Raw genomic sequence first — 115343 nt, 5'->3', positions numbered from 1 at the left:
TCCCGGGCAAGGCGCTTCGAAGACGCCCCGAACCGGGGCGACCGGGGTCCCTGGGGACCACTTCCCGCGCCCTTCGGGCACGGCCGGACGAAGAGCGGCTGAGCGCTTCCTCCGGTCTGCCGGTGGGCAGGTCCGGCCGCACCCGTCACTGGCGAGTACGGCGGCGCGTGGCGGGCCCGGTCCAGCCCGAATTCGCCGCGGGTCGACCCGCCCGGGGACAGCACGACAACCACGACTCGTCCGGCACCAGCCGCTCGACGGGGACTGTCCTGCCAGGTCAACGACCGGTCACCGGGAAAGAAGCGACGTCCCGGCCCTGCTTGGAACGCACCACACGGGGCGGCCTCCCCCTGCGGGAAACCACACCGGAGGGGGCGGCCTCCCGCCCCTGCGGGAAACCGCCCCCTCGTACTGCCGTCATCTCCTCGCGGGCGTTACTCCCCGCACCGGACGCCGCGCACGAACCGCCGGTGTCCGGACCTGCGACCCCGGCCCCGGACCCCGGGACCGGTGGAGGCCGTCACGGCTGCCGTGTTCACGCCGCGGGGCCGCCCGCCAGGATGTCGTGCTGGAGCCGCCGCAGATCCGCGGAGGGCTCCAGGCCCAACTCCTCGGCGAGCACGGCCCGCACGTCGTAGAAGGCGCGCAACGCGTCCCCTCGTCTACCGCAGCGGTGCAGGGCGTCGATGAGACGCGCGTGCAGCCACTCGTTGAGCGGGTCGACGGCGACCAGACTGCGCAGCTCCGGCACCAGTTCGCGGTGCAGCCCGAGCCCCATGGCGGCCTCGATCCGCAGCTCCTGGGCGCGTACCCGCAGTTCCTCGATCCGCGCGGCGTGCCCGGCCAGCACTCGGCCCTGCGCCACGTCGGCGAGCGTACGCCCGCGCCACAGGCCGAGCGCCGCGTCGAGGCGCTCCAGGGCCCGCTCGCGGTGTCCCGCGCGCAGCTCCGCGCGCCCCTGACCGTAGAGCCGGGTGAAGTTCTCCAGGTCGAGCATGCCCGGGGCCGTGCGCAGCGAGTAGCCGGTGGCCTCGGTGGCGATGACCCCGCGGGCGATGTCGGGGCCGAGCGCCCGGTCCAGCTCCTGGCGCAGGTGGTAGACGTGCGTGCGCACGGTGGAGACGGCGGTGGGCGGTGGCGCGGTGTCCCACAGCTCCTCGACGAGCGTGTCCACCTCGACGATGTCGTGTGCGCGCACGGCGAGCAGAGCGAGGAGCTTGCCGACCTTGGGACCGCGCGGGCGGTGCGTCAGGCCGCCCGTGCCGACGGCCTCCAGCGGGCCGAGTATGCGCAGCGCCAGCGCGGGCCGTGCGCGTTCGCGGTCGGCCGTTCGGAGCGTTGCCCGGGTGAAGTGCATGGTGATGATCCCCCGTCTCCACGTCAGATGATCAACTGGGCGAGCAAGGCGAGATGTGCCGTGTACTGCGTGACCATGAAGATCCGGTACGGCAGCCTGCGCCGGCCGCGGGAGGCGTCCCGGCGAGCCGTGAGTGCCGCGGCGGACAGCGCGAACGCGCCGCACAGCACCGTCACCGCGGGGGCGAACAGGCCGGACGCGGACAGCAGCGCGGCGGTGACGGCGAGCGAGACGCCGATGGCCAGCGAGCAGACGGTCACGAGCAGGGCGGTACGGAAGCTGCCCCATTGCAGCGTCCAGTTGCGGCGGCCGTGCCGCGCGTCGCCCTCGGTGTCGGACGAGTCCTTGGTGACGGCGCCGACCAGGGCCATCCACAGGCACATCGCGAGGGCGAAGGCGACGAAAGCGGGCGGGAAGTGCCCCGCGCCGCTGGTGGCACCGGCGAGATAGGTGAGGATTCCGCTGCCGAGCACCGCGAACATGGCGCCGGGCGTCGTCCGCTTCAGTGCGAACGCGGGGGCGGAGTAGCCGTACCCGAGTGCCAGCATGCACAGGGTCAGCGTGCACATCACCGGGCCGAGCAGGGCACCGCCGGTCACCGCGAGGATCACCAGGAGCAGGCATGCCCGTCGTGCGGTCCGCACGGGCAGAGCGCCGCGGGCGATCGGCCGGGTCGAGCCGTTGGCCCGGTCCTCACCGATGTCGCTGACGCCGTTGTACAGATAGGCGAAGACGATGCAGCACAGCCAGACGGCCGCCCCGGGAACAAGGGTGCCGGTCAGCGCCTGGTGCGAGGTGGCACCGGCTGTTCCGGCCGCCGTGAAGCGGAGCAGGAAGATGACTTGTACCGCGTAGCGGGATTCCTGCGCACACAAGGCGATCCGACGGAGCAAGCTATTCCGAGAAGGAGGGCCGGTCCGGTGCGAGGACGTCTCGATTCTTGCAGGCGTCACTATGGACATGCAAATGAATCTAATCCGTGCCGGGCATCCAGGAAACGCCCCCATGGTGCAGGGCGCCTACCACCTAAGATGTATGCACCCGGTACCTCATCCTCTGGGACGCCGGATTAAGTGCGCGTCAACTGCTTTATTTACCGCGTCAATTCGGGAGACCGCCCCGAGCTTCTCGAAGATGTTGCGCAGGTGTCGCTTCACGGTGCCTTCGGTAATGCCCAGTCTGCCGGCGATCTGGCGGTTGCTCAGCGCCGCCGCTGCCTGAGCGAGGACTTCCCGTTCGCGCGGGGAGAGCGTCTGCTGCGGTTCCCTGAATCCGGATTCTCCCATTCCGCTGAGCGGCACGGCAATGGTCATGTGCGGGTCGTTCGTCACTGTATTCCGGATCGCGCTCAGCAACGATTCCCGCGGTACGCTCTTGTGCAGATATCCGCGGGCACCGCGCGCGATCAGCTCCTGCACCACCTGCGCGTCGTTGTACATCGTCAGGATCAGGACGTTCAGCCGTGGAAAGCGCCGGGTCAAGTCGGTGACGACGGTGGGCGCATGGTGCTCCGGCATCTCCACGTCGAGCAGGACGACATCGGCGCGGGTGTACTCCACCAGGTCACCCAAGCCCTTGGACGTGTCCGTGTCGGCCACGACACGCAGGTCCTCCTCCGCGTTCAACAGCTCGCACAGGGCGCCGCGCAGCAGCGAGTGGTCGTCGACGGCGACGATGCGGATCGGCTCAGGCGCGGGCGGCCGTGCCGCGTCCGTGCTCTCCATGGTTCTCCTTGTCCTGCTCGTCGTCGCGGCCGTCCAGCCGGCCGACCGGCACGGACAGCACGATGGCAGTGCCTTTGCCCGGTTCGCTGTCGATGGTGACCCGGCCGCCGAGCAGGCTCGTCCGCTCGGTCAGCGACATGAGGCCGTTGCCCGTCCGCAGCCGCGGGGAGAAGCCGACCCCGTCGTCTCGCACCGTGGCCCGCGCCTGCGCGCCGTCGACGTGCACCTCGATGGTGACGCGCGTCGCGGAGGCGTGCGTGATCGCGTTGCGCAGGCACTCGCGGAGCATCAGGAAGAGGTCGTCGCCGAGCGACCGCGGCAGCAGGTCGTGCGGGTCGGTGACCCGGATCTCCACCAGGGGTTCGTCGAGCGCCATCGCCGAGATGAACGCCCTAAGGGCCATCTGCAGCGACCGCGTGGTGTTGGTCCGTGTGCGCAGCTCGGTAACGATGTCACGCGTCGTGTAGAGCGTCTCCAGAATGGCCTGTTTCAGGCTGCCGAGGCGAGGGTCCGCGGTCGGCGTGGGGCCCTGGGTCAGCTCGTAGAGTTCCAGTTGCCGCAGAGCCAGCGAGGCGATGGAACCGATCCGGTCGTGGATCTCGCGAGCCATGCCGTGCCGGCCCTGCTGCTCCGCGTCGCACACCACGTCCAGCAGAAACAGGTCGAAGCCGCCCGCGCCCTCCTCCAGCCGCCGGGTGATCGCGGTCTGCAGACTGATCAGGGCGCTCATCAACTGGTGGGCGGCCCCGGGATGGCGTACGGCGGCATCGCCGAGCGCCTCCATGACGACCTGGAACAGCAGGGCCCCGGCCCGCACCGAGTACACGGGTGCGATGCCCTGGGAGATGCGTGCGCCGCCCAGACGCCGGGTCTTCTGCAGCAGCTGACGGCTGAGCTGGGGCTGTGCGCCACGGCGGAGCGCGTGGACGCATTCCTCGATGACGTGCCGGGCCTGCTGCCGACAGGTCGTCCACGCCTCCTGGTCGATTCCCAGCGGGTTGCGCTGGCTCACGAGCAGGCGTCGGTATGTGTCGAGGAGTTCCGATTCCAGATCGTTCAATTCGGCGGCGAGCGCCGCGCCTCCAGGATCAAGAATGCCGCCCAGCGAGTCCGTTGGCGGTGTGGTGTCCATTGCCTATCAGCCCCCGTCGATGCTCGTCACCACGCCGCCCGCCCGACGACGTTGTGGAGAGGGAGGGGGTCCGAAGATCGGATTGAGCATGCCTTGAGCGCCAGGGGGTGTCAAGGCGCGACATGTCATACCAACCGGTAGTTGATTAACGATCAACTACCGGTTGTTCGGGTGAGACGCGGGGGAACGTGTGCTGCGTCACTCTCGAAGTGATTCATTCGCCCGAAAATTCAAGGGAAGAGCTCCCGGGATTTTCGGCCAAACATGAGAAATGTTCATGGAGCAGTCGGCGCAGTGAGGCCAGCGCGATATCGCCGAGCACCGTGCCGGAGACCATGCTGGTCGCGGCCGTCTCGGGATCGCCCTTTCGCCGGAGCAGCTCCATCTCCACCGTCACGATCCTTTCCAGGGCGTCTGCGTACGTGCCGAGCAGCTCGACGAGGTCTCCCTGGCGCAGCCACTCGCAGGTCACGAGCACCTGGGTCAGCGTCTGCCAGGCGGGGTTGTCCGCCCCGACCCGCCACTGCCGCTTCGCGGCGAACTCCCCGGCGCGCTTGCGGGCCCGTTCCCACTCCTGGTCCCGCGCGGTGGACCCGCACGACGGCAGGGCGTACTGCACGGCTCCGAGGAGCTCGGCGAGGCTGGGACGCGAGGTGTCGATGCGACTCAGGATCTGCCGGATCGCCGTGTACGAGAGGCCGCCGACATCGAGCAGCGTCCGTACGAGAGCGACCCGACGCACATGCTGCTCGCCGTACTCCGGGAGGTTCGGAAGCAATTCCATCCGCACGTAGAAGTGCAGCGTCCGGGTGGGAATCCCGACCCGCCCGCTCAGCTCGGAGAGATCCTGCACGTCTCACGCACCTCCGGGGCGCTCCTGCGAAACAGCCGGGTTCGGGGCACCACAGGGGAGAGGGCCGACCACGGGATGGGGAATACGGGAACCTTAGGCAGCACGGCAGGTGCCCACAAGGCGAAAGGGGAACTGGGGGCCGCCAGTGTTTCCAAGGAGGTAGACCCGTGCCCGCACGGGAAATCCCGCCGCCGGGCCCACCGGACCGGGACATGCTCCCCTCCCGGGAGGCGTTCGATGAGTTTCCGCGCCGCCGGCCGTCTACAGATGCGAGAGCCTCACCCGCATCCGGCCGGGCGGGGCGTCGTCACCCGAGCCGACCGAGGAGACCCGACGCCATGAGCACCGAGCAGACGCCCACCGCGGCGGACAACGGCTTCTCCTACACCCTGACCCGCACCCTGGACGCCCCCGCCTCCCGGGTCTGGCAGGCGTGGACCACCCCCGACCAGTACACCCGGTGGGCCTACGCCGTCCCCGGCACCGTGGAGATGGACGCCCGCCCCGGCGGCACCTGGAAGGCCACGGTGCGCACCCCGGAGGGCGCGGAGTTCCCGCTGACCGGCTCCTACCTCGAGGTCGCCGAACCGCACCACCTGGCCATCGGCATGGACGTCCCCGGCCGCCCGGCCCCGGCCACGATGACCGTCGACCTCACGGAACAGGGCCCCCGCACCACCGTGATCACCGTCCACCAGACCTGCGACACCGCGGAGGAACGCGACGGGGCGGAACAGGGGAGCGGGATGCTGCTGGACGGGTTGGAGGGGTTCCTGGGGAGTGGGGCGGAGGTTTGAGATGATCTCGCCCTCCCCTACCGCAACGCTGAGGCCTGGCAGGCCGATCACCCCGCTTTGGTGTCAGTGACTCCTGCTAAAACTGCCCCTACATCAACTCGGTGGTGGAAGGGGTCGGGGTGGAGCAGCCGGGTAATGGGGATCTGCCGGTGGCGGGGGTCTACGAACAGCTGGTCACGGATCGCGTGCGCAGTGACCTGGACCGGCTGGAGGCGGCAGGCTGGAAGGCCATCGACGGCGAGGTCGGTGCGGAATCGTCACCTCATGTGCTGGCCCGCCACGTCGGTGACGTAGTGGCCCGCCACCTCACCCGTCTTCGGCCTGAGCATCGGGTCCCGTTCGCTAACCGCATCCTCGAGTCCCTCGCATCCGATGTCGGTGATCCCGACGATGCCGAGTCCGTCAGCGCCATCGTCGAGGGGCCCAGGCAATTGCTGGCTCTGGCGGAGCAGGAGGCGCCGGGCGCCTATGCCATCCGTCCGCTCACGCCTCTTTCCGAGACGTCCCTTCTCACCAACTCCCCCGAAGACCTCAACCTGGGCGCGGAGCTGCGGGCCGAGTTGGCCACGGCGGATCGAATCGATCTGCTGTGCGCCTTTGTGAAGTGGTACGGGATCCGGGTGCTGGAGGACTCGCTCCTCGCAGCGAAGGAACGCGGCATCCCCATCCGGATCATCACCACGACCTACATGGGCGCGACCGACCGCCGCGCACTCGATCGGCTTGCACGCGAATTCGGCGCCACCGTGAAGGTGAACTACGAGACCCGCTCGACGCGACTGCACGCCAAGGCATGGCTCTTCCGGCGCAGGACGGGTTTCGACACGGCGTACGTCGGCAGCTCGAATCTCTCCCGTGCGGCTCTGCTCGACGGCCTCGAGTGGAACGTGCGGCTGTCCTCGGTGGCCACACCGGCGGTGATAGACAAGTTCGAGGCTACATTCGACGCCTACTGGAACGACGCGGCGTTCGAGACGTACGACCCGGATCAGCACGGCGAGCGTCTTGACTTGGCACTGGCCCAGGCCGGTGGGACGGCGCCGACCACCGACTTCAGAATCAACCTTTCCGGCCTCCAGGTGCATCCCTTCCCGCACCAGCGGGACATGCTGGAGCGGCTGCGCGCGGAGCGAGAGATCCGCGGGCGGCACCGCAACCTGCTGGTCGCGGCGACCGGTACGGGGAAGACCGTGATGGCAGCCCTCGATTACCGCGACCTGAGCAGGCAGGCGGCCCCCGGTCGGCCTCGGCTGTTGTTCGTGGCGCACCGCAAGGAGATCCTCAAGCAGTCGTTGCGCACTTACCGCGAAGTGCTGGATGACGCCTCGTTCGGCGAGTTGCTTTACGGCGGCGCCGACCCACAGGAGTGGAACCACGTCTTCGCCAGCGTGCAATCACTGAACGTCCAGAGGCTGGAGCAACTGGCTCCGGATCACTTCGACGTCATCGTCATCGACGAGTTCCATCACGCGACGGCCAGTACGTATCGACGAGTGATCGAGCACTTCGCTCCGAAGGAGTTGCTGGGGCTCACCGCGACCCCGGAGCGGATGGACGGGCTCAATGTCCAGGACGAGTTCTTCGACGGCCGCATCGCCGCCGAAATGAGGCTGTGGGAGGCCTTGGAGAACGATCTGCTCTCCCCCTTCCACTATTTCGGCATCCCGGACGGGACCGACCTCACGAACCTCACCTGGCAGAAGGGGGCATACGCCGACCAGGAACTCGGCAACCTGCTGACGGGCAACGACGCGCGAGCCCGCATCATCGTCAAGCAGATCCGGGACAAGATCTCCGACCCTGGTGCCATGCGTGCGCTCGGTTTCTGCGTCACGAAGGCGCACGCGCACTTCATGGCCGACTACTTCCGCACGGCCGGATTCCGGGCTGCCGCCCTGGACAGCGACTCGTCGGCCGAGGTACGTGCCCGAGCGCTGCGCGACCTCCAAGACGGCAGGCTCCAGGTCATCTTCTCGGTGGACCTGTTCAACGAGGGACTGGACATCCCGGACGTGGACACGCTGCTTCTGCTGCGCCCCACCAACAGCGCCACCGTCTTCCTGCAGCAACTGGGGCGGGGACTGCGGCGCACCGAAACGAAGCCGGTTCTCACGGTCCTCGACTTCATCGGGCAGCACCGGGCGGAGTTCCGCTTCGAAGAGCAGTTCCGGGCCATGACCAACCTGTCGCGCAATCGGCTGGTCGAGCACATCGAGCGGGGCTTTCCGCAGCTGCCGTCCGGCTGCCAGATCATCCTGGAGGGCAAGGCGAGGAAGCTGGTCCTCGACAACATCAGGACCCAACTGGCCGCCACGGTGAAAACGCTGGTGAAGGAGGTCAAGGCATACAGCACCCCCTTCCTTGCCGAGTACCTCCATGAAAGCCGCCGAGAGATCAAGGAGCTGTACAAGAACAGCAACTCGTGGACCCTCGTTCTGCGCCGTGCCGGCATGGTCGCCGAACCAGCCCCGTCGGGCGAGGAGGCGCTGCTCAAGCGGGTCCATGCGTTCCTGCACGTGGACGATCCCGAGCGCGCACAGGCGTATCTGCGCCTTCTGGCAGACGACGCCCCGCCGTATGAGGAACTCGACCTGACCGGCCAGGCGTACGCCCGCATGCTCTTCTTCAACCTGTGGGACAACGCGGGCGGCTTCACCAGCTTCTCGGAGGGACTCGCAGCGCTACGTCCGCAACGAGCCCTGAGAGACGAACTCCGACAGGTGCTGTCGTATGTCATCGACCGAGCCGACCATGTCCCGATCCCATTGGCCGAAGGCCTCGGCGCAGTGCCGCTGAAGGTCCACAGCTCGTACAACCGGTCGGAGATCCTTGCCGCCCTCGGCGTCGCCCGGTTCGGGGGACAGATGCCGCGGTCCTTCGCCCAGGGCGTCCAGTGGGCGGAAGAGTTCCAGACCGATGCGCTGCTGATCACGCTGGAGAAGGACGAGAAGGACTTCTCCCCCACCGTCCGATACAAGGACTACGCGATCAGCCCGAACCTGTTCCACTGGGAGACCCAGAACGCGATCTCTCCCAATTCCGCTACGGGCAAGCGATACCAGCAGCACGCCGCTCGCGGCACCCACGTCCTCCTGTTCATGCGCCGCTACGCGAACACCGACACGGGCAAGTCCCAGCCGTGGATGCTGCTCGGCCCGGCGAGTTACGTGGAGCACACCGGCAGCAAGCCGATGGCGATCACCTGGCACCTCGCCCACGCACTTCCGGCCGACGTCTGGATCTACTCGGCGGCCGTTCAAGCGAGTTGATGCCAGTACGTCCGAGAAGCCCGAGGAACTCGAGCGATATAGGTTGGCCTTCGACTGAGGCAGGTGTGGTGTCTTCCTCTCAACCGATCTGCAGCGCGCTCCTGGTGATGGACGTCCAACGGGACGTCGTGGACATCGCCGACGACGGTTCCGGGTATTTGGTGCGCTTGCGCAGGGCCGTCGACGGGGCCCGGGCCGCCGGGATCCCCGTGATCTACGTCGTGATGGGGCTGCGGCCGGGCGATCCGGTGGTCAGCCCGCGCAACAAGGTGATGGCGAACGTCCTGCAAGCCGGCCTGTTCACCGAGGGGGCTCCCGGCACCGAGATCCATCCGGAGGTCGCGCCGCGGCAGGGCGACGTGGTGGTCACCAAGAGGCGGGGCAGCGCGTTCTCGGGCAGTGACCTCGACCTGGTGCTCCGGGCTCGCGGCATCGACAGTCTCGTCCTCGCCGGAATCGCGACCAGCGCTGTCGTGTTGTCCACGCTGTGGCGCGCCGTCGACCTGGACCTCGGCCTCACCGTCCTGGCCGACGGCTGCCTCGACACCGACCCCGAGGTGCACCGGATGCTCATCGAGAGGCTCTTCCCCCAGTGGGCGGACGTCGTCGATGTCGACGAGTGGCTCGGAGCCGTCGCGCCTCGGTGACGCGGGGCGGGAGGTCCCGGCCGGGTCGGATAATCGGTGTCCTGCCGAATCCGCGAGGGCTCAGGATGACGTCCATGACCCTGACCACCCCCACCCTCCACACCCCCCGCCTGCGCCTGCGGCCGTTCACCGGTGCCGACCGGGACCACCTCTTCGTGCTGCACGCCGACGCCCGCGTGATGCGCTACTGGGACTCCCCGCCGTGGACCGAGCGGGCCCGGGCCGAGCGCTTCGTCGCGGCGTGCCGGCGGATGGCGGACGAGGGCACCGGCGTGCGGGTGGCCGTCGACCGCGTGTCCGACGGGGCCTTCGTCGGCTGGTGCGGGCTGGTCGAGTGGAACCCGGTCCACCGCAGCGCGTCGTTGGGCTACTGCTTCGGCGAGGCGATGTGGGGCCGGGGCTACGCGACCGAGGCGGTACGCGCCCTGCTGCGCTGGGCGTTCGGCACGCTGGACCTCAATCGGGTCCAGGCCGAGGCCGATACGCGCAACCCCGCGTCCGCCCGGGTGCTGGAGAAGGCCGGGTTCGTGCGGGAGGGGACGTTGCGGGAGGACTGCGTCGTGGACGGCGAGGTGTCGGACTCGTGGGTCTACGGGCTGCTCAGGCGGGAGTGGCCGCCCTCGGACGACGCGCCGCTCCCGGATCACTGAGAGGCCGTTTGCGACAGGCCCGTGCGACGGGCCTCCGTGACAGCCCGGCGGGCCGTGAGGTCAGGCCCCCTGCCGTCGCCCCAGCAGGCGGGCCTGTTCCTTCTTCAGCGCGGTGAACTCCCGGCGCGCGTAGGCGGCGAGCGCCTCGCTCGGGAACGGCACCACGGAGAGGTGCTGGTCATGCTGTCCCTGGGCCCACCGGGCCGCGGTGATCTCGTAGCCGGACACGTGCGCGCACAGGTCGAGCAGCAGCGGCGGCATCTCCGGCTCGCTCAGCAGGTCCGCGTGCGCGATGACCAGGTCGCGCATGGCCCGGATGTTGGGGAGGAAGACGGTGGTGATCCACAACCGCCACTCCGCGAGCTCTTCGGGAGTCGGCGGGGAATCGTCCGCGAACGGCGAGGTTCCGCCGGGGCGGGCGTGACGGATCATGAACGCGCCGAACGTACGGCTGTTGGCCTCCGTGAGGGCGAGCAGGGGGCCGTAGAAGTCGCCGAGTTGGCGATGGACGCGGGCCAGTCGCTCCTGACGCTGCGACAGGCGCAGGCCGTTGAGGTAGGTGGCGACGTAGCCGACGAAGGTCAGCCCGACGGTGACGGCCAGGGTGATCACGAGGGGCGATGCTACCGGGGGCCGTGTCTCGTGCGTCCGTCGCACCGAAGGCGCGGAGCGTGACGCGTTCCGCGCGCGGTCCCGGAGTGTTTCCCCGCCGCACCTCTCCCGTTCGCCGTGCCTGGTTACCTTCGCCTCGCCCGGTCCGGCAGCAGGAGAGGTACGTCCATGAGCACCCCGGCCCAGCAGACCTCGCCCCGGCCGTCCGCAGCCGCGCTCGCGTCGGCCAGGCAGCGTCGGGATCGGGACGGGAGCCGGGCCGGGAGCCCGTCCGGGCGTTCGGCGGAGCACGCCTTCCTGCGGTTCCAGTCCAGCGTCGGCAACCGGACCGCGACCGCGGCGGTGCAGCGCGTCAGGAGCGGGACCATGGAACGGGCGCCGGAGTCGCCCGCGTCCTCCCGGCCGGGCACCCCGGACAGCTTCGTGACCGCCGTGTCGGGCAGCTCGGACAGCTTCGTGACCGCCGAATCGGCCGGCTCGGGCAGCTCGGACAGCTTCGTGACCGCCAGGGAGCCTGAGCCGGAGGCGGAGGCGGTCGCCGCGGCGAGGTCGGCGGACGATCTGGTCAAGCGGGCCGCCGAGTTGCTGGACCGGTTCAAGAAGAACCTGGACCCCGCGGACAACCCGGCCAAGGGCGCCCAGGCCCCCACGAGCGCCGGCCTCGGCCAGGCGGCCGCCGTTTCGGGCGACGGGGCCCTCAAGCACGACGCCGCCGCCGCCGGCACCTCCGCCGGTACGTGGAACCTCCTCACCGAGGTCACCGGCGTCGTGGTCAACGCGTACGACTCGCTGAAGAACATGAAGGACGCCCGGAAGAAGCGGTCCGGGGCCGGACACCACACGGCGAGCAGGAAGGCGAAGGTCAAGGGCGCGGACGCGGTGGTCGGCACCGCCAGTTCGGGCGGTTACGGCGCCGCCGTCGCCAAGGAGTCCACCAAGCTCAACGGGGTGTCGGACGCGGCGACCGCGGCGACCGCCGCCGAGGTGAGCGGCATCTTCAGCGCCGTCACGGGTCTGTGGAAGGGCGCGCGGGCCGCGGGCAAGGTCGGCGGAGCGACCCGCAAGTACCGGCGGATCAAGCAGCTCGGGGATCCGGGCGCCGTCCACGCGGATCTGCTGGACCGGTTGCGGGACGAGTCGGACCAGGCCGAGCAGCGGGTCGACGCGGCGTTCGCACGGCTGAACGCCATCAGGGAGGCCGGCCAGGGGCGCCCGCCCCGGGAGTGGTACCCGGCGGCCGAGGCGGCGTTCGACGCGATGCGCGAGGAGTACGAGCGGGCCGCCACGGCCACGGCGGCCTACCGGCGTGCCGCGCAGGACATGGAGGACCTGAGCGGGACGCAGAAGTACGCGAAGAAGAAGCAGCTCACCAAGATCGGCAAGGAGACGGTGGGCGGCGTGGTGGGCGAGCCCGCCAAGGCGGCGGGCGGCATCGTGGCGGCGGTCACCGCGGCGGGTGTACTGGGCAGCAACCCGGGCGGCTGGATCGCCGCCGCGGTGGGGGCCGGGCTCATCCTCGGCGTCGCCGGGTACAAGGCGGGCCGCGCGGCGACGAAGCGCTACGAGGAGGTCCGCCATCCCGAGCGCTGGGCGCCGGAGGGCGAGGAGCCGGCGGCGGGCGCGTCGCGCGGGGACTCGCTGAAGCACGCCCTGAAGATCTGGAAGAAGGTGTCGAAGGGCGAACGCCAGGCCATGGCGCGCAGGATCTACCGCCTGGCGGCGGGTCCCGACATCCAGGGGAGCACCGGCACGACGCCCGAGATCCGGCAGTCCGCCCGGGAGCTGCTCGTCGCCCTCAAGGCGGGCCCGGCCCAGCACAAGCTGGAACCGGACGCGTGGGCGGCGAGCCTCAACGACCCTGAGAAGAGCGCCGGTTGGATCAAGGAGATCGCGGAGCAGCTGGCCTCGGGATGACCGGCGGCGGGCGCCTCCACCGTCGGCACGACGGGGGCGCCCGCCGCGGTGCCTGGCGCAGCGCCTCCGCCGGCATCTCCCGCATACCGGCGGCCCGCTCCCGGCCCGGCGGAGCGGCCGGCGTCGGGTCGGCCCGGCGGACTCGCCGGCGCGGGCGGCGGCGAAGATGCCCAGGATCTGCCCGCCCCGCCCGACCCTGAGCACGGAAACGGAACGGGAGGACATCCACCGGGCCGGCCCTCTCCGACCGGTCTCCGTCGATCCGCCGGCTTCCCTTCCCGTCCGTCGACTCCTCCTTCGGCCCGCCGACTCCCCCTCCCGTCCGCCGACTCCCCCTTCTGTCCGCCGCCTCCCCCTTCCCGTCCGCCGACTCCTCCTCCGGCCCCCTCCGACCCCTCCGACCCCTCCGGCCCCTCCGACCCTTCCGGCAAAGGTGTTCGGCCACCGTCCGCGCAGCTTTCGCGTCAAACTCCGGACGGTTCCGGCTGATGATCACGAGGCCCGCACGACGTGGGAGCGCGAGCCGGTACCGTCCCCCTGTCGCACGTCGAACGCCGCGAGCTGACAAGGGAGCCCCGAACCGACCCCGTCACTCTCTCCCCCACCCGGCCGCGCGACCCGCCGCACAGCAAGGAGCCAGGCCATGGCGCCCCAGCAGCCCGCCCTCGCCCTCGACCCCACCGGTGCCGACCACCGCGCCGAGCACCGTGCCCTGCGGGAGCGCGGCCCGGCCACGCGGGTGGACGTCCTCGGGGTCGAGGCCTGGTCGGTCAGTGACCCGGTCCTTCTCAAACGGCTGCTCACCAGCCCCGACGTCTCCAAGGACGCCCGGGCGCACTGGCCGGCCTTCGGTGAGGCCGTCGGTACCTGGCCGCTGGCCCTGTGGGTGGCGGTGGAGAACATGTTCACCGCGTACGGGGCGAACCACCGCAAGCTGCGCCGGCTGGTGGCACCCGCCTTCAGCGCCCGGCGCGTCGACGCGATGCGGCCCGCCGTCGAGGGGGTGGTGACCGATCTCGTCGACCGGCTCGCGCGGCTGCCCGTCGGTGAACCGGTCGACCTGCGCCAGCAGTTGGCCTACCCGCTGCCGATCACGGTGATCGGTCACCTGATGGGCGTGCCCGAGGACCGCCGCGACGGGTTCCGCGCCCTCGTGGACGGCGTCTTCGACACCACCCTGGACCAGGCCGAGGCACAGGCCAACACCGTGCGCCTGTACGAGGTCCTGGACCAGCTCATCGCGGACAAGCGTGCCACCCCAGGCGACGACATGACGTCCCTGCTCATCGCCGCGCGGGACGACGAGGGGAACGGCGACCGCCTCTCGCCCGAGGAGTTGCGCGACACCCTGCTGCTGATGATCAGCGCGGGTTACGAGACCACCGTCAACGTCGTCGACCAGGCCGTGTACACCCTGCTGACCCGCCCCGACCAGCTCGAAACGGTCCGCAAGGGCGAGGCCACGTGGGGGGACGTGGTGGAGGAGACGCTGCGTCACGAACCGGCGGTCAAGCACCTGCCCCTGCGGTTCGCGGTCACCGACATCCCCCTGCCGGACGGGCGGGCCATCGCCCGCGGGGAGGCCATCATCGCCTCGTACGCCGCCGCCAACCGGCACCCGGACTGGCACGAGGACCCCGACACCTTCGACGCGACCCGGACGGTCAAGGAGCACCTGGCCTTCGGGCACGGTGTCCACTTCTGCCTGGGCGCGCCGCTGGCCCGCATGGAGGTGTCCCTCGCGCTGGAGAGCCTCTTCGGCCGCTTCCCGGACATCCGCCTCGCCGATCCGGCCGAGGAGCTGCCGGCCGTGCCCTCGCTGATCAGCAACGGCCACCAGCGGCTCCCGGTCCTGCTGCACGCCGGCTGACCGGCGCGCCGCGGGACCTGGAGCGAGGGAGCCCGGGGCCGGCGGTGGAGCGGGGCGCCTCAGCCGAACATGCCCGGCACATAGTCGCCGGCGGGCTGCTGGGTGATCACGTTCACGCGGTTGTACGCGTTGATGAGCGCGATCAGTCCCACCAGTGCGGTGAGCTGCTCCTCGTCGTAGTACTTCGCCGCGTTCGCCCAGGCCTCGTCGGTGACGCCGCCGGAGGCGTCGGCGATACGGGTGCCCTGCTCGGTCAGTTCGAGGGCGGCGCGCTCCGCGTCGGTGAACACCGTGGCCTCCCGCCAGGCGGCGACCAGGTTCAGGCGCAGCCAGGTCTCCCCCTCCTTCGCGGCGTCCTTGGTGTGCATGTCGAGGCAGAAGCCGCAGCCGTTGATCTGGCTGGCGCGGATCTTGACCAGTTCCTGGGTCGCGGCCGGCAGGGACGAGTCGGTCACGGCCTTGCCCGCGGAGTTGATGTGGCGCAGGAGCTTGCCCGCGAGCGGGCTGCCGAAGATGTTGAGACGCGCTTCCATGGTGGATTCCTCCGTCATCGCTGTCGTGCTCGTCGGCCCGGTCGGCCGTACACCCCTACGACGGATGCCGTCGGTGCGATGTGACAGGCAGGAGCACCTCGATCCTGTGACCTGCGTCTCATCCGGTCGGTGTGGCCCGTTCCCGTTCCAGCAGTCGGCGCAGTGCCGCCGTCACGGCGTCCGGGCGTTCGTCCATCACCCAGTGGCCCGCGTCGTCCAGCAGCGTCAGCTCGGCGCCGGGTACGGACGCGGCCAGCTCGGTCGCGATCGCGGGGCTCAGGTACCGGTCCGTCCGGCCCCACACGACGGCCGTCGGGCAGTCGATGTCCCGCAGCCGCGGGCGCAGTTCGAGGCGGGCCGGTGTGCGGTAGTCGGCGAAGTAGTGGAGCAGCCAGCGGCGGCCCTCGGGGGTGTCCATCCAGCCGACGTAGCCGTCCAGGACACGGGCGTCCGGGTGGCCGGCGCGCACCAGCGGGGCCAAGGAGCGGCGGTGGACGGCGGCGAAGGGCAGCCGCAGCGCCGGACGGCGGAGCACGGGGTTGCGTCCGAGGAGGCTCAGCAGGCTGAAGACGGCGTACCAGCGGCGGGTGAAGGTGCCGTGCGCGCGGCTGTTGAGGAGGGCGAGCCGGCGTACCCGGGTGGGGTGGGCCTCGGTGAAGCCGAGGGCGAGGAAGCCGCCGTAGTCGTGGCCGACCAGGTTCACCGAGTCCAGTTCCAGTGCGTCGAGGAGCCGGCCGAGCCGGGCGACCTCCGTGTCGTAGTCGAACGGCAGGTGCAGGGGGCGCTCGGACACGCCCCAGCCGAGGAGGTCCGGGGTGACGACCCGGTGCCGGGCCGACAGGGGCGCCACCTGGTGACGCCAGCAGCGGTGGTCGGCGGGGTAGCCGTGCAGGAGGACCACGGGCTCGGCGTCGGGCGGCCCCGACTCCCAGCAGGCGACGCGGGCGCCGTCCACCGTGACCGTTCGGGGGCGGGGCGGGTCGTAGGCGTGGGGGCGCTGCGTGGTCATCGGACTCCTCCGGTGCTCGTCTCCCCTCTCCAACGGGTCGGCTACCCGCGAGTGTCGCGATCAGGGCTCGGTGTTCGGCCGAAGGGTGCGGGGATTAGCCTCGAACCCGACAAGTCGGTACGGGGCCGGGGTCGGTCCGGTGGAGCAGGAGGCAGACATGGCGAAGGTTCCCAGTGCGGTGGTCGCCGCGGGTGGTCTCGTCGGCGGGTACGGCGTGGCGCGCTGGACGAAGAAGCGGCAGCTCGGCGGTGCCGTGCTCGCCGTGGCCGGGGCCGCCGCCGCGCAGCAGTGGCGGGCGCGGGCCGGCGGGAAGGCCGCGGGCGCGCTGACGGCGGCGTACGTCGCCGGGTTCGCGGGGTCGCACCCGCTGGCCAAGAAGGTGGGCGCCTGGCCGTCCGTCCTCGGTGTCGCCGGTGCCGTGGCGCTGGCCTCGTGGGCGGTCGCCGACCGCCGCGCCTGAGCAGCGCGGCGCCGGTCAGGAGTGGTGGGTGAGTACGTTGATCACCCGGCCGTCCGGGGCCCGGACGAAGAAGCGCCGCACGCCCCACTCCTCGTCCCGCGGTTCCCGTACGATCTCGGCGCCCGACGCGGCGACCCGGGCGTAGACCTCGTCGACGTCCTCGACCTCCACGCTCAGGTCGGGGACGACGGGCGCCGTGCGCTCCTCGGTGAACAGGCTGATCTGGGCGGTGGGGTTGGAGGGGGAGGCCAGCGTGGTCACCCAGCCCATGTCCATGACCTCCTCGAAGCCGAGCAGGCCGTAGAAGTCACGGCTCGTGTTCCACAGCTCCTCGGCCTCTACGTGGATGTTGGGGACGATCCTGCGGATGGTCATCGGGGGCTCCTCGGCGTCCGGGCCGGGTCGGCGGGCGGCCGGGCCGAAAGGTGGCCGGCTCGCCGGGTGGTCGGGTCGACGGGTGGCCGGACCCACGGGGGATCTGGCGCTACGCGGTCTTCGTGGCGGGGCCCGTCCCTCCCGGTGTGTCCGGGGCCGCCGCCGACAGCGGTTCCGCGATGTCCTCCAGCGATCGGCGTTCCGCCTTCACCGCGAGGAACGCCGCCACCAGGCCGGCCGCGCACATCAGGCCGGCGCCGATCTGGAAGGCCAGCACCGTGTCGCCGACCACGCCGGACTCGGTCAGGTCGGCGAAGAGCAGCGGGCCGCTGATACCGCCGGCGGCGGTGCCGAGGGCGTAGAAGAAGGCGATGGCCATGGCGCGGGTCTCCATCGGGAAGATCTCGGAGACGGTCAGGTACGCGCTGGAGGCGCCCGCCGAGGCGAAGAACAGCACCACGCACCAGCAGGCCGTCATGGTGGTCGCCGTGAGCGAGCCCCGGTCGAACAGCCAGGCCGTGCCGAAGAGCAGGATGCCGGAGAGCAGATAGGTGCTGGAGATCATGATGCGGCGGCCGACCGTGTCGAAGAGCTGGCCGAGGAGCAGCGGGCCCATGAAGTTGCCCGCGGCGATGACGGCGAAGTAGTAGCCGGTGCTGCCGGTCGGCACGTCGAAGAACGTGATGAGGATGGTGCCGAAGCCGAAGGTGATGGCGTTGTAGAGGAAGGCCTGGCCGATGAAGAGGGAGAGGCCGAGGACCGCGCGGCGCGGGTAGCGGCCGAAGACGGTCTTGGCGATCAGGCCGAAGCCGATGCTCTTGCGCTGGTGGATGGTGATCTCACCGGCCGGCGGCGGCAGCTTCTCGCCCTTCTCCCGCTCGACCTCCCGTTCGACGGAGGAGACCAGGGTGTCGGCCTTGTCGCCCTGGCCGTGGATGAACTGCCAGCGCGGACTCTCCGGCACGTGGCGGCGGACCAGGAGGATGACCAGGCCGAGGACCACGCCGAGGGCGAAGCTGAGCCGCCAGCCGAGGTCCTTGGGGAAGATGTCGGTGTCCAGCATCACGATGGACAGCAGGGAACCGCCGATCGCGCCGAGCCAGTAGCTTCCGTTGATGATGAGGTCGACCCGGCCGCGGTACTTGGACGGGATCAGCTCGTCGATCGCGGAGTTGATCGCCGCGTACTCGCCGCCGATGCCGAAGCCGGTCAGGAAGCGGAAGAGGAAGAACCACCAGGACTCGAAGGACACCGCGGTCAGCGCGGTGGCCACCAGATAGACGACCAGCGTCAGCATGAACAGCTTCTTGCGGCCGTGGCGGTCGGTCAGCCAGCCGAAGAACAGGGCACCGGAGCAGGCGCCCGCCACGTACAGGGCGGCGGCGAGGCCGGTGATCTGGGCGGAGCTGATGTCCAGGCCGCTGCCGTCCTCGGCGATGCGTCCGGCCACGTTGCCGACGATCGTGACTTCCAGGCCGTCCAGGATCCACACGGTGCCCAGGCCGATCACGATCATCCAGTGCCAGCGCGACCAGGGCAGCCGGTCCAGGCGGGCGGGGACGGCCGTGGTGACGGTCCCGGTGGAGGCGGGCCCCGAGCCCGACGACGACGCTTCTGCTGTCATGGCACCCTCTCCGTCGGGCTCTGCGTCGAGCTCCGTCGAAACGAACGCCTCCCGTGTGCCCTGCACCGGAGAGAACACGCCCGCCGCGGTCGCGGGGCCGCCCAAGGCGGCCCTACGCCCCCAGGATGCGGGAGACCGTGTAGATCAACAGCCCGGCCAGCGAGCCGACCACCGTGCCGTTGATGCGGATGAACTGGAGGTCGCGGCCGATGTTCGCCTCGATCTTCTTCGTGGTGTGCTCGGCGTCCCAGCCGGCCACCGTGTCGGTGATCAGCGAGGTGATCTCCTTGCGGTAGGTGGTGACGACGTACACCGCGGCGCCCTCCACCCAGCCGTCGACCTTGCCCTGCACCTTGGGGTCGGAGGCCATTCGGGTGCCCAGCGACAGCAGCGAGGCGCGGACCCTGAGGCGCAGTTCGCTGCGCTCGTCCTCCGCCGCCGAGACGATCATGGACCGTACGGCCGTCCAGGCGGACGCGATCAGGTCCTGGACCTCGCCGCGGCCCAGCACCTCGGTCTTCAGCCGCTCCACCCGCGCCCGGGTCTCCGTGTCGGACTGCAGGTCGGCGGCGAAGTCGGTGAGGAAGCGGTCGAGGGCGCCGCGCGCCGGGTGGGCGGGCATGTCGCGCATCTCGGTGACGAAGCGCAGCAGCTCCTTGTAGACCCGGTCGCCGATCTTCCGGTCGACGAACCGGGGCGTCCACCCGGGCGCCCCGCCCTGCACGGCGTCCATCACGGAGTCGCCGTGCAGGATCAGCCAGTCGTGGGCCCGGGAGACGATCAGGTCGACGGCGCGCTTGTGGCCGCCGTCGGAGACGACCCGGTCCAGCATCTTGCCGAGGCCGGGCGCGATCTCCTGCGCGTCGGCACGGCGCGTGATCGCCTCGCCGACCACCGCCTGGACGTCGGAGTCGCGCAGCACCGTCAGGGCACCGCGCAGGGCGGCGGCCAGCTCGGCCGTCACCCGGTCGGCGTGTTCCGGCACGGCGAGCCAGGCGCCGAGGCGGCCGCCGATGCCGACGGCACGCAGCCGCTGGCGCACGACGGCCTCGGAGAGGAAGTTCTCCCCGACGAACTCGCCCAGCGAGACGCCCAGCTGGTCCTTCTTCTTCGGGATGATCGCGGTGTGCGGAATGGGAATGCCGAGCGGGTGCCGGAAGAGCGCGGTGACCGCGAACCAGTCGGCGAGCGCGCCCACCATGCCGGCCTCGGCGGCGGCCGACACGTAACCCGCCCAGGCGCCCGCGCCCCGGTGGGAGGCCCACTCGGCCAGGGCGTAGACCACGGCGACGACAAGCAGCAGCCCGGTCGCGGTGAGCTTCATCTGCCGCACACCGCGGCGCTTGGCCTCGTCGGCCGGGCTGAAGGACGTCATCGCCCGGTCACGGACCGCGCCCGGGCCCGCATCCGCACCCGCGGTGCCCGGCGCCGTGCCCTTCCCGGCGCCCTCGGAGCCATCCGCGCCCCCGGCGCCCTCGGGAAGTTCCGCTTTCGTGCGTTCCATCCGCTCCACCGTTCGCTGATACGTCCCTCACACATTGTCCCTTCATGACCGACTCCTGGAACGGAACACAAGTTCCCGGCGTCTGTCTCCGAAGGGGGAACGCCCGGGGCTCCTGCGGCACTTCCTCCACCCATGCCGCATGATGGGTTCATCGGACCGGAGCCTCGGAGCTCCCCTCGCCCGAGGAGAACAACACAGCATGACCCGGGTTCGTGACGGGGGTGCGGGGGCACCCCCCACCAAGCACCGTGCCCTGCTCGCGGCGATCGTCACCCTGATAGTGACGATCTCCGCGGCCATATACGCCGGAGCGTCCGCGGACGACGGCGCCCAGGACCACACACCCCGAGCCCAGGCCGGTCTCTCCCGGGGAGAGGCGGCTCCCGCCTCCACGGGCGCCTGGGTGGGCGCCTGGGCCACCGCGCCTGCCGCCGCCGAGCCGGGCACCGAGACGACCGGCATGGCCGGCCGCTCCGTGCGCAACGTCGTCCACACCTCGGTCGGCGGCACCGGCGCCCGCATCACCCTGTCCAACCTGTACGGACAGGCGCCGCTGACGGTCACGCACGCCTCGATCGCCCTGGCCTCGGGCCCCGGCACGGCCGCCGCGATCGCCGACACCATGCGCCGGCTGACCTTCCGCGGCAGCGCCCGGGTGATCATCCCGGCGGGCGGCCAGGTGATGAGCGACACCGCCCGCATCACCATCCCCTACGGGGCGAACGTCCTGGTCACCACGTTCTCGCCGGTCCCGTCCGGGCCGGTGACCTACCACCCGCGGGCCCAGCAGACCAGCTACCTCGCCGACGGCGACCGCACGGCCGACGTCACCGGCGTCGCGTACACCACCCCGACGCCGTTCTGGCGCTATCTGACCGCCCTCGACGTGCTGAGCCACGAGGCCGAGGGCACGGTCGTCGCCTTCGGCGACTCGATCACCGACGGCCTCGGCTCCGAGACCGACGCCGACCACCGCTGGACCGACGTCCTCGCCGAGCGGCTGCACGAGGCGGCCGGCACCGGCCGGGACACACCGCGCTACAGCGTCGTGAACGAGGGCATCAGCGGCAACCGCATCCTGACCGGCAGGGCGGGCCGGCCCGCCGACAACCCGAGCGGGCTGAGCCGGTTCCGCCGGGACGTGCTGGAACGCACCAACCCCAAGGTCGTCGTCGTCCTCCTCGGCGTCAACGACATCCTGCACAGCCCGGAACTCGCCGACCGCGACGGCATCCTCACCGGCCTGCACACCCTCGTCGGCCAGGCGCACGCCCGGGGACTCAAGGTCGTCGGAGGGACGATCACGCCGTTCGGCGGCAGCAGCCGCGACACCAAGGCTCGCGAGACCATGCGGCAGCAGGTCAACGGGGAGATCCGGGCGGGCCGGGTCTTCGACGAGGTCGTCGACTTCGACAAGGCCCTGCGCGACGCCTACGACCCGCGCCGCCTGCGCTCCGACTACGACAGCGGCGACCACCTGCACCCCAGCGACAAGGGCTACGCCCGCATGGGCGACACCCTCGACCTGGACGCGCTCAAGGGCGCGGCACCGGTCAGGGCGTAGGACGACCGGGGCGAGCGCACGCCCACCGGACCTAGCGCACGCCCACCGGACCTAGCGCACGCCCGCCGGTCCGAGCGGCAGGTCCGCCGGCCCGCCCGCGGCACAGGACGACCGGTCGGCGCGCGCAGGGCCCACTGAGGCCGTGCGCAGGGCACGGCGCAAGAACGGCCGGGCCGAGCGCACAGGACCACCGGTCCGGGCGGGGCGCAGGACGGGCCCGGTCGCGGCACAGGACCACCACCGGTCCGCGCGCACAGGACCACCGAGCCCGAGCCCGGTCCCGGGCCCGGCGCGGTGGTGGTCAGGTGTCCCGGCGGCGCTCCCTCTCCCGCTCCAGGTCCCGCTCCCGGGACCAGTCGGTGCCGTGCAGGTCGTGGTGGCGGGAGGGGCCCAGCTCACGGCGGTCGGAGCCGTGGACCGGACGGTCGCGGCCCCTCTCCTGGCGGCGCTCCAGCTTCTCCTGGCGGCGCTCCTCCCTCAGCCGCTGCCGCTCCGCCCGCGTCACCTTGCGCTCGACGCCGACGCCACCCCAGAACGCGAAGCCCGTCACGATCACGCGCGGGGCGCCGGGGTCCCCCGGGACGCCCTCCTCGCGGTGGTCGAAGCCGCCCATGATGCCGATGCCGCGCACGATCACCTCGACACCCGGCGGCACGACCACGTTCACGCCGCCCATGATCGCGACGCAGTTGATCACGACCTCGTCGGCCGAGAAGTCCGCCTCCCGCAGGTCGATGTCCCCGCCGCCCCAGAACGCGAAGGAGTTGAACCGCCTCGGCACCGTCCAGCGCCCCTTGCGCTGGAAGCCGGACATCACGGCGACCGCCCAGGTCGACGACCCCTCACGGCCGGTGATCCGGCCCGCCCAGCCCTCGCCCCGCTCGGGCTCCTTCGTCATCGACACCCGCGGCGCCCGGGCCACCGTGCCGACCGGCAGGTCACGGGTGATCGGCGCCAGCTCCCCGTACGTCCGCGCCTTGTACGTGGCGTCCAGCCGCTCCTCGAACTCGGTCATGTCCAGGCGTCCCTCGGCGAGGGCCTCGCGCAGCACCTCGGCGACTCGTTCGCGGTCGGCGTCGGATGCGCGCAGTTCCCGGGCGTCGTCGGTCATGGACAGCAGCCTACGAGGTCACCGCGCCGGGCACTACGCGCCCGCGCGTTCCGCGTACATCTTCGCGATCACCGACTCGATGTCGGGCTCCCGCACCGACAGGTCCACCAGCGGATACTCCGCCGCGATCCGCGCCACCAGACCCGCCGCCGACGCCGACGCCGGGAAGGCCAGCCACTGCCGCGGCCCCTCCACCCGCACCACCCGGGCCGGCTCCGGCGCCTCGATCGGCGGCAACTCCCGCTCCAGGTCCACCACCAGGGTGCGCTCGCTCTCCCCCGCCTCGTGCAGGCCGGCCAGCGGACCGTCGTACATCAGCCGCCCGTGGTCGATCACCATCACGCGCGAGCACAGCTGCTCGATGTCCTGCAGGTCGTGCGTGGTCAGCAGCACCGTCGTACCCCGCTCCGCGTTCAAGTCCCGCAGGAAACCCCGCACCTTGGCCTTCGACACCACGTCGAGCCCGATGGTCGGCTCGTCCAGGTACAGCACCTCCGGGTCGTGCAGCAGCGCCGCCGCGACGTCGCCGCGCATCCGCTGGCCCAGCGAGAGCTGCCGCACCGGCACGTCCAGCAGCTCCTGGAGCTGGAGCAGTTCCACACAGCGGTCCAGGTTCTCCCGGTAACGGGCGTCCGGGATGCGGTACATGCGGTGCATCAGCCGGTAGGAGTCGATCAGCGGCAGGTCCCACCACAGCGTCGTCCGCTGCCCGAAGACCACCCCGATGCGGTGCGCCAGCCGGACCCGCTCCCGGGACGGGTCGATCCCGGCCACCCGCAGCCGGCCTCCGCTCGGCGTCAGGATGCCGGTGAGCATCTTGATCGTCGTCGACTTCCCGGCGCCGTTCGGGCCGATGTAACCGACCATCTCCCCCCGCGCCACCGTGAACGACAGCCCGTCCACGGCCCGCACCCGCCGCCGCTCCCGCTTCAGGAAGCCCGTCTTCTTGCGCACGTCGAAGACCTTCTCGACCCCGTCCAGCTCGATGAACGCCCCGGCGCCCCGCTCCGCCACCGTCGCGGTCCCCGCTTCCGGCACCGGCGCGGGCACCGACACCGGTGCCGGTCCCCGTGCCGGTTCCGTCGTCTCCGCCATCTCCGGCCTCCCCGCCGTCTCGGCCATCTCCGTCAGCTCCCCGTGCTCCGGTACGAACGCAGGCCCGCCCGCCAGACGAGCCCCGCCGCCGCACAGCAGGCCACCGCCACCAGCGGCGTCGTGAACGCCGCCCACCCGGGCAGGTCCAGCGGATACGGCCGCCCCAGCACATGACTCGCCGGCAGCCAGTTCACGAACGCCAGCGGCACCACGAACGTCACCCCGCGCACCAGGTCCAGCGCGAACACGGCCGGCGGATACTGCAGCAGCGTCGTACCGCCGTACGTGAAGGCGTTGGCCACCTCCGAGGCGTCCTGCGCCACGAACTGGAACGCCCCCGCCGCCACGAACACCGCGCAGAAGATCCCCGCCCCGCCGACCAGCATCAGCGGCATCAGCAGCAGCTTCGCCACCGTCCAGTCGACGTCGACGACCACCAGCGCGTACCCCAGCACCAGCAGCCCCTGCGTCACCCGGCCGAGCCTGCGCAGCGCGAACCGGTCCGCCGCCACCTGCGCCAGCACCGGCGCCGGACGCACCAGCAGCGTGTCCAGCGTGCCGTCGCGCACCCGCCGCCCCAGCCGGTCCATGGAACCGATCGCCAGGTCGGCCAGCCCGAACGACACCCCTGACAGCCCGTACAGGAACGCCACCTCGGGCAGGGACCAGCCGCCCAGCGCGTCCACCCGGGAGAACATCAGCAGGATCGCCACGAAGTCCAGCGCGTTCATCGCGAAGTTGCCGAACGCCGTCAGCACGAACGACGTGCGGTAGGCCATCGTCGACCTGATCCACATCCCGGCGATCAGCCCGTACGCGCGCAGTCCCTCGGCCACCCGGCCGCGCCGCACCTCCCGCCCGGCGACCTCGGCGGCCCCGGCGATCTCAGCCACCCTGGACCACCACCCGGCGCGTCGCCGCCGCCTGCACCAGCCGGCCCAGCGCCAGCAGCGCCACCGCCCAGCCCGCCTGGAACAGGTACGTCCCCAGTGGATCCGCCTCCCCCAGCAGCACGTCCGCCGGCGCCTGGAGCAGCGACGACCACGGCAGCGCCCGCACCACCTCGCCCAGCGCCCCCGGGAACACGTTCAGCGGCAGCAGCATCCCCGAACAGAACAGCCCCGCCAGCCACGCCATCTGCGTCACCCCCGTGCCGTCGAGCAGCCAGAACGCCGAGAGCGCCACCAGATAGCGCAGCGCGAAACCCACCAGCATCGCCAGCACCAGTGTCACCAGGAACGCCAGCCACACGGACACCTCCCGCGGCAGCGCCACCGGAAAGACCAGCGCCCCGAACACGAACGGCACCACTCCGCGGCCCAGGAACTGGAACAGCGCCCGCCCCACGTCCGCGGCCAGCCACCACAGCTGGAGATCGGCGGGCCGGTACAGGTCGACGGCGACATCACCCGTACGGATGCGCTCCATCAACTCGTCCTCGGCGCCGCCGCCCCCGATCGCCAGCGCCGCGAGCAACGCCTGCCCCAGCCACACGAACGTGACGGCCTGCGCCTGGTCGTACCCTCCGAGGTGCGGGTTCTCGTCCCACAGGGCCAGATAGGTGTACACCAGGATCAAGCCGAAGACCGTGTTGGTGAACACCCCGGCAGCGGTGGCCGCCCGATACGTCGCGTACCGTCGGAATTCCCCCGCAGCGACGGCCACGTACAACCGCCCCGAGCCCGCACCCACGACCCTCCCCCTCCGACCGGCACCGAAGCGCAGGAGCCTAGTGCGACCGCGACCACCCGTGCCACGGAATTTCACGGGTGTGCCGTCGAGTGGGAACGGAACGCTCGGTGCGAGAGTCTTCATCAGAAGAACTCAGACGTTCTGAAAACCGTACGAAGTGAAACAGGAGTCCGTGCACGAGATGAGCGACGAGCCGCAGCCGCAGCAGCCGCACCCGGGCTGGGCGCAGAAAGAGCCCCAGGCGGCCGGCGAGGGACCGACGGGGGGACCCGGAGCACCGGGCACGTCGGGCGCACCGGCCGACTCCGGGAAGGCGAAGAAGCCCAGGCGTCCGCGGCGCACCGGATGGCGCCGGCTGATCCCCACCTGGCGCATCGTGCTGAGCACCGTCGTCGTCGGGCTCCTGCTGATCGTCGGCGGCTTCTTCCTCGGCTACCAGCTCGTGCAGATCCCCCCGGCCAACGCGCTCGCCACCAAGCAGTCCAACGTCTACCTGTACGCCGACGGCAGCGTCCTCGCCCGCGACGGCGAGGTCAACCGCGAGAGCGTCGGCCTCGCCCGGATCTCCAAGGACGCCCAGCACGCCGTCCTCGCCGCCGAGGACCGCGACTTCTACACCGAGTCCGCCATCGACCCCGGGGCGATGGTCCGGGCCGGCTGGAACACCGCCACCGGCAAGGGCAAGCAGTCCGGCTCCACGATCACCCAGCAGTACGTCAAGAACTACTACCTGGGCCAGGAGCAGACCGTCACCCGCAAGGTGAAGGAGTTCTTCATCTCGATCAAGCTCGACCGCGAGAAGAGCAAGAGCGAGATCCTCGAGGGCTACCTCAACACCAGCTTCTTCGGCCGCGGCGCCTACGGCATCCAGGCCGCCGCCCAGGCCTACTTCGGCACCGACGCCAAGGACCTCACCGCCGCCCAGGGCGCCTACCTCGCCTCCCTGCTCAACGCCCCCAGCCAGTACGACGTCGTCGCCCACCCCGAGAACCGGCCCGCCGCCGAGGCCCGCTGGAAGTACGTCATGAACGGCATGGTTGACAAGGGCTGGCTCAGCCCCGCCGACCGTGCCGCCGCCACGTTCCCCAAGCCCAAGCAGTCCACGGTCTCCACCAACATGTCCGGACAGCGCGGCTACGTCGTCAACATCGTCAAGTCGTACCTGACCGAGAACGGCATCGTCGACGAGGAGGAACTCGGCCGCGGCGGCTACCGCATCACCACCACCCTGCAGAAGGACAAGCAGGACGCCTTCGTCAAGGCCGTCGACGACAAGCTGATCTCCCAGCTCGACAAGAAGGAACGCAAGGTCGACACCTACGTCCGCGCCGGCGGCGCCTCCGTCGACCCGAAGACCGGCAAGGTCGTCGCGATGTACAACGGCATCGACTACGTCAAGCAGTACACACCCAACGCCGTCCGCCGCGACTTCCAGGTCGGCTCCACCTTCAAGCCCTTCGTCTTCACGTCCGCCGTCGAGAACCACTCCGAGACGCAGGACGGCCGCACCATCAACCCCAACACCCGCTACGACGGCACCAGCGAACGCCCCGTCCAGGGCTGGAGCGGCGGCCGCTACGCCCCCGAGAACGAGGACCACCACGACTACGGCCACGTCACCGTCCGCGAGGCCACCGACAAGTCCGTCAACGCCGTGTACGCCCAGATGGCCGTCGACGTCGGCTCCGACAAGGTCAAGCAGACCGCGATCGACCTCGGACTCTCCAAGAACACCCCCGAACTGACCCCCTCCCCCTCCATCGCCCTCGGCGTCGCCACCGCCAGCCCCCTCGACATGGCCCAGGCCTACGCGACCATCGCCAACCACGGCAGGCACAGCACGTACACGCTGGTCGAGCAGGTCATGAAGGACGGCAAGCAGGAGGTCGAGCTGCCGCAGCGGCGCGAACACCAGGCCGTCAGCCGCGAATCCGCCGACACCACCACCTCGGTGCTGCGCAGCGTCGTCGAGAAGGGCACCGCCACCGCCGCCCAGGCCGCCGGCCGCCCCGCCGCGGGCAAGACCGGCACCGCCGAGGAGGACACGGCCGCCTGGTTCGCCGGCTACACCCCCGACCTCGCCACCGTCGTCGCCGTCATGGGCCAGGACCCGAAGACCGCCGCCCACAAGCCCCTGTACGGCGCCATGGGCCTCGCCCGGATCAACGGCGGCGGCGCGCCCGCCGAGATCTGGAGCCAGTACACCCGCAACGCCCTGAAGGGCGAGCCGGTCGCCGACTTCGACCTCCGGCTCCAGGACGGCGCCGACGTCACCGCGCCCCCCAGCGGCGACGCCTCGGACGAACCCGGCGACGGCGACGAGAGCGGCAGCAGCGACCCGGACGACCAGCCCACCGGCGACGAGGACGGCTCCGGCACCGACACCCCCGGCGACTCCGGGGGCAGCACCCCGCCCGGCGACTCCGGCGGCCACGAGTCCGGCCCCCCGTCGACCGGCGGCGGCACCCCCTCCACCGGCGGCCCCAGCACCGAACCGGGCCCCACCGGCGGCGGCGACTCGGGCGGCGACGACTCGTCGAACGGCGGCACGGGACCGGGCGGCGGCGGGGACACGACCGGCGCCGGCGGCGGCGACTCGGACACCACCGCGGGCACGGTCGCCGGCCTCCCCGCCACGCCCCGGCGTCAGTGACCCGAGGTCGCCTTCAGACCCACCACGGCGACCAGCAGCAGACAGATGAAGAAGATCCGGGCGGCGGTGGCCGGCTCACCCAGCACCACCATGCCGAGCACCGCCGCCCCGGCCGCGCCGATCCCCACCCACACGCCGTAGGCGGTGCCGATGGGCAGCGTCCGGGCCGCGTACGACAGCAGCAGCATGCTCGCGACGATCCCGGCACCCGTGAACACGCTCGGCCACAGCCGCGTGAAACCCTCGGTGTACTTCATCCCGATCGACCAGCCGACCTCGAGCAGACCGGCGACGACGAGCAGAACCCACGCCATGACAGGCACCTCCGTGAAACGAACTGAACGGTGGTGCGTCGTCTTTTCCTTCAGCCCGGTACGGCGCGTCTCGTCGGGGTGCTTCCCAAGGTAGCAAAGACAGCGGAAAGGGCCCGGTGACACCGGTCACCAGGCCCTACCGCGCTACTGCGCTACCGCGCTACTGCGCTACTGCGCTACTGCCTACAGGTACAGCCCGGTGGAGTCCTCCGACCCCTCGAACCGGTCCGCGGCCACGGCGTGCAGGTCACGCTCGCGCATGAGCACGTAGCCCACGCCCCGCACCTCGACCTCCGCACGGTCCTCCGGGTCGTACAGCACCCGGTCCCCCGGCTCCACGGTCCGTACGTTCTGCCCGACCGCGACGACCTCCGCCCACGCCAGCCGCTTGCCGACGGCCGCCGTCGCGGGGATCAGGATGCCGCCCCCGGAACGCCGCTCGCCCTCACCGGTGTCCTGCCGCACGAGCACGCGGTCGTGCAGCATCCGGATGGGCAGCTTGTCGTCCTGGGGACCGTGCTCGTTCTTCTTGGCGCTCACGCCCTGAACCTACCCGCCCCCGCTCAGCGCTTCCGCCGCCGGGTGCCGCTCAGGGCCAGCAGCCCCACGACCCCGGCCACGACCAGCGCGGCCGGCAGGACCCGCTCCATCCGCGGAGAGCCCTGCTCGTCCACGAACCGCGCCTTCACGTCGCTGACCACGCGATTGGCCTGGACGTACGCCCGCCCCAGCGTGTGATCGACGCTGGAGGCCACCTTGGCCTTCGCGTCGTCGACGAGCGTCTTGGGATGCACCCGCATCCCGAGCTCGTCGAGCGTCTCGGCCAGCACCTCGCGGCGGCGCTTGATGTCCGCCTCGATCTGCGCCGGGGTTCTGATGTCCGACGTGTCCGCCACCGTACGCCTCCGCAGTCTTCCGACACTGTCCCGGACAGTCTGTCAGCTACTTCCCTCTCCGCACTGTCAGGACCCCCCGTTACGCTGACCCGATGAGCGAGCGACTCCAGCCCGGGGACCTGGCCCCGGCCTTCACCCTCCAGGACGCCGACGGCAACGAGGTGTCCCTGTCCGACCACAAGGGCCGGAAGGTCATCGTCTACTTCTACCCTGCGGCGCTTACCCCCGGCTGCACCAAGCAGGCCTGCGACTTCACGGACAACCTGGAGCTGCTGGCCGGCGCCGGGTACGACGTGCTCGGCATCTCCCCGGACAAGCCCGAGAAGCTGGCCAAGTTCCGCGAGACCGAGTCCCTCAAGGTCACCCTCCTCGCCGACCCGGACAAGAAGGTCCTCGACGCGTACGGCGCCTTCGGCGAGAAGAAGAACTACGGCAAGACCTACATGGGCGTCATCCGCTCCACGATCGTCGTGGACGAGGAGGGCAAGGTCGAACGCGCGCTGTACAACGTCCGCGCGACGGGCCACGTAGCCAAGATCATCAAGGACCTCGGCATCTGAGTCCCCTTTCGGCGGGGCCCGTACCGAAGCTTTCCGGTACGGGCCCTTCCGCATGCCGTGCGTGACTGTCCGATAACCGGTTCGTTACTCCGTACGAGACCGCGAACACGCGGCCGGGACGGAGGGGACCGATGGGGGCGAGTGCGTACACGCGAGAGCGCCTGGACGAGGCGGCTCGGGGGGCGCGGACGTTGTCGGAGGCGTTGGTGCGGCTGGGGGTGGATCCGAAGAGTCCTACGCGTCGGTATGTGCTGGGGCGGATGAAAAAGCTCGGGGTGGATGTGTCCCACTTCCAGCGGGAGGGGGTGAAGTGGACCAGAGAGGTCCTTCAGGAAGCCGTGTCGGCCTCGAGCAACATGTGTGAGGTGCTGCGGCATCTCGGCCTGGAAGTGGTCGGCGGACACCACACGCACATCAGCCGCCGGATCAAGGCCTACGACATCGACATCTCGCACTTCCGGATGCCGACCCGGAAGGGCAGACCCCGGCGCCCCCGGACACCGGAAGGGGTACTCGTCGAGCAACTGCCCTCTCAGGCCCGGCGCATCCCGAGCGACCGCCTCAAGTGGGCCATGACGGCCACGGGCACGCCGGAGCAGTGCGCGCTTTGCGGCACCGGAACCGCCTGGCGCGGGCGCCCGCTCCCCCTGGAGGTCGACCACATCGACGGCGACTGGCGGGACAACCGCATCAAGAACCTCCGCCTCCTCTGCCCCAACTGCCACTCGACGACTGACAATTACCGGGGACGCGGTAAAAGGCGTACTGACTCATGAGCAACGGGGTGCGGTACACCCGCGATCGGCTGACAGAGGCCGCCGCGCAGTGTTCCAGCGTCGACGAGGTGATCGCCTTCTTCGGCACCCGGCCGTACGGCCAACTCCGTCGATACCTCACGAGACGGTTCACCTACTACGGCATCGACATCTCGCACTTCGTGCCCTCTGGCAGGCTCCCCCGCCCCAGCGCCGAAGATCTGCGTGCAGCAGCCGCCGAGTCCGTCTCGATCGCTGGACTACTTCGCCGACTGAGGCGCCCGGACAGCGCAGCCCAGCGCGCCCTGTTGCGACAGTGGCTCACTGAAGAGCGCGTCTCGACGGCTCACTTCCTCGGCCAGGCGCATCAGCGAGGCGGGGCGGGCACGACGCCCCTGAAGCCTGCCGAGGACATCCTGGTCACGCACGACGCCAAGCGCCGGACGAAGACAGTCCTGCTGCGTCGAGCGCTTCGCGAGATCGGCGTGGCCGAGGAGTGTGCGGAGTGCGGCACCGGACCCGAATGGCTCGGAAAGCCGATGACACTGGAAGTCGACCACATCAACGGGGACTGGAGCGACGACCGGCCTGCGAACCTGAGGCTGCTCTGCCCGAACTGCCACGCCGCCACGGACACCTGGTGCCGCGGAGGCCGCAGTAGGCAAGTGGCTGGCGACCGGTAGCATGGCCGCAATGCGGCCGTTGCTGAATGGTATAAGCAGAGGTTTTAGGTGCCTCGGGGCATTTGCCCATGTGGGTTCGACTCCCATCGGCCGCACCCACGACGAGGGCCGTCCACCTGGACGGCCCTCACGCTTCAGCCCAGCAGCTCCCGTACCACCGGTACCAGTGCCCGGAACGCCTTGCCTCGGTGGCTGATCGCGTTCTTCTCGGCCGCCGTCAGTTCCGCGCAGGTCCGGGTCTCGCCGTCCGGCTGGAGGATCGGGTCGTAGCCGAAGCCGCCCGTGCCGGCGGGCTCGTGGCGGAGGGTGCCCCGCAGCTGTCCCTCGACCACCCTCTCCGTGCCGTCGGGGAGGGCCAGGGCCGCCGAGCAGGCGAAGTACGCGCCCCGGTGTTCGTCGGCGATGTCGCCGATCTGGGCGAGGAGGAGGTCGAGGTTGGCCCGGTCGTCGCCGTGGCGGCCCGCCCAGCGGGCGGAGAAGATGCCCGGCGCGCCGTTCAGGACGTCGACGCAGAGGCCGGAGTCGTCGGCGACGGCGGGGAGGCCGGTGGCCTGGGCGAGGGCGTGGGCCTTGAGCAGGGCGTTCTCGGCGAAGGTGACGCCGGTTTCCTTGACGTCGGGGATGTGCGGGTAGGCGTCCGCGCCGACGAGGTCGTGGGGCAGGCCCGCGTCGGCGAGGATGGCCCTCAGTTCGGTGATCTTTCCGGCGTTGCGGGTGGCGAGGATCAGGCGGCTCATGCGTCCAGTATCGCGGGCGCCCCGGGGTCCTCCGGCACCCGCTCCGCTACGGCGTGCAGACCTTGGTCAGCTCGCCCGCCGCGTCGGTGACGGGGCTGAGGTCGGGGGTCTTGTCGCCGTTCTCCACGGAGGTGCGGACGTTGTCCACGGCCTTGCCGAGGTCGTCGACGGCCTTGTTCACGTCGGCGTTGTCGGTCTGGTCGCCGATGTTGTCGAGGTTCTTGTCGATGGAGTCGAGGGACTCCTCCCACTGGGTGGGGTCGGACGTGTTCTCCACCGCCTGCTGGAGTTCGGTGACGCTGTCGGCTATCCCGTCGGCCGTGCGTACGCAGTCGAGGGCCTTGTCGACGGCGTCGCAGCCGGTGGTGAGGCCGGCCGTCAGGGCGATGGCCGCCGCGGTGGCGACGGCGGTGGCGGTGCGGCGAAGGCTGCGGTGACGGCTCGCGGCCATGGCTCTCGGTCCTCCCCTTGGGACAGGGCCGGGCGGCCCGTGTGCGGTGCGGCGTCGGGCGTACGGCAAGGTCTGCTGCCGTACGCCCGTGGTGCTGTACTGCTAGGGACGCGCCTGCGGCGGGCCGAGTTGCGTGTCCGGCCGCCTTTCCTTGAGGTGCCCTTGGTGCTCCCTTTACCTTTCGAGGGCCGTGTCGAGTGCCGCGCGCTGGAGTGCGGCGAGTTCGGTGCAGCCGGCGGTGGCGAGGTCGAGCAGGGTGTTGAGTTCCTCGCGGGCGAAGGGCTCGGCCTCGGCGGTGCCCTGGACCTCGACGAAGCGGCCGTCGCCGGTGCAGACGACGTTCATGTCGGTGTCGGCGCGGACGTCTTCCTCGTAGCGCAGGTCGAGGAGGGGGGTGCCGTCGACGATGCCGACGGAGACGGCGGAGACGGTGCCGGTGAGCGGCTTGCGGCTGGGCTTGATCAGCTTCCTGGTGTGCTGGGCCCAGGTGATGGCGTCGGCGAGGGCGACGTAGGCGCCGGTGATGGCGGCTGTGCGGGTGCCGCCGTCGGCCTGGAGGACGTCGCAGTCGAGGACGACGGTGTTCTCGCCGAGTGCCTTGTAGTCGATGACGGCGCGCAGGGACCGGCCGATGAGGCGGCTGATCTCGTGGGTGCGGCCGCCGATGCGGCCCTTGACGGACTCGCGGTCGCCGCGGGTGTTGGTGGCGCGGGGGAGCATGGCGTATTCGGCGGTGACCCAGCCTTCGCCGCTGCCCTTGCGCCAGCGGGGGACGCCTTCGGTGACGGAGGCGTTGCAGAGGACCTTGGTGTCGCCGAAGGAGACGAGGACGGAGCCTTCGGCGTGCTTGCTCCAGCCGCGTTCGATGGTGACGGGGCGGAGCTGCTGGGGGGTGCGGCCGTCGATGCGTGACATGCGGGTGAGCCTAGCGGCCCATGGGGAAGGGGCCGTCCTCGCGGTGGAGGAGGCCCCTTGCCGGTGATGCGGTGATGCGGTGTGAGCGGTGGGTGCGGCGGACCGCTGGTTCACCGGCTCGCTTCACCGGCTCACATCATGTCTTCGATCTCCGCGGCGATCGGGTCGGCGTCGGTGCCGATGACGACCTGGATGGCGGTGCCCATCTTGACGACGCCGTGGGCGCCGGCGGCCTTGAGGGCGGCTTCGTTGACCAGGTCCGGGTCGTTGACCTCGGTACGGAGTCGGGTGATGCAGCCTTCGATCTCGTCGATGTTCTCGATGCCGCCGAGGCCGGCGACGATCTTCTCAGCCTTGCTGGCCATGTTCATTCTCCCTGATCCGAGCCGCTTTGTCGCAGTAACCCACAGTTGGCCCATCTTCGCGAGCCATCGTGCGCTCGGTCGCGAATGATGGCGTCACGACGGCGGAGCCGTCCGTCAACTGGTCTACACCAGTGTACCGGCGGCCGGGTCGGGCCGGACCGAGACCGGAGGGAGACCGGATGAGCGCCGACAGCGCGGTCAGTCCCGCTCGCGCCCGTTGGAACACGGCGTTCCAAGGGTTGCAGAAGATGGGCCGCTCCCTCCAGTTGCCCATCGCGGTGCTGCCCGCCGCCGGCATCCTCAACCGGCTGGGGCAGCCGGACGTGTTCGGGGACGACGGTCTGGGCTGGACGAACGTCTCGAAGGTGATGACGGGCGCGGGCGGTGCGCTGCTCGACGGGGCGCTGGGGCTGCCGCTGCTGTTCTGTGTGGGCGTGGCCATCGGGATGGCGAAGAAGGCCGACGGTTCGACGGCGCTGGCGGCGGTGGCGGGGTTCCTCGTCTACTACAACGTGCTGCGGCAGTTCCCGGAGGACTGTCCGGAGGGGTCGAAGGCGGTGCCGCAGGTCGGTTGCCAGGTGACCGACGGTTCGGGCGAGGTGACGGCGTTCGTCTTCCAGAACCCGGGGGTCTTCGGCGGCATCGTGATGGGGTTGCTGACGGCGTACTTCTGGCGGCGGTTCCACCGGACGAAGCTGGTGGACTGGCTGGGCTTCTTCAACGGGCGCCGGCTGGTGCCGATCATCATGGCGTTCCTGGCGATCGTGTTCGCGGCGCTGTGTCTGTGGGTGTGGCCGCCGATCGGTGACGCGCTGGAGAGTTTCAGCGACTGGATGACCGGGATCGGCGCGTGGGGTTCGGGTGTGTTCGGGCTGGCGAACCGGGCGCTGCTGGTGATCGGGCTGCACCAGTTCCTGAACGTGCCGATGTGGTTCCAGTTCGGTTCGTACACGAAGCCGGACGGCACGGTGGTGCACGGCGACATCAACATGTTCCTGGCGGGTGATCCGGACGCGGGCCAGTTCACGACGGGTTTCTTCCCGATCATGATGTTCGCGCTGCCGGCGGCGGCGCTGGCGATCACGCACTGCGCCAAGCCGCACCGGCGCAAGGAGGTCGGCGGCCTGATGCTGTCGGTGGCGCTGACGTCGTTCGTGACCGGGATCACGGAGCCGCTGGAGTACTCGTTCCTGTTCATCGCTCCCGTGCTGTACGCGGTGCACGCGGTGCTGACGGGTGTGTCGATGGCGGTGACGTGGGCGCTGGGAGTGAAGGACGGGTTCAGCTTCTCGGCGGGGCTGATCGACTACGTCATCAACTGGAACCTGGCGACGAAGCCGTGGCTGATCATTCCGATCGGTCTGGTCTTCGCGGCGGTGTACTACACGGTCTTCCGGTTCGCGATCACGAAGTTCGATCTGAAGACTCCGGGACGGGAGCCCGAGGACGAGGTGGAGGACGTCACCAAGGTGTAGACCACTTCCGTCCTCACGTACCCTTTGAGGGTGGTCTCGCGAAGGCCCCCGGACCGTCGGTCCGGGGGCCTTCTCCGCGCCCTCCCACGCCTGTGAGCAGGGGACTTGGGCGGGTACTGCGCGTAGCGGTCCGGTCGCGGAATCGCGGGTTCCTTACGCGGCCTTCATCGTGCTACAACAGGTCTACACCACTGAGTGGTGTAGACCACCACCCGATGGAGGAAGTATGAGCACCGCCACCGACAAGGCGGCCCCCGCAAAGAAGCGGGGATCTGGTCTTTTGCAGGGGTTGCAGAAGGTAGGACGCAGCCTGCAGCTCCCGATCGCCGTGCTGCCGGCGGCGGGCATCATGGTCCGGCTCGGCCAGGACGACATCTTCGGCAAGGACGGTCTCGGCTGGGACAAGGTCGCCGCCGTCTTCAACAACGCGGGTGGTGCCCTCACCGGCTCGCTGCCGATCCTGTTCTGCATAGGCGTGGCCATCGGCTTCGCCAAGAAGGCCGATGGCTCGACCGCACTGGCCGCGGTGGTCGGCTTCCTCGTCTACAGCAAGGTGCTCGAGGCCTTCCCGGTCACCGAGGCGGTGGTCCAGAAGGGCGAGGACGTCGCCGCGACGTACAACGACCCGGGTGTGCTCGGCGGCATCATCATGGGTCTGCTGGCCGCCGTGCTGTGGCAGCGGTTCCACCGGACCAAGCTGGTGGACTGGCTCGGCTTCTTCAACGGCCGCCGCCTGGTGCCGATCATCATGGCGTTCGTCGGGATCGTCGTCGGTGTGTTCTTCGGTCTGGTCTGGGAGCCCATCGGCGACGGCATCTCGAACTTCGGCGAGTGGATGACCAGCCTCGGCTCCGGCGGCGCGGCGCTGTTCGGCGGCGTGAACCGCGCGCTGATCCCGGTCGGCATGCACCAGTTCGTGAACACGGTGGCCTGGTTCCAGCTCGGTGACTTCACGGACGCGGCCGGTCAGGCCTGGCAGGGCGACATCCCGCGCTTCCTGCACGGCGACCCCTCCGCGGGCATGTACCAGTCGGGCTTCTTCCCGATCATGATGTTCGGCCTGCCGGCGGCCGCCCTGGCCATGGCCCACACCGCCCGCCCGGAGCGCCGCAAGGCCGTCCTCGGCATGATGGTCTCGCTCGCGCTGACCTCGTTCGTCACCGGTGTGACCGAGCCGATCGAGTTCTCCTTCATGTTCATCGCGCCGGTCCTGTACGTCATCCACGCGGTCCTCACCGCCGCCTCGATGGCGATCACCTGGGGACTGGGCGTCCATGACGGCTTCAACTTCTCGGCCGGCTTCATCGATTACGCCCTGAACTGGAGCCTGGCCACCAAGCCATGGATGATCATTCCGATCGGTCTGGTCTTCGCGGTCGTCTACTACGTGCTCTTCCGCTTCGCGATCGTCAAGTTCGACCTGAAGACCCCGGGCCGCGAGCCCGAGGAGGAGATCGAGGACCTCACCAAGGCGTGAGCCCCTGCCGTACGGCACGACGAAGGCCCCGGAACCGTGCAGGTTCCGGGGCCTTCGCGCGTGTGCGGGGCTCAGATCTCGTACACCGCGCCCGCCGTGGCGACCTCCACGGTCCCGTCGTAGACCTCGCGCGCGTCGGCGCGGTTGACCTCGGGGTCGGTCCACGGGGGGATGTGGGTGAGCACCAGGCGCCGGGCACCGGCGCGGGTGGCGCTCTCGCCCGCCTCGCGCCCGTTCAGGTGCAGGTCGGGGATGCTCTCCTTGCCGTGCGTGAAGGCGGCCTCGCACAGGAACAGGTCGGTGTCGCGGGCCAGTTCGTCCAGCACGGGGGTGACGCCCGTGTCGCCGGAGTACGTCAGTGAGCGGCCGCCGTGCTCGATGCGGATGGCGTAGGCCTCCACGGGGTGGGCGACGCGCTCGGTGTGCACGGTGAACGGGCCGACCTCGAACGTGGAGGGCTTGACCGTGTGGAAGTCGAACACCTCGCTCATGGACGAGGCGGAGGGGGTGTCGGCGTAGGCGGTGGTCAGCCGGTGCTCGGTGCCCTCGGGTCCGTAGACCGGGAGCGGGGCGCAGCGGCCGCCGTCGTGCCGGTAGTAGCGCGCGACGAAGTAGGCGCACATGTCGATGCAGTGGTCGGCGTGCAGGTGGCTGAGGAAGATCGCGTCGAGGTCGTAGAGACCGCAGTGGCGCTGCAGCTCGCCGAGGGCTCCGTTGCCCATGTCGAGGAGCAGCCGGAAGCCGTCGGCCTCGACGAGGTAGCTCGAGCAGGCCGATTCCGCGGACGGGAACGACCCCGAGCAGCCGACGACGGTGAGCTTCATGAAGCAGAAACCTCCGCTGGCGCGTGTGGAGAGACGGGGGTCGTGCGGTTCGTCGAGCGTAAGGCGCGAAACCGGTGGTCGCTCCTCCGCCAGGGGCCGTTGTGGGCGAACTCACCTGTGGGATCACCGGTTCGGCTGGACGTCGGGAGCGCGGGGCCACGGAGGGGGCGCGCGGTGACGGCGTGCGCCGGTACGGTCGACGGTATGGACACGTCCTGGTGGCTCGTCTTCGCGGCGGTGGTGCCGCTCGCGCTCGTCGCCACGGTCGTCGACGGCTGGGGCAGGGGGCGCCGGCCTCGCGGCGGGAAGCGCCGGCCCGGGGGCCGCCGGGGCGGGCGCGGGCGGGACGAGCGGGGGCCCGGGGGCTGACGCTCTACGGCGTTGCGGGCGACCCGGGGACTGACGCCCTACGGCGTCGCAGGAGAGCCGGGGACTGACGTCCTACGGCGTCGCAGGAGACCCGGGGGCTGACGCCTTACGGCGGGCGCGGGAGTCCCGTGCCTTCCGGCGGTGTGCGCGGGCCCGGAACGACGCCCGTGGCGTGCGCGGGTGTCCCGCGCCCCACGGCGGGGCGCGGGAGGAGGCGTCAGGCCCAGAGCTGGCCGTGGAGGGTTTCGATGGCCGCCTCGGTCGTCTCGGCGGTGTAGACGCCCGTCGAGAGGTACTTCCAGCCGCCGTCGGCGACGACGAACACGATGTCCGCGCTCTCGCCGGCCTTGACGGCCTTCTTCCCCACGCCGATCGCGGCGTGCAGCGCGGCGCCGGTGGAGACGCCCGCGAAGATGCCCTCCTGCTGGAGCAGCTCGCGGGTTCGGGTGACCGCGTCGGCGGAGCCCACGGAGAAGCGGGTGGTGAGGACGGAGGCGTCGTACAGCTCGGGCACGAAGCCCTCGTCGAGGTTGCGCAGGCCGTACACGAGGTCGTCGTAGCGCGGTTCGGCGGCGACGATCTTGACGTCCGGCTTGTGCTCGCGCAGGAAGCGGCCGACGCCCATCAGCGTCCCCGTCGTCCCGAGGCCGGCGACGAAGTGGGTGATCGAGGGCAGGTCGGCGAGGATCTCGGGGCCGGTGCCGGCGTAGTGGGCGCCGGCGTTGTCCGGGTTGCCGTACTGGTAGAGCATCACCCAGTCCGGGTGCTCGGCGGAGAGTTCCTTGGCGACCCGTACGGCGGTGTTGGAGCCGCCCGCGGCCGGGGAGGAGATGATCTCCGCGCCCCACATGGCGAGCAGGTCCCGGCGTTCCTGGGAGGTGTTCTCGGGCATCACGCAGACGATGCGGTAGCCCTTGAGCTTGGCGGCCATGGCCAGGGAGATGCCGGTGTTGCCGCTGGTGGGCTCGAGGATCGTGCAGCCCTTGGTGAGGCGGCCGTCCTTCTCCGCCTGCTCGATCATGTGCAGCGCGGGGCGGTCCTTGATGGAGCCGGTGGGATTGCGGTCCTCCAGCTTGGCCCAGATGCGGACGTCGTCGGACGGCGACAGCCGCGGCAGGCGCACCAGAGGGGTGTTGCCCACCGCGGCCAGCGGGGAGTCGTAACGCATCGGCGATCAGGCCATGCCGCCGGCGACGGCCGGCAGGATCGTGATGCTGTCGCCGTCGGACAGCTTGGTGTCGATGCCGTCGAGGAAGCGGACGTCCTCGTCGTTCAGGTAGACGTTGACGAACCGGCGGAGCTGCTCGCCGTCGACGATGCGGGCCTGGATGCCCGTGTGCCGGGTCTCGAGGTCGGCGAAGAGCTTGGCGAGGGTGTCCCCGTTGCCCTCCACCGCCTTCTGGCCGTCGGTGTACTGGCGGAGGATGGTCGGGATGCGGACCTCGATGGCCATGGCTGAGTGCTCCTGTCGGAAGTGTGTCGTGGGTTCGTGGGGCGCGCGGCGGCACGCGTCGGCCCGCCGCGGCTCACGGCCGTCCGGCGGCGACGAAGATCAACAGATGGCGCTTTTCAGCCTGCACAGGTCGACGTGCAGCCGCGCCACGAGCAGCGTGCCCGGCGCCTTGTCGCTCACGTCGAGAAGAACCATGGGCTCATCGTATCGATTCCCGGTCCGGCTTCCGGAGTGTGATCTCACCTGATGGACCCTTTTCGTCCACCCACTGGGATCAGTAGGTTTCGACGACCTTGACCTCCTCCTCCGTGACCTCACCCTCCACGATGCGGAACGAGCGGAACTGGAACTCGCCGACGCCGTCGGTGTCCGCGGTGGAGACGAGGACGTAGTGGGCGCCGGGCTCGTTGGCGTAGGTGATGTCGGTGCGGGAGGGGTGGGCCTCGGTCGCGGTGTGGGAGTGGTAGATGACCACCGGCTCCTCGTCGCGGTCGTCCATCTCGCGGTAGAGCTTGAGGAGGTCCTGCGAGTCGAACTCGTAGAAGGTGGGCGAGCGGGCGGCGTTGAGCATGGGGATGAACCGCTCGGGCCGTCCCTCGCCGACGGGGCCGGCCACCACGCCGCACGCCTCGTCGGGGTGGTCCTCGCGCGCGTGGGCGACGATCTGGTCGTACAGGGCCTGGGAGATGGTCAGCATGCGGCCAGGATAAGCAGACGGGCCCTTGCGTACCGGTGGGTGGTACGCAAGGGCCCGTATGCCGGACATCCTGAGCGGTGGCCGTGGGGACGCCACGAGCGTCCCCGGGTGGCCGGATGTCCTGGATGCGCGCGAAGGCGCTGGTCAGCCGGTCCGCGCGGCGGTCGGTGCGTCAGCCGATCTTCTCGAGCTCCGGCTCGCCGGGCCGCTCGGTGATCTGCGGGTTGCGGCTCTTGAGCACCGCCCAGCCGATGCCGAGGGCGGCGGCCCAGCCGGCCATCACGTAGAGGCAGACGCGGGCGTCGGCGTCGTAGGCGATCAGGCAGGTGACGAAGAGCAGGAAGGCGATGGCGATGTAGGAGCACACCGACCCGCCCGGCGCCGGGAAGGAGGAGGCGGGCAGCCGGCCCGCGACCACCTTGCGGCGGTACATGACGTGGCTGACCAGGATCATCAGCCAGGTCCAGATGCCGGCGGCGGTGGCGACGGAGGTGACGTAGCCGAACGCCTTCTCGGGGACGAGGTAGTTCAGGACCACGCCGATGGCCATGAAGACGACCGAGACGGCGATGCCGATGGCCGGGGTCTTCGTCGAGGACAGCTTGTTGAAGACCCTGGGGGCCTCGCCGTTGTCCGCGAGGGTGCGCAGCATGCGGCCGGTGGAGTACATGCCGGAGTTGCAGGAGGACAGGGCGGCGGTGAGCACGACGAAGTTGACGATGCCGGCGCCGGCCGGGATGCCGATGACCGAGAAGGCCTTCACGAAGGGGCTGACCCCCTCGGCGAACTCGGTCCACTTGACCACCGCCAGGATGACGGTGAGGGCGCCGACGTAGAAGAGGGCGATCCGCCAGGGCAGGGTGTTGATCGCCTTGGGGAGCGTCTTCTCCGGGTTCTCGGACTCGCCGGCGGTGACGCCGACCAGCTCGACGGCGAGGTAGGCGAACATGACGCCCTGGAGGGTCATCAGGGACGAGCCGATGCCCTTGGGGAAGAAGCCGTCGAACTCCCACAGGTTGGAGACGGCGGCGGTGTCGCCGGCCTGGCTGAAGCCCAAGGTGAGGACGCCGATGCCGATGACGATCATGCCGATGATGGCGGTGACCTTGACCATCGAGAACCAGAACTCGATCTCGCCGAAGAGCTTCACCGAGATCAGGTTGGCCACGAACAGCAGGACCAGGAAGACCAGGGCGGAGACCCATTGCGGGATGCCCGGGAACCAGTAGTGGATGTAGATCGCGGCGGCGGTGAGTTCCGCCATGCCGGTGACCACCCACATCAGCCAGTACGTCCAGCCGGTGAAGTAACCGAAGAAGGGGCCCAGGAATTCGCGTGAGTACTCGGCGAAGGAGCCGGAGACGGGTCGGTAGAGGAGCAGCTCGCCGAGCGCCCGCATGATGAAGAAGATGATCACACCCGCGAGGGCGTACATGAGGATGATGCTGGGGCCGGCCTTGGCGATGTTGGCCCCGGCGCCCAGGAAGAGACCGACGCCGATGGCGCCGCCGATCGCGATCATCTGGACCTGGCGGCTGTTGAGACCGCGCTCGTAGCCCTCCTCGGGGGCCTTGTCCGTGTCGACCTGCGCAGAGGTCATGTGTGGTGCGCCTTTCTCCATGCCGACCCGGACCTTCTCTCGGCCTCGGATCGGGTCTCGATCCCCCCGGATGATGGAGCTGAGCGGGCCTCACATCCCGCTCGGTGCCTGGCCGGCGGTCTGCCGGCTCGGTGGCGCACCCGGCCGAACATTCGGGTGGTGTTCGCCGGGCGGTCGTGAAGATTTACCACGACCGCGACGCTGATCACAGGGGCGGATTGTGACGTGTCACACAGGGAGAAGCGGACAAAACACGCACCGATGGAGCAAAAAGGGCACAGCTTTGACGGGATCGTTATCCGGATTTGAGGCTCCGCTGAGCGGACACGGAACGTGGCCGGCCGGTCCCGCTCGGGACACGGCCGCGCACCCGCACGGCCGCGCCCGGACCGCGGGCGCGCACCGGCGCGGCCGTCAGGCCATGAGCGTCGCGACGAGCGACTCCTGGAGCCCGCCGAGCCACAGGTAGGCCATCACCATGGGCTTGCGCGGGTCCTCGTCCGGGAGCCGGTAGAGCAGGTCGGTGTCGTCCTCGTCGGCGATCTCCAGGCGGGAGCCGATCGCCAGGCGCAGGTCGTTGAGGGCGCCGAGCCACTGCCGGGACTCGTCAGCCGACAGCTTCAGCACCGCCCCGTCCTCGCCTGCGGACTGTGCGGCCACCGCGTCCAGGCCGCGGATCACCGCGAGGGCGCTCTCCCGCTTGCCGGCCCGCAGGTCGTTCTCGGTGTAGCGGCGGAACTCGGCGGAGTGCGCCCGCTGCTCCTCGGCCTCCTGGGCCTGCGGGGTGCCCTCGGGGTCGCCGTAGGCGTCCGGGAACAGGCGGCGCAGCACCGGGTCGGAGGGCGGCTCGCTGGGGCCCTCGGCGAACAGCTCGGCCAGCGGGTCGTCGGAGGCGCCCTCGGCCGGGCCCGGTCCGATCAGCTCCAGGAGCTGCACGGCCAGGGAGCGGATGATGGAGATCTCGACGTCGTCGAGCGCGACGGCCGCGCCGCCGCCGGGGAGCGGTTCGAATTGTCCGGGCATGAAGGCGATTCAGCTGCTTCCGTCCTGCGGGCGGGCGTGGGTCATTTCCGGTCCTGCTGGAGGGTGGCCCACAGGCCGTAGCCGTGCATGGCCTGTACGTCCCGTTCCATCTCCTCCCGGCTGCCGCTGGAGACGACCGCCCGGCCCTTGTGGTGGACGTCCATCATGAGCTTGGTGGCCTTGTCCTTCGAGTAGCCGAAGTACGTCTGGAAGACGTAGGTCACGTAGCTCATGAGGTTGACGGGATCGTTGTGCACGATCGTCACCCAGGGCACGTCGGGTTCGGGTACGGCGAAGACCTCCTCCGCCGACTCGGTCTTCTCGATCTCCATGGGTGCGGCTGCCGTCACATGGCCCATGCTGCCACTCCAGGGGGGCGCCCGCACAAACGGGCCTGTGGCGGGGGCCACGCGGACCGGGCGGACATCGAAATCGTCAGAGTGACGAAATGGGGGTACGATCCTCGTATGAACACAGCGGACCTTGGGCTGCCGGTGGACGTCCCCTCGACGGCACTCTTCACGGACCAGTACGAGCTGACCATGCTGCGGGCAGCGCTGAAAGCCGGTACGGCCGGGCGGCGCAGCGTGTTCGAGGTCTTCACCAGGCGGCTGCCCGACGGGCGGCGCTACGGCGTCGTCGCGGGCACCGGGCGGGTGCTGGACGCGGTGGAGAACTTCCGCTTCGACGCGGACGTCCTGCGCTTCCTGCGCGAGAAGGACATCGTCGACGGGGAGACGCTGGACTATCTGGCCCAGTACCGCTTCAGCGGGGACATCTGGGGCTACCCCGAGGGCGAGGTGTACTTCCCCGGGTCCCCGATCATGCGGGTGGAGGGCACTTTCGGCGAGTGCGTGCTGCTGGAGACGGTGATCCTGTCCATCCTCAACCACGACTCGGCGATCGCGGCCGCCGCCTCCCGCATGTCGTCGGCCGCCGGTGACCGGCCGCTGATCGAGATGGGCGCCCGCCGCACCCACGAGCTGGCCGCCGTCGCCGCGGCCCGCTCGGCCTACGTCGGCGGCTTCGCCACCACCTCCGACCTGGCCGCGGGCTTCCGCTACAACATCCCCACCGTCGGCACCTCCGCCCACGCCTTCACCCTGCTGCACGACGACGAGCGGGACGCCTTCCGCGCCCAGGTGGACGCACTGGGCCGGGACACGACGCTGCTGGTGGACACCTACGACGTCGCCGAGGCCGTCCGTACCGCAGTGGAGGTCGCCGGGCCCGAGCTGGGCGCGGTGCGCATCGACTCCGGCGACCTGCTGCTGGTCGCCCACCGGGTGCGCCAGCAGCTGGACGAGCTGGGCGCCACCGACACGAAGATCGTCGTGACCTCGGACCTGGACGAGTACGCGATCGCCTCGCTGGCGGCGGCGCCGGTGGACGCGTACGGCGTCGGCACCCAGCTGGTGACCGGCTCGGGGCACCCGACGGCCTCGATGGTCTACAAGCTGGTCGCCCGTGCCGGATCCGGCCGCCCCGACGACGCCGCGGCGCCGCTGGTGCCGGTGGCCAAGAAGTCCAGCGGGGGCAAGACCTCGGTCGGCGGCCGCAAGTGGGCCGCGCGGCGCCTGGACGCGCACGGGTACGCCGAGGCCGAGGTGGTCGGTACCGGTCCGGTGCCCGCGGCCCTCGCCGACCGGCAGCTCCTGGTCGAGCTGGTCAAGGGCGGCGAGGTCGTCGCCCGTGAGCCGCTGGACGCCGCCCGGGACCGGCACGCGGCCGCCCGCGCCAACCTTCCGCTGTCCGCCACCCAGCTCTCCCGAGGGGAACCCGTCATTCCGACGGAGTACGTGCACGGGGGCTCGGGTAGCTAAGCCTGGTGCGGGGCCACAAGGACCGGATCAGCCCCGTACCACCCGCACGAACCAGCCCCGTCCGTACCGCGCCGACCCCACCGCCCACCCAGTCGAAGGACCCCGACCATGCGCCGCGCCTTGATCGTCGTAGACGTGCAGAACGACTTCTGCGAGGGAGGCAGCCTCGCGGTGTCCGGCGGCGCCGACGTGGCCGCCGCCATCACCGAGCTGATCGGGCAGGCGCCCGCCGGCTACCGCCACGTGGTGGCCACCCGCGACCACCACATCGCGCCCGGCGGCCACTTCGCCGACAACCCGGACTACGTCCACTCCTGGCCCGCGCACTGCGTCGCCGGCACCGAGGGGGTCGGCTTCCACCCGAACTTCGCGCCCGCCGTCGCCTCCGGCGCGATAGACGCCGTCTTCGACAAGGGGGCCTACTCGGCCGCCTACAGCGGCTTCGAGGGCACCGACGAGAACGGCACGGGGCTCGCCGAGTGGCTGCGGTCCCGGCAGATCGACGAGGTCGACGTCGTGGGCATCGCCACCGACCACTGCGTGCGGGCCACCGCCCTGGACGCCGCCCGGGAGGGCTTCCGCACGCAGGTGCTGCTCGACCTGACCGCCGGGGTGGCCGTGGGCACCACCGAGCGGGCGCTGGAGGAGCTGCGGCAGGCGGGCGTGGAGCTGTCCGGGAAGCCGGTCGTGCAGTAGCCCGGGCAGAGCACGGCTCCCGCCGGGCTGCTGGGGCTACGTCTGGGCGGTCGGGCGCCCGAGCAGGGCCCGGATCGGGTGCCACAGCTCCTGGACCAGGTCGGGGCCGCCCACGGTGCCCGCCACCGGTGCCGTACGCCATATCAGGCCGTCCGGGTGGTGCAGGACCGCGGTGATCTCGTCGGGGGTGGGCGGTGCCGCGTTGCCCCGCAGGTAGACGCTGCGCAGCCCCAGGTTGCGCAGCCTGGTCAGGGCGCGCGCCCGGTTGTGGGCGTGGACGAGGAAACGCACGCCCCCGGCCTCCGGGCCGGCGGGGCTGGGCAGGTTGAGTGCCACCACCACCGTGCCGTTCGGCAGCTTGCAGAAGCCTCCTGCGGCCATGCGGTCATACCCCCGAGTCAGCCTGGGTCGGTCCGGGCCGCGGGCCCGGTGTCAATAAGAGAACCACAGGACGCACCTAAACACGGATCGGCGGCGACCCGCCAGGGGGTCGCCGCCGATCATGCTCTGACCTGGGCAGATGCTATTTACCTGCCCGCGGGGCCAACCTCGAGCTCGATCGTCGAGCCGTTCTTGGCCTCCTTCAGAATCTGGATCTTCGTGTTGGTGTCAGTGATCTTGACACCGCCGGTCGGGTTCGCCGGGTCGTAGTAGTCGTTCTTGCGGTCGTTGAAGACCGAGACGCCCTTCGAGCCCGGGATGTACTTCGCGACGTCCGCCTTGTGCAGCGTCATGCCGTCCGTGCGGTAGAGGCTGAACGGCGAGTCGTACGCCTGCATGCGGTTGCGCATGACCGTGCCGTCCTTCCACTTCAGCGCGGTCGGGTGCGAGTCGACCGGCAGGACGAGACCGGTGCCCGGGTGGACGCTGGTGTTGTTGTCCGCCTGGGAGGTGTCCCACTTCCAGATCAGCAGGCCGTTCTGGTACGCGTAGTGCTCGACCCAGTCCGGGCGCTCGGAGAAGCCGAAGTTGTACGGGCCGGTCTCCAGGGTCTTGTCGTACGACACGTACTGCCGGTTCTCGGCGATGTAGTACTGCGCGTAGTCCTTGGTGAACGAGGCGCCCTGGCGGGTGAAGCCGACGGCCTTCCACGCGTCGTCGGCCGTCTCGGCGTTGTCGGCGAAGACGGTCGCACCGTCGGCCGTCACCGTGATCTCGTCGGCCGCGAAGCCCTTCTGGGCCACGCCGCCGTCGGTCTGGTAGCGGAAGCGCAGGTCGATCTTCTTGCCGGCGTAGGCGTCCAGCGGGTAGACGAGCTTGCCGTAGGCGTCGACGGTGGCGCTCAGGGCGGGCTTGTCGCTGCCGTCGCGCTCGATCGGGCGGCCGTCGAACGTGCCGTCCAGGGCGGTCCAGTTGGCGCCGCCGTCGGTGGACACCTCGGTGTAGAGGTAGTCGTAGTTGGCCTCGATGTCGTACCAGCCGTCCAGGGTGAGGGAGGCGGACGACTTGCCGGTGAGGTCGACGCTGCGGGTCAGCGTGTTCTTGAGGTCGTCACCGCTGCCGCTCCACCACTGGGTCTTGCCCTCGGCGGGAGCGACGATCTCCGTGGTGACCGCCTTCTTCGGCAGCTCGACGACCACACCCTGCTTGTGCTTGGTGTTGTACTCGGCCACGCCCAGCTTGTGCCAGGAGTTGACGCCCGCCTTGGCGGTGTCGTAGTTCAGCCAGCCCAGCTGGAGCTTGTCCCAGGCGTTCATGTCGCCGGGCAGGTCGCCGATCTCGTTGCGGCCGGTGCCCAGCCACGAACCGGACGACATCAGCGTCCAGAAACCGGTGGAGTTGTCGCCGCCGGCCGTGTCGTAGTGGTCCGGCAGACCGAGGTCGTGGCCGTACTCGTGGGCGTAGACGCCGAGTCCGCCGTTCTCCGGCTGGATGGTGTAGTCGCCGACCCAGACACCGGTGGAGCCGATCTGCGCGCCGCCGAGCTTGTTCTCCGACGGGCCGGTGGCGCCGGCGTCGGTGCCGAAGGCGTACCAGCGGTGCGCCCAGATCGCGTCGGTGCCCTGGACGCCGCCGCCCGCGGACTCGTCCTCACCGGCGTGCACGATCTGGAAGTGGTCGATGTAGCCGTCGGGCTCGTTGAAGTTGCCGTCGCCGTCGAAGTCGTAGCGGTCCCACTCGTCGAAGCGGGCCACGTCGGCCTTGATCTGGGCGTCGGTGCGGCCGGCCGCCTTCTGCTGCTCGACCCAGGCGTTCAGGCCGTCGCTGACGACGTTCCACACGCTCGGGCAGTTGGTGTCGCCGCAGGCGTTGTTGCCGTAGCGGGCCTCGTTGTAGGGGACCTTGACCCAGTCGGAGACCTCGCCGTCGACCGAGTAGCGGCCGGAGGACTGCTTCTCGTAGTAGGTCTTGACGGAGTCGACGCCCTTGCCGGAACCGAAGTACAGGTCCTGGTAGTGCTCCTGGCCGTAGTCCTCCTGCCAGGCCGTGGAGTTGTCCTTCTTCCGGTTCGGCTTGGCGATCTGGTTGTGCAGCGGGCCGGCGTCGCCGCCGTAGCGGCTGTCGACCTTGTCGCCGAACTCGACCAGGATGGTGAAGATCTTGTCGGTCTTCTCCCGGCCCAGCTCGACGTACTTGGCGTCGCCCTTCTTGCTCTTGAGCTGGACGACGTTGGAGCCGTCCTTCTTCTTCACCGAGTTCTCGCCGGATATGACCTGGTTGAGGGCTTCCTCGCGCTGGGCAGCCTGCGTCTCGCTCAGCGGGCCCTTGAGGTCGTGCGAGTCGGTGCCCTTCTCCGGGGCCGGGTCGTGGCGGTCCACGGCGTCGGGCCGGGCGGGCGAGTCCGCCTGCGCCACGCCGGCCGCCGACAGCGTGGCGGTGGCGGCGGCGAGTGCGACGGTGGTCGCTGCGGCTCTGAACGTCCAGGATCTACTGGTCACTTGAGTTCCTCCCCCGCGTGCACGCGCGCGGAAGGGGGGACAAGGACAGAGCAAGTCCGCGCACACGTGATCAACGCGTGTAGTCAAGTGACGACATTTGACTAGAGGTTCATCGGAAAAGACACCCCTTGACTTGAGCAGAACAATTGCACTATGCGGAGCCGCGGTTCGCTTTGCGGACACCGGATCGTGACCTTCGCCGGCTCCGGCGAGCCCCCGTCGGACCCGGCGGGCGCGCGGGACCGTCCACTTCCCGGACGTCATGAATCCGTGCGCCCCCCGTGCATCGGCCGTGCCGGTTAGGTCGTGCTTAGTACTGGTTCCGCTCGGGCACACAGCGGGTTAGAGTCGCTTGGCGGAACGCCCGGAGACCGGCGGAAAGCCAGGCCGACAGCCCGTCTCACCCCATGATGTCTTCCGAGGACACGATGGCCATGCCCCGTCCGACTGCCGCACAGTTCGCCTACGGTTCGTGCACCGTGATCTTCTCGACGCTCGCCATGCTGCTGCTGTCGCAGACGAGTTCGGGGCCCGGTATCGCCCTCATCGCCGTCGCGGGCCTCGCCCTGGGGCTGCTGGTCGCCATGACGGTCCCGCTGCCCGGGACGCGTGCGGTGACCGCCGTGCCGGCCCACCGGCTCGCCGCGGACCGGGAGCGGGTGCAGGTGTCCGCGGCGGCCCGGGTCTCCGCGGGCTCGGGCGAGGCGACGCGCGGCCGGGCCGCCTGAGGCCGGAGCCGCCGCCCTTGCCCGTACCGGTGGCGCCGGGACCGGTGGCCGTCAACGGGTGCTGACCACGACCGTCTTGGCCGCCTTGTCGTGCAGGCCCTGCTTGTAGGGCTTGTCGAAGAAGCTCCAGCCACCCGCGATGATCGTCCACACGCAGGCGCAGCAGAACGCGAACGGGATCCACAGCACCAGCGCCCGGATCAGCGACGTCTGCACCGAGGGCGTCGCCCCGTTGTCCAGGTTGGCCACCCGCATCCCGAGCCACTTCTTGCCGAGGGTCTGGCCGTTCCTCGTGGTCATGTAGGTGTCGTACGCGATGTAGAGCACGGCGGCGATCACGGACTGCCCGAAGGACTTGCCGACGGAGATGTCGTCGCCGTCCACCTGGTACTCCTGGACGTTGAACGCCCAGCTGAGCAGCCAGACCACGATGCCCACCAGGATCATGTCGATGATCCGCGCGAGGGTGCGCCGCCCGCTGTCGGCGAGCGGGGGCATCCCGGCCAGCGGGTCCGCGGGATAGCCGCCTCCGCCGTACGGGTCACCGCCGTACGGACCTCCGCCGCCCGGGGGCGGGCCGCCGCCGTACGGACCACCGCCGCCCGGAGGCGGGCCGCCGCCGTAAGGACCTCCGCCGTACGGGCCTCCGCCGCCGGGAGGCGGGGCACCGTGGGCGCCTCCGTCGCCGCCGGGGGGCGGGGGCGGGCTGTCGTAGGGGTTCTTCCTCAGCGGGTCGTCTTCCGGCGGCTGCTGCCCGCCGGAACCGGGGGGCGGTTCGCTGCTCATGCCCCGAGTGGACCTCGGGCTCTTTCGAGGCGCATCCGCCGAGGGCCGTCCGGTGGACGGGGGTGCGCCGTTCGGGGGTGGGGTGCGGGTTCAGCGGCGGGTGCGGGTGCGTCGTGGTTGCCCGCGCGGTTCCCCGCGCCCCTTGAGGCACGTCCACCGGACCGGCTTTTCAGGGGCGCGGGGAACCGCGCGATCAGCCCCCGCTCACCCGCACCCGAAGACGAGACCCGCGCTCCCCCGGCCCCACCGCCCCGCTAGCCCGCGACAAACGTGCCGGCGGCCTTGTCGTGCCAGCACTGGTGCCAGGGGCGGTCGAACAGGCACCAGACGACGCCGACCACACCGACCACGAGGAGGCCCGGGACGCTGTAGACCAGCCAGCGGCGCAGGGCCGCGCCGAAGGACGGGGGTTCGTGGGCCTCGATGTCCCGGACCTCCAGGCCGAGCAGCTTCTTGCCCAGGGTGCGGCCCCACTTGGCGGTGGGCAGCGCCTCGTAGACGACGCCGAAGAGCAGCAGGACGGCGAGGACGATGCCCAGGTACGTGGACGTCGTGCCGTCCAGGAGCCAGACCGTGACCGTCTCACCGGAGAGCCTGGCCTCGTCGATCTTGTCGTTGACGTGGTCGACCGCCTTGACGCCGAGGGGTACGGCGGCGACGGCGGTGACGCCCGCGAGGACGACCGTGTCGATCAGCCGGGCGGCCAGCCGCTTGCCGAGCCCGGCGGGCCGGGCGGCCGCCTGACGCCGGGCGGCGGCCTGGAACACGTCCTCGACCGGCGGCTTCCACGGCGCGACGGGCTGCTCGTCGCCCCCCGCCCCGGCCAGCCGGTGCACCTGCTGCGCCCAGGAGGTCTGACCGCCGCCGGGGCCGCCCGCCGCGACCGGCGCGGAGGGCGCGGCCTGCGCCTGCGGCTGGGGCTGGGGCTGGGACGCCTGGTGCGGAACCGCGGGGGCCGCGGGCGCCTGGGCGGCCGGGGTCTGTGCCGCGGCGGCCCGGGCGGCGGCCTCCTTCCCGGCTCCGAAGCCGGGGCCCGAACCGGAACCGGAAACGGAACCGGCACCAGGGGCGGGCTCCGCTCCACCGGGCCGCGGGCCCGTGCGCGGGGTGACCGCGCGGAAGGTCATGGTGCCCTCGTCCTGCCCGGGGCCCGGGCCGGAGGCAGGGGAACCGCCCTGCGCCGGCGCACCCTGGGAACCCACGGCGGGCCGCCGGAAGACGAAGGTGTTCCCGGCCTCACCCCCTGCCTCACCGGAGGCGGGGCCGGACGCCGCGGCGGAGGCAGAAGCGGAAGGGGAAGGGGAAGGGGAAGGGGAAGGGGAAGGGGACACGGAAGCGGAGGACGGAGCCGCATCGGACGCGGCGGCCGGAGCGGCCTGGGCGGCGTCGCCCCGCGCGCCCGCACCGCCCTCGGCGGACGGTGCCGCCTGCCGGGCGTGCGGGACCCTCGGGTCGGCGCCCCGCGCCGCACCCGGCCAGGCGACCGGCTGGTCCGGCCCGCCGGTGGAGCCGGACGCAGCGGAGCGGTCGGCGCCCCAGGCGGTGGCGGACTCCGGACGGCTGCCGTGCTGGGAGGCGGCGGAGGGCGGCGGGTCCTCGACCGGGTCCTCGTCGAAGAAGTGCGGTCCGGTCTCCTCGACGGAGGGCCGCGCGCCGGGCGGGGGCGCGAGCGGCTCTCCGTCCTTGGGGGCGGGCCGGCTCGTGCCCGCCACCCAGGAGGCGCCGTTCCAGTACCGGACGTATCCGGGGATGGACGGGTCCGGGTAATACCCCTCGCGGGGCCTGTCGTCGCCGGGGGCCGGGGTTGGGGCGCTCATGTCCGTCGTCCCGTATCTGCTCGGGGGTTGATAGAGGGGCTCCAACATCTATCAGACGGGCGCTTTCCGCACCGCCGGTCCCGCCGTACCCACTCCTTTCCGGGCAACCTCGTGCAGAGACCTTCACACCTGGGCCGGCACTCGCTCCCCCGGGGGCGTGAAAAAGTTCGGCGGACCCGCGTAATGCTCCCGCCCCGGGCCGCTCTCCCTCGTGCACGGACCGCGCGAGACACGGGAGAGGAACCCGCCATGCACACCGACCCCACCGGCCCCGGCCGTCCCACCGGCCCGACCGTCGTGCAACGCGAGCTGGAGCTGCGGCTCGTCCTGTCGCCCGAGCGCGGCGTCCCGGTGCCGGCCCGGCTCGGCTACCGCACCGACGACCCCTACGCCGTCCACATCACCTTCCACATCGACTCCGGCCATCCGGTGCACTGGACGTTCGCCCGCGATCTGCTGGTGGAGGGCGTCTTCCGGCCGTCCGGGCACGGGGACGTGCGGGTGTGGCCGTCGAAGGCGGCGGGCCGCAGCGTCGTCCTGATCGGGCTGAGCAGCCCGGACGGCGACGCCCTGCTGGAGGCGCCCGTCCCGCAGGTGTCGGCCTGGCTGGAGCGCACCCTGCGGACGGTGCCGCCGGGCACGGAGGGAGCGCGGCTCGGCATCGACGACGGGCTGGCCGAGCTGCTCGCCCGGTGAGGAACGGCGGGGCCCCTCCCTCACCTGCTCAGAAGAGCTTGCCCGGGTTGAGGAGGCCCAGCGGGTCGAAGGCCTGTTTGACGGCCCGCTGCATCTCCAGGCCCACCGGCCCGAGCTCCCGCGCCAGCCACTCCTTCTTCAGCACGCCCACCCCGTGCTCGCCGGTGATGGTGCCGTCGAGTTCCAGACCGAGGGCCATGATCTCGTCGAAGGACTCGCGGGCCCGCCGGGACTCGTCGGGGTCCGAGGCGTCGAAGCAGACGGTGGGGTGGGTGTTGCCGTCGCCCGCGTGGGCGCAGACGCCGATGGTGAGGCCGTGCTTCGCGGCGATCCGCTCGATGCCCGCCAGCATGTCGCCGAGCCGGGAGCGCGGCACGCACACGTCGTCGATCATCGTCGTGCCCTTGACGGCTTCGAGGGCGGTGAGCGCCAGGCGCCTGGCCTGGAGGAGGAGTTCGGACTCGGCCGCGTCCTCGGCCGGTACCACCTGGGTGGCGCCCGCGGCCTCGCACAGCGCGCCGACGGCGGCGAGGTCGGCGGCCGGGTCGGCGGTGTCGAAGGCGGCCAGCAGGAGGGCCTCGGTGGTCTCCGGCAGACCCATGCGGGCGAGGTCGTTGACCGCCTTGACGGTCGTACGGTCCATCAGTTCGAGGAGGGAGGGGACGTGCCCGCCCGCCATGATCCGGCAGACGGCGTCGCAGGCCGCGGACGCGGAGGCGAACTCGGCGGCCAGCACCAGCTGCGCGGGCGGCTTGGGCCGCAGCGCGAGGACCGCCCGTACGACGATGCCGAGGGAGCCCTCGGAGCCGACGAAGAGCCGGGTGAGGTCGTACCCGGCGACGCCCTTGGCGGTGCGGCGGCCGGTGGACATCAGGCGGCCGTCGGCGAGGACGACGTCGAGACCGAGGACGTACTCGGCGGTCACCCCGTACTTGACGCAGCACAGCCCGCCGGAGGCGGTGCCGATGTTGCCGCCGATGGTGCACATCTCCCAGCTGGAGGGGTCGGGCGGGTAATAGAGGCCGTGTTCGCCGACCGCGCGGGAGAGCGCGGCGTTGACGACGCCCGGTTCGACGACGGCGACGCGGTCGACCGGGTTGATCTCCAGGATGCGGTCCATCCCGGTCAGGGAGAGGACCACGCAGCCCTCGGTGGCGTTGGCCGCGCCGGACAGGCCGGTGCGGGCGCCCTGCGGGACGACCGGGACGCGCAGCTCGGTGGCGGTGCGCATGACGTGCTGGACCTCTTCCACGGTGCGCGGCAGGACCACGACGGCGGGGGCGCCCGCCGGGCAGAAGCTCGCCATGTCGTGGGCGTAGGAGGCCGTGACGTCGGGGTCGGTGAGGACGGACCCGGCGGAGAGACCGGCCAGCAGCCGGTCGACGAGGGTGCTCCGGCCGCCGGGGGTGCTGTCGACCGCGGCGGCCGCGTCGTCTTCGTCGCGAGGCGCTTCGATACGGCTCATGATCAAAGGCTCGCATCCGGGGCCATCGGTGTGAACCCCGTGGGCGGCACCCGTCACCCTGCCCGGTGGGATCGTCGTATTGACGCACAGTGAGCGCCATGGACGTGGACGCCAGGAACACCATGGACACCATGGACACCGCGCGCCGGAACACCGGGGGCGGACGGCTGCCGCGCCCGGGGCGCCGGGTGCTGATCGCCTCCGTGGCCGGGGCCGCCGTGCTCGGCGGGGCCCTGGTCCTCCTGGTGCCCTGGGGCGGGGCCGACGCTCCCCCGCCCGCGCCGGGGCCCGCGGCGGTGGCGCGGGGCGCGGTCACCGCGGGGGTGCCCGCCGCGCTGCCCGACCTGGCCGCGCTGATCGGCGACCGGGAGTCCCACCTGCGGGCGCATCCGCTGGACGGTGCGTCGTGGGCGGTGCTCGGCGCGGCCTACGTCGAGCAGGGCCGCAGGACCGCGGACGGCGCGAACTGGCCCAGGGCCGAGAAGGCGCTGCGCACCTCCCTGAAGACGGGCCCCGAGCGCAACCCGCAGGCCCTGGAGGGGCTCGCGGCGCTGGCGGTGGCGCGCCGGGACTTCCCGGCGGCGAAGAAGTGGGGCGAGAGCGCGGTGAAGGCGGCGCCGAAACGCTGGACGGCGCACGCGGTGCTGGTCGAGGCGTACACGGGGCTGGGCGACGGCAAGGGCGTGGGCCGGGCGCTGGACAAGGTGCTGGAGCTGCGTCCGGACGATCCGGCCGTGGGCGCGCTGGCCGCGGCCGTCTACCGGGACCGGGGGTGGCGGGAGGACGCGGCGGCCCGGATCTCGGACGCCGCGGCGGCGGCCGGGGCACCGGCCGAGCGGGCCGCGTACCTGGAGCAGGCCGGGCGGCTGGCGTTCGAGCGCGGGGACCGCGAGGAGGCGCTGCGGTTCTTCCAGGAGGCGCTGCGCACCGACCCGGACCAGCGGGCCGCGCAGGCCGGGCAGGGCCGGGCGCTGGCGGCGCTGGGCCGCACGACGGAGGCGCTGTCCGCGTACCAGGCGGCGCTGGCCAAGCAGCCGATCCCCGAGTACGCGCTGGAGCTGGGCGAGCTGTACGAGTCGCTGGGCCTCGGGCAGGCGGCGCGGGTGGAGTACGACCTGCTGCGGGAGCGGGCGCGGGGCGCCGAGGCGGCCGGGGCCGACGAGCAGCTGGTGCTGGGGCTGCTCGACGCGGACCACGGTGACCCGGCGGCGGCGGTGGAGCGGCTGCGGGTGGAGTGGGGGCGGCAGCCGGGGACCGCGGTCGCCGACGCGCTGGGCTGGGCGTTGCACCGCAGCGGCGCGGACGAGGAGGCGCTGGAGTTCGCGACGATCGCGACCGACGGCGACAAGGGCGGCGGGGTGCGCAGCGCGCCGTACGTGTTCCACCGGGGGGTGATCGAGAAGGAGCTGGGGCGGTCCGGGCCCGCGCGGCGGCATCTGCGGGAGGCGCTGACGATCAACCCGTACTTCTCGCCGCTCGGGGTGCCGGAGGCGAAGCGGGCGCTGACGGAGCTGGGCGAGCCCTCGGTGGAGGGCCCGCCCGACTAGCCCGGCCGGGTGGAGCGGGTCAGAGGTTGCCGCGCTTCTCCTGCTCGCGCTCGATCGCCTCGAACAGGGCCTTGAAGTTGCCCTTGCCGAAGCCCATCGAGCCGTGGCGTTCGATCATCTCGAAGAAGACGGTCGGCCGGTCCTGGACCGGCTTGGTGAAGATCTGCAGCAGGTAGCCGTCCTCGTCGCGGTCGACGAGGATCTTCAGCTCGCGCAGGACGTCGACCGGCACCCGGGTCTCGCCGGCCCACTCGCCGAGCGTGTCGTAGTACGAGTCGGGGGTGTCCAGGAACTCGACGCCGGCCGCCCTCATCGCGCGGACGGTCGACACGATGTCGTTGGTGTTCAGCGCGATGTGCTGGACGCCGGCGCCGCCGTAGAACTCCAGGTACTCGTCGATCTGGGACTTCTTCTTGGCGACGGCGGGCTCGTTGATCGGGAACTTGACCTTGAGGGTGCCGTCCGCGACCACCTTCGACATCAGCGCGCTGTACTCGGTGGCGATGTCGTCGCCCACGAACTCCTTCATGTTCGTGAAGCCCATGACCTTGTTGTAGAAGCCGACCCACTCGTTCATTCGGCCGAGTTCGACGTTGCCGACGCAGTGGTCCACGGCCTGGAAGACGCGCCGCTCGGGCGGCGCCACCATCGGCTTGGCGGCGACGTAGCCGGGCAGGTACGGGCCGTCGTAGCCGGTGCGCTCGACGAGGGTGTGCCGGGTCTCGCCGTAGGTGGCGATGGCGGCGAGGACGACGGTGCCGTGCTCGTCCTTGACCTCGTGCGGCTCGGCGAGCGAGCGGGCGCCGTGCTCGACGGCGTAGGCGTGGGCGGCGCGCGCGTCCGGGACCTCGATGGCGAGGTCGACGACGCCGTCGCCGTGCTCGGCCACGTGCTGGGCGAGGAAGGTGCCCCAGTCGGTCGAGGGCTTGATCACCGAGGTGAACACGAAGCGGGCGGAGCCGCTCTCCAGGACGTAGCTCGCGGTCTCCCGGCTGCCGTTCTCCGGTCCGGAGTACGCGACCAGCTTCATGCCGAAGGCGGTGGAGTAGTAGTGCGCGGCCTGCTTGGCGTTGCCCACGGCGAAGACGACCGCGTCCATTCCCTTGACCGGGAAGGGATCGGCCTGCCGGGCGGTGTCGGGAGTGTGGTGTGTGGTCTGCGTCATAGCCGCAGGTTCTCCCGCCTCCGCAAGGTGCGCAATAGTTTGCGTTTTCACTGGGCAACCTGACCAGTGGTACGGCGCCGGGGACGGGCGATCTGTACAGGATGACCAGCCGGGAGGGTGAGGGCATGGCGGGCACGGGCATCGACCGGCTGGACGGGCGGATCATCGGCCTGCTGGCGCGGGAGCCGCGGATCGGGGTGCTGGAGATGTCCCGGCGGCTGGGGGTGGCGCGCGGCACCGCGCAGGCGCGGCTGGACCGGCTTCAGTCGAACGGAGTCATCCGCGGCTTCGGTCCGGAAGTCGATCCGGCGGCGCTCGGCTACCCGGTGACCGCGTTCGCCACGCTGGAGATCCGGCAGGGCCAAGGGGCCGACGTACGGGCGCACTTGGCGAACGTGCCGGAGGTGCTCGAGCTGCACACCACGACCGGTACCGGGGACATGCTGTGCCGGCTGGTGGCCCGCTCCAACGCGGATCTCCAGCGGGTGATCGACCGGGTTGTCGGTTTTGATGGCATCGTCCGGGCCGCCACGGCGATCGTGATGGAGAACCCCGTTCCGCTGCGGATCATCCCGCTGGTGGAGCAGGCGGCCGAGGACAGCGTCGGACACGACTGAGGCCCGGACCGATCCCGGAGGTGAGCGGACGTGAACTTCTGGGACTTCCTGGGCAGCCGCCACCAGCAGTTGCTCGCCGACGCCTACCAGCACGCCAGCGCGGTCTTCCAGTGCATGGTCGTGGCGACCCTGCTCGGGGTGCTGATCGGCGTAGTCACCTACCGCAGCGACTGGGCGGGGAACGTGGCGACCCTGTCCACGTCGGCCATCCTCACCATCCCGTCGCTGGCCATGATCGGTCTGCTCATCCCGATCCTGGGGCTCGGCGTGCCGCCGACGGTGACCGCGCTGACCCTGTACGGGCTGCTGCCGATCGTGCGCAACTCCATCGTGGGCCTGCGCGGGGTCGACCCGGCGCTGGTGGACGCGGCCAAGGGCATCGGGATGTCGCGTCCGGCGCGGCTGCTGCGGGTGGAGCTGCCGCTGGCGTGGCCGCCGATCCTGACCGGCATCCGGGTCTCCACCCAGATGCTGATGGGCATCGCGGCGATCGCCGCCTACGCCTCCGGGCCCGGCCTCGGCAACGAGATCTTCCGCGGGATCGCCTCGCTGGGCAGCAAGAACGCGCTCAACCAGGTGCTCGCGGGCACGCTCGGGATCATCGTCCTGGCCCTGCTGTTCGACGCGGCGTACGTGCTGCTGGGACGGCTGACCATTCCGAGGGGGATCCGTGTCTGACGACCTCGTGTCCGAGAAGGCCGACGCCGGGGTGGGCAGCGCCACCGGGGCGACCATCGAGCTGGAGTGCCTCACCAAGCGCTATCCGGGCAATCCGCAGCCCGCCGTCGAGAACGTGTCGATGGAGATCAAGGCCGGGGAGACGGTCATCTTCGTGGGGCCCTCGGGCTGCGGGAAGTCCACCACCCTGAAGATGATCAACCGGCTGATCGAGCCCAGCGGCGGACGCATCCGCATCAACGGCGAGGACGTCACCGACATCGACCCGGTGAAGCTGCGCCGCAAGGTCGGCTACGCGATCCAGTCCTCCGGCCTCTTCCCGCACATGACCGTCGCCCAGAACATCGCGCTGGTGCCGAAGATGATCGGCTGGTCGAAGGCCCGCATCCGTTCCCGGGTGGAGGAGATGCTGGACCTGGTGGGCCTGGACGCCGGGGAGTTCCACGGCCGCTATCCGCGCCAGCTGTCCGGCGGCCAGCAGCAGCGGGTGGGCGTGGCGCGGGCGCTGGCGGCCGATCCGCCGGTGCTGCTGATGGACGAGCCGTTCGGCGCGGTCGACCCGATCACCCGGGACCACCTCCAGGACGAGCTGATCCGGCTCCAGCACGAGCTGCACAAGACGATCGTCTTCGTCACTCACGACTTCGACGAGGCGATCAAGCTGGGCGACCGGATCGCGGTGCTGCGCGAACGCTCCCACATCGCGCAGTTCGACACCCCGGAGGCGATCCTCACCAACCCGGCGGACGACTTCGTCTCGGGCTTCGTCGGGGCGGGCGCGGCCCTCAAGCGCCTGAACCTGACCCGGGTGCGGGACGTGGGCATCACGGACTACCCGACGGTGACCGTGGAGGACCCGCTCCAGCACATCTTCGCCCGGCTGCGCGAGTCGGGCACCAACGAGATCCTGCTCCTGGACCGGCGCGGGCGCCCCTACAAGTGGCTGCGGCGCGGCGACCTGATGCGGGCCAAGGGCTCGCTGGCGCGGGCCGGGACGCTGGTCCACGACACGGTGACCCGGGACGCGACGCTGCGGGACGCGCTGGAGGCGGTGCTGACCGACAACGCGGGGCGGGTGGCGGTCACCGGGCGGCGCGGGGCGTACGAGGGCGTCGTGGACATGGAGACGCTGATGAACTCCGTGCAGGAACTGCTGGAGGCCGACCGGCTCGACGCGCTGGAGCACCAGCACGACCTGGAGGAGACCCGGGCCACCCAGACGCACAGCGAGCAGGAGGGCTTCGGCGAGGTCGGGGGCCGCGCGTGAGCGGCTCCTCCCGCCCCTCCCCCGGCCGCCGCCCCGAGGGCGGGCACGAGGCCGAGGGGCTCGCCACCCGGGACGCCAGGGACGACCGTGACGAGCGGGACGAGGAGGGGTCCGGCGCTCCCCCGCCGTCGGCGGCTGCGGCCTCCCGGGTCGGCTGGCGCAAGCTCACCTTCCTGCCCGTGGTCCTGATCGCCGTGCTGCTGGCGACCTGGCTGTGGTTCCGGCAGGCCGACCTGGACGCGCTCAGCCGCAACGCCCTCGGCAACGGCCAGGTCACCAAGGCCCTGTGGCAGCACGTGCAGCTGACGGTGATCTCCACCTTCTTCGTACTGATCATCGCGATCCCGCTGGGCATCCTGCTGACCCGCGGGGCGTTCCGGAAGGCGACGCCGTTCGCGATGGCGTTCGCCAACATGGGCCAGGCGACCCCGGCGATCGGTCTGCTGGCGCTGCTGGTGATCTGGCTGGGCATCGGCCGCAGGGCCGCCCTGATCGGCATCATCATCTACGCCGTCCTGCCGGTCCTGTCCAACACCATCGCCGGTCTGAAGGCGAACGACCCGACCCTGCTGGAGGCGGCCCGCGGCATCGGCATGTCCCCGCTGGGCGTCCTCACCCGGGTGGAGCTGCCGCTGGCCGTCCCGCTGATCCTGGCCGGGGTGCGCACGGCGCTCGTCCTGAACGTCGGCACGGCGACGCTGGCGACCTTCGGCGGCGGTGGCGGGCTGGGCGTGCTGATCACCACCGGGATCACCAGCCAGCGGATGCCGGTGCTGGTCCTTGGCTCGATCCTGACGGTCGCCCTGGCCCTGCTGGTGGACTGGCTGGCGTCGCTGGCCGAACTGCTGCTGCGACCGCGGGGGCTGGAGGTGGGCACATGAGACGGCGCGTCTGCTGGGCACTGGCCGCGGCGCTCCTCGCGGCTCCCGCCGGGTGCGGTCTGACCAGCGGCTCCCCGATGGTCGACGACGTGGAGCCGGGCACCATCGGTGAGGGCAAGCCGCTGGAGGGCGCCGATCTGACGGTCACCTCGAAGGAGTTCACCGAGCAGCTGGTCCTCGGCGCGATCATGGGCATCGCCTTCGAGGCGGCCGGCGCCGAGGTGCTCGACCGCACCGGCATCCAGGGTTCGGTCGGCACCCGCGCGGCGGTGGAGAACGGCGACGCCGACGCCACGTACGAGTACACGGGCACCGCGTGGATCACGTACCTGGGCAACAGCAAGCCGATCCCCGACCCCGAGCAGCAGTGGGAGGCGGTGAAGGAGGCCGACGCGAAGAAGGGGCTGACGTGGCTGCCGCCGGCCCGCCTGAACAACACGTACGCGCTGGCGATGAACCAGGCGAACTACAAGAAGTACCGGACGAAGACCCTCTCGGAGGTCACCGCCCTGTCGAAGTCGGACCCGGGCGCGGTGACGCTGTGCGTGGAGGGCGAGTTCGCCAACCGCGCGGACGGCCTGCCCGGGCTGGAGAAGGCGTACGGGATGTCGCTGCCCGCCGGGAACATCACGCAGATGGACACCGGCATCATCTACACCCAGACCGCGAAGGGCGCTTGCACCTACGGCGAGGTGTACACCACCGACGGGCGGATCAAGTCCATGAACCTGGTGGTGATGGAGGACGACAAGAAGTTCTTCCCGAACTACAACGCGGCGCCCATGGTCCGCACGGCCACCCTGAAGAAGTGGCCGGCGATCGCCTCCGTCCTCGACCCGGTCACCAAGGCGCTGACCAACGACGTGGCCCGGACGCTGAACGCGAAGGTCGACGTGGACGGCGAGGACCCGCACCAGGTGGCGCTGGACTGGATGAAGGACGAGGGCTTCGTGACGGAGGGGTAGCCCGGCCGGCTCGGTCGGGCCGGCGGCTCGGTCGGCTCGGTCGGCCCCCGGTGAGCCGGTGCGGGCCTGCCGAGCCCGGTCAGCAGGCGGGCACGTCGCCCTTGCCGCTCTCCAGTGCCTTCAGCGCGTCGATCGCGCCCTTGAGCGTCGTCACCGGGACCAGCCGCAGCCCCTCGGGCAGTTCGGACCGCGCGTCCGAGCACTCCGCCTTCGGCACCAGGAAGACGGTGGCCCCGTCCCGCCGGGCGGCCTGCGTCTTGAGCGGCACCCCGCCGACGGCGCCGACCTTGCCGTCGCCGGTGATGGTCCCCGTCCCGGCGACGACCTTGCCGCCGGTGAGGTCGCCGGGGCCGAGCTTGTCGACGATGCCGAGGGAGAACAGCAGCCCGGCGCTGGGGCCGCCGACGTCCTCCAGCCGGAGCTTGACGTCGACGTCGCCCTTGTCCATCCGCAGATAGCCGAGCGCGGCGGTGGTGGCCGAGTCCTGCGACTCCTTCATCTGCTCCTGGTTGTACCGCTCGATCTCGCTCACGTCGTCGCCGCTCGGGTAGACGGCGTCGCGCGGCATCACGGCCCGGTCGGTGTCGAACCAGCTGCCGAGCACGTCCCCGAGGTGAACGCTCGCGTCCGGCCCGGTCGCCTCGATCGTCGTCATCCGCAGCTGCCCGCTGGTCCCGTGCGTCGGTGCCCCGCTGATCGTGATCACCTCGGCCCCCTGGTTCTCGCCCAGCACGTCGGCCGTCAGCCCGGGCTGCGCCACGGAGAACGGCAACGGCGCGAACACGGCGGTCGCGAGCAACGCCACGACGGGCACACCGCAGACGGCGAGGACCTGGGGACGCGTGAGACGAGAGAGCACGGGGTCAATCTAACGTGGGTCCGCCGCTCCAGCCGCGGGCAGGGACGTCGACCCGGCGGGTGCGCTCCTCAACGCCATTCTTCAGGATCGAGGGAAGCCCCCACGAATCCGTCCGTTTGGGAAACGATCAGGTCCGGCTGCTCCACCAGACGCCGCACCTTACCGGGATCGAATTCACGAAATTCGAAAACGAAATGCTCGGATACGGCGGGACGGTCCAGCGGACACCCGTCGAGGTCGACCGATGAATTCGCCCGGTCCGCACCCTGGCAGAGGACGGACACGAAGAGAGGGAAGTGTTCTGCCGCCAAGAGCCGATCGGCGTCCTGGATCACGACTGCCACACCGACGCCGCCGGTAACCTCCCCGCACAAGTCGTCCAGACAGTCCACCAAAGCGTCCCAGTTGTACCCGTAATAACCGGGGAAACGAAGTGCCTCCGCAAAGGACTGATGGATTGCCCGCTCGTCCAGGAGATCCCGGGCGTCGAAGTAGTAGCAGCGACCGCCGCTTCTCTTCAGCTGGGAAAGCTGCTCTTGAACGACGACTGACCCGTGGGGAGCGAAAACAACCCAGGGCTCCGAGGTGCTCGTGATGTCAAAGGAAGCCATGTGTCGCATCACCCTGTGAACTCACCGACGTAGTAGAAGGTCCCGTAGTGGTCTGGCGTGTAGTAGGCGGGCCCAGGCCCGTCCTTCGGGGTCAACAGCCGCTCAGGGCCTCTGATTTCCTTTCCACAGCCCGGCGCACTGCACTGTGGAAGGTCGACCTTGGCGTTGACATCCCACTCCTTGTACTTCCCGCCAGGCAGGGCGGACTTGTTGTTACCCCAGTTCGCGTTGCCATGGTAGCCGTCGACCTTTCCGATGCCTTCGGGTCTCGCGTTGACCTTGTTCAGCATGTCCGCCGCGTGCTGAGGCGCTGGGCCGGGCAGAAGACCGAGACCGTCGGGGCTGCCGGTGTCGCCGCCGTGCTGATGGCACAACGGCGCGAGTCCGAGCGGGTCGGACCAGCTGTGCGGGTTGTGCACATAGGTCATCGGGTTGGGCGCCGGCAGAAGACCGAGCGGGTCAGGGCTGGTGTAGCGACCGTTCTCGGGGTCGTAGTGACGGTGATGGTTGTAGTGCAGGCCGGTCTCGGCATCGTGATACTGACCAGGGAAACGCAGGGGGGTGTACGCGGTCGCGTCGCGGTTCCATGCCGTCGCACCCCAGAGGGTCGACCGCGTGTACCACGCGATCTCTCCGTCCGGTGAGATCAGCTCCGTCGGAGTGCCGACCAGGTCGGTGACGATGGCGAAGAAACGCTCATCGACGCTTTCCTGAGGTGCGGCAGCAGTCCAGAGTCGCTCCGACTGGCTCACAGGAGAGAGCCCATCGTGGTTCCAGGTGAGCGTCGCCCTTCTGCCCGTAAAGCCTTGCTCGGTGGTCTGTTCACAGAGAGTGTTGCCGTCCCAGGTGAAAAGCGTCCGTTCGACGACAGTGCCTCCGTCGGCACCCATACGGAGTTTGGCGGTGCGTCTGCCCAGGGGGTCGTAGGTGTAGCGCCAGCGGGTGCCGTCCGGTGTGACTACTGCTGTAAGGCGGTCCTCGGCATCCCATTCGTACCGCCAGAGATCGGGCTTACGGGAGATGCGTGTCTTGCGGCGCACGATGACACGCCCCAGGGCGTCGTACTCGTAATGAACCCCTCCGGCCCGGGCCAACCTGGTGCCGGTGTACGTACGCGGCCCGACCGCCTCCTGACCAGGATCCCTCACCGGCCATTCGGCCTCGGTCTGGTTGCCCACTGAGTCGTAGGCATAGCGCTCGCTCCAGCCGGTCGCATGAACGGCCGTGACTCGGCCATGGAGGTCCAGGTCGAAGCTTCGGCTGCCTCCGCGGGCATCCTGTACAGCCGTGAGATAGCCGTCTGACCGGTAGGTGTACAAGCGCTCCGCCACGAGGCGGTCGCCCGGAGCCCTGCATCCCAGCGTGATCAACCGGTCAAGGCTGTCGTAGCCGCGGGTGAGCGCGAGAGCACCGTTGACCCGGCGGACGACTTCTCGGTTCACCGCGTCATGGGAAAAGTCAATGGTCTGCCCAGCCGTCGTCAACTGGACGGGACGGCCTGCGACGTCGTACTCCCATCCGCTGCGGACGCCGGTGGGGGTGACGCGCAGAGTTCGATTGCCGGCGGCGTCGTAGGTGAAACTGGTGGTTCGGCCGTCGACAGTTTCCCTGACCCGCCGTCCCATGGCGTCGTGCTCGACGTGCAGACTGCTGCTCGCGTTAACGGCGCTGGCCAGCGAGCCGTTCGACGTGTACGTGTAGGCGGTGGTCACGCCCTGCACGTGCTTGGCACTGATCTGCCCGAGGGCGTCCCGGTCGTAGCGGGTGCTCTGGCCGAGGGCGTTGGTCCGGCCGGTGAGACGGCCCGCCACGTCGTACGTGTAGTAAGTGACTCGGCCGTCGAAATCAGTCTCCGTGAGGAGACGTCCGGCGGCGTCGTAGGTGTAACCCCACGTGAGTCCCTGCGGATTGGTAACTCGCGTCAGACGGAGCTGGGCGTCGTGCGTGAAGGCGTAACGCTCGCCTCCCGGGCCGGTGCGTGCGCTGAGCCGGTCGAAGTGGGTGTACTCGAACGTACTCACTTGGCCGATGGCGTCGATGTGCCTGACGCAGTTGCCTTCGCCGTCGTACTCCCAGTGTTCCCGCGTCCCGTCCGGATAGGTCCGCCGGGCGAGTTGCCCTTCAACGGTCCACACCAGATGCGTCTCACGGCCCAGCGCGTCGATCACCGCGGTGGTCCGGCCGAAGGGGCTGTACACGTACCGAGTCGTGTGGCCGAGGCTGTCCGTCACCGACAACGGCAGGCCGGCCGCGTTGTTCTCGAAGCGGAGTTCCCGACCCGACGAGTCCCGCGTTTCGACGATGGCTCCGTCCCGCCGACGTACGAAGTGGGCCGTTGTGCCGAGCGGGTCAGTGACGGCTGTGACGTTTCCTCGGTCGTCATGGGTGTAGTGCCAAGAGGAACCGTCCGGCAGGGTGATCTCGGTGGGAGAGCCGCCGTCGTCATAGGTGATGTGAACGATGGACCCGTCCGGTCGCGTCACCGCGATCGGCTGGCCCGATTCACTGTTCACGAAGGTCGTGGTGCAGCCGAGTTGGTCCGTGGTGGAGGTGACGTGCTGGTGCGGGTCATAGCCCGTGGTGACCGTGCCGCCCATCGGGTCGACCTCAGCCACCACCAGGCAGCTGTCATTCACGACGAAGCGGGACACAGACCCGTCGGCGGTGCTGAGAGTGGTCACACGACAGTCGGGCCAGGCAGGGTCCACACCTCCGTAGTCGAGTCTGATCGTGATGTGCCCGGCCTCACCGCCCTCCATGACGCAACGATCCCGGTCGTCGTACTCATACAGATAAGTGCGGTCGTTGGTGTCGGTCCAAGAAGTGACGCGCGCTCGCTCGTCATAGGTGAATCGGAGGGGCAGCCCGGAGGAGTTGGTGACCGCGGCAAGGTTGCCATCGTCGTAGTCATAGCGCTTCACGACGATGTCCGTGCCATCCGCCGCCGCAAGGCTGAGGGCCGTGACACGCCCTTCTTCGGTGGTGAGCTTGAGGTGATATCCACCGGAGTGGCGTATCGCGAGAGGCGTACCGTATTCGTCGTGGTCAAAGCTGATCGAGTGCTGGTTGCGGTCGACGATCCGGGCGACGAGCGCAATGCCGTTGCCGGTCGGACGTGCGAAGTAAGAGGTGCGACCCGTGAGCGGGTCGTCGACGCAATAGCCCCCGTCGTCCATGCGGGTCAACGGTCGGCGGGGCCCCGCGTCGGGCATCACGGCCACGTCCGGCCCCGGCGGGTGGGGGTAGGTGAGGAGCAGACCATCCTCGGTGACCAGGATGACGCCCTCTTCGTCGACTTCCAGGCGCTGGTCGACAGTAGACGCCCAGGTCGGCCCGAACCACCATCCGCATCGGTAGTCGGAAGCAACCCGACGGGTGAAGGCGACGGGCAGCAGTCCCGGTAGCTCCACATCTGTCTGCGGCAGGTACATGGCCCCGCTGGCCATGTCGACGGGGTCACTGCCCTTCGAACGCACCAGGTTCTTGGCGCGGTTGTAAGCGCCTTTGGCGCCGTCGGCGACCATATTGCGGGCGTTCTTGCCCAGACCGCGCATGGCCAGCCCCGTACCTTTGAGGCCGCCCTTGATCCCCTTCATGGCAGCCATGCCGCCCTTGAGTCCCTTGGCGAGTCCGCCGAGGGTGGTCAGGCCCTTCATGCCGGGTATGCAGTCCAGGGCCGCCAGCCCCACGTCCCACAGGGATGCCTGGCCCTTGCTGTATTTGTAGAGCGTGTCCGCGAGGACGACGAGGGCCGCGACCAGGACGATCGCACCGAGGATGGGGCCGCCGATGACCATCGCGATGATGCCGACGACCGCGACGACGACCTTGCAGACCGCGACGATGGTGTCCCAGTTGTCGGAGAACCAGTCGCCGACGTCCTCCCACCACGACCGGTTCTGGATACCCGCGTCGGACGCCTCGTCGATCTTGTTCTTCGCCTCACGCGCCGCGTCGTCGCGCATCTTGCGCGCGTCCTCGGCCATCTTCTTCGCCGCGTCCAGCGCGCCCTGCGCGGAGTCCACGGCCGACCGCGCGTTGGTCTGCGCGGTCCTGGCGTGCTGGGCGTCACGGGTGGCGGCGCGGACCTTCGCCTCGTCCGGCTCGTCAGCGTCCGACTTGCTGCCCGTCGGATCGTCCTTGTACTTGTCGGCCTCCTTCGACGCCCGCGTCACCCACGAGTCCGCCGACGACAGCTTCGACCGCGCCGAGGCCAGGTCGGCACGGGCCTCCCGCGCCTTGATCAGCGCCTTGTCCGCCAAGGCCTGCGCCCGCTCCAGCTTCGGCCAGAAATCCGCGAGCGCGTCACCGCACATCCCGTACGACTTCTCCAGCTTCTTCAAGTTCTTCGGAACACCCGAGAACTCCTCCTTGAAGACCGCCGCCGACTTCCCCGCCCACTCGGCCAGAGTGGACTCCCCCGCCATCCCCTTCACCAGACGCAACGCCTCCGACACGTCGTCGGCGAAATCGTGCAACGTCTTCGCGAGCGTGCGCACCCGCTGCGGATCCCCCGGCGTCGGGTCCTTGTCCAGGTCCAGGACATGCCAGTCACTCGGCCTGTGGCCCACCATCCCCGCAACCCCCGTCAACTCACGTGCCGCACCAGCAACCACCCGTACGCACACGTGAACCTACTGCGAGCAAGTATGCGAACGTAAGCCGACTCATCGAGTGCATCGACCTTGGGAACACAACGGGTTCGGGTCATGGACCGGCCGGGCTAGCCGCTCGAGTGGCTTGTCGGTCCGTACGGTGCGCCTCTGGCAGAAGCGCACCCCACAGCAGGTCACCGCAGCGCTTCCGCCACCTCTCGGGCCGCGTGCATCACGCGCTCGCCGACCCGTTCCGGGACGACGTCGGCCAGCATGACCACGCCGACGCTGCCCTCGACGCCCGTGACGCCGAGCAGGGGCGCCGCCGCGCCGCAGGCCCCCGCTTCCAGTTCGCCGTGGGTGAGGGTGTAGCCGGGGCCGTCCACGGCCTCACCGGCCGGCTGCGGGGGCCGGCGGGCGGCGAGGATGGCCTTGCCGGCGGCGCCCCGCTCCAGGGGGTGGCGGAAGCCCGCGCGGTAGGCGACGTGGTAGTCGGTCCAGGTCGGTTCGACGACGGCGACGGCGAGGGCCTCGGCGCCGTCCACCAGCGTGAGGTGGGCCGTCGCCCCTATGTCCTCCGCCAAGGCACGCAGGGCCGGCATCGCCGCCTCGCGGACCAGGGGGTGCACCTGGCGGCCCAGGCCGAGCACACCGAGGCCGACGCGGGCGCGGCCGCCCAGGTCTCGGCGGACGAGCGCGTGCTGTTCCAGGGTGGCCAGCAACCGGTACACGACGGTCCGGTTGACGCCCAGCTTGTGGGACAGCTCGGTGACGGTCAGCCCGTGGTCCGTATCGGCCAGCAGTTTGAGGACCCGCAGTCCCCGGTCGAGCGTCTGAGAGGTCTCCGCGGTCACGACGCCCACTCCTTCGTGGTGAGGTCGGCGGCCCTCCTCGCGGGGATGCGTCACCGAGTCCCGTCAGTGACGCGCTTCAGAGGCCGCCGATCGGCTGACGGCCCGGCGTTGTCGCGGGCCCAGTCGCTTCACGGCTGCGCTCCGCGGCGGCGCTGCCACGGGGCGTATGCGTAGCGGGACAGTAACGACCAGGTCCGCTCAGCGGAAGGCTCCGTCCAGAATCCGGGCGCCAACCGTTACGGACGGCCTGAATTTGTCCCCATACGTGCGGCACCCGCCCGCGCGCGGCGGCGGCGTCACTTCATGCGGGTCGCCCACTCCTGCACCTTGGCGATGCGCTGGCGCAGCTGGCCGCCGGTCGCCTCGGCGCTGGGCGGGCCGCCGCACACGCGGCGCAGCTCGGTGTGGATCACGCCGTGCGGCTTGCCGCTCTGGTGGACGTAGGCGCCGACCATGGTGTTGAGCTGCTTGCGCAGCTCCATCAGCTCCTTGTGGGAGACGACCGGGCGGCGGTCGGCGGGCAGTTCGAGCAGGTCGGCCTCTTCGTCGGGCTTCCTGCGGCTGTGCGCGATCTGCCGGGCCTGCCGCTTCTGGAGCAGCAACTGCACCTGGTCGGGCTCCAGCAGGCCGGGGATGCCGAGGTAGTCCTGCTCCTCCTCGCTGCCCGGGTGGGCCTGCATGCCGAACTCGGCGCCGTTGTACATCACCCGGTCGAAGGTGGCCTCGGACTCCAGGGCCTCGAAGGCGAACTGCTCCTGCTCGCCGGTGTCCTCGTCCTGCTCCCGGTTCGCCTCGTCCATCTCCTTCTCGGACTCGGCGTAGGGGTCCTCCTCGCCCTCCTTCTTGGGCTTGTCGAGGACGTGGTCGCGCTCGCGCTCCATCTCGTTGGCGAAGGTGAGCAGGTCGGGCACGGTCGGCAGGAAGACGGAGGCGGTCTCGCCGCGCCGGCGGGAACGCACGAAGCGGCCCACGGCCTGGGCGAAGAAGAGGGGGGTGGAGATCGTCGTCGCGTAGACGCCGACCGCGAGGCGGGGGACGTCGACGCCCTCGGACACCATACGGACGGCGACCATCCAGCGGTCGGTGCTCTGGCTGAACGTGTCGATGTTCTTCGAGGCGCCCGCGTCGTCGGACAGGACGACGGTGGCCTTGTCGCCGGTGATCTCGCGGATCAGCTTGGAGTAGGCGCGGGCGGAGTCCTGGTCGGCGGCGATGACGAGGGCGCCGGCGTCCGGGATGGCCTTCCTGACCTCGGTCAGCCGCTGGTCGGCGGCGCGCAGTACGGCCGGCATCCACTCGCCGCGCGGGTCGAGCGCGGTGCGCCAGGCCTGGCTGACGGCGTCCTTGGTCATCGGTTCGCCGAGCCGGGCGGCGATCTCGTCGCCGGCCTTGGTGCGCCAGCGCATGTTGCCGCTGTAGCTCATGAAGATGACGGGGCGCACGACGCCGTCGGAGAGCGCCGAGCCGTAGCCGTAGGTGTAGTCGGCGGCGGAGCGGCGGATGCCGTCGTTGCCCTCCTCGTACGCCACGAAGGGGATCGGGTTGGTGTCGGAGCGGAAGGGCGTGCCGGTGAGCGCGAGACGGCGGGTGGCGGGCTCGAACGCCTCCAGGCAGGCCTCGCCCCAGGACTTGGAGTCGCCGGCGTGGTGGATCTCGTCGAGGATGACCAGGGTCTTGCGCTGCTCGACGCGGTTGCGGTGCAGCATGGGGCGTACGCCGACGCCCGCGTACGTGATGGCGATGCCCTGGTACTCGCGGCTGAGCGGGCCCGCGCTGTACTCCGGGTCCAGCTTGATCCCTATCCGCGCCGCGGCCTCGGCCCACTGCTTCTTCAGGTGCTCGGTCGGCGCGACGACGGTCACCTGCTGCACGACGTGGTGGTGCAGCAGCCAGGACGCCAGCGTCAGCGCGAAGGTCGTCTTCCCGGCGCCGGGGGTGGCGACGGCCAGGAAGTCCCGGGGCTGGTCCTGGAGGTACTTCTCCATCGCCCCCTGCTGCCAGGCCCGCAGCTTGCCGGCGGTGCCCCAGGGGGCACGGCCGGGGAAGGCCGGGGACAGGTGGTGCGAGGTGCTGGAGCTGGCGGTGGTAGTCACGGTCTCCGAAGGGGGTAGAGCGGCTCGGCCACGTATGACAACCGGGCCACCCTACCGGCGGGCCGCCGTGATCAACGCGCGCCCGGGGGCGGGTCACCCCCGGGTGGGACGGACGTCACAGCCGCCCCGCGCGTCGCACGCCTGTTCCTCCCGCTCACCGCTCCCGCACCCGGGTCGCCACCCACGCCCCCACCAGCGCCACCGCCGCCATGGGCAGGAACACCGCCGCGAAGGCCGCGGGGTGGGAGCCGGTGGCCTCGGTGGCCGCGTGGCTGACCGTGCCGCCGCCCAGGGCCGCGAAGGCGGCGCCGCCGGCCGCCAGCAGGACGACGTTGGAGAGGCCGTCGGAGATCTGGAGGGCGGCGGAGTTGGCGCCGGCCTCCTCGGGGGCGGAGAGCTTGAGCAGGAGCACGCTGGTGGAGGAGATCACCAGACCCATGCCGAAGCAGCCGAAGCCCCAGGCGACGGCCACCGTCCAGGCCGGTACGCCGTCGATCAGCACGCTGGGGGCCGTGGCGACGGCCGCCGCGACCAGCACCATGCCGAGGGTCATCAGACGCTCCCGGTGCGGTTCCAGGCGCGAGCGGGACTGGAGCCAGGACCCCGCGGCCCAAGTCGCGCCGCCCGCCGCCAGGGACAGTCCGGCGAGGGTCGGGCTGAGCCCGCGCTGGGTGACCAGCATCAGCGGGACGAAGGACTCGGCGGCGATGAAGGACCCCGCGGCGACCCCGCGCAGCAGGACCACGGAGGGCAGCCCGCGCACCGCCCGGTAGGTGCCGCGCGGCAGCAGCCCGAGGACGGCGGGGACGAGCAGCGCCGCGCCCACCGCTCCCGGCAGCAGCGACACCCACCGCAGGTCCTGGGCGGCGTACTGGAGCAGGCCGGCGCCCAGCGAGATGCCCAGGGCGAGGCGGATGCGGCGGCGGTCGAAGGAGGCGGGCGCGTCCCCTCCCGCCACCGGGCCGGACGCGCGGCTGCGTATCTGGGGCAGCGCCAGGGCCAGCGGGACGACGACGAGCACGGGGATCCCGATGAACACCCAGCGCCAGCCGAGGTGCTCGGTCACCGCGCCGGAGGCCAGCGGCCCCACGACCGAGGGGACCACCCAGCCCGCCGCGAACGCCGCCATGATCGCGGGCCGCAGCCGCTCCGGGTAGGCCCGCCCCACCACGACGTACAGCGCGACGATCACCAGTCCGCCGCCGAGTCCCTGCACGGCCCGCCCGAGGATGAACAGCCACATCGCACCCGCGGTCCCGGACAGCACGAGCCCGGCCGCGAAGGCGGCGATGCCGGTCGTCAGCGGGGCCAGCGGCCCGCGCCGGTCCGACCACTGGCCGGAGAGCACCATCCCGAACAGGCTGGTGGTGAAATACCCCGAGAACGCGAACGCGTACAGCGACACCCCGTCCAGCTCCCGCGCCGCCACCGGCATCGCCGTGCCGACCGCCGTCGCCTCGAAGGCGATCAGCACGATGACGGAGACGATGCCGACGCTCAGCGCCCGGTAGGCGCGGCTCAGCACGGTCTCGCCGGGGCCGGGGTCGGGGCCGGGGTCGGCGACGGCGGGCTCGGCGGCGAGGGCGACCTCGGTGTCGCGGGGTTCGGGGTTGGCCATGGTCGCCAGAGTAAGGTCCACTGCCCGCTTTGACCCCTGTCGGGAGAAGGTGCGGGACCGGGACCTTGGTCGTACGACCGGGGTCGCTTCATGAACGGGGTGTGGCAGTCGTGTTGCGGCCCGCCCGGATCCCTTGAGCCCCTCCCCCGCCCCGGCCTACCGTCGAGTCACCGAGTCACAGACCCGGCCGTGTGCCCGAGTGGTTGAGGGGCTCGCCTGCAAAGCGAGTTACGCGGGTTCGATCCCCGCCACGGCCTCTACCTGCCTGAGCAGGCAAAATGGAAGGCTGCCCCTCGGGAGTACCGCCCTTTTGGTCGTCCGTCTCGGTTCTCGTCTCACTTGAGTCGCTCGGACCTGCCAAGCGGGTGCACGGCACCGCTACTACCCGATTTGCCTCCGCTGCGGGAGTTACCGAGAGCGGGAGGGTAGTTCACTGCACCCCCAACAACTGGGCAGCCACAGCGGGCCAGCCTGTTACGCCTGGAAGACTTCGTAGTCCAGGTGGTAATTCGCCTCGTCGGACTGGAAGTACGCTCGATGCCACCCTTGGCCGAGCTCATCTTTCCTGATTGCGTGGGACCCGAGATGGTCGTCTTCGTCCGGCGAGTCCAGTTCGATCAGCGAGACGATGCCTTGATCTTCGTCGGGGAAGAGCACGAACGTATCCGTGTCCCTGTCCCTTCCACCCTTCATATCGCCACTCCAGAACTCGTGGTCGTTCCACTTGAGGACACATTCGTCTGTGGTGCTGTCCTCGGTCTCGTAGCAGTGCAGTATTGCGAAGTGCACTTGCAGCGCCATGATTTCTCCGTCCCTTTCCTCATCCGCTCACAACTGCAGGCGAATGACGAGATATTGCCGCCTCAACCCACTGCCCACGAAGGAGGCAGACTCCGGTCGACGAAACCTGTTGAGTGGGCGACGAGATTCGAGGTCTGGGATTACTTCTACATCTCCGTCACTCACTGTCGAGTAGCACTGGGAGACATCGAGATCACCCACATACCCACGCTACGCCCCTCCTTGGGTTCGAGCAATTCCGATGCATGCCAAGTTCGTTGCCCCTTCAGGCGTTTCGAATTCAACCTCTCAGAACCTGCCATACGGCGACCTCTCGACGATCCCGCACCGGAAAAACATGGATCACCCTTTAAAGCAACCTGTCGATTATCGAGCCGATTCCACCGCCTTGACAGGGAAAAGGGGGCGGTACTCCCTTCCAGGTGCCGCCTTTTCTGTGTCCGCCTCATTTCGCCGGCACGAGGATGCCGACCGTACCGTCATCATCCGGTCGGTCCGCCTCAGCCTTCCGGATCAGACCGTCGACCTGCCTCGCGATGTCGGCCCGCACGGCGTCCACCATGTGCTGATAGCGGGCGGCCATGGCTGTGGTCGACCACCCCATGAGGCCCATAGCAGCCCGCTCGGGGACACCGAGGCTCAATAGGACCGTCGCAGCCGTGTGGCGCGCGTCGTGCAGTCGGCCGTCCAGCACCTTGGCCTCTACCAGAAGCGCCTTCCACTCGGATCAGTCCCGGCGGTGGGACGGCCTACGGTCGTGCTCGCCCGGGAAAATCAGGCCATTCTCAACCCACCGTTTCCCGGCCGCCTGTCGCTCCACTTCCCGCGCCTCGACATGATCCCGGAGTAGGTCAACCAGTTGTTCGGGGAGACCGACCGCACGGCGACCAGTGCGGACTTGGTGGACAACTCCGGCTTGTTCCGCCGCCTCTCCGGGCAATACCCGGCCGCCTTGCGTTCGTAGGACTCCGCGCACCCGTGTGCGCGCTGCGGCCGGTGGCGACTAGGGCGGACGGCAAGGAACCCACCCTCAAGGTCCAGGTCCTCCTTGCTTGACGATCGAGAGGGCGGCATTTTGCGACTGCCGTGGTCTGCCGACGAATGGAAGCGGGTGCACTTGTAGGTACCTACGAGACATCGACGCCCGTCTCAGTTTCCGTCTCATTCGTCTTCGTCCGTGGCCGTTCGGCCCGTTCAGCCAGCCCTGAAGCGTGCGGTGTCTGCACGGGGACGAACATCGACGTACGGCTCTCATCAACTCCTGACCGCGACTGACAGACAGGCAAAGCGAGTTACGCGGGTTCGATCCCCGCCACGGCCTCCATCCGCGCCGCGCGTCGCAGTGCCCAGAGGGTGAGGGCGAGGGCGGAGACGTCCGACGTCAGGGGGTGGAGGGTGCCCGCGGGTGCCCTCCACGTCAGGACGGCGCCCGTGATGCCGTCGACGGCCACGTGCGCGCCGTCCGCCAGCCGTCCCAGGCGTACGAGGTGGTCCGCGCCGGCCGGCGCCGGGAGTCCGGGGTGCTCGTCGCAGTACTCCGCCAGGGTCGGCAGCGGCAGGTCGTCCGGGTCGTGGCGGAAGGGGTGGGCGTCCTCGGGCAGGCCCGTGTCGCGCAGGAAGCGGCGGGTGGGCCCGTGGCGGAGGGACGCGGGGAAGTCGAGGTCCTCGAAGCGCGTCACCCGGTCGCGGCCGAACTCGCGGTCCAGGAACCGGGCCGGGAGGTCGTGGGAGGCGCCAGGTGCCGTGCGGTGGCTCACCGCCAGGAGCAGGCAGCTCATCAGGGTGGACGTGTTCCACAGGGACGGGCGCTCGCAGCCGCCCTGGGTCCGCCGGGCGGCGCCGCGCGTCCAGGACACGTCCTCCACCGACGTCGCGAGGCGGACGCGGGTCACCAGTGAGGGCCCCGGTGTCCGGGCGTCGTCCGTCGCCGCGCCGGGCACGGTCCTCGCGCCGCACATGGGTGCACCACCGCTGACCGCGTGCATCGTCTCCCCCGAGAAAGGTATGGCCGTCCGTGAGCCGACGGCTGCCGTTCGCACTCCTTCGGAGACTACGCGCCACCACTGACAACGCTCCTGCGCACGGACCCCGTTCGCCCGGTAGGACGCGCCCGGCCCCCCGTCCGTTGCCTCGCGCGCGGGCGGATCAGCGGGCGGATCAGTTGCCCGTGGCCACCGCGGCCTGGGGGCGGATCGGCAGCCGGTTCACCGGGCGTCCCGTGGCCGCGCGCACGGCGGAGGCGACGGCGGCCGGGGAGGCCACCACCGGTACCGCGCTGACCGCCTTGGCGCCGAAGGGCGCGACCACGTCCCGCTCCTCGACGAGCTTCACGATCCGGATGTCCGGGGCGTCCAGCGCGGTCGGCAGGGCGTAGCCGGTCAGGTCGGGGTGGCGGATCAGACCGCGCGGGGTGCGGAGGTTCTCGGTGAGCGCGATGCCGACGCCCTGGGTGACGCCCGCCTCGATACGGGCGGTCAGCTGCGCCGGGTTGAGGACGCGGCCCACGTCCTGGGCGACGGCCAGCTCCACGACCCGTACCGAGCCGATCTCGATGTCGACGTCGACCACCGCGCGGATCGCGCAGAAGGCCATGCCGACGAACGCGTCGCCCTGTCCGGCCTCGTCGAGCGGCTCGGTCGGGTGCGGACGGCACTGCGCGGTGGCCCACAGCTCCTTGCCGTCCAGCGCTTCGGCGACGGTCGTCGAGAGCACGCCGTCGTACGAGGTGATCTTGCCGTCGGCGATCTGGAGCAGTTCCGTGGACATGCCGAACTGGTGGGCCAGCGGCTGGAGGAGCTGGGTGCGGACCATCTTGGCCGCGCGTTCCACCGCGCCGCCCGACACCCAGGTGTGGCGGCCGCGGCAGCCGGCTCCGGCCGGGGGCTGGTCGGTGTCGACCGGCGCCACCTGCACCTCGTCGACGCCGAGGGTCTCCTGCACGATCTGCCGGGCCAGCGTGGTGAAGCCCTGGCCGGTCTCGACGGCGGCGCACAGCACCGTGGCGACGCCGCCCTGGACCTTCACGGTGGCCGTGGAGACCTCGTCGGCGCCCTCGGCGCCCAGCATGTGCACCATGCCGATGCCGTAGCCCACGCCCCGGCGCACCGCGCCCGGTTCGCCCGCGCCCTCGGGGCCGCCGGGCAGCAGCCACTCGTCCTCGGGGGTGTCCTTGGGCAGGGCGGGGAGCGGGAAGTCGCGGACCGCCTGGAGGAGTTCGGCGACCGGGGCCGGGCACGTGACCGTCTGGCCGGTGGGGAGCACGTCACCGGTGGCCAGGACGTTGCGCAGCCGCACCTCGGCCGGGTCGAGACCGAGTTTCCTGGCGACCTTGTCCATCTGCGCCTCGTACGCGGCGCACACCTGCATGGCACCCTCGCCGCGCACGTGGCCGGAGGGCGGGTTGTTGGTGCGCACCGCCCAGCCCTCGATGAAGGCGTTCGGGACGACGTACGGGCCGCAGGCGAAGGCCACCGCGGCGGCCAGGGCGTCGGAGGAGGTGTCCGCGTAGGCGCCCGCGTCGAGCAGGATCTGCGCCTCGACCTTCACGATCCGGCCCTCGGCGTCCGCGTGGTGGCGGTAGCGCAGGAGGGTGGGGTGGCGGTGGGTGTGCCCGAGGAAGGACTCCTCGCGCGTGGCGGTCAGTTTCACCGGGCAGCCGGTCTTCAGCGCGAGCAGGCCGAGCGGCAGCTGGAAGCCCTGGTCCTCGCGGTCGGCGGTGGCGCCCGGCACCCCGGTGACCACGATCTTCACCTGTTCCGGCGCGAGGCCGTAGCACGCGGCGGCGATGTCCCGGTCGCCGTGCGGGTCGGTGGAGGCCAGGTACAGCTCCACACCACCGTCGGGACGCGGTACGGCCAGACCCGCCTCGGCTCCTATGGGCGCCGGGTCCTGGCGGCCGATGCGGTACAGGCCCTCGACGACGACGTCCCCGGCCGCCTCAGGGTCGCCGTGGCGCAGCGGGATGTGCCGGATCAGGTTGCCGTCGGGGTGCAGCGGCTCGGCCTCGAAGGCCTGCTCCGGGTCGGTCACCGGGTCGAGCACCTCGTACTCGACGATGACGGCGGCGGCCGCCATCCGCGCGGTGTCCGGGTGGTCGGCGGCGACGGCGGCGAGGGGCTCGCCGTGGTGGCGCACGACCTCGGAGGCGAACACCGGGCGGTCGGCGCGGCCCCCGCGGCCGTGCAGCGGGGTGCCGGGCACGTCCTCGTGGGTGACGACCGCCCGTACGCCGGGCATCTCGCGCGCGTGGGTGGTGTCGATGGACACGATGCGCGCGTGCGGGTGCGGTGAGCGCAGTACGGCCGCCCACAGCAGGCCCTCGGCCCACAGGTCGGCGGCGTACGGGAAGGTGCCCTCGGTCTTGGCGCGGGCGTCGGCGGGCGGCAGGGACGCGCCGAGGCCGTGCGGGATCGGCTCGGGCGCGGCGGGTGCCGCCTCGACGGTCCCCTCGGCCTCCGCAGTCGCGGCGTCGTTGCTCACGCGTGGCCTCCGTCCTGGCCGTGGTTGCCGTGGTCGCCGTAGGGCGCCTGGTCGTGCGGTCCGGTCGCGTCCGGCGGTCCCGGTGGCGGCTGGGAGCCGAACGCCGCCGGGTTGACGCCGCCCGCGCCCGGGCCGGCCTGATGCGGGATGCGGGGTTCGTCGGAGTCCGCGCCCGCCTGGGCGTCCTCGGCGTGCGCCTCGCGTTCGGCGACGACCTCCTTGACGGCCTCCAGGACGCCCCGGTAGCCGGAACAGCGGCACAGGTTGCCGCACAGGGCCTGGCGGGCCTCCAGCTCGGTGGGGGCGGGGTTGCCCTCCAGGAGGTTGTGCACGGTCATCGCCATGCCGGGCACGCAGAAGCCGCACTGCACCGCGCCGCGCCGGGCGAGCGCCCGCTGCACGTCCGACGGCCTGCCGTCGGCGGCCAGGCCCTCGACGGTCCGCACCTCGCTGCCTGCGGCGGTCACGGAGGGGACCAGGCAGGAGGCGACGAGCCGTCCGTCGACCTGCACGTTGCAGGCGCCGCACTCGCCCTGCGAGCAGCCGTCCTTGGCGCCCGCGAGGCCGAGGCGCTCGCGCAGCACGTAGAGCAGCGACTCGCCGATCCAGGCGTCGGTGACGGGCCGGTCGGTGCCGTTGACGCGCAGCACGTAGGAGGCGAGGGGGTGTTCGTCCTGCGGGCCTGCCGGGGCGGACGGCTCCTCGGCGGCGGGGGCGGTCCCGGGGGTCTCCGGGTCCGCGTCGGGCCGGGCCTCGTCCTCGGGGCCGGTACGGGCGTCGACCGCGTCCGCGGGGGCGGCCGGGGCGTCCGGGTGCTGCCCGTCCGGGCGGTCCCGTCCGGAGTCCGGCGCGGCGCCGTGCTCCCGTTCGGGCTCGGACGCCTGCTCGGGCACCTGCTCGTGCGCGGAGTCCGCGGGCTCTGCGGACTCCCCGGGGTCCGCGTGGTCCACGGGGTCCCGGTCGGCGTCCTGCGCCGGACCCGTCACGGGGCCCTCGGCGGCCTGTGCGTGGGGCTCGGGCGCCGCGGGTCCCTCGGTGTGCGCCGGGCGCTCTGCGGGGCCTTCAGGGGCTTCCTCGGACCCGCCCGGCTCACCGTGTCCACCGGTGACGCCGGTCTCGGCCGCCCCGTCCGTCCCGTCGGCCGCCGGTGCGGCGGGGTCGGGCTCGGCGGGCGCCTCGACGGCGTCGGCCGGGACCTCGGCGGTCCGGTGGGCGTACGGATCGTCGGCCGGGTCGGACGCGTACGGATCGTCGGAGGCGTACGGATCGCCGGACGCGTCGGAGGCGTACGGGGCGTCGGACGCGTACGGGTCGTCGGCGGCATCGGACGCGTACGGGTCGTCGGCTGCGTCGACGTACGGAGCCCCGGCGGGGCCGGGACGGGGTGCCTCCTGCTCCCACGGCCGGTCTGCGGGCCGTTCCCCGGCGTCCGGTCGCGTCTGCGGCGCGCCCTCGTCCCAGGGCCGTCCGGCCGGCTGCGTCGCCCAGGGCGCGGACGCGCCGCCGGGGAGGGTGGCCGGCGCGCCGGTCCCCCACTGCTCGGCCAGGGACGACGTGGTGAACTCGCCCGACTCGTCCGGCAGGTCGCCGCCGGCCACGGGGATGGACCACTGCCCGGTCACGTCCTGGCCGGACGCGTGCCGCGCCTCCGCGGCCTCGGCCTGGGCGGCCTGCGCGGCCTGCGCGGCCTGCGCGGCCTGCGAGAAGTCCCACTGTCCGGTGGCTCCGGGCCGGTAGCCGTACGGGTCGCCCTGCCCATGGACGTCCTGCCCGTGCAGGCCGTGTCCGTGCACGCCCTGCCCGTGGACGTCCTGCCCGGCGTGCGTGTCGTAGGGCGCCGCCCCGCCGTACGGGTCGTGGTGGGCGGTGTAGTCGCCGTATCCCTGGTGGGCGGCGGGTTCCTGACCGGCGTCCGGGGCCTGCCACTGGGTGCCGTCCACGGGCGCGGACGGTGCCGACGGCATCGTCCAGGAGCCGGTGCCCGCCGGGTCGGTGTCCGCGGTGGGGGCGGAGGTGACCGTGATCTGGGGCGGCACGTAGCCGTGGCCGGGCGCGGCGAGCGGGCTGTCGGCGGAGGCGAGGAGCGCGTCCACGCCGCCCTCGGGGAGTTGCACGAAGGCGGTGGCGCCGTCGTCGTAGTCGCCCTGGGGCAGCGGGTCCCAGCGCCCGCCGCTCGGGGGCCTGCCCCCCGCGTGCCGGTCGTCGTGCCGTTCGCCGTACTCGTCGCCGTGCTGGTCGTCGGTCACGACAGCGCCCTCCCCAGTGCTCGTCGGGCCAGCGCGGCGACGGTGCGCCGCAGGTGCAGTACGGCGGGCGGCAGCGGCGGCACGGAGCCGTCCTCGGCCGGGTCCGCGTCGGGGATGCAGGCGGCGGCGACGTACTCGCCGAAGCCGTGCAGCGCCTCCGGGACGATGGCGCGGCCGTTGTCCCAGTCGATGAGCGAGGCCACCCACTGCTCGGCCTCCAGCGGCCGCAGCGGCATCGGCGCGATGGCGCCCACCGCGCACCGCACGCCGCGCCGGGCGGGGTCGAGGACCAGCGCGACGGAAGCCGTCGCGCGGCCGGGACCGGTGCGGCCGGTGGCCTTCAGGAAGACCTGCGGCGCGTGCAGCAGCGGCACGCGCACGTAGCCGATCAACTCGCCCGCGCGGAGCATCTCCATGCCCGCGAGCAGGTGCGAGACCGGCACCTCCCGGCGGGCTCCGTCCGGGCCCGCGATGATCAGGGTCGCCTCCAGGGCGGCCAGCACCGGCAGCGCGTCCCCGGTGGGGGCGGCCGAGGCGATGTTGCCGCCCAGGGTGCCCGCGTTGCGGATCTGCGGCGGCCCGGCGGCGCGCGCGGCGGCGGCGAGCGCCGGGATGAGCGCGGCGAAGTCGGGGCGGCCCATGCGGGCGTGGGTGAGGCCCGCGCCGAGCAGCGCGTGCCCGTCCTGGTACTGCCAGCCGCGGATCTCGCTGATCCGGCCGAGGCCCACCAGCGCGGCGGGCCTGAGCTGCCCGGAGTTGACGGCCGCCATGAGGTCGGTGCCGCCCGCGACCGGAACGGCCGCGGGCATCGCGGTGAGCGCCGCCACGGCCTCGTCCAGTGTCGTGGGCAGCGTGACGGCCTGCGCCGCCTGCGGTGCGTGCGTGGTCAAACCGACTGCCCCTTCCCGCTGTCCCACCTGGTCCCGCCCATGTGGCCGTACCGTACGGCCTGACAGGGCGGACGTGGCAACTCTGGCACATCTTTGCAGGGCCCGAACGCAGGGGTCCGCTAGGAGGCATTCGCCCGCCTCGTCGGGGAGATGGTCCGTTTTCGCACGGGATCTCCGACGATCGGAGCTACGCACGATGCGCGCGAGTTGCCACTCTTCGGTGACGTTTAGGGGCGTTTCCCTTCCGTGTCGCGTGACGTGTCCGGTGGTTCCCTACAGCTGCGGCGGCGGGCCGTCGATCGGCCGGCCGAGCACGCCGGGCCGCCGCTGCCAGGGCAGCGGGCCGGTGGGCGGCCGATAGGCGACGCCCAGGGCGTCGAGTCGCCGGTAGTGGGCGGCCATCCGCCGCTCGAAGGCGGCGTAGTCCCGGTCGGCCGGGGCGGGCAGGCTGCTCCAGGCGACCTCGGCGAAGGCGGCGAGCCTCGGGAAGAGCTGGTAGTCCACCCGGTCCTGGTTCTCCGTCACCTCGGTCCACAGGTTCGCCTGGGTGCCGATCACGTGTCCGCGCTCCTGCGGCGTCAGTTCCGCCGGAACCGGTTCGAACCGGTAGACGTCCTCCAGGGTGCGCACGTAGGCGATCGGTACGGGTTCGTCCTCGCCCCCGTCCTCCCGGAAGTTCAGGTACACCTGCTGTTCCGGGCACATCACGACGTCGTGCCCCGCGCGCGCGGCGGCGACCCCGCCGGCGTAACCGCGCCAGGAGGCCACGGCCGCGCCCTCGGCCAGTCCGCCCTCCAGGATCTCGTCCCAGCCGATGAGCCGGCGTCCGCGTGCGGTGAGCCAGGTGTCGAAGTGCTGGATGAACCAGGCCTGCAGTTCGTCCTCGTCGGTGAGGCCGAGTTCCTCGATGCGTGCCTGCGCGGTGGCCGAGGCCCGCCACTGGTCCTTGGGACATTCGTCACCGCCGATGTGGACGAACTCGGAGGGGAAGAGTTCCAGGACCTCCTCGAACACGCCCTCGTAGAAGCGCAGGGTGTGCTCGGTGGGCGCGAGGACGTTCGGGCAGACGCCCCAGGTGTCCCAGACGGACAGGGCGGTGGTGTCGATCACATCCGTGTTGCCGAGTTCCGGGTACGCGGCGATGGCGGCCTGCGAGTGTCCGGGTACGTCGATCTCCGGGACGACGGTGATGTGCCGTTCGGCGGCGTAGGCGACGATCTCCCGGATGTCGTCCTGGGTGTAGTGGCCGCCGTGCGGTTTGTCCTCCCACAGCGGTGAGGCGCGGTGGCCGTATTTCGTGCGCGACCGCCAGGAACCGGTCTCGGTGAGCTTCGGGTGGCGTTCGATCTCGATGCGCCAGCCCTGGTCGTCCGTCAGGTGGAAGTGCAGCACGTTGAGTTTGTGGGCGGCCATCAGGTCCAGGTAGCGCAGGACGCCGTCCTTCGGCATGAAGTGCCGGGCGACGTCCAGCATCAGGCCGCGCCAGCGGAACCGGGGCACGTCCTCGACGCGGACCAGCGGCAGCCGCCACCGGCGGCCGGGCAGCGGGGCCCGCCGGAAGGCGTCCGGGCCGAGCAGCTGGCGCAGCGTCTGGGCGCCCCAGAAGAGACCGGCCGGATCACCGCCGGTGAGGTCCACGCCCTCCGGTGCGACGACGAGGCGGTAGCCCTCGGCGGGCAGTTCCGGGTCGAGCGCCAGCCGGACGACGCCGCCGCCCCCGTCCGCCGCGGGCGCCAGCGGCAGCCCGGTGGCGGCGCCCAGCGTGGCGCGCAGCCAGCGCTCGGTGTGCCCGGTGCCCTCGCCGGCCACGAGGGCGGTGTCCGGGCCGAGGTCGAAGAAGGCTCCCTCCTGGGACGCCACGTGCTGTGGCTGGGGAAGAACGTCGTGGGGAAGAACGTCGCTCACGTCAGTCCTTTACCGCTCCGCCGAGGCCGGAGACGAGTCGTCGTTGTACGAGTACGAAGAAGACCAGCACCGGAATCGTCATCACCGTGGACGCGGCCATGACGCCGCCCCAGTCGGGATCGTCCGGCTTGTAGAAGACCAGCAGCGCCATCGGCAGCGTGGACTGGGAGGTGTCGCTGATGATGAACGACTTGGCGAACAGGAAGTCGTTCCAGGTCGAGATGAACGAGAAGACGCTGGTGGCGACCAGTCCCGGGAGGACGAGCGGGAAAAGGATCTGCCAGAGGAAGCGGCTGCGGCTCGCCCCGTCGATGTAGGCCGCCTCCTCCAGGGCCTCGGGCACCGCTTTCACGAAGCCCCGCAGCATCCATATGGCGAAGGGCAGCGAGAAGGCGATGTGGGGCAGGATCAGCGAGCCCAGCGTGTTCAGCTGGCCGAAGTCCCGCATGAGGAAGAACAGCGGGATCGTGAGCGCCTCCACGGGCACCATCTGGGCCACCAGGAACATGATCAGCAGGGTGGTGCGGAACCGGAACCGGAAGCGCGTCACCGCGGTCGCCGCGAGGAAGGCGATCAGCGCCGAGGCGATCACGACGCAGCCCGCCACGATCAGGCTGTTGAGGAAGTAGCGGCCGAACTCCTGCTGTTCGAAGACGCGCCGGAAGGAATCCAGCGACGGGGCCAGCGTCCAGGGCCGGGGGCGGTCCGACTCGATCTCCCCGGCCGGTTTGAAGGCGCTCAGCACCATCCAGTACAGCGGGAAGGCGACCACCACGGCGGTCAGCAGCGCGGCGGCCTCGGCCGCGAGCCGCCACGGACGGCGCACTCGCGCGCGCGGAAGATTCACAGCTCCTCCCCCTGGCGGCGCAGCAGCCGCAGGTAGACCAGCGTCACGGCGAGCAGGATCAGCAGCATGACCACGCCGATCGCGGAGCCGAGGCTGTACTGCGAGGACGCGAATGCCTTCTGGTAGGCGTAGACGTTGAGGACGAGGTTCTGGCCGGCGATGCCGCCTCCGTTGGTCATGACGTAGATCTGGGTGAAGACCTTGAAGTCCCAGATGACCGACTGGATGGTGACGACGACCAGGATCGGCCGGAGCATCGGCGCGAGCACCGAGCGCCAGATCCGCCACTGGGACGCCCCGTCGAGCGCGGCTGCCTCCAGGACCTCGGCCGGTACGGCCCGTATCCCGGCGTAGACGGTGACCATGACGAACGGGAAGGAGCACCAGACCACTTCGAGCAGCACCAGCAGGAAGGCGCTGTAGCGCCCGTACGTCCACGAGTGGTCGCCCAGGGCCAGCATCCGGTTGACGGGCCCGAAGTCCGGGTCGAACAGCAGCAGCCACACCGTGGACCCGGTGACCGCGGGGGTCGCCCACGCGCCGAGCCCCGCCAGCATCAGCGCCAGCCGCGGCACGGCCCGCACGCGGGTGAGCAGCACGGCGAGCGCGCATCCGACCGCGAGCGTCGACACGACACAGGCGGCGGCGAACACCACGGTGGCGAGCAGCACTCGCCAGAACTCACCGTCCCCGAACAGCTCGGCGTAGTTCCCGAACCCCTGGAAGGTCGTCGGCTCGCCACCACTGACCTGGGCCTGCGTGTACTCCAGGAAGGAGATCAGCCCGAGCTGGTAGACGGGGTAGACGAGCAGCCCGCCGAGGACGACGAGAGCGGGGGCGAGATAGATCCAGGGGGTGCGGGAAGCGCCCCTCAAGGGGCGCGGGGCGGTGCTGGACCTGCGGCTGCCGCCGCGCGGGCGCGACAAGCCACGACGAACCCGCACCCGCCCACGAACGGCACCTCCCGAGCTGACAGGCGAACCCGTCATCCGGCGGAGCCGAACGCGTCGTCCATCTTCTTCGCCGCGTCCCCGGCGGCTGCGGCCACGTCCTTCTTGCCGCTGACCACTTCCTGGAACATCGTCGGCAGTACCTGGGAGGAGTCGATCGTCGCCCACGCGGCGGACGCCGGGACGAACTCCGTGCCCGCGGCGAGCGTGTCGACGAACGGCTTCACGAACGGCTCCTTCGCCGCGACCTGCTGCCGTACGTCCGTGAAGGTCGGCAGGAAGCCCATCGCGTCGAACAGGTCGCCCTGCGCCTTCTTCGACGCGAGCCGCTTCATCAGGTCGACGGCGAGGGTGCGGTGCGAGGTGCTCTTCAGGACGCCGACGTTGTTGCCGCCCGCGAAGGCGGGGGCGATGGAACCGGACTTGGCGCCGGGCAGCGGGACGACCGCGTACTTGCCCTTCACCTGGCCGGCCTCCACGGCCTGGTGGCTGAAGTCGCCGCCGATGGCCATGGCCGCCTTGCCGGAGGCGAAGGCGGTGACGGTGTCGTTGCCGCCCATGCCGGCGCACTTGGCGGCCGGGCAGTTGTCGTCCCCGAACAGGGACGTGTACGCCTCGATGCCCTTGCGGGCGGCGGCGCTGTCGATGGCGGAGGCGTACGAGCCGCCCTTGCCGCTGGCGAGTTCACCGCCGTTGGCCCAGATGAACGGCATCGCGCCGTAGGTGTAGGCGCCGCCGACCGCTATGCCGTACAGGCCGGGCTTCGCGGCGTGCGCCTTCTTGGCGGTGGAGGCCAGTTCCGCCAGCGACTCGGGGGGTTCGAGACCGAGTTCGTCGAAGACGTCGGTGCGGTAGTAGAGGGCGCGGACGCCGACGAAGTAGGGGGCGCCGTAGACCTTGCCGTCCACGGTGACCGACTGGCGGGCGGTGGGGTCGGTGTCCGCCGCCTCGTCCCAGGCGTCGAAGTCACCGGTCACGTCGGCGAGTCCGCCGTCCTTGACGTAGCCGGCGGTGTCGGTGTTGCCGTACTCGATGACGTCGGGGGCGCTCTTCGGGTCGTTGAAGGCGGCCTTGATGCGCTGGGCGCGGGTCTCGACCGGGATGTACTCCACGGTGACCTCGGTGTCCTCGTGCGCCTTCTCGAAGCCGGCGAGGACCGCGTCGACGACCTTCTCCTTCGGTTTGTTGTTGACCTCCTGGAACAGCCAGACGCGCAGCGTTCCGCTCTTCTCGTCCTTGCCGGAGGAGGAGTTGTCGGACGTCTGGGGCGCGCAGGCGGTCGCGGCGACGACGGCCGCGGCCAGCAGTACGGCCAGGCGGGGGGCGAGCTTCATGGAGTTTTTCCTCCGGGCGTGCGTTGCAACATATGCAATGACGGTTTCGCTCTGCACAACACCCAGGAGAGTAGGGAGTACAGGAACACGTCCACAAGAGGTCTGAACCAGTTCGTGACCGGTTCGCGCACCCGCCCGGGACGCACGAAGGCCCCCGGAGTGTGCGCGGGCACACTCCGGGGGCCTTCGGGACGTTCCGAAAGGGCCGTACGGGCAGCGGCGTCGGTCGTCGGCGCCCGCCGCCCGGCGTCTACTTCTTGTCGCCGCCCTTGCCCTCGTCCCCGCCGCCGCTCATGGACTCGTAGATCTCCTTGCACATGGGGCAGACGGGATACTTCTTCGGGTCACGGCCCGGCACCCAGACCTTGCCGCACAGCGCCACGACGGGCGTGCCGTCGAGGGCGCTCGCCATGATCTTGTCCTTCTGGACGTAATGCGCGAAGCGCTCGTGATCGCCGTCGCCGTGGGACGTCTGCGGCGTCGGCTCGACGAGGGTTCCCGTACCTGTCCCGCGCTCGGGCTCGAGAGTGCTCATAACCGCCAAGGGTACTGAAGCTCACACGCTTCAGTTGAGCGACGGGTCGTCCGGGTAGGTCGCCACCATCGCCAGGTCGCCCCGCTGACGGCGCAGCACCTCGCGCCAGAGTCTCTCGGGGAACGGCGAGGACACGTCGCCCGGCTCGGACTCGACCACGTACCAGGCGCCCTCGGTCAGCTCGTCCTCCAGCTGGCCCGGTCCCCAGCCCGCGTACCCGGCGAAGATCCGCAGGGCGCCCAGGGCGGACGCCAGCAGCTCCGGGGGCGCCTCCAGGTCCACCAGGCCGATCGCGCCGTGCACCCGCCGCCAGCCCAGCGGCGCCCGCTCCCCGGACGCCCCGCCGGGGACGACGGCGACGCCGAGGGCCGAGTCCAGCGAGACCGGGCCGCCCTGGAAGACGACACCGGGCTCGCCGGCCAGGTCCGCCCAGTCCTCCAGGATGTCGCCCACGTCGACCGGCGTGGGCCGGTTGAGGACGACACCGAGGGAGCCCTCCTCGTCGTGGTCGAGGAGGAGCACCACCGCACGCTCGAAGTTCGGGTCCGCCAGGGCGGGTGTGGCCACGAGCAGCCGCCCCGTGAGCGAGGACACCTCGGTCATGCCAGACATGATCCCGCATGTTCCCCTCCCGTGGGGAGGCAATCGGAGGCACGGGGGTGAACACGCACCCGCGCACGCCGCCCGGTCGTGACCCCCTGTACGCGCCGGTGAACACCGCGTGTTGTGACAAATCCATGACGTTGCCCGACCGTGCACAGGCGCCATGAAGGGGGGTACAAGACGATTACCCTTTCCCTTCTGGCCCCTGCCCAACCCCACGGAACGCGAGATTCATGACCGTCAACGGCGCTGATGACGTACTGCTTGTCCACGGCGGAACCCCGCTGGAGGGCGAGATCCGGGTTCGCGGTGCGAAGAACCTCGTGCCGAAGGCCATGGTGGCCGCCCTGCTGGGCAGTGCGCCGAGCCGGCTGCGCAATGTGCCGGACATCCGCGACGTGCGGGTCGTACGCGGACTGCTGCAGCTGCACGGGGTGACCGTCCGCCCGGGCGAGGAGCCCGGCGAGCTGGTGATGGACCCTTCCCATGTGGAGAGCGCGAACGTCGCCGACATCGATGCCCACGCGGGCTCGTCGCGCATCCCGATCCTGTTCTGCGGCCCGCTGCTGCACCGCCTCGGGCACGCCTTCATCCCGGGTCTGGGCGGCTGCGACATCGGGGGCCGGCCCATCGACTTCCACTTCGAGGTGCTGCGGCAGTTCGGCGCGAAGATCGAGAAGCGGGCGGACGGCCAGTACCTGGAGGCCCCGCAGCGGCTGCGCGGCACGAAGATCCGGCTGCCGTACCCGTCCGTCGGCGCGACCGAGCAGGTCCTGCTGACGGCCGTGCTCGCCGAGGGCGTCACGGAGCTGTCCAACGCGGCCGTGGAACCGGAGATCGAGGACCTGATCTGCGTCCTGCAGAAAATGGGCGCGATCATCGCCATGGACACCGACCGCACGATCCGCGTCACCGGCGTGGACGAGCTGGGCGGTTACACCCACCGCGCCCTCTCGGACCGCCTGGAGGCGGCCTCCTGGGCCTCCGCGGCGCTGGCCACCGAGGGCAACGTCTATGTCCGCGGCGCCCAGCAGCGCTCGATGATGACGTTCCTGAACACCTTCCGGAAGGTGGGTGGCGCCTTCGAGATCGACGACGAGGGCATCCGGTTCTGGCACCCGGGCGGCCGGCTGAAGTCCATCGCCCTGGAGACGGACGTGCACCCCGGCTTCCAGACGGACTGGCAGCAGCCCCTGGTGGTCGCCCTGACGCAGGCCACGGGCCTGTCCATCGTCCACGAGACGGTCTACGAGTCCCGGCTCGGCTTCACCTCGGCGCTCAACCAGATGGGCGCCCACATCCAGCTCTACCGCGAGTGCCTGGGCGGCTCCGACTGCCGCTTCGGCCAGCGCAACTTCCTGCACTCGGCCGTGGTCTCCGGACCGACCAAGCTGGAGGGCGCCGACCTGGTCATCCCGGACCTGCGCGGCGGCTTCTCGTACCTGATCGCCGCCCTCGCGGCCCAGGGCACCTCCCGGGTCCACGGCATCGATCTGATCAACCGCGGCTACGAGAACTTCATGGACAAGCTCGTCGAGCTGGGCGCGAAGGTGGAACTCCCGGGCAAGGCCCTGGGCTAGACACCTCCGGACACGCCAGTGGGGCGGTCACCCGGACTCGGGTGACCGCCCCACTGGCGTTGCGTCGAGCGCCCCGAGAGGGGCGCGGGGCTGTGTCGACGTGCGGCTCCGCCGCGCGGGCGCGACCAGCCACAACCGGTCCGCGGCCGCGAAACGACCGCAGCCCGACCGAACGGTCCGCACAGCCCCCGGCGCTCACAGCGGAGCGCCTACGCGCTTACTTGCCCTTGGCGGCTTCCTTGAGCTTGGAGCCCGCGGAGACCTTGACGCTGTAGCCGGCCGGAATCTGGATCGGCTCGCCGGTCTGCGGGTTGCGGGCGGTGCGAGCGGCACGGTGGGTGCGCTCGAAGGTCAGGAAGCCGGGGATGGTGACCTTCTCGTCGCCCTTGGAGACGATGTCGCCGACAACCTCGGCGAACGCGGCCAGCACGGCGTCGGCGTCCTTGCGGGTCACCTCGGCGCGGTCGGCCAGCGCGGCCACCAGCTCACTGCGGTTCATGTTGTTACTCCCGTGTTCTACTTGCCGTTGAGGCGTGCCACGCGGCGGAGCCGCATGTTGGGCACAGCGATGCCGATGCTGCCAGGGCCCTCTGACATTCCCCGGACCCGGGTCGGTCGTCAGACCCTCGCGCCCAGGGAGGCATCCTGCCTCCACCTGCGGCGGTAAAGCCAATCCGGCACCCCCAGGAGTCGTGAGAACACCCTTGGGAGTCACACGCCGAGAGGGCCTGAGCCTTGCGCAACCCTAGAGGGCGACCCGAGGCCCGGCATCCCGCGACGCGCCGGAGGGGCGGCCCGCCGTGGTGATCCTCACCACCACGCCACGGGCCGCCTTCCCCGAGCGGGGGAACCTACGCCACCGCGCCGGCGGCCTTCGCCGCCTCCCGGACGGCGCCCGCGACGGCACCGGCGACCTTGTCGTTGAAGACGCTGGGAATGATGTAGTTCGGGTTGATCTCGTCCTCGGTCACCACGTTGGCGAGCGCGTGGGCGGCGGCGAGCATCATCTCGGTGTTGACGGTGCGGGACTGGGCGTCCAGCAGACCGCGGAAGACACCCGGGAAGACCAGCACGTTGTTGATCTGGTTCGGGAAGTCCGACCGGCCGGTGGCCACGACCGCGGCCGTCTCACGGGCGATCGCCGGGTCGACCTCGGGGTCCGGGTTCGCGAGCGCGAACACGATCGCACCGTCGGCCATGGCGGCCACGTCCTCGCCGTCGAGGACGTTGGGGGCGGAGACGCCGATGAAGACGTCCGCGCCGTGCACGGCCTCCTTGAGGGTGCCGGTGAGGCCCTCGGGGTTGGTGTTGTCGGCGATCCAGCGCAGCGCCGACTGCGGGGCGGCGTCGACCAGGTCGGCACGGCCGGCGTGCACCACGCCGTGGATGTCGGCGACGACGGCGTTCTTGACGCCCGCGGCCAGCAGCAGCTTCAGGATGGCGGTACCGGCCGCGCCGGCGCCGGACATGACGACCCGTACGTTCTCGATCGGCTTGTCCACCACGCGCAGCGCGTTGGTCAGCGCGGCGAGGACGACGATGGCGGTGCCGTGCTGGTCGTCGTGGAAGACCGGGATGTCGAGGGCCTCGCGCAGCCGGGCCTCGATCTCGAAGCAGCGCGGCGCGGAGATGTCCTCCAGGTTGATGCCGGCGAAGCCCGGGGCGATGGCCTTGACGATCTCGACGATCGCGTCGCTGTCCTGGGTGTCCAGGCAGATCGGCCAGGCGTCGATGCCGGCGAACCGCTTGAACAGGGCCGCCTTGCCCTCCATCACCGGCAGCGCGGCCTTCGGGCCGATGTTGCCGAGGCCGAGGACGGCGGAGCCGTCCGTCACGACCGCAACGGAGTTGCGCTTGATGGTCAGGCGGCGGGCGTCCTCGGGGTTCTCGGCGATCGCCATGCAGACGCGGGCCACGCCCGGCGTGTAGACCATGGACAGGTCGTCGCGGTTGCGGATGGGGTGCTTGGACGCCATCTCGATCTTGCCGCCGAGGTGCATGAGGAACGTGCGGTCGGAGACCTTGCCGAGGCTGACGCCCTCGATGCCGCGCAGCTGCTCCACGATCTCGTCGGCGTGGGCCGTCGAGCCGGCCGCGATGGTGACGTCGATCCGGAGCTTGTCGTGGCCCGAGGCCGTGACGTCGAGGCCGGTGACCGAGCCGCCGGCGGACTCCACCGCGGTGGTGAGCTGCGAGACGGCGGTTCCGCCCGCGGGCACCTCCAGCCGGACCGTCATCGAGTAGGAGACGCTGGGCGCCGTTGCCATGGCCGACTTCCTCTGCTTTCACCGTGTAACTGGGTTGTGCCGTCCGATCGTCGCACCTACCACTCGGTACGCGGTAGCCGCCCCGGATTGCGAACTTTTTGTTCGCTCCGCTTTCGGAAAACGACTTCCACCATACGAGAAACAGCCCGTCGGGGGAAGGGGGAACCCGGTGCGGCCGGGAGACCGGCCGGGAGACCGCCGAAGGAACCCGCGGGACGGGAATTGCCTTGCGGGGATCGTTTGTTACCTTGGACGTGGCACCGGCTCGATCCAAGCCCCCGGGCCCAACCATCGTCGCTACGAGCGACCACTTGCCGCGAGGCGAGCATGGCGGGTCGGTGCCACTCAGACGAGAGCGGGAGGCCCGCGCCGAGGACGGCGCGGGCCTCCCGCACGTTCCCGGGCCGGTGACCGGCCCGGGCGCGCTCAGTCGCGCAGCAGGTCCGGCACCCCGGAGGCGTCCGGCTCGTCCCGCTCGCAGGAGACGACCGTCAGCTGCTGCGTGGCCCGGGTGAGGGCGACGTACAGCACGCGCAGCCCGGCGGGCGACTCGTCGGCGATCTCGGCCGGGGAGACGACGACCGTGGCGTCGTACTCCAGGCCCTTGGCCTCCAGGCTGCCCAGCGCCACCACGCGGTCGCCCAGTCCGGCCAGCCAGCGCCGGGCCTCCTCGCGCCGGTTCATGGCGACGACGACGCCGACGGTGCCGTCGACCAGGCCGAGCAGCCGGGCCGCCTCCGCGCGGACCGTCGGGGCGAGGGAGTCCGACACCACGGCGAAGCGCGGCCGCACGCCGGTCGAACGCACGGCCGAGGGAGAGTGCGAGCCGGGCATGGCGAGGGCGAGTACCTTCGCCGCCAGCTCGGCGATCTCGGCCGGGTTGCGGTAGTTCACGGTCAGCTCGAAGCGGCGGCGCGGGCGGGTGCCCAGGGCCTCGTCACGGGCGGCGGCCGCCTCGTCGGGGTCGGACCAGGAGGACTGGGCCGGGTCGCCGACGACCGTCCAGGTGGCGTGCCGGCCGCGGCGGCCGACCATCCGCCACTGCATGGGCGTGAGGTCCTGTGCCTCGTCGACGATGACGTGCGCGTACTCGGTGCGTTCCTGGGCGAGGCGCTCGGCGCGCTCCCACTGGGTCTCCTCGCGCTGCGGCATCAGCTCCTCCAGGCCGGTGAGCTGGTCCAGCGGGTCCAGCTCGCGCCGCTTGCGGGGGCGGGCCGGCGTGCCGACGATCGCCTGGAGCTCGTCGAGCAGGGCGATGTCGTGCACGGAGTGACCCTCGCGCCGCAGCGAGCGCGCCACCTTGCGGACCTCGCCCGCGTTCAGCACCCGCCGGGCCCAGCGGCCGAGGCGCCGCTCGTCCGCCATGGCCGCCAGCACGGCACCCGGGGTCAGCTCGGGCCACCAGGCGTCGAGGAAGGCCAGGAAGGAGTCCTCGGAGCTGACGTCCTCGTCGAAGGAGGAGCGCAGCTCGGCGGCGAGCTCCGGGTCGGTGTGCCGGGTCGCGGCGCCGGACTTCTCCCACAGGGCGTCGAGCAGCAGCCGGCGGGCACGGGGACGCAGCAGGTTGACGGGCGCGGTGCCGCCGAGGACGGTGCGCCGGATGCCTGCCAGCTCCTCGGCCTCCAGTTCGAGGCGGCGCCCGAAGGCGACGACCCTGAGGAGGGTCGGCGAGTCGGCCGGCTCCAGCGCCCCGCGCGCGGCCTTGCGCAGCACCCTCAGCATGCGGGCGGAGCCCTTGGCGCGGGCGGTGGCCGGGGAGTCGTACAGGGTGGCCTCGGCGCCGTCGACCAGGGAGCCGATGGCGCGGATGGCGACCTGCCCCTCCTCGCCCAGCGAGGGCAGCACGCCCTCGGTGTACGCCACGAGCAGCGGCGTCGGCGAGACGATCAGGATGCCGCCCGCGTAGCGGCGCCGGTCCTGGTAGAGCAGGTATGCCGCCCGGTGCAGGGCGACGGCGGTCTTGCCGGTGCCGGGACCGCCCTCGACGTAGGTCACGGAGGCGGCGGGGGCGCGGATCACCCGGTCCTGCTCGGCCTGGATGGAGGCCACGATGTCCCGCATGGAGTGGGTGCGGGCCTGGCCGAGGGCGGCCATCAGGGCGCCGTCGCCCACGACGGCCAGTTCCTCGCCGTCCAGACGGGCGGTGACCTCGGGCCGCATCAGGTCGTCCTCGACACCGAGGACGCGCCGCCCCTTGGAGCGGATCACCCGGCGCCGCACGACCCGGCCAGGGTCGACCGGCGTGGACCGGTAGAAGGGCGCGGCGGCGGGCGCCCGCCAGTCGATGACCAGCGGCGCGTAGTCCTCGTCGAGGACGCCGATACGGCCGATGTGCAGGGTCTCCGCGATGTCGGCGGTGCGGTCGGGCCCGAGGGCGCCCTCCGCGGGCTCGACCGCCGTGTACGCGCCGTCCGGGCCCTTCTTGCCGTCCTTGCCGAGGAGCAGGTCGATACGGCCGAAGAGGAAGTCCTCGAACTCGTTGTTCAGGCGGTTGAGGTGGATGCCGGCCCGGAAGACCTGTGCGTCGCGTTCGGCCAGGGCACCTGGGGTGCCGACGTGGCCGCGCTGCGCGGCGTCGTGCATGAGGAACTCCGCCTCGTGGATCTTCTCCTCCAGGCGCCGGTACACCCGGTCGAGGTGTTCCTGTTCCACGCTGATCTCTCGGTCCCGCACGGAGTCCTCCCGTGCGGAGTCCCCGCGTACGGGGTCGTGCTCCGAGTCGACCGCTGAATCCTGTTGAGCCTGTGCGGCCACCGGGCCCCCTTCTGACGTGCTGGGCAGCCGTCAAAAATACGCGAAGGGGGCCTCGGAAGCTACGGCGCGCCCGTAGGGCGGGCTACGCGTCGACCTCCACCAGTCGCTTCCCGTCGAAGGTCATGACCTCGAAGTGGGAGATCTGGTTGGGCTCGAAGGCGGCGCCGCCGTGCACGTAGAGCGGCTTCTTGGCCTTCTCGGTGGTGGCGTCCGGGATGCCGTAGCCCCAGTCGGGGACCGTCCAGGAGGACAGGGTCTCCCGCTCGCCGTTCTTGCCGACGGCGACCAGGGAGCACTTCTGGGGACCCTTGAGGTTCTTCAGCTCCAGCACCGTCTCGGTGCCCCAGGCCTTCTTCTCCAGCGCCACGGTCGCGCTGACCTGCGTGGCCGGGTCGGTGGCGGTGACCCGGTCCGGCATGGCGGCGAAGGCGGACTCGGCCGGACTCGCGGCCTGCTGCGACGCCTCGGTCTTGCGTCCGCCGCCGCCGCCGTCGTCGCCGCCGCCCGAGCCGCCGGTGGTCGCCACCGCGGCGAACGGGCCGCCGATGATCAGCGCGGCCGCGGTGCCCACCAGGTAGAAGTTGCGGCGGCGCTTGCGCGCGCGGCGTTCGGCGACCTCGTCGACGAGCCTCTCCGAGAGCCGCGGGCTCGGCTTCACGGTGAGCGACTCCGCGAGCGCGGGCGTGCCGGTGCCCTGCATGTCCGCAAGCGCGGCCATCATCGGCTCCATGCCGGCCAGCTCGTCGAGCTGCTGGGCGCACCACTCGCAGGTGGCGAGGTGGGCCTCGAAGGCAGTCGCCTCGGCGTCGTCGAGGATCCCGAGGGCGTAGGCGCCGACGGTCTCGTGCTCGTTCGGCGCCGCTGGTCCCTCCATGGGGACAGGATTACCCGGGTCCCCCGGGCCGAATCCCCCGCCGAAACCCTGAACGCCCCCGTACCCGCTCATCACGCCGTCACCCCCCGCTCCTCCAGTGCCAGCTTCATCGAACGCAGGGCGTAGAACACCCGGGAGCGAACGGTGCCGCTGGGTATGCCCAGTGTCTGCGCCGCCTCATTGACGGTACGCCCCTTGAAGTACGTCTCGACGAGAACCTCCCGGTGGGCCGGGGTCAGGTCGTCGAGCGCGTCCGACAGCGTCATCAGCCACAGCGCCTTGTCGATCTCGTCCTCCGCGGGGATGACCTCCAGCGGCGACGGATCGACCTCCTGCGGCCGGGCCTGCCGGCTGCGGTGGCCGTCGATGACGATGCGCCGGGCGACCGTCACCAGCCAGGGGCGTACCGATCCGGTCGCACGGTTGAGCTGACCGGCGTTCTTCCAGGCACGGATGAGCGTCTCCTGGACGACGTCCTCGGCGCGCTGCCGGTCCCCCGCGACCAGCCGCAGCACATAGGCCAGCAAGGGCCCGGCGTGCTCGCGGTACAGCGCGCGCATCAACTCCTCGTCGGGCTCCGAGGACGTCTGTGACATGCGATGTCGGGCCCTCGCACCACGTTCACTGGCCACGACGGAATCCTTGCGCACGCCCACCTCCGATGTCCGGGGGTTCCCCCAGTCGGTCGCTCGCCCATCCGGTACGGGCCCGGGGTGCGGCGTGTTCAACGCGCGCCGAAAGATTTCCGCGACGCGCGGGACGAACCGGATGCGGGCGGATTTACCGGGCCAGAGCGGCGCGGCGGCGGTGCCTGGCGACGCGTTCGCGGTTGCCGCAGATCTCGCTGGAGCACCAGCGCCGGCGGTGACCGCGGGAGGTGTCCACGTACAGGATGGGGCAGTTGTCGCCCGCGCACTGCCTCAGGCTCGCCCGTGCGACGGGGTCGGTGAGCAGTTCCACCGCGTCCCGGGCGAGGGCGCCGAGCAGCGCCGCGCACCGCGGTGGTCCGGTCAGCTCCCGCACCAGCGCGCCGTCCTCACCGGGTACGGCGCGGGGTGCGGGAGGTGCGGCGAGGGCGAGTTCGTTGACGCGGGCGAGCGCGAGGTCGTGGGCGCGGGTGCGGGGCGCCGGCCGGGTGCGTACCAACCGCGCGGTCTCGCCCCGCAGTTCGCGGAAGCCGGACAGCCAGGAGGGGTCGGCGTGGGCCAGCGGGGTGCCGGGCGGGACGAGTCCGGAGCCTGCGATCCAGGCGCGCAGCGCGTCCAGGGAGCCGAGGCGTTCCACGGGGTGGGTGGTGGCGATGAGGTCCAGGCAGATCCGCCCGGTGTCGAACCGCAGGTCGTAGGGGTCGATGGCCGTACCCAGTGCCATGTTCCTGTCACCGCCTTGGGATGCCCGGTGGGGCGGGCCGGAGAGGGGAGCAGGGGAACCGCTCCTCCTACAGTGCCTGCCCGCACCCGCGCCCGGAACCCCTCGTACCGCCCCTGCCGGACGCGGCGGCGGCCCGGGACCGCGGTCCCCGCCGCGACGGGCCGCGCCGCGGCACACCCGAAGCAGCGCCGCGGCACACCCGACCCCGCCGCCCCGGCGCGAGCCGCCGCGGTATCACCCCCGTGAAGTGCCTCACTCGTCCGTGTACTTGGCGTCGGTCGCCGGGTCCAGGGCCAGCCGGTAGCCGCGTTTCACCACCGTCTGGATCAGCTTCGGGGTGCCGAGGGAGGTGCGCAGGCGGGCCATGGCCGTCTCGACGGCGTGTTCGTCGCGGCCGGTGCCCGGCAGGGCGCGCAGCAGGTCGGCGCGGGGCACGACCCAGCCGGGCCGCCGGGCGAGGGCACGCAGCAGGGACATGCCGGCCGGCGGCACGGCCCGCAGGTCCCCGTCGACCAGTACGGCGTGTCCGCGGATCTCCAGCCGGTGCCCGGCGACCGGCAGGGCACGGGCGCGGGACGGCAGTTCCCGGCACAGCAACTGGACGAGGGGCCCGAGCCGGAAGCGTTCGGGCTGGACCGTGTCGACGCCGTGCGCCTGGAGCGGCACCGCGGTGACCGGTCCGACGCAGGCGGGCAGCACGTCGTGGCCGAAGGCGGCGAGCAGCTCCGGCAGCAGGCCCCGCTCCTCGGCCCGGCCCAGCAGGGACACCGCCGCGGGCGCGCTGGTGAAGGTCACGGCGTCCACGCCGTGCGAGACCGCGGCGTCCAGCAGCCGGTCCACGGGCGTGAGGTCCTCCGGCGGCAGCCACCGGTACACGGGGACCCCCACCACCTCGGCGCCGCCCTCCCGCAGCGCCTCCACGAACCCGGGCAGCGGCTCGCCGTGCAGCTGGACGGCGATCCGGCGGCCCGCCACGCCCTGCTCCAGGAGCCGGTCCAGGACCTCGGCCATGGACTCCGACGCGGGGGACCACCGCTCCGTCAGTCCGGCGGCCCGGACCGCGCCCTTGACCTTGGGTCCGCGCGCCAGCACCTCCACCGTGCGCAGCCGCTCCAGCAGGGCCTCACCGAGCCCCCAGCCGTCGGCGGCCTCGATCCAGCCCCGGAAGCCGATGGCGGTGGTGGCGACCACGACGTCCGGCGCCCGGTCGACGATCCGCTTGGTCGCGGCCATCAGCTCGCTGTCGTCGGCGAGCGGCACGATCCGCAGCGCCGGCGCGTGCAGGACGGCGGCACCGCGCCGCTGGAGCAGCGCCCCCAGTTCGTCGGCCCGGCGGGCGGCGGTCACGCCCACGGTGAACCCGGCCAGCGGTCCGTGCTCGGGCCGCCGCTCCTCGTCGCCCACGCCCGCCACGTCGCCCGCCACGCCGCCCGGGCGCTCCATGTCGCCCACGCCGTTCACGTCGCTCACGTCGTCCATCGCTCGCCGCGCTCCGTTCCGTCCACACCCACGTGCACAGTCACGTGGCGACCGAGCCTGCCAACGCCGCGTGACGGGCTCGGTTCCGCCTCATGTCACCAGTGTTACGTCAGACCTCGGCATAGCTGAGCCGCGCCTCCGTCTTCGCTGCTCCCACCTGTGTCCCCTCGCGCACCGCGGAGCGGCGGAGGTATACCGACCACGTCACCACGATGCACACGGCGTAGAAGGCCAGGAAGGCGACGAAGGCACCGGTGCCCGACCCGGAGGAGAGGAAGGACTGGCGGAAGGCGAGGTTGATCCCGACGCCTCCCAGGCCCCCCACCGCACCGATCAGCCCCATCGACGCACCCGACAGGCGCCGCCCGTGCAGCACCGCTTCCTCGCCGGTCAGCCCCCGGGCCAGCGCCTTGGAGTGGAAGATGCCCGGGATCATCTTGAACGTCGAGCCGTTGCCGAGACCGCTGAGCACGAACAGCGCCACGAACACGGTCACGAACAGCGCCAGTGACCTCTCCATGCTGGCCAGGACGAGGATCGCGGTGGCGACGGCCATCGCCACGAAGTTCCACAGGGTGATGCGCGAACCGCCGTACCGGTCGGCGAGCCTGCCGCCCAGCGGGCGGACGAGGGAACCGAGCAGCGGACCGATGAACGTGAGGTACGCCGCCTGGAGCGGCGTCCGCCCGAACTGGGTCGTCAGCACCTGTCCGAAGGCGAAGCTGTAGCCGATGAACGAACCGAAGGTGCCGATGTACAGCACCGCCATGATCCAGGTGTGGGCGTCCTTGGCCGCGTCCCGGGCGGCCCCGGTGTCGTTCTTCACCGTGGTGAGGTTGTCCATGTACCGGGCGGCGAGGACGGCGGCCACGAGGATCAGCGGGATGTAGACGCCGAGCAGTACCCGCGGCCCGCCGCCGGCTCCGATGATCGCGAGCGCGACGAGCTGGATGACCGGCACGCCGATGTTCCCGCCGCCGGCGTTGAGGCCCAGCGCCCAGCCCTTCTCCCGGAGCGGGAAGAAGGCGTTGATGTTGGTCATGGAGGAGGCGAAGTTGCCGCCGCCGATCCCGGCCAGCAGCCCGATCAGCAGGAACGTCGAGTAGGACGTCCCGGGCTCCATCACGACGAAGGCGGCGAGCGTCGGGACCAGCAGCATGCTCGCCGAGACGATCGTCCAGTTCCGTCCGCCGAAGACCGCGACCGCGAAGGTGTACGGCACCCGTACGACGGCCCCGACGAGCGTCACCACGGACGTCAGCAGGAACTTGTCGGCCGGTGACAGCCCGTACTCCGGCCCCATGAAGAGCACCAGCACGGACCACAATGTCCACACCGAGAACCCGATGTGCTCGGAGAGGACGGAGAACAGCAGGTTGCGTCGTGCCGTTCGCCGCCCCGTCTCCCTCCAGAAGGTCTCGTTCTCGGGATCCCAGTACTCGATCCAGCGTCCGCCACGGGCTTTCATCGCGCCTCCACGGTGCTCCACAGCTCGGTGCGACCGACGCTAGGCAGGACGCGTTTCGGGCCGGTGGGGCTGTGGATGACCGGGAGGGAACGTTGCTCTCACCCGGCGTGGGCGGGGGCTGAGAGATCGAGGTCAGCCCTGCGAGGGGCCGCGGTCAGCTCTGCGGGAGCGCGGTCAGCCCTGCGGGGGCCGGGGCTGCCAGTTCGGGTTCTGCTGCGCGTGCGGCTGCGGCTGCGCCGGGTAAGGCTGCTGCTGTCCCGGCGCGGGCGCGTACGGCTGCTGCGGCGGGTAGGGCTGCGGGGGCGGGTAGGACTGCGGGGCGTACGGCTGCGGGGCCTGCTGGGGCACGCCGTACGGCTGCTGCGGCGGGTAGGGCTGCGGAGCCTGCGGGGGCACGCCGTAGGGCTGCTGCGGCGGCTGGGGGGCGTACGGGCCGGGGGCCGGCTGCCCGTAGCCGCCGGTGGCCGCGCCGAAGGGGTTGCCGTGGCCCGGCAGCTGCCCGCCGGGCGGCAGGTAGCGCACCCGCCCCGCCTCGTCGGCCATCGGCACGAACCCGGCGGCCTGCAACCGCGCCGCGAACTTGGCGTTGCGCTTGCGGGTGACGAGGAAGCCGATGCCCAGGGCCGCCATGAGGACCAGCCAGATGATCCCGGAGAGCACGAAGTCGTCGGACGATCCGCCCTCGCGGTAGGCGAGGAGCACACAGGCGACGGTGCCGCCGAGCGCGCCGTAGCCCATCGACTTCTGGGCGTTCTTGCCGGTGAGGTCGAAGTTGATCCGGGCCTTGAGGAGTTCGAAGGCGTCGGGCACGAGCGGCGGCAGCGAGACCCCGTCGCCCGCGTTCGGGTACTGCGCCCAGTTCTGCGCGGCCCGGGTGCGGGCCTGCGGGCCGGGGTCGGGGACGAGCAGCATGGTGAGCGCGGCGTTGTTCCCGCCGCTCTGGCGCACGTCGGCGTACTCGTACCCGAACTGCTGGGCGGTGAAGGCGAGCTTGGCGAGCTTCTTCACGGACGACATCCGGCTGGTGAGCTGGACCGGCTCCCCGCTCGCCATCAACTGCAGCATCCTCTGTGTCTGCCGCTTGCTCATCCCGCCCGCTCCCCCTGACCGGCTCACGCCACCGTGTTCACTTACGCAACCGGGGCAGTCTCGCACGGGGGACCGACAGCCGTCAGCCCCGGTCCCCGGCGGCCCGGGCGGTGCGTCAGCCCCGGTGGGCGGCGCGGGCCCTGGGCTGCTTCGGTTCCGGGCGCTTGCCGCCGTCCGGCCACAGCTGGGGTTTGCGCTTGGCCGCCACGTCCTCCATCCAGCCGAACCAGACGATGCAGCTCCCGATGAGCAGCCAGGCGATGACCAGGACCGGCCAGGGGCTCTCCAGCAGCCACGGGACGTTCTCGTAGACGACGTCGAAGCCCCACAGCTGGTCCCAGAGCGTGGCCGCGACGAGGATGCAGATGTTGTGCCACAGGTAGACGGTCACGGCCCGCGAGTTGAGCAGGGTGATCAGCCGGTCCCAGCGGCGCAGCCGGCGCGGCCACTCGGTCCACGACGGGCTGACGTGCAGAAGCAGCAGCACCGTCGCGAAGGACCAGACGGCCTGCGCGAAGGGGATGGAGTCCAGGTCGTACCCGGTCTTGAAGCCTTCCCGGAAGGCGTACCAGAGGCCCAGCGCGGCGATCACCGGCGCCACCGAGGGCACCACGTAGCGCGGCAGCCGTTTCAGGATGCCTTCCTGGTGGGCCATGCCGAGGACCCAGCAGGCCCCGAAGGTGCTGAAGTCCGTGAGCGCCGACGGGAAGCGCTCGCCCGGCAGTTCGAGGTAGCCGAACTGGAAGGCGGCCGACAGGACGAGCGGCGCCAGGATCGTCAGCCACGGCAGGGCCCGCAGCGCGCGCAGCAGGACCGGGGAGAGCAGGACGTACCAGAGGTAGGCGCGGATGTACCAGAGCGGCCCGGCGAGTTCCGAGGCCCAGTCCTCGCCCAGGATGCCGTGGACGCCCGGCAGCCCCTCGGCGAACGGCGGGTCGCTCAGCGGCAGGATCCAGTAGACGAGGTGGAACCACCACCAGCCCGGGTGCCCGTCGTCGCCGGGTCCCCAGCCCTGGAGGACCATGCCGGTCACGCCCACGACGCCGAGCAGCCACAGCGGCGGCAGCAGGCGGCGCATGCGGCTGCGGACGACCTGGACGGCCGGACGCTTCAGGGAGCGGGCCATCAGGTTGCCGGCGAGGGCGAACATCACGCCCATGGACGGGAACACCACGGGCAGCCAGGCCCAGCCCATCAGGTGGTACAGGACCACCCGGAAGAGGGCCACCGCACGCAGCAGGTCGAAGTAGCGGTCGCGGACGGGACCGCGCCGGGCCTGCTTCTGCTCCGGCACCGCCGGTACGGCGGTGTCCGCGCCGACGGGCGGGTGCAGGGGTGGTGCGGTCATGTGCGGGGCGCTCCGGGGCGGGACGGACGTGTTCGGGAAGGGCGTGGCCGGGAGGGGCGTGGTCGGCGTGGCCGGGAGGGGCGTGCTCGGCGTGGTCGGGAAAGGGCGGGCCGGGCCGGGTGCGGGGACCGGTCGCGTCGGGTCGTACGGCGGGGTGGTCATCCGACCGGCCTCCCGTCCATGGCACCGGACCGCCGCTGGGACGGGACGCCGTCGACGCCGGGCGGCGGCGCGGACACCCCTCCGCTGCGCCGCAGCTTCTGCCAGCGCAGCCGGCCGCCGGTGAGCGCGGTGATCCAGGACTGGAGCAGCACCACGTACATGATCTGGCGGTACAGGATCTGCTGGAGGGGCAGCGAGATGAGCGGGGTGAGCTTCTCCCGGTCGAGCCGGAAGGCGTACGCGGCGCACACCGCCTGGATGGCCAGCACCCCGAGCCAGGCCACGATCGTCTTCTCGGTGGGCCCGAAGACGATCCCGTAGAGCAGGAAGACGTCGATGAGCGGGGCGAGCAGCGGGGCCACGACCATGAACAGGGAGACGAAGGGCAGGCCCACCCGGCCGAAGCGGCCCGAGGGACCCTTCTCGATCACCGCGCGGCGGTGCTTCCAGATCGCCTGCATGGTGCCGTACGACCAGCGGTAGCGCTGGGACCACAGCTGGCTGACGGACTCCGGGGCCTCGGTCCAGGCGCGGGCGTTCTCGGCGTAGACCACTCGCCACCCGGCGCGGTGCAGCGCCATGGTCACGTCGGTGTCCTCGGCGAGGGTGTCGTCGCTCATGCCGCCGAAGGGCTCCAGGGCGGAGCGGCGGAAGGCGCCGACCGCGCCGGGGATGGTCGGCATGCAGCCGAGGATGTCGTACATGCGGCGGTCCAGGTTGAAGCCCATCACGTACTCGATGTGCTGCCAGGCGCCGATGAGGCTGTCCTTGTTGCCGACCTTCGCGTTGCCCGCCACGGCGCCCACCTTCGGGTCGCCGAAGGGCTGGACGAGTTCGCGCACGGTGGAGGGCTCGAAGACGGTGTCGCCGTCCATCATCACGACGATGTCGTGACGGGCGTTGGCCAGGCCTCTGTTGAGTGCGGCCGGCTTGCCCGCGTTGAGCTGCCGGATCACCCGGACGTTCGGCAGGCCGAGACCCTCGACGATGCGGGCGGTGCCGTCGCTTGAGCCGTCGTCGATGACGACGACCTCGATCGGGTGGTCGCTCTCCATGAGGGAACGCACCGTGTTCTCGATGCACTTGGCCTCGTTGTACGCCGGGACCAGTACCGTCACCGGTTCGGTGACCGCCGGCCCCCAGCGGAAGCGTCTGCGGCGCACCCGGCGGGCGTGGGCGCCGGACAGGAGCAGCATCAGGACGAAGCGTCCGATGACCAGGGTGCCGATGATCGCCAGGCCCACCACCAGGACGTCGGTGAGCCGCTCCGAGGCCTGGACCAGGAAGACCCAGGCCTTGCCCTTCCACAGTTCGGCGCCGGTCACCGGGGTCATGGCGCTGGGCGCGTCCAGGGCCTCGGTGAGGTTGTCGAACGTGTAGCCCTTCGCCTTCAGGTCGGGCAGGAACCTGTCCAGGGCCTGCACGGTCTGGTGGCGGTCGCCGCCCGAGTCGTGCATCAGGACGATGGCGCCCTTGCCGCCGTGCGGTGTGGCACGCCGGATGATCTCGTCGACGCCCGGCTTCCGCCAGTCCTCGCTGTCGGTGTTGTTGACGACGGTGATGTAGCCGCGGCTGCCGATGTACTCGGTGACCGGCCAGGACTTGTCGTCCATGGCGTCGGCGAAGGAGGAGTACGGCGGCCGGAACAGCGACGTGCGCACCCCGGCCGCGCCGGTGATCGCGAGCTGGTTCTGCGACAGCTCCCAGTCGATGCGCTTCTTGGACTGGAAGGAGAGGTCGGGGTGGTTGAAGGTGTGCAGGCCCACCTCGTGGCCCTCGTCGACCATGCGCTCGACGAGGTCCGGGTAACGGGAGGCCATGGTGCCGGTGACGAAGAAGACCGCGTGCGCGTCGTGCTTCTTCAGCACGTCGAGCACCCGGGGCGTCCAGGTCGGGTCCGGGCCGTCGTCGAAGGTGAGGACGAGCCGGTGGTCGGGCACGCTCAGGCTTTCGGTGCGGCCGCCGCGCACGTCGATGACCGGGCCGCCGTCCAGGATCTTCTCGGGTACGTCGGTGGTGGCGGCGGGCGGCTGGACCCGGTGGTCGGCGAGGATCTCGCTGTGCACGTATCCGCGCAGCATGAGCATGGCCGCCAGGGCGACCAGGACGAGCAGCGGAAGCAGCAGACGCAAGGGCAGGCGACGGCGGGAGCCCTCACGGGCGCTGCGCGCGGCCCCGTGACGGCGGGTGCGGGATGCCATCAGAGGGTGTTCTCCGGGGACAGGGAAGGGGACGTGGAGGTGTCGGCCGGGCCGGCGACCACGACGGGCGCGCCGGCCGGACCCGCGACGGGGTCGGGGTCCCCCGCGCCGTTGGCGTTGGTGCCGTCCACGCCGGGGTCGGTGCCCGTGGTGGAGCCGCCGGTGGGCTCGGTCGGGCCGACGGAGGTACCGCCGCCCGCCGGGGCCGACGGGCCGGTGGGGGCGGAGGGCGTCGACTGCGTCGACTGGGCCGGGTCGGGGTCGGTCGCGCCGGAACCGCCCGCGGTCCGGCCGCTCCCGGACGACGTCTGGGACCCCGTGCCGGTACCGGGCTGCTGTCCCGCGGTGCCGCCGGTCACGCCGGACGCGGGCACCCCGGCGCCCGGTGCGGTCGCCGCGTCGGAGTCCGCCGAGGAGCTGGCCTCGGGGACGGCGTCGCCGCCGGTGCCGGAGGGCTGCGCCGACTGCGAGGGCACCGGCGTGGTGTCGACCTGTCCGGCGGGCGCGCCCTCCTGCTGGCCCGGTGCGGGCATCCAGGGCGCGTCGGAGTTGCCGGAGAGCAGCGTGGAGACGATGACGACGGCGTAGACCGCGCAGGCGATGCCGACCAGGATGCCGAAGCGGCGGTACAGACGGCTGCGGCGGCCCGACGCGTCGACGAAGACGGGTCCGTCGGAGGGCTCGGGGCGGCTGCGGTGCCCGCCCTCGGCGCGCAGCAGCACGCCGTCGCCCAGCTGGACGGCGTCGAGTTGGACCGTGACCTCGTGCGGGTCGTGGGTGTGCTCGGCGGCACCCGGACCGGTGTGCGCGTCGCCGTCCGTGTCCGGCAGCTCCTGCCACGGGTCGCGGAGCGCGGCGGTGGCGGGCGCGGGTGCGGGTATCGGAGCGGGAGCGGGCGCGGGGAAGGCGCGGGTCGGTGCGGCCGGGGCGGCGGGGCCGGCCGACGGGAGGACGTCCGTCCGGTCGGGGTCCGGTCCGGTGCCGCGGGCACCGCGGGAGGGGCCGGGGCCGGCTGCCGGGGAGGCGTAGGGAGCGTTGCCGAACGGATCGGCCCCCGGGGCGGCGTCGGCCGGAACGGCGCGGCCCGGCACGGCGCTGTACGGCGCGGTCCTGTACGGCGCGGCGCTGTGCGGCGGGCTGCCCGGGGCGGCGGCGTGGCCGGGGTACGCCCCGGCCTGGTCCGGTCTGCCCCAGGTTATCCGCCCCTGGGCCAGCGGGTCCTGGCCCGGCGCGCGGCGGCCGTGGCCCGCTATTCGGGAGCCGGGGAACTCCGTCCGGTCGGCGGCGGGACCGCCGTGGCCGCGCGGGCTCCCACCGGACGCCCCGAACCACCCCGCGCCCGACGCGGCCCCCTGGGACCCGTCGGAACCGGCGGCCCCGGAAGGGACGGACTCGGACCGGCCGGCCCCGCCGGACTCCGCCGCGCTCATCGGGGAGACCCCGGACGACGGAAACGCCCGGGCCGGGGGCAGCACCTCGGTGGCATCAGCATCTCGTCCTGCCTCCGAGCGATCACTAGCCCCGGACTCGACCTCGGGCCACTCCGGTTGGGCGTCTTTTTGCCAGTTCTTCACGCGCGCGCACTTCCCCCCACGGGACACTTCCGGGTGCGCATACGACCCCGAGCACTCGTCGGCCGAACCGGCCCCCACCAGCTTCGAGCGCCCCCTGTATCACACCGTGCTCAGGCAAAGAATGTAGCGCACGCGGAGGAGCTGTGGTGGCCACGTGTCACTTGTCGACCGACATCACCGCGGCGTCGGCGGCCGGAATCCACCCGTCGCCCGGAACCTCGAGCCAACCCTTTTCGGTCGCGACCTGGGCCGCCGCCCGACGCAGCGCGTCGAACGCGGGATGCTTCAGTCCGTTTCGCCAGACGAGCGACACCGGCGAGAGCGGCACGGGGTCGACGAGGGGGCGCACGACGGTCGCGGGCATGGCCGGAAAGCTCTGTACGGCGAGGATGGGATTGCGCGTCTTGTCCATGATGCGCTGGAACTCCTCCTCGCCGACGGCCAGCGGCGCGGGGGGCGCGACCCGGATACCGCGCCCCTCGAACAGGCGGTGCGCGAGGTCGGTCCACTCCGGCGTGCGCGGGTTGCCCGCCCCGGCGTACACGTGCTCCCCCGCGAGTGCGGACAGCGGCACGCGCGCCTGCCGGGCCAGCGGATGGTCCTCGGGCAGCACGACCGCCATGGGCTCGTAGCGCACCGGCTGGTGGCCGAGCCCCGCCCGCAACGCCGGGGGCAGCCCCGCGAACCGGCCGAAGGAGGCGTCGATGCGGCCCGCGAGCAGCTCACCGGCGGCGTGGGTCAGTCCGCTCTCGTAACGCGCCATCAGCTCCTGCTCGGGCGCGAGCGCGCGGGCCCGCTCGAGTACCAGGCGGCCGGTGAGGAGGCCCGGGGAGTTGAGGTCGACGAGCAGCGGGCGGGCCTGGCCGAAGGCGGCCAGCAGGTCGTCCTGCGCCTGGAGGACCCGGCGGGCGTACGGCAGCAGCCGCTCGCCGTCGGCCGTCAACGTCACCTGCCGGGTGGTACGGACGAACAGCTCGACGCCCAACTCCCGCTCCAGACGCCGGACGTCCCGGCTGAGCGCCTGCTGGGCGACGTAGAGCCGGGCGGCGGCGCGGGTGAAGTGCAGTTCCTCGGTGACGGCGACGAAGGCGCGCAGGAGACGGGGATCGACGGAGGCGGGTGCGGGCATCCGGCGAACCTACAACGCTGGTGCGTGAATGGCGACGGAGAAGGTGTTGGACCCCCCGATCACCTCCGGGCGACGGTGGACGCATGCCGACACCGACCCCAGCGCGCCCGTCCCGTCCCGCTCAGTCCGCCCTCTTCCTGTCCGTCACCGCCGACGCCGTGGTCGCGGCCGACTTCCGCCCCCGCATCCGGCGCCGGCCGCCCGGTCCGTACCGGCGTCTCCTGTCCACGCCCGGAGCGCGGGGTTTCACGGTCGGCAATCTCGTCGCCCGGCTGCCCATGGGCATGTTCAGCGTGAGCGCGGTCGTGATGATCGCCGCCACCCGTGGTTCGTACGCCCTCGCCGGCGCCGTCACCGCGACGGGACTGGCGGCGACGGCGCTGGTCGCCCCGTGGACGGCACGGCTCGTGGACCGGTACGGGCAGGCCCGGGTGGCCGTGCCCGCCACCCTGTTCGCCGCGCTGGGCTCCGTCGCCCTGCTGCTGTGCGTGCGGTACGGGGCGCCCGCCTGGACCCTGTTCGCCGCGTACGCCGCCACCGCGACGACGCCCAACACCGGCGGCATGGCCCGTGCCCGCTGGGCCCACCTGCTGAAGGGCGACGCCGACGCGCTGCACACCGCGAACTCCTTCGAGCAGGCCACGGACGAGCTGTGCTTCATGCTGGGCCCGGTCCTCGCGGCGTTCCTGTGCACCGCGTTGTTCCCGGAGGCGGGGACGCTGGTGGGCGTGGTGCTGCTGGTGACCGGCATGCTGCTGTTCGCCGCCCAGCGCTCGACCGAGCCGCCGGCCCGCCCGCGGCCGACGGCGAAGTCGCCCGTCCGGGCCCCGGGCATCCCGCCGCTGCTGGTGGTGTGCCTGGCGATGGGCGGGATCTTCGGGGCCATGGAGGTCGTCACCATCGCGTTCGCCGACGCGCAGGGACACCGCGCGGCGGCCGGCACCGTCCTCGCCCTGCAGGCGGCCGGGTCCTGTGCGGCGGGGCTGCTGTACGGCGCCGTCCGGCCGACCGGTCCGGCCGAGCACCGTCTGCCCTGGTGCGTGGCCGCGATGACGGCCCTGCTGGCGCTGCCCCTGCTCGCGGCCTCGCTCAGCGGCTCGCTGCCCCTGCTGGCGCTCACGCTCCTGGTCGGCGGGATGGCGACGGCCCCGACGATGGTCACCACCATGACCCTGGTCCAGCACCGCACCCCGGAGGGACGCCTGAACGAGGGCATGACCCTGGCGGTGACCGGGCTGCTCGGCGGCATCGCCTGCGGCAGCGCGGCGGGCGGCTGGACGGTGGAGCACGTCTCCCCCACCGCCGCCTACACCGTCCCGGTCACCGCGGCCGCGACGGCCCTCCTCCTGACCCTGCTGCCACCCCGCAGAGCCTCCTGAACACGGAAAACCCCCGGGCCCACGGACGTGTCCGGGGACCCAGGGGTCTCCTGGGAATGTGGAGATGGCGGGAATCGAACCCGCGTCCAACGGTGCGGAATCAGGGCTTCTCCGTGTGCAGTTCGCTTCGATTTTCTCGGCCCCGGAGATCACGCGAACAAGTCTCCGACGGGCCCAGTCACTGTTTGGTTTCCCTCTTCACCCCGTGACCGGGATCAAGGTTTAGTCCCCTAGCTGATGCCAGGATCCGGGTCGGGAACAGCCCCGGGCTGACACTCCCTTAGTAGGAGGCTCGCTTCGCTACCTGAGATCAGGCAGCGAGGGCGAAGGCCTGCTGGGAGGAATCGCGCTTGGTGTTGGCGATTATTTTTTCGGCCTGTGGTTTACGAGATCATGGCCGCTTCCTCGACACGCTTCCCCTGCTTCGACAGCCGCTGTCGAAACCGATCATCCCCATGTTGATTTTTCAATCACAGTCACACCCGCTGTGAGGTGTGCTTGCCATCGTACGTGACCAACGCACGCACGTGCCAGCCTATTCCCGCGGCTCAGGCCCGCTGCTTGCGGCGGATCGCCGAGATCGTCCGCTCCGCCTCGCGGCGGTCCTGCTTCTCCCGGAGGGTCTGCCGCTTGTCGTACTCCTTCTTGCCGCGCGCCAGCGCGATCTCGACCTTGGCCCGGCCGTCCTTGAAGTAGAGCGCCAAGGGGACGATGGTGTGCCCCGTCTCCTGGGACTTCGACTCCAGCTTGTCGATCTCCACCCGGTGCAGCAGCAGCTTCCGCTTGCGGCGGGCGCTGTGGTTGGTCCAGGTGCCCTGGCTGTACTCCGGCACGTGCACGTTGTGCAGCCACGCCTCGTGACCGTCCAGCTGCACGAACCCGTCGGCCAGCGAGGCCCGCCCCTGGCGCAGCGACTTCACCTCGGTGCCCGACAGCACGAGGCCGGCCTCGTAGGTGTCGAGGATCTGGTAGTCGTGCCGCGCCTTCTTGTTCTGCGCGATCAGCTTGCGCCCTTTTTCCTTAGCCATAGTGCGGTCCATTTTGGCACTACGGAGGGGTCCTGCGGAAAGCCGATTACGCGGGGTCCTGCGCCTGGCGCCCCAGTCCGCTCAGTACCGTCCGGGCCCGGTCCAGCGCGGCCGGGTCCGCCGGGTCGACCTCCAGGTCGGGCGTGAGGCCCGTGCCGTCCACGCCGCGCCCTGAGGGGGTGCGGTAGTGGCCGACGGTCAGCTCGGCCACCGAGCCGCCGGGCAGCCGGCTCGGCATCTGCACCGAGCCCTTGCCGAAGGTGCGCGAGCCCAGGACGACCGCCCGGCCGCGGTCCTGGAGGGCGCCGGTGAGCAGCTCGGCCGCGCTCATGGTGCCGCCGTCGACGAGCGCGACCAGGGGGCGGGCGGTGTCGCCGCCGGGTTCGGCGTGCAGGGCCCGCTGATCGCCGTCGACGTCGTACGTGGCGACCAGGCCGCCGTCGAGGAAGGCGGAGGCGGCGGTCACGGCCTCGGTGACCAGACCGCCGGAGTTGCCGCGCAGGTCGAGGACGACGCCGACGCCGGACGGCACCCGCGCCACGGCCTCGCGCACCTGCCCGCCGACGCCCTTGCTGAAGGAGGTGACCTTGACGACGGTGAGGCCCTCGGCGGGCCTGCGGACGGTCACCGGGTCCGTGGACAGCCGGGCGCGCCGCAGGGTCTCGGTCCACGCGCGCGTGCCCCGCTCCAGGCCCAGCCGGACCGCGGTGCCGGCGGGCTCGCGCTCGGCGTCGCCGCGCAGTATGGAGACGACCTCGGTGACGGGCCGCCCGTCGACCCGCTCGCCGTCGACACTGCGCAACTGGTCGCCCCGGCGGATGCCGGCGTCGGCGGCGGGCGAGCCGGAGCGCACCCGGGTCACCTCGATGCGTCCGTCGCGCTCGCGGCGCGCGGAGAGTCCGACGCCGGTGTACCGGCCGTCGAGGGCGTCCTCCAACTCCTCGTACTCGCCCTGGGAGTAGACGGATCCCCACCGGTCCCCGCTGCGGCTGACCGCGCGTTCGGCGGCCTCCACCGGGGACTTGCCGTCGGCCATCGCCTCGGCCGCCGCGCGGGCGACGTCGTCGTGCCGGGCCTGCGGTCCGGCCGGTGTCGCCGAACGGGCCGCGTCCGGCTCGGACTTCCGGTCGGTCCCGGGCAGCGAGCCGCTGGCCGCGCCCGCGACGAGCACGCTCGCGAACACCAAGGTCAGGGCGGCCCCGTGGCGTACGCGACGGGGCTGACAGAACAGGTCACGACCTGACATGCCGGTGAGTCTAGGACAACGCACAAGGGCCGCACGGTCGCTTGACCGTGCGACCCCCTTGGGATGTGTCACACCTTCAGGTACTTGCGCAGCGCGAAGAACGCGGCCAACGCGGGCATCAGCAGACTCGTGGCCAGGATGAGCGGCAGCTTCGTCAGGACGGCGTCCCAGCCGATGAAGTTGATCAGGTTCAGCTTCTCGGACAGGGCGAGTCCGTGGTCGATGATGAAGTACCTGGCGATCACCAGGAAGCCGCAGGCGACACCGCCGCCGATGAGGCCGGCGACCGCCGCCTCCATGATGAACGGCGCCTGGATGTAGAAGCCCGAGGCCCCCACCAGGCGCATGATGCCGGTCTCGCGGCGCCGGCTGAACGCCGAGACGCGCACGGTGTTGACGATCAGCATCAGCGCGACGACCAGCATGAGGGCCATCACCGCGCGGGCCGCCCAGTTCATGCCGTTGAGCAGGCCGAAGAGGTTGTCCAGGATGCCCTTCTGGTCCTGCACGGACTGCACGCCCTCGCGGCCGTCGAAGGCGGTCGCGATGACCTGGTACTTCTCCGGGTCCTTGAGCTTGATCCGGTACGACTCCTGCATCTGGTCCGGCGTGAGGGAGCTGGCCAGCGGCGAGTCGCCGAACTGCTCCTTGTAGTGCTTGTACGCCTCGTCCTGGGACTCGTACGTCACCTTGTCGACGACGGTCATCTCGTCGAGGTCGGCCATGATCTGCTTCTTCTGGTCCTCGGTCACCGCGCCCTTGGCGCAGTTGGGGTCGGACTCCGCGTCGCTCTTGTTGCAGAGGAAGACCGAGACGTTGACCTTGTCGTACCAGTAGCCCTTCATGGTGCTGACCTGGTCGCTCATCAGCAGGGAACCGCCGAACAGGGCCAGCGACAGGGCGACCGAGACGATGACCGCGAAGGTCATCGTGAGATTGCGACGAAGACCGACACCGATCTCCGAGACTACGAACTGGGCGCGCATGGCGTCTCGTTAAGCCTTTCGTTCCTCGTCGTCAGTGCTGGTAGCCGTAGACACCGCGTGCCTGGTCCCGGACGAGGCGGCCCTTCTCCAGCTCGATGACGCGCTTGCGCATCTGGTCCACGATGTTCTGGTCGTGCGTGGCCATCACCACGGTGGTGCCCGTCCGGTTGATGCGGTCGAGCAGCTTCATGATGCCGACGGAGGTCTGCGGGTCCAGGTTGCCCGTGGGCTCGTCGGCGATCAGCAGCTTGGGCCGGTTGACGAAGGCGCGGGCGATGGCGACGCGCTGCTGCTCACCACCGGACAGCTCGCCCGGCCTGCGGTCCTCCTTGCCGCCGAGCCCGACGAGGTCGAGCACCTGCGGCACGGACTTGCGGATCTCGCCGCGGGACTTGCCGATGACCTCCTGCGCGAAGGCGACGTTCTCGCCGACCGTCTTGTTCGGCAGCAGGCGGAAGTCCTGGAAGACCGTCCCCAGCTGGCGCCGCATCTGCGGCACCTTCCAGTTGGACAGGCGGGCGAGGTCCTTGCCCAGCACGTGCACCTGACCGTGGCTGCACCGCTCCTCGCGGAGGATCAGCCGCAGGAAGGTGGACTTTCCGGAGCCGGAGGATCCCACGAGGAAGACGAACTCGCCCTTCTCGACCTCCAGGGAGACGTCCCTGAGGGCTGGGTGGCTCTGTTTGGGGTAGACCTTGGAGACGTTGTCGAATCGGATCACGGATGCACCACGGGTCGCCGGGGGTAGATGTGCGTGACCATACGCGAACCGGGGAGCCGACCGCAGTCACCGGTCGGGGTTGCGTATCAGTTGCACGTTTTGTCCCCGCAGGAGGGCGCGCGGCGCCCCGCGGAACCTGGCACAGTGGAAGGGGAACGTTCGTGTCGTCGCGGGCGTTGTTCCGGACGGAGCCGGCGGCAAGGAGGGCGAGCGCATGACGTACGACCGGTTGGTGTGCGCGAACTGCGCGGCGCCCGTGAGCGAGGGCAGGTGCCCGGTGTGCCGGGCCAACCGCGAGCGACTGCAGCAGGAGAGCAACTTCTTCGCGGGGCTGAACCCGATGGCGCTGATCGCACTGCTGGCGGTGCTGATCGCCGCGGTGGCCCTGCTGGCCCAGCAGACCGCCTGACGGCCCTGGAGCCGCCCTGAGGCCCGCCAGGGCGCGGGCGCCCGGTTCTTCGGGGCACGGGGCCGGCAGCGCGAGGACTCAGGAAGACACGGAAGGGGCCCGGAGCGGTTGCGCTCCGGGCCCCTTCGTGTACGCGGCACCGCGTGAGCGGTGCGTACGCGGACGGCTACCGTCAGGCGGCAGCGCCGCCGCGGCCGTTCATCAGACGCGGCAGGAAGCGGAAGCCGATGCCGCCGGCGATCATCGTCGCGGCGCCGACCAGCAGGAACGTGGTCTCCGCGGCGCCGGTCTCGGCGAGCTCCTTGCCGTTGCCCTGGGCAGCGGTGTCGGAGGCCGGAGCCTGCTCGCCGGTGTCGGTCAGCGCGGAGGAACCCTGCTCCTGAGCGACGTTGTCGTTGCCGCCGCCGTTCGGGTCGGTGTTGTTGCCGCCACCGTTGCCGTTGCCGTTGCCGTTGCCGTTGCCGTTACCGGGGTCGGACGGGTCGGTGGTGCCCGGGTCGGTCGGAGTCGACGGGTCGGTCGGGTCCGTCGGGTCCGTGGGATCGGTCGGGTCCGTCGGGTCCGTGGGATCGGTCGGGTCCGTGGGGTCCGTCGGGTCGGTCGGGTCCGTCGGGTCCGTGGGGTCCGTCGGGTCCGTGGGGTCCGTGGGGTCCGTCGGATCGGTCGGGTCCGTGGGGTCCGTGGGGTCCGTGGGGTCCGTGGGGTCCGTCGGATCGCAGTCGGGGCTGGTAACGATGTCGCACGGGTCGGGGTCGTCGTCGTCGCCCGTGACGCTCAGGCCGAGACCGATGCCGCTGTCGCTGGTGCCGGCGCTGACGCCGATCTCGAGCGCCGATGCGGCACCCGCGGCGGTCAGCGAGGCGCCGGCCGCGATCACGGCGCCGGCCGCTATGCGCGCGACACGGATGCGCGTCTTCTTCGTCATGTGGTTGCTACCCCCAGTAGCCGATCAGTAGGTGAGGCCGCACTCGGGGGCCGTGATCGACGGGGGTAGCTGTGCGTACTCAAGCCCCCCGGTTCACATGCGCCCCAGAAATACGCATGCCGCGCCTCACCATTCCGAATGTTCAAAGCAACGTCAAGGCCATTGCGTACGCGATGTCCGCGTACGGGACTTATGCCGGACACAAAGGGTGTGAGTGTGATGTAAAACCCAGACATCACCGGCGAACGGCGGACCGGGAAAAGGCAACTGCCGCCGGTAGGGCGGCAGTTGCCTTGTCGACAAAGCGGCGATCTCGCTTCGGGCTACTTCTCCTGCTGCTTGCGCCAGCGAATGCCGGCCTCCAGGAAACCGTCGATCTCGCCGTTGAACACGGCCTCGGGGTTGCCCACTTCGTGCTCCGTGCGCAGGTCCTTGACCATCTGGTACGGGTGCAGCACGTACGAACGCATCTGGTTGCCCCAGGAGTTGCCCCCGTCGCCCTTGAGGGCGTCCATCTTGGCCTGCTCCTCCTGGCGGCGCCGCTCCAGGAGCTTGGCCTGGAGGACGTTCATGGCGGTGGCCTTGTTCTGGATCTGGGAGCGCTCGTTCTGGCAGGAGACGACGATGCCGGTGGGCAGGTGGGTGAGGCGCACCGCCGAGTCGGTGGTGTTGACGCCCTGGCCGCCGGGCCCGGAGGACCGGTACACGTCGACCCGCAGCTCGGACTCGTCGATCTCGATGTGGTCGGTCTGCTCGACCACGGGGAGGATCTCGACGCCCGCGAAGGAGGTCTGGCGGCGCCCCTGGTTGTCGAAGGGCGAGATGCGCACCAGCCGGTGCGTGCCCTGCTCGACGGAGAGGGTGCCGTAGGCGTACGGCGACTGCACGGCGAAGGTGGTCGACTTGATGCCGGCCTCTTCCGCGTACGACGTCTCGTAGACCTCGGTCTTGTAGCCGTGCTGCTCGGCCCAGCGCAGGTACATGCGCTGGAGCTTCTCGGCGAAGTCGGCGGCGTCCACGCCGCCCGCCTCGGCCCGGATGTTCACGAGTGCCTCGCGCGCGTCGTACTCGCCCGAGAGCAGGGTGCGGACCTCCATCTCGTCCAGCGCCTTGCGGACGGCCGCGAGCTCGGACTCGGCCTCGGCGCGGGTGTCCGGGTCGTCCTCCTCCTCGGCCATCTCGAAGAGCACGCCGAGATCGTCGATCCGGCCGCGCAGGGCCTCGGCCTTCCGCACCTCGGCCTGGAGGTGCGAGAGCTTGCTCGTGATCTTCTGCGCCGCCTCCGGGTCGTCCCACAGGGAGGGCGCGGCCGCCTGCTCCTCGAGCACGGCGACGTCTGCCCTCAACTTGTCGAGGTCCAGGACGGCCTCGATCGACTCCATGGTCGAGGAGAGGGACTTCAGCTCTTCGGATACATCGACGACTGCCACGCATCCAGCGTAACGGCTCCGGACGGCGGTCCACGCCCGGCGGGTGCGGGTGCGGACCGCCGGTGGTGGTCCGGGGCTCAGGGAGAGGCCGGTGCCGAGTTCCGCGTGTCCTGGGGCCCGGTGTCCCCGTCGTCACCACCCGTGGCCAGCCACGTACCGACTCCGATCGCCGCCACCAGGGCGACCGCTCCCGTGCCCAGCGCGATCCGGCGGCGCCGCGCGGCGGCGCGGTTGCGGGCCGAGCCGGGGCGCGGGGCGCCGGCCGCGCGCGGGGCGCGGGCGGTGCCGCGGGCGCCGCCGGCCAGCTCGTCCGGGGCCGGTACGCGCATCGACGTGTGGGTGTCGCGGTTGGAGTCGGCCGGTTTGGCCCCCGGCACCAGAGGCACCGCTCCCCGGCGCCGTACGGGCTCTCCCGAGGACGCGGAGGGGGCCGCGGGGTCCTCGGACTGCGTGTCCTCGTCCTGCTCGGCGTCGGGCTCGTCCACGTCGAGCGGGGCCATTCCGGCGAGCAGCGGCAGCAGTTCGCGCAGCCGGGCGCTCAGCTCGGAGGCGCGCAGCCGGGACGCCGGGGCCTTGGCGAGGCACTGGACGAGGAGCTGCCACAGCTCGTCGGGGATGCCGGGGAGCGGGACGACGGTCTCGGTCACGTGGCGGCGCAGCACCGCGCCGGGGTGGCCGCCGCCGAACGGCGTGAAGCCGGCCAGCAGCTCGTACAGCACCGTGGCCAGCGCATAGATGTCGACCGCCGCGCGCGGGGGCAGGCCCTCGACGATCTCCGGGGCCAGGTAGTCCGGGGTGCCGATGATTTTCGTGGCGCGGGTGCGCCGCGGGGTGTCGATCAGCTTGGCCACGCCGAAGTCCGTCAGCAGGGCGGGGTGTGAGCCGCCGGGTCCGAGCGGGCCCTGCATGTCGAGCAGCACGTTCTCGGGCTTGACGTCGCGGTGCACGACCCCGGCGGCGTGCGCGGCGGCCAGTCCGTCGGCGACGTCCGCGACGACGGCCACCGCGGCCTCGGGCGCCAGGCGCCGCTCCCGGTCCAGGCGGGTGCGCAGGTCCGTGCCCCGGACCAGGTCCATCACCAGCGCGAGGTCGTTGCCGTCCACGACGAGGTCGCGCACGGAGACGATGTGCGGGTGTTCGAGGCCGAGCAGGGCGGTGCGCTCCTGGACGAAGCGGGAGACCAGCTCCTGGTCGGACGCCAGGTCCTCGCGCAGCAGCTTGATCGCTACGGGTCCGTCGGGACCCTCACCCAGCCACACCGTGCCGGCGCTGCCCCGCCCGAGGATCTGATGGGCGGTGTACCGGCTGCCGATCTTCCGTGCCAAGACTGCTCCTACCGACGCGTGTTGCGCCTAAAAGTACGCGTTGCAGGAGCCGGCCTTCACGGCGGAGGCGGAAATCACCCTCCAGATGTCGACAAGTCTCCGGACTCAGCTTCCGCTGGAGCCGCCCAGGTCCCCGATCCAGCCGGTCACGGTGGTGAACCAGTCGCTGAGCTGGTCCCAGTACCCCTTGCCGGTGCCGATCCAGTCCTGGAGCGGGCTCAGCTCCCAGACCAGCCAGCCGGCCACGAACAGGATGACGAGCGTGAACAGGCAGCCCTTGAGGCAGCCGAGGCCCGGGATGCGCATGGGGTTGGCGCTGCGCTGCCGGG

General features: G+C 71.2%; 101 protein-coding genes, 2 tRNA genes, 1 other RNA gene, 2 pseudogenes and 1 riboswitch (1 of these 107 only partly in view). Of the genes and pseudogenes, 30 read left to right on the top strand and 76 right to left on the bottom strand.

The features are described from left to right. Positions 1-535: 535 nt before the first annotated feature. The 5 genes from EV562_RS05340 to EV562_RS05320 all read right to left on the bottom strand — a co-directional run bounded on the left by EV562_RS05340 (position 536) and on the right by EV562_RS05320 (position 5066). A complete protein-coding gene (locus EV562_RS05340; protein ID WP_133885500.1) occupies positions 536-1357 on the bottom strand; it encodes an AfsR/SARP family transcriptional regulator in 822 nt (273 codons plus the stop codon). 23 nt (positions 1358-1380) lie between these two features. Further along, positions 1381-2232, bottom strand: a complete 852-nt coding sequence (locus tag EV562_RS05335) for a UbiA family prenyltransferase (RefSeq protein WP_166661602.1) — start codon at positions 2230-2232, stop codon at positions 1381-1383. Between the two features lie 174 nt (positions 2233-2406). Then, on the bottom strand, positions 2407-3081 hold the full coding sequence (locus tag EV562_RS05330; protein ID WP_133885498.1) for a response regulator transcription factor: 675 nt from the start codon (positions 3079-3081) through the stop codon (positions 2407-2409). After that, on the bottom strand, positions 3044-4093 hold the full coding sequence (locus EV562_RS05325; RefSeq protein WP_166661601.1) for an ATP-binding protein: 1050 nt from the start codon (positions 4091-4093) through the stop codon (positions 3044-3046). The genes EV562_RS05330 and EV562_RS05325 overlap by 38 nt, the downstream gene beginning before the upstream one ends. Before the next feature lie 334 nt (positions 4094-4427). Continuing rightward, positions 4428-5066, bottom strand: coding sequence for a MerR family transcriptional regulator (locus EV562_RS05320; RefSeq protein ID WP_133885496.1), 639 nt, complete (start codon positions 5064-5066; stop codon positions 4428-4430). A 338-nt stretch (positions 5067-5404) separates the two neighbouring features. On the opposite strand from EV562_RS05320, the gene EV562_RS05315 reads away from it, so the two are divergent. From EV562_RS05315 to EV562_RS05295, 4 genes are all read left to right on the top strand, one after another. After that, positions 5405-5863 carry an SRPBCC domain-containing protein gene (locus EV562_RS05315; protein WP_133885495.1) on the top strand — a complete coding sequence of 153 codons (459 nt, stop codon included), beginning with the start codon at positions 5405-5407 and terminating at the stop codon, positions 5861-5863. A 119-nt stretch (positions 5864-5982) separates the two neighbouring features. After that, positions 5983-9132, top strand: a complete 3150-nt coding sequence (locus EV562_RS05305; RefSeq protein ID WP_166661651.1) for a DEAD/DEAH box helicase — start codon at positions 5983-5985, stop codon at positions 9130-9132. An 86-nt stretch (positions 9133-9218) separates the two neighbouring features. Beyond that, positions 9219-9779 (top strand): cysteine hydrolase, encoded by a 561-nt coding sequence (locus EV562_RS05300; RefSeq protein ID WP_279588476.1) that lies wholly within the window; start codon positions 9219-9221, stop codon positions 9777-9779. 74 nt (positions 9780-9853) lie between these two features. Beyond that, on the top strand, positions 9854-10429 hold the full coding sequence (locus EV562_RS05295; RefSeq protein ID WP_166661600.1) for a GNAT family protein: 576 nt from the start codon (positions 9854-9856) through the stop codon (positions 10427-10429). A 60-nt stretch (positions 10430-10489) separates the two neighbouring features. On the opposite strand, the gene EV562_RS05290 is transcribed toward EV562_RS05295, so the two are convergent. Further along, entirely contained in the window at positions 10490-11041 is a 552-nt protein-coding gene (locus tag EV562_RS05290) for a hypothetical protein (protein WP_133885492.1), read from the bottom strand. Positions 11042-11209: 168 nt separating this feature from the next. On the opposite strand from EV562_RS05290, the gene EV562_RS05285 reads away from it, so the two are divergent. Together EV562_RS05285 and EV562_RS05280 are read left to right on the top strand one after the other, a co-directional pair. Next, positions 11210-12955: a hypothetical protein gene (locus tag EV562_RS05285; protein WP_208298294.1), complete on the top strand. Its 1746-nt coding sequence runs from the start codon at positions 11210-11212 to the stop codon at positions 12953-12955. Positions 12956-13598: 643 nt separating this feature from the next. Then, the gene (locus EV562_RS05280) at positions 13599-14825 is read left to right on the top strand and encodes a cytochrome P450 (RefSeq protein ID WP_133885491.1); all 1227 of its coding nucleotides are present in this window, start codon (positions 13599-13601) and stop codon (positions 14823-14825) included. Between the two features lie 59 nt (positions 14826-14884). Here the strand turns inward: EV562_RS05280 and EV562_RS05275 are convergent, their stop codons facing one another. Both EV562_RS05275 and EV562_RS05270 read right to left on the bottom strand, forming a co-directional pair. Then, complete coding sequence (locus EV562_RS05275) at positions 14885-15358, bottom strand: carboxymuconolactone decarboxylase family protein (protein ID WP_133885490.1); 474 nt, start codon at positions 15356-15358, stop codon at positions 14885-14887. Positions 15359-15476: 118 nt separating this feature from the next. Further along, positions 15477-16367 carry an alpha/beta fold hydrolase gene (locus EV562_RS05270; RefSeq protein ID WP_133885489.1) on the bottom strand — a complete coding sequence of 297 codons (891 nt, stop codon included), beginning with the start codon at positions 16365-16367 and terminating at the stop codon, positions 15477-15479. 157 nt (positions 16368-16524) lie between these two features. Between EV562_RS05270 and EV562_RS05265 the strand changes: the two genes are divergently transcribed. Next, positions 16525-16827, top strand: a complete 303-nt coding sequence (locus tag EV562_RS05265; RefSeq protein ID WP_133885488.1) for a hypothetical protein — start codon at positions 16525-16527, stop codon at positions 16825-16827. Positions 16828-16842: 15 nt separating this feature from the next. Here EV562_RS05265 and EV562_RS05260 read toward each other — a convergent pair whose 3' ends face one another. The 3 genes from EV562_RS05260 to EV562_RS05250 form a co-directional block, all read right to left on the bottom strand. Further along, a complete protein-coding gene (locus tag EV562_RS05260; RefSeq protein WP_133885487.1) occupies positions 16843-17202 on the bottom strand; it encodes a VOC family protein in 360 nt (119 codons plus the stop codon). A gap of 109 nt (positions 17203-17311) precedes the next feature. Further along, positions 17312-18826 carry an MFS transporter gene (locus EV562_RS05255; RefSeq protein ID WP_133885486.1) on the bottom strand — a complete coding sequence of 505 codons (1515 nt, stop codon included), beginning with the start codon at positions 18824-18826 and terminating at the stop codon, positions 17312-17314. Positions 18827-18938: 112 nt separating this feature from the next. After that, complete coding sequence (locus EV562_RS05250; protein WP_133885485.1) at positions 18939-20330, bottom strand: DUF445 domain-containing protein; 1392 nt, start codon at positions 20328-20330, stop codon at positions 18939-18941. A 199-nt stretch (positions 20331-20529) separates the two neighbouring features. Between EV562_RS05250 and EV562_RS05245 the strand changes: the two genes are divergently transcribed. Then, positions 20530-21894, top strand: coding sequence for an SGNH/GDSL hydrolase family protein (locus tag EV562_RS05245; protein ID WP_133885484.1), 1365 nt, complete (start codon positions 20530-20532; stop codon positions 21892-21894). A gap of 301 nt (positions 21895-22195) precedes the next feature. Here the strand turns inward: EV562_RS05245 and EV562_RS05240 are convergent, their stop codons facing one another. From EV562_RS05240 to EV562_RS05225, 4 genes are read right to left on the bottom strand one after another with little or no spacing between them, the layout of a single operon-like run. Continuing rightward, the gene (locus EV562_RS05240; protein ID WP_133885483.1) at positions 22196-23005 is read right to left on the bottom strand and encodes a DUF1707 domain-containing protein; all 810 of its coding nucleotides are present in this window, start codon (positions 23003-23005) and stop codon (positions 22196-22198) included. Between the two features lie 33 nt (positions 23006-23038). Beyond that, the gene (locus EV562_RS05235; RefSeq protein ID WP_166661599.1) at positions 23039-24100 is read right to left on the bottom strand and encodes an ATP-binding cassette domain-containing protein; all 1062 of its coding nucleotides are present in this window, start codon (positions 24098-24100) and stop codon (positions 23039-23041) included. Positions 24101-24132: 32 nt separating this feature from the next. Further along, positions 24133-24984, bottom strand: a complete 852-nt coding sequence (locus EV562_RS05230; protein WP_243859992.1) for an ABC transporter permease — start codon at positions 24982-24984, stop codon at positions 24133-24135. 1 nt (position 24985) lies between these two features. Then, positions 24986-25792, bottom strand: a complete 807-nt coding sequence (locus EV562_RS05225; protein ID WP_133885481.1) for an ABC-2 family transporter protein — start codon at positions 25790-25792, stop codon at positions 24986-24988. 181 nt (positions 25793-25973) lie between these two features. Here EV562_RS05225 and EV562_RS05220 point away from each other — a divergent pair, with 181 nt between their 5' ends. Next, positions 25974-28445 (top strand): transglycosylase domain-containing protein, encoded by a 2472-nt coding sequence (locus tag EV562_RS05220; protein ID WP_208298292.1) that lies wholly within the window; start codon positions 25974-25976, stop codon positions 28443-28445. Here the strand turns inward: EV562_RS05220 and EV562_RS05215 are convergent. The 3 genes from EV562_RS05215 to EV562_RS05205 form a co-directional block, all read right to left on the bottom strand. After that, complete coding sequence (locus EV562_RS05215) at positions 28439-28759, bottom strand: SMR family transporter (RefSeq protein WP_133885480.1); 321 nt, start codon at positions 28757-28759, stop codon at positions 28439-28441. The two genes, EV562_RS05220 and EV562_RS05215, sit on opposite strands and share 7 nt — an antisense overlap. Before the next feature lie 32 nt (positions 28760-28791). Beyond that, positions 28792-28859: riboswitch (guanidine-III (ykkC-III) riboswitch) on the bottom strand. Positions 28860-28942: 83 nt separating this feature from the next. Further along, entirely contained in the window at positions 28943-29299 is a 357-nt protein-coding gene (locus EV562_RS05210; protein WP_133885479.1) for a co-chaperone GroES, read from the bottom strand. Positions 29300-29322: 23 nt separating this feature from the next. Next, on the bottom strand, positions 29323-29655 hold the full coding sequence (locus tag EV562_RS05205; protein ID WP_133885478.1) for a DUF3618 domain-containing protein: 333 nt from the start codon (positions 29653-29655) through the stop codon (positions 29323-29325). Between the two features lie 92 nt (positions 29656-29747). Between EV562_RS05205 and bcp the strand changes: the two genes are divergently transcribed. The 4 genes from bcp to EV562_RS05185 all read left to right on the top strand — a co-directional run bounded on the left by bcp (position 29748) and on the right by EV562_RS05185 (position 31748). Beyond that, positions 29748-30215: a thioredoxin-dependent thiol peroxidase gene (gene bcp / locus EV562_RS05200; RefSeq protein WP_133885477.1), complete on the top strand. Its 468-nt coding sequence runs from the start codon at positions 29748-29750 to the stop codon at positions 30213-30215. A 131-nt stretch (positions 30216-30346) separates the two neighbouring features. Beyond that, the gene (locus tag EV562_RS05195) at positions 30347-30991 is read left to right on the top strand and encodes an HNH endonuclease signature motif containing protein (protein WP_133885476.1); all 645 of its coding nucleotides are present in this window, start codon (positions 30347-30349) and stop codon (positions 30989-30991) included. Continuing rightward, positions 30988-31653, top strand: a complete 666-nt coding sequence (locus tag EV562_RS05190) for an HNH endonuclease signature motif containing protein (protein ID WP_133885475.1) — start codon at positions 30988-30990, stop codon at positions 31651-31653. The genes EV562_RS05195 and EV562_RS05190 overlap by 4 nt, the downstream gene beginning before the upstream one ends. Before the next feature lie 12 nt (positions 31654-31665). Further along, positions 31666-31748 (top strand) — tRNA-Leu (locus tag EV562_RS05185). Positions 31749-31787: 39 nt separating this feature from the next. Here EV562_RS05185 and rdgB read toward each other — a convergent pair. From rdgB to EV562_RS05165, 4 genes are all read right to left on the bottom strand, one after another. Continuing rightward, entirely contained in the window at positions 31788-32390 is a 603-nt protein-coding gene (gene rdgB, locus EV562_RS05180) for an RdgB/HAM1 family non-canonical purine NTP pyrophosphatase (RefSeq protein ID WP_133885474.1), read from the bottom strand. A gap of 46 nt (positions 32391-32436) precedes the next feature. Then, positions 32437-32841, bottom strand: coding sequence for a hypothetical protein (locus EV562_RS05175; protein WP_133885473.1), 405 nt, complete (start codon positions 32839-32841; stop codon positions 32437-32439). A gap of 174 nt (positions 32842-33015) precedes the next feature. Further along, entirely contained in the window at positions 33016-33756 is a 741-nt protein-coding gene (gene rph / locus EV562_RS05170; protein ID WP_133885472.1) for a ribonuclease PH, read from the bottom strand. Positions 33757-33887: 131 nt separating this feature from the next. After that, entirely contained in the window at positions 33888-34121 is a 234-nt protein-coding gene (locus tag EV562_RS05165) for a PTS glucose/sucrose transporter subunit IIB (RefSeq protein ID WP_102930560.1), read from the bottom strand. A gap of 179 nt (positions 34122-34300) precedes the next feature. Between EV562_RS05165 and EV562_RS05160 the strand changes: the two genes are divergently transcribed. Continuing rightward, positions 34301-35596, top strand: a complete 1296-nt coding sequence (locus tag EV562_RS05160) for a PTS transporter subunit EIIC (RefSeq protein WP_133885471.1) — start codon at positions 34301-34303, stop codon at positions 35594-35596. 226 nt (positions 35597-35822) lie between these two features. Then, positions 35823-37073, top strand: a complete 1251-nt coding sequence (locus EV562_RS05155) for a PTS transporter subunit EIIC (RefSeq protein WP_133885470.1) — start codon at positions 35823-35825, stop codon at positions 37071-37073. 71 nt (positions 37074-37144) lie between these two features. On the opposite strand, the gene EV562_RS05150 is transcribed toward EV562_RS05155, so the two are convergent. After that, positions 37145-37897 (bottom strand): MBL fold metallo-hydrolase, encoded by a 753-nt coding sequence (locus EV562_RS05150; RefSeq protein WP_133885469.1) that lies wholly within the window; start codon positions 37895-37897, stop codon positions 37145-37147. A 204-nt stretch (positions 37898-38101) separates the two neighbouring features. Between EV562_RS05150 and EV562_RS05145 the strand changes: the two are divergent. Continuing rightward, positions 38102-38236: pseudogene (locus EV562_RS05145) on the top strand (type II toxin-antitoxin system PemK/MazF family toxin); the annotation flags it as partial. Between the two features lie 247 nt (positions 38237-38483). On the opposite strand, the gene EV562_RS05140 reads toward EV562_RS05145, so the two are convergent. From EV562_RS05140 to clpS, 7 genes are all read right to left on the bottom strand, one after another. Then, the gene (locus EV562_RS05140; protein WP_133885467.1) at positions 38484-39434 is read right to left on the bottom strand and encodes a cysteine synthase; all 951 of its coding nucleotides are present in this window, start codon (positions 39432-39434) and stop codon (positions 38484-38486) included. A gap of 6 nt (positions 39435-39440) precedes the next feature. After that, complete coding sequence (locus tag EV562_RS05135; RefSeq protein ID WP_122619852.1) at positions 39441-39719, bottom strand: MoaD/ThiS family protein; 279 nt, start codon at positions 39717-39719, stop codon at positions 39441-39443. Positions 39720-39818: 99 nt separating this feature from the next. Continuing rightward, positions 39819-39914 carry a putative leader peptide gene (locus tag EV562_RS35970; protein ID WP_328657635.1) on the bottom strand — a complete coding sequence of 32 codons (96 nt, stop codon included), beginning with the start codon at positions 39912-39914 and terminating at the stop codon, positions 39819-39821. Positions 39915-39993: 79 nt separating this feature from the next. After that, positions 39994-40416: a M67 family metallopeptidase gene (locus EV562_RS05125; RefSeq protein WP_133885466.1), complete on the bottom strand. Its 423-nt coding sequence runs from the start codon at positions 40414-40416 to the stop codon at positions 39994-39996. A gap of 172 nt (positions 40417-40588) precedes the next feature. Next, the gene (locus EV562_RS05120) at positions 40589-42016 is read right to left on the bottom strand and encodes an amino acid permease (RefSeq protein WP_133885465.1); all 1428 of its coding nucleotides are present in this window, start codon (positions 42014-42016) and stop codon (positions 40589-40591) included. A gap of 414 nt (positions 42017-42430) precedes the next feature. After that, positions 42431-43039, bottom strand: a complete 609-nt coding sequence (locus tag EV562_RS05110; RefSeq protein ID WP_133885464.1) for a DUF2017 domain-containing protein — start codon at positions 43037-43039, stop codon at positions 42431-42433. A gap of 41 nt (positions 43040-43080) precedes the next feature. Further along, the gene (gene clpS / locus EV562_RS05105) at positions 43081-43398 is read right to left on the bottom strand and encodes an ATP-dependent Clp protease adapter ClpS (RefSeq protein WP_133885463.1); all 318 of its coding nucleotides are present in this window, start codon (positions 43396-43398) and stop codon (positions 43081-43083) included. Positions 43399-43506: 108 nt separating this feature from the next. On the opposite strand from clpS, the gene EV562_RS05100 reads away from it, so the two are divergent. Both EV562_RS05100 and EV562_RS05095 read left to right on the top strand, forming a co-directional pair. Beyond that, positions 43507-44862: a nicotinate phosphoribosyltransferase gene (locus EV562_RS05100; RefSeq protein WP_133885462.1), complete on the top strand. Its 1356-nt coding sequence runs from the start codon at positions 43507-43509 to the stop codon at positions 44860-44862. Between the two features lie 108 nt (positions 44863-44970). Next, the gene (locus EV562_RS05095; protein ID WP_133885461.1) at positions 44971-45558 is read left to right on the top strand and encodes a nicotinamidase; all 588 of its coding nucleotides are present in this window, start codon (positions 44971-44973) and stop codon (positions 45556-45558) included. A 36-nt stretch (positions 45559-45594) separates the two neighbouring features. Here the strand turns inward: EV562_RS05095 and EV562_RS05090 are convergent, their stop codons facing one another. Continuing rightward, positions 45595-45939, bottom strand: coding sequence for a hypothetical protein (locus EV562_RS05090; protein ID WP_133885460.1), 345 nt, complete (start codon positions 45937-45939; stop codon positions 45595-45597). Between the two features lie 146 nt (positions 45940-46085). Next, positions 46086-48437: an immune inhibitor A domain-containing protein gene (locus EV562_RS05085; RefSeq protein WP_133885459.1), complete on the bottom strand. Its 2352-nt coding sequence runs from the start codon at positions 48435-48437 to the stop codon at positions 46086-46088. 428 nt (positions 48438-48865) lie between these two features. On the opposite strand from EV562_RS05085, the gene EV562_RS05080 reads away from it, so the two are divergent. Next, the gene (locus EV562_RS05080; RefSeq protein WP_133885458.1) at positions 48866-49165 is read left to right on the top strand and encodes a hypothetical protein; all 300 of its coding nucleotides are present in this window, start codon (positions 48866-48868) and stop codon (positions 49163-49165) included. A 51-nt stretch (positions 49166-49216) separates the two neighbouring features. On the opposite strand, the gene EV562_RS34995 is transcribed toward EV562_RS05080, so the two are convergent. Together EV562_RS34995 and EV562_RS05065 are read right to left on the bottom strand one after the other, a co-directional pair. Beyond that, entirely contained in the window at positions 49217-49951 is a 735-nt protein-coding gene (locus tag EV562_RS34995; protein ID WP_166661597.1) for an RDD family protein, read from the bottom strand. Between the two features lie 254 nt (positions 49952-50205). Then, positions 50206-51768, bottom strand: a complete 1563-nt coding sequence (locus EV562_RS05065) for an RDD family protein (protein ID WP_133885457.1) — start codon at positions 51766-51768, stop codon at positions 50206-50208. 249 nt (positions 51769-52017) lie between these two features. Between EV562_RS05065 and EV562_RS05060 the strand changes: the two genes are divergently transcribed. Beyond that, positions 52018-52464 carry an SsgA family sporulation/cell division regulator gene (locus EV562_RS05060; protein ID WP_133885456.1) on the top strand — a complete coding sequence of 149 codons (447 nt, stop codon included), beginning with the start codon at positions 52018-52020 and terminating at the stop codon, positions 52462-52464. Between the two features lie 28 nt (positions 52465-52492). Here EV562_RS05060 and EV562_RS05055 read toward each other — a convergent pair whose 3' ends face one another. Beyond that, a complete protein-coding gene (locus EV562_RS05055) occupies positions 52493-53929 on the bottom strand; it encodes an FAD-linked oxidase C-terminal domain-containing protein (RefSeq protein ID WP_166661596.1) in 1437 nt (478 codons plus the stop codon). Positions 53930-54060: 131 nt separating this feature from the next. Between EV562_RS05055 and EV562_RS05050 the strand changes: the two genes are divergently transcribed. Beyond that, a complete protein-coding gene (locus tag EV562_RS05050; protein ID WP_166661650.1) occupies positions 54061-55476 on the top strand; it encodes a tetratricopeptide repeat protein in 1416 nt (471 codons plus the stop codon). Positions 55477-55495: 19 nt separating this feature from the next. Here EV562_RS05050 and hppD read toward each other — a convergent pair whose 3' ends face one another. Continuing rightward, the gene (gene hppD, locus EV562_RS05045; protein ID WP_133885454.1) at positions 55496-56641 is read right to left on the bottom strand and encodes a 4-hydroxyphenylpyruvate dioxygenase; all 1146 of its coding nucleotides are present in this window, start codon (positions 56639-56641) and stop codon (positions 55496-55498) included. Between the two features lie 101 nt (positions 56642-56742). Between hppD and EV562_RS05040 the strand changes: the two genes are divergently transcribed. From EV562_RS05040 to EV562_RS05020, 5 genes are read left to right on the top strand one after another with little or no spacing between them, the layout of a single operon-like run. Continuing rightward, a complete protein-coding gene (locus EV562_RS05040; RefSeq protein ID WP_166661595.1) occupies positions 56743-57258 on the top strand; it encodes an Lrp/AsnC family transcriptional regulator in 516 nt (171 codons plus the stop codon). A gap of 30 nt (positions 57259-57288) precedes the next feature. Continuing rightward, positions 57289-57936: an ABC transporter permease gene (locus tag EV562_RS05035; protein WP_133885453.1), complete on the top strand. Its 648-nt coding sequence runs from the start codon at positions 57289-57291 to the stop codon at positions 57934-57936. Next, a complete protein-coding gene (locus EV562_RS05030) occupies positions 57929-59203 on the top strand; it encodes a betaine/proline/choline family ABC transporter ATP-binding protein (RefSeq protein ID WP_133885452.1) in 1275 nt (424 codons plus the stop codon). Before EV562_RS05035 ends, EV562_RS05030 begins: the two co-directional genes overlap by 8 nt. Further along, positions 59200-60084, top strand: coding sequence for an ABC transporter permease (locus tag EV562_RS05025; protein ID WP_133885451.1), 885 nt, complete (start codon positions 59200-59202; stop codon positions 60082-60084). The genes EV562_RS05030 and EV562_RS05025 overlap by 4 nt, the downstream gene beginning before the upstream one ends. Further along, a complete protein-coding gene (locus EV562_RS05020; protein ID WP_133885450.1) occupies positions 60081-61049 on the top strand; it encodes a glycine betaine ABC transporter substrate-binding protein in 969 nt (322 codons plus the stop codon). Before EV562_RS05025 ends, EV562_RS05020 begins: the two co-directional genes overlap by 4 nt. A 79-nt stretch (positions 61050-61128) precedes the next feature. Here the strand turns inward: EV562_RS05020 and EV562_RS05015 are convergent, their stop codons facing one another. The 6 genes from EV562_RS05015 to EV562_RS04990 all read right to left on the bottom strand — a co-directional run bounded on the left by EV562_RS05015 (position 61129) and on the right by EV562_RS04990 (position 71679). Continuing rightward, entirely contained in the window at positions 61129-61908 is a 780-nt protein-coding gene (locus EV562_RS05015) for a S16 family serine protease (protein WP_133885449.1), read from the bottom strand. A gap of 68 nt (positions 61909-61976) precedes the next feature. Further along, on the bottom strand, positions 61977-62519 hold the full coding sequence (locus EV562_RS05010) for a barstar family protein (RefSeq protein ID WP_133885448.1): 543 nt from the start codon (positions 62517-62519) through the stop codon (positions 61977-61979). An 8-nt stretch (positions 62520-62527) separates the two neighbouring features. Beyond that, complete coding sequence (locus tag EV562_RS05005) at positions 62528-67093, bottom strand: RHS repeat-associated core domain-containing protein (protein WP_133885447.1); 4566 nt, start codon at positions 67091-67093, stop codon at positions 62528-62530. A 215-nt stretch (positions 67094-67308) separates the two neighbouring features. Continuing rightward, positions 67309-67968 carry a helix-turn-helix domain-containing protein gene (locus EV562_RS05000; protein ID WP_133885446.1) on the bottom strand — a complete coding sequence of 220 codons (660 nt, stop codon included), beginning with the start codon at positions 67966-67968 and terminating at the stop codon, positions 67309-67311. Between the two features lie 296 nt (positions 67969-68264). After that, entirely contained in the window at positions 68265-70061 is a 1797-nt protein-coding gene (locus tag EV562_RS04995; RefSeq protein ID WP_133885445.1) for a DEAD/DEAH box helicase, read from the bottom strand. Between the two features lie 154 nt (positions 70062-70215). Further along, positions 70216-71679, bottom strand: coding sequence for an MFS transporter (locus EV562_RS04990; protein ID WP_133885444.1), 1464 nt, complete (start codon positions 71677-71679; stop codon positions 70216-70218). Positions 71680-71864: 185 nt separating this feature from the next. On the opposite strand from EV562_RS04990, the gene EV562_RS04985 reads away from it, so the two are divergent. Next, positions 71865-71936 (top strand) — tRNA-Cys (locus EV562_RS04985). Positions 71937-72153: 217 nt separating this feature from the next. Here the strand turns inward: EV562_RS04985 and EV562_RS04980 are convergent. The 12 genes and pseudogenes from EV562_RS04980 to EV562_RS04925 form a co-directional block, all read right to left on the bottom strand. Then, the gene (locus EV562_RS04980) at positions 72154-72480 is read right to left on the bottom strand and encodes a hypothetical protein (protein ID WP_133885443.1); all 327 of its coding nucleotides are present in this window, start codon (positions 72478-72480) and stop codon (positions 72154-72156) included. A 445-nt stretch (positions 72481-72925) separates the two neighbouring features. Further along, positions 72926-73527 (bottom strand): annotated as a pseudogene (locus EV562_RS04975) (tyrosine-type recombinase/integrase); the annotation flags it as partial. A gap of 245 nt (positions 73528-73772) precedes the next feature. Then, complete coding sequence (locus EV562_RS04970) at positions 73773-74438, bottom strand: SUKH-4 family immunity protein (RefSeq protein ID WP_243859974.1); 666 nt, start codon at positions 74436-74438, stop codon at positions 73773-73775. Between the two features lie 199 nt (positions 74439-74637). Next, positions 74638-76959: a molybdopterin cofactor-binding domain-containing protein gene (locus EV562_RS04965; protein WP_133885442.1), complete on the bottom strand. Its 2322-nt coding sequence runs from the start codon at positions 76957-76959 to the stop codon at positions 74638-74640. After that, positions 76956-79205 carry a 2Fe-2S iron-sulfur cluster-binding protein gene (locus EV562_RS04960; RefSeq protein WP_133885441.1) on the bottom strand — a complete coding sequence of 750 codons (2250 nt, stop codon included), beginning with the start codon at positions 79203-79205 and terminating at the stop codon, positions 76956-76958. Before EV562_RS04960 ends, EV562_RS04965 begins: the two co-directional genes overlap by 4 nt. Beyond that, positions 79202-80095, bottom strand: coding sequence for an FAD binding domain-containing protein (locus EV562_RS04955; protein WP_133885440.1), 894 nt, complete (start codon positions 80093-80095; stop codon positions 79202-79204). Before EV562_RS04955 ends, EV562_RS04960 begins: the two co-directional genes overlap by 4 nt. Before the next feature lie 273 nt (positions 80096-80368). After that, entirely contained in the window at positions 80369-82000 is a 1632-nt protein-coding gene (locus tag EV562_RS04950) for a beta-N-acetylhexosaminidase (RefSeq protein WP_133885439.1), read from the bottom strand. A 1-nt stretch (position 82001) separates the two neighbouring features. Beyond that, entirely contained in the window at positions 82002-82847 is an 846-nt protein-coding gene (locus EV562_RS04945; RefSeq protein WP_133885438.1) for a carbohydrate ABC transporter permease, read from the bottom strand. After that, entirely contained in the window at positions 82844-83836 is a 993-nt protein-coding gene (locus EV562_RS04940; RefSeq protein ID WP_133885437.1) for a sugar ABC transporter permease, read from the bottom strand. The genes EV562_RS04945 and EV562_RS04940 overlap by 4 nt, the downstream gene beginning before the upstream one ends. Continuing rightward, positions 83833-85131: an extracellular solute-binding protein gene (locus EV562_RS04935; RefSeq protein WP_133885436.1), complete on the bottom strand. Its 1299-nt coding sequence runs from the start codon at positions 85129-85131 to the stop codon at positions 83833-83835. The genes EV562_RS04940 and EV562_RS04935 overlap by 4 nt, the downstream gene beginning before the upstream one ends. Positions 85132-85381: 250 nt before the next feature. Beyond that, complete coding sequence (locus EV562_RS04930) at positions 85382-85666, bottom strand: DUF3039 domain-containing protein (protein ID WP_030402030.1); 285 nt, start codon at positions 85664-85666, stop codon at positions 85382-85384. A gap of 30 nt (positions 85667-85696) precedes the next feature. Next, a complete protein-coding gene (locus EV562_RS04925; protein ID WP_166661593.1) occupies positions 85697-86269 on the bottom strand; it encodes a YqgE/AlgH family protein in 573 nt (190 codons plus the stop codon). Between the two features lie 233 nt (positions 86270-86502). Between EV562_RS04925 and murA the strand changes: the two genes are divergently transcribed. Further along, entirely contained in the window at positions 86503-87849 is a 1347-nt protein-coding gene (gene murA / locus EV562_RS04920; RefSeq protein WP_007450161.1) for a UDP-N-acetylglucosamine 1-carboxyvinyltransferase, read from the top strand. 217 nt (positions 87850-88066) lie between these two features. Here the strand turns inward: murA and EV562_RS04915 are convergent, their stop codons facing one another. The 13 genes from EV562_RS04915 to EV562_RS04855 all read right to left on the bottom strand — a co-directional run bounded on the left by EV562_RS04915 (position 88067) and on the right by EV562_RS04855 (position 105565). Then, positions 88067-88348 carry an HU family DNA-binding protein gene (locus tag EV562_RS04915; protein WP_003950507.1) on the bottom strand — a complete coding sequence of 94 codons (282 nt, stop codon included), beginning with the start codon at positions 88346-88348 and terminating at the stop codon, positions 88067-88069. Between the two features lie 352 nt (positions 88349-88700). Continuing rightward, positions 88701-90116, bottom strand: a complete 1416-nt coding sequence (locus tag EV562_RS04910; RefSeq protein ID WP_133885434.1) for an NAD-dependent malic enzyme — start codon at positions 90114-90116, stop codon at positions 88701-88703. 426 nt (positions 90117-90542) lie between these two features. After that, complete coding sequence (locus tag EV562_RS04905) at positions 90543-92870, bottom strand: UvrD-helicase domain-containing protein (RefSeq protein WP_166661592.1); 2328 nt, start codon at positions 92868-92870, stop codon at positions 90543-90545. An 82-nt stretch (positions 92871-92952) separates the two neighbouring features. Continuing rightward, on the bottom strand, positions 92953-93744 hold the full coding sequence (locus tag EV562_RS04900) for a zf-HC2 domain-containing protein (protein ID WP_133885433.1): 792 nt from the start codon (positions 93742-93744) through the stop codon (positions 92953-92955). A gap of 71 nt (positions 93745-93815) precedes the next feature. Continuing rightward, positions 93816-94340 (bottom strand): sigma-70 family RNA polymerase sigma factor, encoded by a 525-nt coding sequence (locus tag EV562_RS04895; protein WP_166661591.1) that lies wholly within the window; start codon positions 94338-94340, stop codon positions 93816-93818. 184 nt (positions 94341-94524) lie between these two features. Then, positions 94525-95115, bottom strand: coding sequence for a CGNR zinc finger domain-containing protein (locus tag EV562_RS04890; RefSeq protein WP_133885431.1), 591 nt, complete (start codon positions 95113-95115; stop codon positions 94525-94527). Between the two features lie 252 nt (positions 95116-95367). Next, positions 95368-96558, bottom strand: a complete 1191-nt coding sequence (locus EV562_RS04885) for a uroporphyrinogen-III synthase (protein ID WP_166661648.1) — start codon at positions 96556-96558, stop codon at positions 95368-95370. A 145-nt stretch (positions 96559-96703) separates the two neighbouring features. After that, a complete protein-coding gene (locus tag EV562_RS04880) occupies positions 96704-98062 on the bottom strand; it encodes a nitrate/nitrite transporter (RefSeq protein ID WP_133885429.1) in 1359 nt (452 codons plus the stop codon). Positions 98063-98236: 174 nt separating this feature from the next. Beyond that, positions 98237-99151: a hypothetical protein gene (locus EV562_RS04875; RefSeq protein WP_133885428.1), complete on the bottom strand. Its 915-nt coding sequence runs from the start codon at positions 99149-99151 to the stop codon at positions 98237-98239. A 115-nt stretch (positions 99152-99266) separates the two neighbouring features. Continuing rightward, on the bottom strand, positions 99267-100499 hold the full coding sequence (locus EV562_RS04870; protein WP_133885427.1) for an acyltransferase: 1233 nt from the start codon (positions 100497-100499) through the stop codon (positions 99267-99269). A gap of 158 nt (positions 100500-100657) precedes the next feature. Then, a complete protein-coding gene (locus EV562_RS04865; protein ID WP_133885426.1) occupies positions 100658-102862 on the bottom strand; it encodes a glycosyltransferase in 2205 nt (734 codons plus the stop codon). After that, positions 102862-104292 (bottom strand): hypothetical protein, encoded by a 1431-nt coding sequence (locus EV562_RS04860; RefSeq protein ID WP_166661590.1) that lies wholly within the window; start codon positions 104290-104292, stop codon positions 102862-102864. Before EV562_RS04860 ends, EV562_RS04865 begins: the two co-directional genes overlap by 1 nt. Positions 104293-104593: 301 nt before the next feature. Further along, positions 104594-105565, bottom strand: coding sequence for a LysR family transcriptional regulator (locus tag EV562_RS04855; protein ID WP_133885424.1), 972 nt, complete (start codon positions 105563-105565; stop codon positions 104594-104596). Positions 105566-105648: 83 nt separating this feature from the next. Here EV562_RS04855 and EV562_RS04850 point away from each other — a divergent pair, with 83 nt between their 5' ends. Beyond that, positions 105649-106944, top strand: coding sequence for an MFS transporter (locus EV562_RS04850; protein WP_133885423.1), 1296 nt, complete (start codon positions 105649-105651; stop codon positions 106942-106944). A gap of 56 nt (positions 106945-107000) precedes the next feature. Here the strand turns inward: EV562_RS04850 and ssrA are convergent. The 5 genes from ssrA to ftsE form a co-directional block, all read right to left on the bottom strand. Continuing rightward, positions 107001-107399: a transfer-messenger RNA gene (gene ssrA, locus EV562_RS04845) on the bottom strand. A gap of 93 nt (positions 107400-107492) precedes the next feature. Next, entirely contained in the window at positions 107493-107972 is a 480-nt protein-coding gene (gene smpB / locus EV562_RS04840; protein WP_052841735.1) for an SsrA-binding protein SmpB, read from the bottom strand. Between the two features lie 46 nt (positions 107973-108018). After that, positions 108019-109218: a S41 family peptidase gene (locus EV562_RS04835; protein WP_208298291.1), complete on the bottom strand. Its 1200-nt coding sequence runs from the start codon at positions 109216-109218 to the stop codon at positions 108019-108021. A gap of 68 nt (positions 109219-109286) precedes the next feature. Then, positions 109287-110204 carry a permease-like cell division protein FtsX gene (gene ftsX / locus EV562_RS04830; protein WP_133885422.1) on the bottom strand — a complete coding sequence of 306 codons (918 nt, stop codon included), beginning with the start codon at positions 110202-110204 and terminating at the stop codon, positions 109287-109289. Positions 110205-110235: 31 nt separating this feature from the next. Continuing rightward, positions 110236-110925 carry a cell division ATP-binding protein FtsE gene (gene ftsE / locus EV562_RS04825; protein ID WP_003975843.1) on the bottom strand — a complete coding sequence of 230 codons (690 nt, stop codon included), beginning with the start codon at positions 110923-110925 and terminating at the stop codon, positions 110236-110238. A 214-nt stretch (positions 110926-111139) separates the two neighbouring features. Here ftsE and EV562_RS04820 point away from each other — a divergent pair, with 214 nt between their 5' ends. Beyond that, positions 111140-111334, top strand: coding sequence for a hypothetical protein (locus EV562_RS04820; RefSeq protein ID WP_133885421.1), 195 nt, complete (start codon positions 111140-111142; stop codon positions 111332-111334). A gap of 172 nt (positions 111335-111506) precedes the next feature. On the opposite strand, the gene EV562_RS35425 is transcribed toward EV562_RS04820, so the two are convergent. From EV562_RS35425 to EV562_RS04800, 4 genes are all read right to left on the bottom strand, one after another. Further along, positions 111507-112259: a hypothetical protein gene (locus tag EV562_RS35425; RefSeq protein WP_243859973.1), complete on the bottom strand. Its 753-nt coding sequence runs from the start codon at positions 112257-112259 to the stop codon at positions 111507-111509. Between the two features lie 323 nt (positions 112260-112582). Further along, positions 112583-113689, bottom strand: a complete 1107-nt coding sequence (gene prfB, locus EV562_RS04810; protein ID WP_133885420.1) for a peptide chain release factor 2 — start codon at positions 113687-113689, stop codon at positions 112583-112585. 77 nt (positions 113690-113766) lie between these two features. Next, complete coding sequence (locus tag EV562_RS04805) at positions 113767-115014, bottom strand: serine/threonine-protein kinase (RefSeq protein ID WP_133885419.1); 1248 nt, start codon at positions 115012-115014, stop codon at positions 113767-113769. 105 nt (positions 115015-115119) lie between these two features. Then, positions 115120-115343, bottom strand: partial view of a serine/threonine-protein kinase gene (locus EV562_RS04800; protein ID WP_133885418.1) — the 3' end only. Its footprint extends 1417 nt past the window's final position; 224 of the gene's 1641 nt are visible here — the last part of the coding sequence; the start codon falls outside the window, past its right edge; it ends in the stop codon at positions 115120-115122.

It is taken from the genome of Streptomyces sp. BK208, assembly GCF_004364245.1.
GTDB lineage: Bacteria > Actinomycetota > Actinomycetes > Streptomycetales > Streptomycetaceae > Streptomyces.
This window is presented reverse-complemented; position numbering and strand designations above follow the sequence as displayed.

Coding starts and splice junctions, on each gene's coding strand:
- EV562_RS05065 (WP_133885457.1), bottom strand. CDS start 51,768: ATGAGCGCCCCAACCCCGGCCCCCGGCGACGACAGGCCCCGCGAGGGG.
- EV562_RS05250 (WP_133885485.1), bottom strand. CDS start 20,330: ATGGAACGCACGAAAGCGGAACTTCCCGAGGGCGCCGGGGGCGCGGAT.
- EV562_RS05020 (WP_133885450.1), top strand. CDS start 60,081: ATGAGACGGCGCGTCTGCTGGGCACTGGCCGCGGCGCTCCTCGCGGCT.
- EV562_RS05260 (WP_133885487.1), bottom strand. CDS start 17,202: ATGACCATCCGCAGGATCGTCCCCAACATCCACGTAGAGGCCGAGGAG.
- EV562_RS05160 (WP_133885471.1), top strand. CDS start 34,301: ATGAGCGCCGACAGCGCGGTCAGTCCCGCTCGCGCCCGTTGGAACACG.
- EV562_RS34995 (WP_166661597.1), bottom strand. CDS start 49,951: ATGAGCAGCGAACCGCCCCCCGGTTCCGGCGGGCAGCAGCCGCCGGAA.
- EV562_RS04980 (WP_133885443.1), bottom strand. CDS start 72,480: ATGGCGCTGCAAGTGCACTTCGCAATACTGCACTGCTACGAGACCGAG.
- EV562_RS04935 (WP_133885436.1), bottom strand. CDS start 85,131: ATGAAGCTCGCCCCCCGCCTGGCCGTACTGCTGGCCGCGGCCGTCGTC.
- EV562_RS05245 (WP_133885484.1), top strand. CDS start 20,530: ATGACCCGGGTTCGTGACGGGGGTGCGGGGGCACCCCCCACCAAGCAC.
- EV562_RS04835 (WP_208298291.1), bottom strand. CDS start 109,218: ATGTCAGGTCGTGACCTGTTCTGTCAGCCCCGTCGCGTACGCCACGGG.
- EV562_RS05190 (WP_133885475.1), top strand. CDS start 30,988: ATGAGCAACGGGGTGCGGTACACCCGCGATCGGCTGACAGAGGCCGCC.
- hppD (WP_133885454.1), bottom strand. CDS start 56,641: ATGACGCAGACCACACACCACACTCCCGACACCGCCCGGCAGGCCGAT.
- clpS (WP_133885463.1), bottom strand. CDS start 43,398: ATGGGCCATGTGACGGCAGCCGCACCCATGGAGATCGAGAAGACCGAG.
- EV562_RS05135 (WP_122619852.1), bottom strand. CDS start 39,719: ATGGCCATCGAGGTCCGCATCCCGACCATCCTCCGCCAGTACACCGAC.
- EV562_RS05330 (WP_133885498.1), bottom strand. CDS start 3,081: ATGGAGAGCACGGACGCGGCACGGCCGCCCGCGCCTGAGCCGATCCGC.
- EV562_RS05195 (WP_133885476.1), top strand. CDS start 30,347: ATGGGGGCGAGTGCGTACACGCGAGAGCGCCTGGACGAGGCGGCTCGG.
- EV562_RS05315 (WP_133885495.1), top strand. CDS start 5,405: ATGAGCACCGAGCAGACGCCCACCGCGGCGGACAACGGCTTCTCCTAC.
- EV562_RS05125 (WP_133885466.1), bottom strand. CDS start 40,416: ATGCTGACCATCTCCCAGGCCCTGTACGACCAGATCGTCGCCCACGCG.
- EV562_RS04855 (WP_133885424.1), bottom strand. CDS start 105,565: ATGCCCGCACCCGCCTCCGTCGATCCCCGTCTCCTGCGCGCCTTCGTC.
- EV562_RS04820 (WP_133885421.1), top strand. CDS start 111,140: ATGACGTACGACCGGTTGGTGTGCGCGAACTGCGCGGCGCCCGTGAGC.
- EV562_RS05010 (WP_133885448.1), bottom strand. CDS start 62,519: ATGGCTTCCTTTGACATCACGAGCACCTCGGAGCCCTGGGTTGTTTTC.
- EV562_RS05240 (WP_133885483.1), bottom strand. CDS start 23,005: ATGACCGACGACGCCCGGGAACTGCGCGCATCCGACGCCGACCGCGAA.
- EV562_RS05040 (WP_166661595.1), top strand. CDS start 56,743: ATGACCAGCCGGGAGGGTGAGGGCATGGCGGGCACGGGCATCGACCGG.
- EV562_RS35970 (WP_328657635.1), bottom strand. CDS start 39,914: ATGGTTCTTCTCGACGTGAGCGACAAGGCGCCGGGCACGCTGCTCGTG.
- EV562_RS04875 (WP_133885428.1), bottom strand. CDS start 99,151: ATGAGCAAGCGGCAGACACAGAGGATGCTGCAGTTGATGGCGAGCGGG.
- EV562_RS04870 (WP_133885427.1), bottom strand. CDS start 100,499: ATGACCGCACCACCCCTGCACCCGCCCGTCGGCGCGGACACCGCCGTA.
- EV562_RS05265 (WP_133885488.1), top strand. CDS start 16,525: ATGGCGAAGGTTCCCAGTGCGGTGGTCGCCGCGGGTGGTCTCGTCGGC.
- EV562_RS05055 (WP_166661596.1), bottom strand. CDS start 53,929: ATGAGCCGTATCGAAGCGCCTCGCGACGAAGACGACGCGGCCGCCGCG.
- smpB (WP_052841735.1), bottom strand. CDS start 107,972: ATGGCTAAGGAAAAAGGGCGCAAGCTGATCGCGCAGAACAAGAAGGCG.
- EV562_RS05110 (WP_133885464.1), bottom strand. CDS start 43,039: ATGCCCGGACAATTCGAACCGCTCCCCGGCGGCGGCGCGGCCGTCGCG.
- EV562_RS05215 (WP_133885480.1), bottom strand. CDS start 28,759: ATGGCGTGGGTTCTGCTCGTCGTCGCCGGTCTGCTCGAGGTCGGCTGG.
- murA (WP_007450161.1), top strand. CDS start 86,503: ATGACCGTCAACGGCGCTGATGACGTACTGCTTGTCCACGGCGGAACC.
- EV562_RS04910 (WP_133885434.1), bottom strand. CDS start 90,116: ATGGCAACGGCGCCCAGCGTCTCCTACTCGATGACGGTCCGGCTGGAG.
- EV562_RS05090 (WP_133885460.1), bottom strand. CDS start 45,939: ATGGCCGCAGGAGGCTTCTGCAAGCTGCCGAACGGCACGGTGGTGGTG.
- EV562_RS04990 (WP_133885444.1), bottom strand. CDS start 71,679: ATGGCCAACCCCGAACCCCGCGACACCGAGGTCGCCCTCGCCGCCGAG.
- EV562_RS05100 (WP_133885462.1), top strand. CDS start 43,507: ATGAACACAGCGGACCTTGGGCTGCCGGTGGACGTCCCCTCGACGGCA.
- EV562_RS05280 (WP_133885491.1), top strand. CDS start 13,599: ATGGCGCCCCAGCAGCCCGCCCTCGCCCTCGACCCCACCGGTGCCGAC.
- EV562_RS04850 (WP_133885423.1), top strand. CDS start 105,649: ATGCCGACACCGACCCCAGCGCGCCCGTCCCGTCCCGCTCAGTCCGCC.
- EV562_RS05080 (WP_133885458.1), top strand. CDS start 48,866: ATGGCCATGCCCCGTCCGACTGCCGCACAGTTCGCCTACGGTTCGTGC.
- EV562_RS05220 (WP_208298292.1), top strand. CDS start 25,974: ATGAGCGACGAGCCGCAGCCGCAGCAGCCGCACCCGGGCTGGGCGCAG.
- EV562_RS04940 (WP_133885437.1), bottom strand. CDS start 83,836: ATGACGGGTTCGCCTGTCAGCTCGGGAGGTGCCGTTCGTGGGCGGGTG.
- EV562_RS05235 (WP_166661599.1), bottom strand. CDS start 24,100: ATGGCGGAGACGACGGAACCGGCACGGGGACCGGCACCGGTGTCGGTG.
- rdgB (WP_133885474.1), bottom strand. CDS start 32,390: ATGAGCCGCCTGATCCTCGCCACCCGCAACGCCGGAAAGATCACCGAA.
- EV562_RS04930 (WP_030402030.1), bottom strand. CDS start 85,666: ATGAGCACTCTCGAGCCCGAGCGCGGGACAGGTACGGGAACCCTCGTC.
- EV562_RS05255 (WP_133885486.1), bottom strand. CDS start 18,826: ATGACAGCAGAAGCGTCGTCGTCGGGCTCGGGGCCCGCCTCCACCGGG.
- EV562_RS04895 (WP_166661591.1), bottom strand. CDS start 94,340: ATGTCACAGACGTCCTCGGAGCCCGACGAGGAGTTGATGCGCGCGCTG.
- EV562_RS05155 (WP_133885470.1), top strand. CDS start 35,823: ATGAGCACCGCCACCGACAAGGCGGCCCCCGCAAAGAAGCGGGGATCT.
- ftsX (WP_133885422.1), bottom strand. CDS start 110,204: ATGCGCGCCCAGTTCGTAGTCTCGGAGATCGGTGTCGGTCTTCGTCGC.
- EV562_RS04925 (WP_166661593.1), bottom strand. CDS start 86,269: ATGACCGAGGTGTCCTCGCTCACGGGGCGGCTGCTCGTGGCCACACCC.
- EV562_RS05140 (WP_133885467.1), bottom strand. CDS start 39,434: ATGCGTTACGACTCCCCGCTGGCCGCGGTGGGCAACACCCCTCTGGTG.
- EV562_RS04885 (WP_166661648.1), bottom strand. CDS start 96,558: ATGGAGCGCCCGGGCGGCGTGGCGGGCGACGTGGCGGGCGTGGGCGAC.
- EV562_RS05165 (WP_102930560.1), bottom strand. CDS start 34,121: ATGGCCAGCAAGGCTGAGAAGATCGTCGCCGGCCTCGGCGGCATCGAG.
- EV562_RS05005 (WP_133885447.1), bottom strand. CDS start 67,093: ATGGTGGGCCACAGGCCGAGTGACTGGCATGTCCTGGACCTGGACAAG.
- EV562_RS04880 (WP_133885429.1), bottom strand. CDS start 98,062: ATGAAAGCCCGTGGCGGACGCTGGATCGAGTACTGGGATCCCGAGAAC.
- EV562_RS05150 (WP_133885469.1), bottom strand. CDS start 37,897: ATGAAGCTCACCGTCGTCGGCTGCTCGGGGTCGTTCCCGTCCGCGGAA.
- EV562_RS05275 (WP_133885490.1), bottom strand. CDS start 15,358: ATGGAAGCGCGTCTCAACATCTTCGGCAGCCCGCTCGCGGGCAAGCTC.
- EV562_RS05285 (WP_208298294.1), top strand. CDS start 11,210: ATGAGCACCCCGGCCCAGCAGACCTCGCCCCGGCCGTCCGCAGCCGCG.
- EV562_RS05270 (WP_133885489.1), bottom strand. CDS start 16,367: ATGACCACGCAGCGCCCCCACGCCTACGACCCGCCCCGCCCCCGAACG.
- EV562_RS04890 (WP_133885431.1), bottom strand. CDS start 95,115: ATGGCACTGGGTACGGCCATCGACCCCTACGACCTGCGGTTCGACACC.
- rph (WP_133885472.1), bottom strand. CDS start 33,756: ATGTCACGCATCGACGGCCGCACCCCCCAGCAGCTCCGCCCCGTCACC.
- EV562_RS05120 (WP_133885465.1), bottom strand. CDS start 42,016: ATGACCTCTGCGCAGGTCGACACGGACAAGGCCCCCGAGGAGGGCTAC.
- EV562_RS04865 (WP_133885426.1), bottom strand. CDS start 102,862: ATGGCATCCCGCACCCGCCGTCACGGGGCCGCGCGCAGCGCCCGTGAG.
- EV562_RS04915 (WP_003950507.1), bottom strand. CDS start 88,348: ATGAACCGCAGTGAGCTGGTGGCCGCGCTGGCCGACCGCGCCGAGGTG.
- EV562_RS04900 (WP_133885433.1), bottom strand. CDS start 93,744: ATGGAGGGACCAGCGGCGCCGAACGAGCACGAGACCGTCGGCGCCTAC.
- EV562_RS04860 (WP_166661590.1), bottom strand. CDS start 104,292: ATGAGCGCGGCGGAGTCCGGCGGGGCCGGCCGGTCCGAGTCCGTCCCT.
- bcp (WP_133885477.1), top strand. CDS start 29,748: ATGAGCGAGCGACTCCAGCCCGGGGACCTGGCCCCGGCCTTCACCCTC.
- EV562_RS05050 (WP_166661650.1), top strand. CDS start 54,061: ATGGACACCGCGCGCCGGAACACCGGGGGCGGACGGCTGCCGCGCCCG.
- EV562_RS05095 (WP_133885461.1), top strand. CDS start 44,971: ATGCGCCGCGCCTTGATCGTCGTAGACGTGCAGAACGACTTCTGCGAG.
- EV562_RS05340 (WP_133885500.1), bottom strand. CDS start 1,357: ATGCACTTCACCCGGGCAACGCTCCGAACGGCCGACCGCGAACGCGCA.
- EV562_RS05295 (WP_166661600.1), top strand. CDS start 9,854: ATGACCCTGACCACCCCCACCCTCCACACCCCCCGCCTGCGCCTGCGG.
- EV562_RS04970 (WP_243859974.1), bottom strand. CDS start 74,438: ATGTGCGGCGCGAGGACCGTGCCCGGCGCGGCGACGGACGACGCCCGG.
- EV562_RS05060 (WP_133885456.1), top strand. CDS start 52,018: ATGCACACCGACCCCACCGGCCCCGGCCGTCCCACCGGCCCGACCGTC.
- EV562_RS35425 (WP_243859973.1), bottom strand. CDS start 112,259: ATGACGAAGAAGACGCGCATCCGTGTCGCGCGCATAGCGGCCGGCGCC.
- EV562_RS05175 (WP_133885473.1), bottom strand. CDS start 32,841: ATGGCCGCGAGCCGTCACCGCAGCCTTCGCCGCACCGCCACCGCCGTC.